The organism is Ensifer sp. LC163, assembly GCF_001695855.1.
Lineage (GTDB): Bacteria > Pseudomonadota > Alphaproteobacteria > Rhizobiales > Rhizobiaceae > Ensifer.
Window position 1 is genome coordinate 1 of sequence record NZ_MBSS01000016.1, and the last position, 98,762, is coordinate 98,762.

At 60.2% G+C, this 98,762-nt stretch carries 94 protein-coding genes and 7 pseudogenes; 28 read left to right on the forward strand and 73 right to left on the reverse strand.

Going from position 1 to position 98,762, the window contains the following annotated elements:
• The first annotated feature begins 523 nt into the window (after positions 1 to 523).
• Positions 524 to 2,134 carry a GspE/PulE family protein gene (locus tag BC360_RS15525; RefSeq protein ID WP_244512740.1) on the forward strand — a complete coding sequence of 537 codons (1,611 nt, stop codon included), beginning with the start codon at positions 524 to 526 and terminating at the stop codon, positions 2,132 to 2,134.
• Here BC360_RS15525 and BC360_RS15530 read toward each other — a convergent pair whose 3' ends face one another.
• The 9 genes from BC360_RS15530 to BC360_RS15570 are packed head-to-tail and all read right to left on the reverse strand — an operon-like array spanning position 2,135 to position 8,297.
• On the reverse strand, positions 2,135 to 2,587 hold the full coding sequence (locus BC360_RS15530; RefSeq protein ID WP_065795823.1) for a hypothetical protein: 453 nt from the start codon (positions 2,585 to 2,587) through the stop codon (positions 2,135 to 2,137).
• Positions 2,584 to 3,150 (reverse strand): type II secretion system protein GspM, encoded by a 567-nt coding sequence (gene gspM / locus BC360_RS15535; RefSeq protein WP_065795824.1) that lies wholly within the window; start codon positions 3,148 to 3,150, stop codon positions 2,584 to 2,586. Before gspM ends, BC360_RS15530 begins: the two co-directional genes overlap by 4 nt.
• Positions 3,147 to 4,202: a PilN domain-containing protein gene (locus BC360_RS15540; RefSeq protein WP_065795894.1), complete on the reverse strand. Its 1,056-nt coding sequence runs from the start codon at positions 4,200 to 4,202 to the stop codon at positions 3,147 to 3,149. Before BC360_RS15540 ends, gspM begins: the two co-directional genes overlap by 4 nt.
• A gap of 16 nt (positions 4,203 to 4,218) precedes the next feature.
• Positions 4,219 to 5,100, reverse strand: a complete 882-nt coding sequence (locus tag BC360_RS15545) for a general secretion pathway protein GspK (RefSeq protein ID WP_065795825.1) — start codon at positions 5,098 to 5,100, stop codon at positions 4,219 to 4,221.
• The gene (locus BC360_RS15550; RefSeq protein WP_065795826.1) at positions 5,087 to 5,752 is read right to left on the reverse strand and encodes a hypothetical protein; all 666 of its coding nucleotides are present in this window, start codon (positions 5,750 to 5,752) and stop codon (positions 5,087 to 5,089) included. Before BC360_RS15550 ends, BC360_RS15545 begins: the two co-directional genes overlap by 14 nt.
• Positions 5,749 to 6,162 (reverse strand): prepilin-type N-terminal cleavage/methylation domain-containing protein, encoded by a 414-nt coding sequence (locus BC360_RS15555; protein ID WP_065795827.1) that lies wholly within the window; start codon positions 6,160 to 6,162, stop codon positions 5,749 to 5,751. The genes BC360_RS15550 and BC360_RS15555 overlap by 4 nt, the downstream gene beginning before the upstream one ends.
• Positions 6,159 to 6,647, reverse strand: a complete 489-nt coding sequence (locus tag BC360_RS15560; RefSeq protein ID WP_065795828.1) for a prepilin-type N-terminal cleavage/methylation domain-containing protein — start codon at positions 6,645 to 6,647, stop codon at positions 6,159 to 6,161. Before BC360_RS15560 ends, BC360_RS15555 begins: the two co-directional genes overlap by 4 nt.
• Entirely contained in the window at positions 6,616 to 7,080 is a 465-nt protein-coding gene (gene gspG, locus BC360_RS15565) for a type II secretion system major pseudopilin GspG (protein ID WP_065795829.1), read from the reverse strand. Before gspG ends, BC360_RS15560 begins: the two co-directional genes overlap by 32 nt.
• Positions 7,081 to 7,085: 5 nt before the next feature.
• On the reverse strand, positions 7,086 to 8,297 hold the full coding sequence (locus BC360_RS15570) for a type II secretion system F family protein (RefSeq protein ID WP_065795830.1): 1,212 nt from the start codon (positions 8,295 to 8,297) through the stop codon (positions 7,086 to 7,088).
• A gap of 282 nt (positions 8,298 to 8,579) precedes the next feature.
• On the opposite strand from BC360_RS15570, the gene BC360_RS15575 reads away from it, so the two are divergent.
• The 4 genes from BC360_RS15575 (at position 8,580) to BC360_RS15590 (ending at position 14,241) form a co-directional block, all read left to right on the forward strand.
• The gene (locus BC360_RS15575; protein WP_065795831.1) at positions 8,580 to 10,904 is read left to right on the forward strand and encodes a multicopper oxidase family protein; all 2,325 of its coding nucleotides are present in this window, start codon (positions 8,580 to 8,582) and stop codon (positions 10,902 to 10,904) included.
• Positions 10,905 to 11,008: 104 nt separating this feature from the next.
• A complete protein-coding gene (locus BC360_RS15580) occupies positions 11,009 to 11,998 on the forward strand; it encodes an SCO family protein (RefSeq protein WP_065793298.1) in 990 nt (329 codons plus the stop codon).
• A 777-nt stretch (positions 11,999 to 12,775) separates the two neighbouring features.
• Positions 12,776 to 13,747: a tlde1 domain-containing protein gene (locus tag BC360_RS15585; RefSeq protein WP_244512741.1), complete on the forward strand. Its 972-nt coding sequence runs from the start codon at positions 12,776 to 12,778 to the stop codon at positions 13,745 to 13,747.
• Between the two features lie 227 nt (positions 13,748 to 13,974).
• Complete coding sequence (locus BC360_RS15590) at positions 13,975 to 14,241, forward strand: DUF2277 domain-containing protein (RefSeq protein ID WP_065795832.1); 267 nt, start codon at positions 13,975 to 13,977, stop codon at positions 14,239 to 14,241.
• 89 nt (positions 14,242 to 14,330) lie between these two features.
• On the opposite strand, the pseudogene BC360_RS32750 reads toward BC360_RS15590, so the two are convergent.
• The 9 genes and pseudogenes from BC360_RS32750 to BC360_RS15625 form a co-directional block, all read right to left on the reverse strand.
• Positions 14,331 to 14,429 (reverse strand): annotated as a pseudogene (locus BC360_RS32750) (LysR family transcriptional regulator); the annotation flags it as partial.
• Between the two features lie 62 nt (positions 14,430 to 14,491).
• A complete protein-coding gene (locus tag BC360_RS32160; RefSeq protein WP_161491380.1) occupies positions 14,492 to 14,644 on the reverse strand; it encodes a hypothetical protein in 153 nt (50 codons plus the stop codon).
• 14 nt (positions 14,645 to 14,658) lie between these two features.
• Positions 14,659 to 15,495, reverse strand: a complete 837-nt coding sequence (locus BC360_RS15595; RefSeq protein WP_065795833.1) for an alpha/beta fold hydrolase — start codon at positions 15,493 to 15,495, stop codon at positions 14,659 to 14,661.
• 164 nt (positions 15,496 to 15,659) lie between these two features.
• Positions 15,660 to 17,264 (reverse strand): MFS transporter, encoded by a 1,605-nt coding sequence (locus tag BC360_RS15600; RefSeq protein ID WP_065795834.1) that lies wholly within the window; start codon positions 17,262 to 17,264, stop codon positions 15,660 to 15,662.
• A pseudogene (locus BC360_RS15605) lies at positions 17,261 to 17,697 on the reverse strand (DoxX family protein). Before BC360_RS15605 ends, BC360_RS15600 begins: the two are co-directional and overlap by 4 nt.
• Before the next feature lie 242 nt (positions 17,698 to 17,939).
• On the reverse strand, positions 17,940 to 19,922 hold the full coding sequence (locus tag BC360_RS15610) for an amidohydrolase (protein ID WP_065795835.1): 1,983 nt from the start codon (positions 19,920 to 19,922) through the stop codon (positions 17,940 to 17,942).
• Positions 19,922 to 20,212 (reverse strand): XapX domain-containing protein, encoded by a 291-nt coding sequence (locus BC360_RS15615; protein ID WP_065795836.1) that lies wholly within the window; start codon positions 20,210 to 20,212, stop codon positions 19,922 to 19,924. The genes BC360_RS15610 and BC360_RS15615 overlap by 1 nt, the downstream gene beginning before the upstream one ends.
• 71 nt (positions 20,213 to 20,283) lie before the next feature.
• Positions 20,284 to 20,973 (reverse strand): hydrolase, encoded by a 690-nt coding sequence (locus BC360_RS15620; RefSeq protein WP_065795837.1) that lies wholly within the window; start codon positions 20,971 to 20,973, stop codon positions 20,284 to 20,286.
• 154 nt (positions 20,974 to 21,127) lie between these two features.
• A complete protein-coding gene (locus BC360_RS15625; RefSeq protein WP_065795838.1) occupies positions 21,128 to 22,060 on the reverse strand; it encodes a ring-cleaving dioxygenase in 933 nt (310 codons plus the stop codon).
• 117 nt (positions 22,061 to 22,177) lie between these two features.
• Between BC360_RS15625 and BC360_RS15630 the strand changes: the two genes are divergently transcribed.
• Positions 22,178 to 23,077: a LysR family transcriptional regulator gene (locus BC360_RS15630; RefSeq protein ID WP_065795839.1), complete on the forward strand. Its 900-nt coding sequence runs from the start codon at positions 22,178 to 22,180 to the stop codon at positions 23,075 to 23,077.
• A 286-nt stretch (positions 23,078 to 23,363) separates the two neighbouring features.
• Here BC360_RS15630 and BC360_RS15635 read toward each other — a convergent pair whose 3' ends face one another.
• The 19 genes from BC360_RS15635 to BC360_RS15725 all read right to left on the reverse strand — a co-directional run bounded on the left by BC360_RS15635 (position 23,364) and on the right by BC360_RS15725 (position 41,446).
• Positions 23,364 to 25,466, reverse strand: a complete 2,103-nt coding sequence (locus tag BC360_RS15635; protein ID WP_065795840.1) for a molybdopterin cofactor-binding domain-containing protein — start codon at positions 25,464 to 25,466, stop codon at positions 23,364 to 23,366.
• Positions 25,463 to 25,942 (reverse strand): (2Fe-2S)-binding protein, encoded by a 480-nt coding sequence (locus BC360_RS15640; RefSeq protein WP_065795841.1) that lies wholly within the window; start codon positions 25,940 to 25,942, stop codon positions 25,463 to 25,465. The genes BC360_RS15635 and BC360_RS15640 overlap by 4 nt, the downstream gene beginning before the upstream one ends.
• Complete coding sequence (locus BC360_RS15645; protein ID WP_065795842.1) at positions 25,939 to 26,976, reverse strand: AraC family transcriptional regulator; 1,038 nt, start codon at positions 26,974 to 26,976, stop codon at positions 25,939 to 25,941. The genes BC360_RS15640 and BC360_RS15645 overlap by 4 nt, the downstream gene beginning before the upstream one ends.
• Before the next feature lie 49 nt (positions 26,977 to 27,025).
• Positions 27,026 to 27,964 carry an electron transfer flavoprotein subunit alpha/FixB family protein gene (locus BC360_RS15650; protein ID WP_065795843.1) on the reverse strand — a complete coding sequence of 313 codons (939 nt, stop codon included), beginning with the start codon at positions 27,962 to 27,964 and terminating at the stop codon, positions 27,026 to 27,028.
• Positions 27,961 to 28,713 carry an electron transfer flavoprotein subunit beta/FixA family protein gene (locus BC360_RS15655; RefSeq protein WP_065795844.1) on the reverse strand — a complete coding sequence of 251 codons (753 nt, stop codon included), beginning with the start codon at positions 28,711 to 28,713 and terminating at the stop codon, positions 27,961 to 27,963. The genes BC360_RS15650 and BC360_RS15655 overlap by 4 nt, the downstream gene beginning before the upstream one ends.
• A gap of 35 nt (positions 28,714 to 28,748) precedes the next feature.
• Positions 28,749 to 29,993, reverse strand: a complete 1,245-nt coding sequence (locus tag BC360_RS15660; RefSeq protein WP_065784769.1) for an acyl-CoA dehydrogenase family protein — start codon at positions 29,991 to 29,993, stop codon at positions 28,749 to 28,751.
• Positions 29,994 to 30,145: 152 nt separating this feature from the next.
• On the reverse strand, positions 30,146 to 31,207 hold the full coding sequence (locus tag BC360_RS15665; protein ID WP_065784768.1) for an alpha/beta fold hydrolase: 1,062 nt from the start codon (positions 31,205 to 31,207) through the stop codon (positions 30,146 to 30,148).
• Between the two features lie 46 nt (positions 31,208 to 31,253).
• Positions 31,254 to 31,811 carry a gamma carbonic anhydrase family protein gene (locus BC360_RS15670; protein WP_065795845.1) on the reverse strand — a complete coding sequence of 186 codons (558 nt, stop codon included), beginning with the start codon at positions 31,809 to 31,811 and terminating at the stop codon, positions 31,254 to 31,256.
• A 52-nt stretch (positions 31,812 to 31,863) separates the two neighbouring features.
• Positions 31,864 to 32,196: a cupin domain-containing protein gene (locus tag BC360_RS15675; protein WP_083222579.1), complete on the reverse strand. Its 333-nt coding sequence runs from the start codon at positions 32,194 to 32,196 to the stop codon at positions 31,864 to 31,866.
• 9 nt (positions 32,197 to 32,205) lie between these two features.
• Complete coding sequence (locus BC360_RS15680; protein ID WP_065795846.1) at positions 32,206 to 33,210, reverse strand: quinone oxidoreductase family protein; 1,005 nt, start codon at positions 33,208 to 33,210, stop codon at positions 32,206 to 32,208.
• Between the two features lie 30 nt (positions 33,211 to 33,240).
• The gene (locus BC360_RS15685) at positions 33,241 to 34,119 is read right to left on the reverse strand and encodes a 3-keto-5-aminohexanoate cleavage protein (protein ID WP_065784764.1); all 879 of its coding nucleotides are present in this window, start codon (positions 34,117 to 34,119) and stop codon (positions 33,241 to 33,243) included.
• Positions 34,119 to 34,883, reverse strand: coding sequence for an SDR family NAD(P)-dependent oxidoreductase (locus BC360_RS15690; RefSeq protein WP_244512742.1), 765 nt, complete (start codon positions 34,881 to 34,883; stop codon positions 34,119 to 34,121). The genes BC360_RS15685 and BC360_RS15690 overlap by 1 nt, the downstream gene beginning before the upstream one ends.
• A complete protein-coding gene (locus BC360_RS15695) occupies positions 34,880 to 35,806 on the reverse strand; it encodes a dioxygenase (protein ID WP_244512743.1) in 927 nt (308 codons plus the stop codon). The genes BC360_RS15690 and BC360_RS15695 overlap by 4 nt, the downstream gene beginning before the upstream one ends.
• Before the next feature lie 30 nt (positions 35,807 to 35,836).
• Complete coding sequence (locus BC360_RS15700; RefSeq protein ID WP_065795847.1) at positions 35,837 to 36,622, reverse strand: glutathione S-transferase family protein; 786 nt, start codon at positions 36,620 to 36,622, stop codon at positions 35,837 to 35,839.
• A gap of 57 nt (positions 36,623 to 36,679) precedes the next feature.
• On the reverse strand, positions 36,680 to 37,723 hold the full coding sequence (locus tag BC360_RS15705; RefSeq protein ID WP_065795848.1) for a branched-chain amino acid ABC transporter permease: 1,044 nt from the start codon (positions 37,721 to 37,723) through the stop codon (positions 36,680 to 36,682).
• Positions 37,723 to 38,601: a branched-chain amino acid ABC transporter permease gene (locus BC360_RS15710; protein ID WP_065795849.1), complete on the reverse strand. Its 879-nt coding sequence runs from the start codon at positions 38,599 to 38,601 to the stop codon at positions 37,723 to 37,725. Before BC360_RS15710 ends, BC360_RS15705 begins: the two co-directional genes overlap by 1 nt.
• A gap of 12 nt (positions 38,602 to 38,613) precedes the next feature.
• Positions 38,614 to 39,342 carry an ABC transporter ATP-binding protein gene (locus BC360_RS15715; RefSeq protein ID WP_065795850.1) on the reverse strand — a complete coding sequence of 243 codons (729 nt, stop codon included), beginning with the start codon at positions 39,340 to 39,342 and terminating at the stop codon, positions 38,614 to 38,616.
• Positions 39,342 to 40,088, reverse strand: coding sequence for an ABC transporter ATP-binding protein (locus BC360_RS15720; protein WP_083222588.1), 747 nt, complete (start codon positions 40,086 to 40,088; stop codon positions 39,342 to 39,344). Before BC360_RS15720 ends, BC360_RS15715 begins: the two co-directional genes overlap by 1 nt.
• A gap of 80 nt (positions 40,089 to 40,168) precedes the next feature.
• Positions 40,169 to 41,446: an amino acid ABC transporter substrate-binding protein gene (locus BC360_RS15725; protein ID WP_065795852.1), complete on the reverse strand. Its 1,278-nt coding sequence runs from the start codon at positions 41,444 to 41,446 to the stop codon at positions 40,169 to 40,171.
• 243 nt (positions 41,447 to 41,689) lie between these two features.
• Between BC360_RS15725 and BC360_RS15730 the strand changes: the two genes are divergently transcribed.
• The gene (locus BC360_RS15730; RefSeq protein ID WP_244512744.1) at positions 41,690 to 42,790 is read left to right on the forward strand and encodes a LacI family DNA-binding transcriptional regulator; all 1,101 of its coding nucleotides are present in this window, start codon (positions 41,690 to 41,692) and stop codon (positions 42,788 to 42,790) included.
• A 328-nt stretch (positions 42,791 to 43,118) separates the two neighbouring features.
• On the opposite strand, the gene BC360_RS30790 is transcribed toward BC360_RS15730, so the two are convergent.
• Positions 43,119 to 43,589, reverse strand: a complete 471-nt coding sequence (locus BC360_RS30790) for a BA14K family protein (RefSeq protein ID WP_083222580.1) — start codon at positions 43,587 to 43,589, stop codon at positions 43,119 to 43,121.
• Between the two features lie 321 nt (positions 43,590 to 43,910).
• Positions 43,911 to 44,405, reverse strand: a complete 495-nt coding sequence (locus tag BC360_RS15735; protein ID WP_065795853.1) for a hypothetical protein — start codon at positions 44,403 to 44,405, stop codon at positions 43,911 to 43,913.
• 320 nt (positions 44,406 to 44,725) lie between these two features.
• Here BC360_RS15735 and BC360_RS15740 point away from each other — a divergent pair, with 320 nt between their 5' ends.
• Positions 44,726 to 45,247 (forward strand): tetratricopeptide repeat protein, encoded by a 522-nt coding sequence (locus BC360_RS15740; RefSeq protein ID WP_065795854.1) that lies wholly within the window; start codon positions 44,726 to 44,728, stop codon positions 45,245 to 45,247.
• A gap of 303 nt (positions 45,248 to 45,550) precedes the next feature.
• Here the strand turns inward: BC360_RS15740 and BC360_RS15745 are convergent, their stop codons facing one another.
• From BC360_RS15745 to BC360_RS15810, 14 genes are all read right to left on the reverse strand, one after another.
• The gene (locus BC360_RS15745; RefSeq protein ID WP_065795855.1) at positions 45,551 to 46,129 is read right to left on the reverse strand and encodes a hypothetical protein; all 579 of its coding nucleotides are present in this window, start codon (positions 46,127 to 46,129) and stop codon (positions 45,551 to 45,553) included.
• A gap of 284 nt (positions 46,130 to 46,413) precedes the next feature.
• On the reverse strand, positions 46,414 to 47,718 hold the full coding sequence (locus tag BC360_RS15750) for an AAA family ATPase (RefSeq protein ID WP_065795856.1): 1,305 nt from the start codon (positions 47,716 to 47,718) through the stop codon (positions 46,414 to 46,416).
• Between the two features lie 15 nt (positions 47,719 to 47,733).
• Positions 47,734 to 48,681, reverse strand: coding sequence for a type II secretion system F family protein (locus BC360_RS15755; protein ID WP_065784753.1), 948 nt, complete (start codon positions 48,679 to 48,681; stop codon positions 47,734 to 47,736).
• A gap of 7 nt (positions 48,682 to 48,688) precedes the next feature.
• Positions 48,689 to 49,642 (reverse strand): type II secretion system F family protein, encoded by a 954-nt coding sequence (locus BC360_RS15760; protein ID WP_065795857.1) that lies wholly within the window; start codon positions 49,640 to 49,642, stop codon positions 48,689 to 48,691.
• On the reverse strand, positions 49,639 to 51,096 hold the full coding sequence (locus tag BC360_RS15765; protein ID WP_065795858.1) for a CpaF family protein: 1,458 nt from the start codon (positions 51,094 to 51,096) through the stop codon (positions 49,639 to 49,641). Before BC360_RS15765 ends, BC360_RS15760 begins: the two co-directional genes overlap by 4 nt.
• Before the next feature lie 19 nt (positions 51,097 to 51,115).
• Complete coding sequence (locus tag BC360_RS15770; RefSeq protein ID WP_083222582.1) at positions 51,116 to 51,727, reverse strand: L,D-transpeptidase; 612 nt, start codon at positions 51,725 to 51,727, stop codon at positions 51,116 to 51,118.
• The gene (locus tag BC360_RS15775) at positions 51,724 to 52,866 is read right to left on the reverse strand and encodes a pilus assembly protein (RefSeq protein ID WP_065795860.1); all 1,143 of its coding nucleotides are present in this window, start codon (positions 52,864 to 52,866) and stop codon (positions 51,724 to 51,726) included. Before BC360_RS15775 ends, BC360_RS15770 begins: the two co-directional genes overlap by 4 nt.
• Positions 52,867 to 52,887: 21 nt before the next feature.
• Positions 52,888 to 53,532 carry a TadE/TadG family type IV pilus assembly protein gene (locus tag BC360_RS15780; protein WP_065795861.1) on the reverse strand — a complete coding sequence of 215 codons (645 nt, stop codon included), beginning with the start codon at positions 53,530 to 53,532 and terminating at the stop codon, positions 52,888 to 52,890.
• A complete protein-coding gene (locus tag BC360_RS15785) occupies positions 53,526 to 54,005 on the reverse strand; it encodes a TadE/TadG family type IV pilus assembly protein (protein WP_065784747.1) in 480 nt (159 codons plus the stop codon). The genes BC360_RS15780 and BC360_RS15785 overlap by 7 nt, the downstream gene beginning before the upstream one ends.
• Complete coding sequence (locus tag BC360_RS15790; RefSeq protein WP_065795862.1) at positions 54,002 to 55,600, reverse strand: TadE/TadG family type IV pilus assembly protein; 1,599 nt, start codon at positions 55,598 to 55,600, stop codon at positions 54,002 to 54,004. Before BC360_RS15790 ends, BC360_RS15785 begins: the two co-directional genes overlap by 4 nt.
• A 102-nt stretch (positions 55,601 to 55,702) precedes the next feature.
• The gene (locus BC360_RS15795; RefSeq protein ID WP_208858187.1) at positions 55,703 to 56,020 is read right to left on the reverse strand and encodes a hypothetical protein; all 318 of its coding nucleotides are present in this window, start codon (positions 56,018 to 56,020) and stop codon (positions 55,703 to 55,705) included.
• A complete protein-coding gene (locus tag BC360_RS15800; RefSeq protein ID WP_065795863.1) occupies positions 55,986 to 57,473 on the reverse strand; it encodes a type II and III secretion system protein family protein in 1,488 nt (495 codons plus the stop codon). The genes BC360_RS15795 and BC360_RS15800 overlap by 35 nt, the downstream gene beginning before the upstream one ends.
• A 64-nt stretch (positions 57,474 to 57,537) precedes the next feature.
• Positions 57,538 to 58,551: a Flp pilus assembly protein CpaB gene (gene cpaB / locus BC360_RS15805; RefSeq protein ID WP_065795864.1), complete on the reverse strand. Its 1,014-nt coding sequence runs from the start codon at positions 58,549 to 58,551 to the stop codon at positions 57,538 to 57,540.
• A gap of 106 nt (positions 58,552 to 58,657) precedes the next feature.
• Entirely contained in the window at positions 58,658 to 58,876 is a 219-nt protein-coding gene (locus BC360_RS15810; protein ID WP_065795865.1) for a hypothetical protein, read from the reverse strand.
• Between the two features lie 324 nt (positions 58,877 to 59,200).
• On the opposite strand from BC360_RS15810, the gene BC360_RS15815 reads away from it, so the two are divergent.
• The gene (locus BC360_RS15815) at positions 59,201 to 59,722 is read left to right on the forward strand and encodes a prepilin peptidase (RefSeq protein ID WP_065795866.1); all 522 of its coding nucleotides are present in this window, start codon (positions 59,201 to 59,203) and stop codon (positions 59,720 to 59,722) included.
• A gap of 1,052 nt (positions 59,723 to 60,774) precedes the next feature.
• Here BC360_RS15815 and BC360_RS15825 read toward each other — a convergent pair.
• From BC360_RS15825 to BC360_RS15835, 3 genes are all read right to left on the reverse strand, one after another.
• Positions 60,775 to 61,755, reverse strand: a complete 981-nt coding sequence (locus tag BC360_RS15825; protein ID WP_208858184.1) for a phosphatase PAP2 family protein — start codon at positions 61,753 to 61,755, stop codon at positions 60,775 to 60,777.
• Between the two features lie 346 nt (positions 61,756 to 62,101).
• Positions 62,102 to 62,383 carry a hypothetical protein gene (locus BC360_RS15830; protein ID WP_208858185.1) on the reverse strand — a complete coding sequence of 94 codons (282 nt, stop codon included), beginning with the start codon at positions 62,381 to 62,383 and terminating at the stop codon, positions 62,102 to 62,104.
• Between the two features lie 161 nt (positions 62,384 to 62,544).
• Positions 62,545 to 62,733 carry a hypothetical protein gene (locus tag BC360_RS15835; RefSeq protein ID WP_065795869.1) on the reverse strand — a complete coding sequence of 63 codons (189 nt, stop codon included), beginning with the start codon at positions 62,731 to 62,733 and terminating at the stop codon, positions 62,545 to 62,547.
• Positions 62,734 to 62,877: 144 nt separating this feature from the next.
• On the opposite strand from BC360_RS15835, the gene BC360_RS15840 reads away from it, so the two are divergent.
• From BC360_RS15840 to BC360_RS30805, 6 genes and pseudogenes are all read left to right on the forward strand, one after another.
• Complete coding sequence (locus BC360_RS15840) at positions 62,878 to 63,435, forward strand: hypothetical protein (protein WP_065795870.1); 558 nt, start codon at positions 62,878 to 62,880, stop codon at positions 63,433 to 63,435.
• Between the two features lie 37 nt (positions 63,436 to 63,472).
• A complete protein-coding gene (locus BC360_RS15845; RefSeq protein ID WP_208858186.1) occupies positions 63,473 to 64,159 on the forward strand; it encodes a methyltransferase family protein in 687 nt (228 codons plus the stop codon).
• 102 nt (positions 64,160 to 64,261) lie between these two features.
• Positions 64,262 to 64,513, forward strand: coding sequence for a hypothetical protein (locus BC360_RS15850; RefSeq protein WP_244512746.1), 252 nt, complete (start codon positions 64,262 to 64,264; stop codon positions 64,511 to 64,513).
• Positions 64,514 to 64,910: 397 nt separating this feature from the next.
• On the forward strand, positions 64,911 to 65,396 hold the full coding sequence (locus tag BC360_RS15855) for an adenosine-specific kinase (protein WP_053251050.1): 486 nt from the start codon (positions 64,911 to 64,913) through the stop codon (positions 65,394 to 65,396).
• Positions 65,397 to 65,657: 261 nt separating this feature from the next.
• Entirely contained in the window at positions 65,658 to 65,933 is a 276-nt protein-coding gene (locus BC360_RS32385) for a hypothetical protein (RefSeq protein WP_065795872.1), read from the forward strand.
• Positions 65,866 to 66,152, forward strand: a pseudogene (locus BC360_RS30805) (integrase core domain-containing protein); the annotation flags it as partial. The gene BC360_RS32385 and the pseudogene BC360_RS30805, both read left to right, overlap by 68 nt.
• Before the next feature lie 66 nt (positions 66,153 to 66,218).
• On the opposite strand, the pseudogene traA reads toward BC360_RS30805, so the two are convergent.
• Positions 66,219 to 69,477 (reverse strand): annotated as a pseudogene (gene traA / locus BC360_RS15865) (Ti-type conjugative transfer relaxase TraA).
• Between the two features lie 224 nt (positions 69,478 to 69,701).
• Here traA and BC360_RS15870 point away from each other — a divergent pair.
• Complete coding sequence (locus BC360_RS15870; RefSeq protein WP_065795873.1) at positions 69,702 to 69,995, forward strand: mobilization protein; 294 nt, start codon at positions 69,702 to 69,704, stop codon at positions 69,993 to 69,995.
• Between the two features lie 42 nt (positions 69,996 to 70,037).
• A complete protein-coding gene (locus BC360_RS15875; protein WP_065795874.1) occupies positions 70,038 to 71,711 on the forward strand; it encodes a type IV secretory system conjugative DNA transfer family protein in 1,674 nt (557 codons plus the stop codon).
• Positions 71,712 to 71,810: 99 nt separating this feature from the next.
• On the opposite strand, the gene BC360_RS15880 is transcribed toward BC360_RS15875, so the two are convergent.
• From BC360_RS15880 to BC360_RS15895, 5 genes and pseudogenes are all read right to left on the reverse strand, one after another.
• The gene (locus tag BC360_RS15880) at positions 71,811 to 72,722 is read right to left on the reverse strand and encodes a nucleotidyltransferase and HEPN domain-containing protein (RefSeq protein ID WP_065795875.1); all 912 of its coding nucleotides are present in this window, start codon (positions 72,720 to 72,722) and stop codon (positions 71,811 to 71,813) included.
• A 290-nt stretch (positions 72,723 to 73,012) separates the two neighbouring features.
• A pseudogene (locus tag BC360_RS32755) lies at positions 73,013 to 73,159 on the reverse strand (antirestriction protein); the annotation flags it as partial.
• A gap of 84 nt (positions 73,160 to 73,243) precedes the next feature.
• Complete coding sequence (locus BC360_RS15885) at positions 73,244 to 74,248, reverse strand: site-specific integrase (RefSeq protein WP_065795876.1); 1,005 nt, start codon at positions 74,246 to 74,248, stop codon at positions 73,244 to 73,246.
• Positions 74,245 to 75,609: a tyrosine-type recombinase/integrase gene (locus BC360_RS15890; RefSeq protein WP_065795877.1), complete on the reverse strand. Its 1,365-nt coding sequence runs from the start codon at positions 75,607 to 75,609 to the stop codon at positions 74,245 to 74,247. Before BC360_RS15890 ends, BC360_RS15885 begins: the two co-directional genes overlap by 4 nt.
• Positions 75,606 to 76,838 carry a site-specific integrase gene (locus tag BC360_RS15895; protein ID WP_065795878.1) on the reverse strand — a complete coding sequence of 411 codons (1,233 nt, stop codon included), beginning with the start codon at positions 76,836 to 76,838 and terminating at the stop codon, positions 75,606 to 75,608. Before BC360_RS15895 ends, BC360_RS15890 begins: the two co-directional genes overlap by 4 nt.
• 190 nt (positions 76,839 to 77,028) lie before the next feature.
• On the opposite strand from BC360_RS15895, the gene BC360_RS15900 reads away from it, so the two are divergent.
• Positions 77,029 to 77,511 carry an SRPBCC domain-containing protein gene (locus BC360_RS15900; protein WP_065795879.1) on the forward strand — a complete coding sequence of 161 codons (483 nt, stop codon included), beginning with the start codon at positions 77,029 to 77,031 and terminating at the stop codon, positions 77,509 to 77,511.
• A gap of 361 nt (positions 77,512 to 77,872) precedes the next feature.
• Here the strand turns inward: BC360_RS15900 and BC360_RS32760 are convergent.
• Positions 77,873 to 78,016 (reverse strand): annotated as a pseudogene (locus BC360_RS32760) (zincin-like metallopeptidase domain-containing protein); the annotation flags it as partial.
• 857 nt (positions 78,017 to 78,873) lie between these two features.
• Between BC360_RS32760 and BC360_RS15910 the strand changes: the two are divergent.
• Positions 78,874 to 79,698, forward strand: coding sequence for an alpha/beta hydrolase (locus BC360_RS15910; RefSeq protein WP_065795901.1), 825 nt, complete (start codon positions 78,874 to 78,876; stop codon positions 79,696 to 79,698).
• Positions 79,699 to 79,968: 270 nt separating this feature from the next.
• Here BC360_RS15910 and BC360_RS15915 read toward each other — a convergent pair whose 3' ends face one another.
• The gene (locus BC360_RS15915) at positions 79,969 to 81,081 is read right to left on the reverse strand and encodes an MBL fold metallo-hydrolase (RefSeq protein ID WP_083222583.1); all 1,113 of its coding nucleotides are present in this window, start codon (positions 81,079 to 81,081) and stop codon (positions 79,969 to 79,971) included.
• 61 nt (positions 81,082 to 81,142) lie between these two features.
• Here BC360_RS15915 and BC360_RS15920 point away from each other — a divergent pair, with 61 nt between their 5' ends.
• Complete coding sequence (locus BC360_RS15920; protein ID WP_065795881.1) at positions 81,143 to 81,451, forward strand: hypothetical protein; 309 nt, start codon at positions 81,143 to 81,145, stop codon at positions 81,449 to 81,451.
• A gap of 170 nt (positions 81,452 to 81,621) precedes the next feature.
• Here BC360_RS15920 and BC360_RS15925 read toward each other — a convergent pair whose 3' ends face one another.
• The 4 genes from BC360_RS15925 to BC360_RS15940 all read right to left on the reverse strand — a co-directional run bounded on the left by BC360_RS15925 (position 81,622) and on the right by BC360_RS15940 (position 84,866).
• Positions 81,622 to 82,077, reverse strand: coding sequence for a DUF6130 family protein (locus BC360_RS15925; protein WP_065795882.1), 456 nt, complete (start codon positions 82,075 to 82,077; stop codon positions 81,622 to 81,624).
• A gap of 294 nt (positions 82,078 to 82,371) precedes the next feature.
• On the reverse strand, positions 82,372 to 83,676 hold the full coding sequence (locus BC360_RS15930) for an epoxide hydrolase family protein (RefSeq protein ID WP_083222584.1): 1,305 nt from the start codon (positions 83,674 to 83,676) through the stop codon (positions 82,372 to 82,374).
• Positions 83,677 to 83,684: 8 nt separating this feature from the next.
• The gene (locus tag BC360_RS15935) at positions 83,685 to 84,311 is read right to left on the reverse strand and encodes an isochorismatase family cysteine hydrolase (protein ID WP_065795883.1); all 627 of its coding nucleotides are present in this window, start codon (positions 84,309 to 84,311) and stop codon (positions 83,685 to 83,687) included.
• 30 nt (positions 84,312 to 84,341) lie between these two features.
• Positions 84,342 to 84,866 carry a hypothetical protein gene (locus BC360_RS15940; protein WP_065795884.1) on the reverse strand — a complete coding sequence of 175 codons (525 nt, stop codon included), beginning with the start codon at positions 84,864 to 84,866 and terminating at the stop codon, positions 84,342 to 84,344.
• 159 nt (positions 84,867 to 85,025) lie between these two features.
• Here BC360_RS15940 and BC360_RS15945 point away from each other — a divergent pair, with 159 nt between their 5' ends.
• Complete coding sequence (locus BC360_RS15945) at positions 85,026 to 85,523, forward strand: winged helix-turn-helix transcriptional regulator (protein WP_065795885.1); 498 nt, start codon at positions 85,026 to 85,028, stop codon at positions 85,521 to 85,523.
• A 373-nt stretch (positions 85,524 to 85,896) separates the two neighbouring features.
• On the opposite strand, the gene BC360_RS15950 is transcribed toward BC360_RS15945, so the two are convergent.
• Positions 85,897 to 86,706, reverse strand: a complete 810-nt coding sequence (locus BC360_RS15950; protein WP_065795886.1) for an oxidoreductase — start codon at positions 86,704 to 86,706, stop codon at positions 85,897 to 85,899.
• A gap of 239 nt (positions 86,707 to 86,945) precedes the next feature.
• Between BC360_RS15950 and BC360_RS15955 the strand changes: the two are divergent.
• A pseudogene (locus BC360_RS15955) lies at positions 86,946 to 88,139 on the forward strand (acetyl-CoA C-acyltransferase).
• Positions 88,140 to 88,309: 170 nt separating this feature from the next.
• Here the strand turns inward: BC360_RS15955 and BC360_RS15960 are convergent.
• The 3 genes from BC360_RS15960 to BC360_RS15970 are packed head-to-tail and all read right to left on the reverse strand — an operon-like array spanning position 88,310 to position 93,215.
• Entirely contained in the window at positions 88,310 to 88,957 is a 648-nt protein-coding gene (locus tag BC360_RS15960; protein ID WP_244512747.1) for a TetR/AcrR family transcriptional regulator, read from the reverse strand.
• A 32-nt stretch (positions 88,958 to 88,989) separates the two neighbouring features.
• Positions 88,990 to 92,103 carry an efflux RND transporter permease subunit gene (locus BC360_RS15965; protein WP_065795887.1) on the reverse strand — a complete coding sequence of 1,038 codons (3,114 nt, stop codon included), beginning with the start codon at positions 92,101 to 92,103 and terminating at the stop codon, positions 88,990 to 88,992.
• Entirely contained in the window at positions 92,103 to 93,215 is a 1,113-nt protein-coding gene (locus BC360_RS15970; protein WP_065795905.1) for an efflux RND transporter periplasmic adaptor subunit, read from the reverse strand. The genes BC360_RS15965 and BC360_RS15970 overlap by 1 nt, the downstream gene beginning before the upstream one ends.
• A gap of 97 nt (positions 93,216 to 93,312) precedes the next feature.
• Here BC360_RS15970 and BC360_RS15975 point away from each other — a divergent pair, with 97 nt between their 5' ends.
• The 4 genes from BC360_RS15975 to BC360_RS15990 all read left to right on the forward strand — a co-directional run bounded on the left by BC360_RS15975 (position 93,313) and on the right by BC360_RS15990 (position 96,546).
• Complete coding sequence (locus tag BC360_RS15975; protein ID WP_065795888.1) at positions 93,313 to 93,897, forward strand: TetR/AcrR family transcriptional regulator; 585 nt, start codon at positions 93,313 to 93,315, stop codon at positions 93,895 to 93,897.
• A gap of 47 nt (positions 93,898 to 93,944) precedes the next feature.
• Positions 93,945 to 95,222, forward strand: a complete 1,278-nt coding sequence (gene fabF / locus BC360_RS15980; protein ID WP_065795889.1) for a beta-ketoacyl-ACP synthase II — start codon at positions 93,945 to 93,947, stop codon at positions 95,220 to 95,222.
• A 41-nt stretch (positions 95,223 to 95,263) separates the two neighbouring features.
• Positions 95,264 to 96,259, forward strand: a complete 996-nt coding sequence (gene ftsZ, locus BC360_RS15985) for a cell division protein FtsZ (RefSeq protein WP_065795890.1) — start codon at positions 95,264 to 95,266, stop codon at positions 96,257 to 96,259.
• An 89-nt stretch (positions 96,260 to 96,348) separates the two neighbouring features.
• Positions 96,349 to 96,546: a hypothetical protein gene (locus BC360_RS15990; protein WP_065795891.1), complete on the forward strand. Its 198-nt coding sequence runs from the start codon at positions 96,349 to 96,351 to the stop codon at positions 96,544 to 96,546.
• A gap of 167 nt (positions 96,547 to 96,713) precedes the next feature.
• Here BC360_RS15990 and BC360_RS15995 read toward each other — a convergent pair whose 3' ends face one another.
• Positions 96,714 to 97,091 carry a winged helix-turn-helix transcriptional regulator gene (locus tag BC360_RS15995; RefSeq protein WP_065795892.1) on the reverse strand — a complete coding sequence of 126 codons (378 nt, stop codon included), beginning with the start codon at positions 97,089 to 97,091 and terminating at the stop codon, positions 96,714 to 96,716.
• Between the two features lie 94 nt (positions 97,092 to 97,185).
• Between BC360_RS15995 and BC360_RS16000 the strand changes: the two genes are divergently transcribed.
• Positions 97,186 to 97,932, forward strand: a complete 747-nt coding sequence (locus BC360_RS16000; protein ID WP_065795893.1) for an NADPH-dependent F420 reductase — start codon at positions 97,186 to 97,188, stop codon at positions 97,930 to 97,932.
• Positions 97,933 to 98,157: 225 nt separating this feature from the next.
• On the forward strand, positions 98,158 to 98,762 hold a 605-nt coding region (locus BC360_RS16005), incomplete at its 3' end, for a L,D-transpeptidase (RefSeq protein ID WP_139110064.1).

Below are 98,762 nucleotides of genomic sequence, written 5' to 3' on the forward strand. Positions count from 1 at the left end.
GGCTGGCGGGCGTCTGCCGATCCGGCAGACGCATAGCCCATCGTCGAATTACCACCATTTCTGAGTGTGCGCGCCTGCAGGTCCGCGCTTGTCACCGAGCCAAGGATCGAGTCGACGTCATTTCCCAATCGCCCCTCGTCCTGAGAGACGCAGCCCATGGCCAGCAGACAGACACCGAAAAACAAAGCCGTCCGAAGAACTGTACCGCTAGATCTCATCTCGTCACGACTGATTCTCGCTTCACTCATGTCGAAGCCTAGCATTTCTGTAAGAGACCACTATTATTATCCGCGGCTAATCCACTTCTTCCATCACGGTTCTTGGGGATAACCGCATCCGGTCGCCAAGGCCGGCATGTAACAGTCCTCGATGTCGCCGAGCCGCCAAAGACGGCGGCTGAACGAACGAGGCGGTGCGGTGGCATACGGCGGCGGGACGGATGAATACGGCAAAGACTGTAACGCAATTCATTCGCTATCTATTGACGAGAGAGGACCTGGTCGGACCATCGGAGAGGCTGACCTTGGAGCGCTTTCTCGCGGATACGCCCTCAAATTACGCCGGCCTTTGGGAAACTGGGCTTTTGTCGGGAGAACTGCTTGCCGACGCAATTGCCGAGTTTCATGGCCTGAGCCGGGCCGCATTCGACCACATCGAGTTTCGTCCCGAACTGACTGAAGATTTATCGGCACGTTTCCTGCGCGCCGCATGGGTCGTGCCGGCGCTCGAGGGTGAGTGTCGGTTGCTGGTCGTTGCCGATCCGAGCCGAAGCGACGCGATCGAAGCAGCCTTGGCGGCCCTTGGCCAACAGGTGGAATTGCGGATCGCGACGTTCGAGGAAATGGCGATGCTGTTCGAGCGCATGCTTTCCCAGGAGCAGGTCGAAGACCAAAGGACAGAGCAATCGGCGGCACCTGTTCCTGGCGATCGAAACGAGGAGGATCTCGATCGGCTCCACGATATCGCCAGCGGGGCGCCGATCGTTCGGGCCGTGGACCAGCTCCTTGAAACCGCCCTCAGCCTATCGGCAACGGACATTCACATCGAGCCTCAACCTGACGGCGTAAGGCTGAGGATGCGCGTCGATGGAATGCTGCGGACGATGCAGCCACTTTCGAACGAGATCGCGCGCGGCGTCATCTCACGTATCAAGATCCTGGCAGGGTTGAATATTGCCGAACGCCGGCTGCCGCAAGACGGCCGCGCGCGCATATTGATCAATTCGACTCGTGCCGATTTTCGGGTGGCGACGATGCCGACGCTGCACGGAGAGGCCCTGGTCGTGCGCATCCTCGTCAAAGGTGCCGAAGCCCTCGATCTTTCCCGTCTGGGCATGTCGTCGCGCGACTTCTCCGTTCTTCATAGGCAGCTGGCCGAACCTCACGGCCTCGTTGTCGTGGCCGGCCCGACGGGCTGCGGCAAGACGACCACACTGACGGCGGCATTGTCCAATCTGAACAGCCCCGAACGCAAGATCATGACGATCGAAGATCCGATCGAATATCAGATGGCGGGCGTCAGCCAAACCCAGGTCAAGCCGTCCATAAACCTGACGTTTGCCAATGCGATGCGGTCGTTCCTTCGTCAGGACCCCGACATCATGATGGTGGGTGAGATGCGGGACAGCGAAACCGCCTCGATCAGTCTCCAGGCAGCGTTGACAGGCCACCTGGTCCTAACGACCCTGCACACCAACAGCGCGGCAGACGCCATCATAAGGTTGATGGATCTGGGCGTCGAAACCTTCCTTCTGGCGTCCGCATTGCGTTGCGTCATTGCTCAGCGCTTGGTCAGAAGGTTGTGCGAGCGTTGCAAGGCGCCGATTGAAGACGAAGCGCACGCCACCTCGACATCGGCGGCGCGTCAGCGCTTTGCCGAACGCCCCGGCGACACCTGCTTTCGCGCGGTCGGTTGCTCCTATTGCGGTGACAGCGGCTATCGCGGGCGCGTTGGAATATTTGAGGTCCTGCCTGTCGATGGCGAGATCACCGCATTGATCCGAAAGGATGCGGATCCTCAAAAGATTCAGACCGTCGCCGTCCAGGCGGGCATGACAACCATGCTGGAAGACGGGCTTGCGAAGTACCGGCGCGGCGTCACCTCGATCGAAGAGGTTCTGCGCGTAACGGTCTGATCATTGAATGGGCAGAAACATCTTGTACTCTTGGCTATGCCCACTCTGCTCGAAGGCGACGGTGCGGCTGTCGACAATCGAGAGGTTCCAGTTCCGATATTTCTCGCCGTCCTTGAGGCGATGAATCTGGCCACTTGCAGCATCCTGGAGAAGGGCTTGCCGACTGTCTGTCGTCGATATGATGCCGACGAGCTTGAGCTCCGGCGGGGCGTCCGGCACGGTCTCAACGTCGGCGGCGGCGACCGGCGCCGGCGTATCCACCGTCTCGTCAACAACGGGAGGCTGCCGCGTCGGCGTAAACAAAGGATGCAATCTCGTCGCCTCGAGCCTGTCGAGGGTCGCCCCCTGAAGCCAGGGGGCCTCGTCGGGTGTTGGTGATTGGGACGACGCGGGGCCTGCGAAAAGCAGGACGGCAATGAGCACCGACAAACGCGGATCCGACAGGGCCGTCATCGTTCAGCCCTCCGCCAATAGCCTTCGACGAGCGCCAAAACGCGCAATGTCGGCGATGCATGGGGCGCCTCTTCATCGAGCGCCAGGCTCTCGATGTTGATGGATTTGACAACCAGCGCTGTCGTGTTGGTCTCGGTCGCGAACAGTATCTTTTGCAAGGGTTCGATGGTGGTGTGGAAGAGAATCCGCATTTCGACCGTGCCCCCGGCGGGGTCGGTCTCTTCGGACGCGACAAATTCGAACTGCGAGACCACAGCACCGGTCTGGCCGATGATATCGGTGACGAGCCGCTGAAGCTCGGCGCCTGCAATAGCGGGCGTATCCCCGGGCAAATAGGAGCGTACGCTCGCGCCATCACCAACGCCGCCCACACCGCCGCCAAGCGCAGACAGCCGAGCTTTGAGTGTGTCGACCAGGGCCGTGTCGTTCCTGTTCTCCTCAGCAAGACGCGACACGACTATGGCACTCCACGCAACGACAAGGACCGGCAGCAGCACCAGACAGGAAAGTGCGGCAATCGCCGCTACCCTGACACGTCGTGTGCTGCCGCGTGGGGTTCTCATTGTCTACCCGTTTCCGTAAAGCGCGCCAGGATCTCAAATCGTTCCAGTTTAGTATCATTGTCACGAATGATGGGTGCGGAAAAACCGGCCGCCTCCAACATATCCGAGTTTTCTAAGAGGCTGATTAAATTGGCCGCGTTTGTGGAAAGACCTGTGACCCGGACATCGCGATCGTCTACGTCGAGAGTTGTGAGGTAAGTGGTGTCTGGAACTCGCTTGGAAAGTTCATCGAGCAGCAAGACCATGGGTACGGCGTCCCATTTGCGCGCCAGTTTGAGCCCGGGGTCCTTCGTCGTCTCTGCCTCCTTGCGGGCCACCTCGATGGCGCCACGCAGACTTGCGAGAGAGGCGTCGATGCGGGCTGCCTCCGCGGCGGCACGATTGACGCGCCAGCCGGCGCCTGTCACCAGGATCGCGCCCACGCCCGCCAAGACGCAAAGGCAAAACAGGGAAATGTGCCGTCGCCTCTCGCGCAACGCCGCCTTGGCGCCCGGCAAGAGGTTGATCGTGCTTGGGCTATCCGGCGGGTCCGACGCAAGACCCACAACGACCGGCGTTATGCCGACTGCTTGGTACGGTTCGATGGCGCTGCGCATCGTCGTGAGCGACGTCGCGACAAGCCGCACATGCAACTGGCCGGAAAGCCTGGCGGCCTCGTTCTCCTGGATGTCGTAGTCGTACACCATCTTCTCCGATGGCCACGGCATGATCTGCTCGATCTGATGCCGGATGATCGCCTCGATGTGACCGCGGCTGGCGGCCGGCAGACGCAGAGAGCGCACCACAACCCCGTCACCCGCCAGCCGCAGCTCGACGGGATGTGCTCCGACTATCTTGTTGAGCCAGCCATTCCGCAAATCCGCACGCGCGCCGTCCCCCTTGTGCACCGGTCGGGCGCGGCCGACGCGATAACAGGAGAGCTTCGCCCGTTCATCGACAAGAAGAAATTTACCACGCGCCGCGTGCGGGAGCCCGATCATGGCCTGCCACGACGTCATCTCGTCGAGAAGTGCAGCCATCCCGCGCTTGATGTATGCGACAAGACCACTCATCCAATCCGCCCCGCCATCAACGAGCCGCCCGACCTGCAGGAGCCCATTCGTACACAGCATATCCCTTCGCCTCGTCTTCGGCATCCGCTATGATGGCGTGCGCAGCGCTTGTCCTGCCACTTTCGCTGCGGGCGATCACATTAAGCCGGTATACTTTAGGGCGCTCTTGCGTGACGAATTTGTCATACCGCTGAAACAGCCCTCGCAATTCGCCGTCGTCACTTTCTGCGCCGCCCGTTTCACTGGCGGCCAAGGCCGAGGCATGCCTATCGCTCATCTCAGGGACAGCCATCAAGACACGGCGCGACAAAGCGGCCGGATAGAGCAAGCCCGTGCGGTTGTAGACGGTGACAAACGCTTCCAGGCGCAGATAGTCGGCTTCGCTCAAACCCCTGATGAAGCGCAGTTCGCTCACAGACTGGAACGCAACGTTTGCCGGTAGGCCGTTTGTATCGCTTGCCAGATAGTCCGCGCGCTCGGCGCCGCCCGTCGTTCTTTCATCGTCCTCATCACGCCAGTCGACGACCCGCGCGGCGAATGACTTGGGTGAAAGCGACTGCCCTCTTGCGGCCTTGAACACGCCCTCCAGCAATTCGGGTGGTGACGCGTTCAGATCCACCCGTCCAGTCTCCGCCGAGACATGCAAGGTAACGCTGCCGCTTGGCAGACGAATTGTCCTTCCATCCACCGACGCGGCATCGATATCCGCGATGAAGAGAAGGTATGCAGACGCTGCGACGCCGCTTTCCAGCAGGTTTTCCACCACGAGGTCGTCCGCCCCCAGCCTTGTCAGCACGAGTGCCGGCCGCGACAGCAGCACCAATGTCGATACAATCCCGGCCAGCAGGCCGCTGACGACAAGCACGGCAAGCGTGGCAAATCCGCTATCGCGCCGCATTGCCGCCTCCCCTGCAGACGTCTCCCTCGCCGCAGGCCGAAGGCGAGTCGACGTGCGGTGAAATCATCAGCGTCAGCGGTGCCCGCCGCTCGTCGGACCTGTCCCAAATCTGCAGTCGAACAATGTCCGGAAGCTTGGACTGCGCAACCCAGGATCCGCGCCAGATGGTCCCGCGCTCCGTAATCTCGGCAAAGGAAAAGCGCCAGCGCCACGCCCCCTCGAACAATGCGATCGGCGCGGACGAGCGAGCCCTTTCGAAATCAGCCGCTCCGGGAACCCGCACGGCTGAAGACCTTGTGAGCGCGGGCGGCTTGGACCTCACCGCAATCCACACCGTCTGATCCGCCCCAAACTGCGCCTCGACCCTGATGGCAAACCCGAGCGCCTCGTCGCTGCCATAAAACAGGAGCGGCGCATTGGCTGCCGCGCCTGTCTTGACTGCGGCGATCTGTGAAAAATCTCTTCGCAATGCGGCAAGGCCGGTCGTAAGCTCTTCGAGTGTGGCAGCCCCTCTCGAAGCCGCGGCCGACGAACGTGTCACGAGCGAAACCGCGAGCATGAGTGCGTGCAGGACAAGTGCGCTGAGCAAGAGCACGGCCAGTGCTTCAAGAAGCGCGAAACCTTCGTCCTTCGGTGCCCGCACTCTGTTCATTGGGCAACCCCGACCAAGAGACGGTCAACGGCAAGGACTCGCGAAGCAGATACCTCGACGGAAATTCTTGCTTCAAGCAGCGCGCGGCCGTTGCCTGGCGGCGCATCGGCTACTTCCGCTGGGACAACAACCACACGCCATCGGCGTCCCCGCACCTCACCAGAAAAAACACCGGGCCGTGTTCGCCCGTTTCGCAACTCCCCCGCCAAAACCTCCTCGGCGACCAGCCTGGCCTCAAGCCACGCACGGGAATGACCGATCGACGCGCGGGCAGATACCAGACTGCGAGGAACGACCGAAACCACCGCCGCAAGGATCGCGACCGCAACGAGAACCTCGAGCAGGGTGAAACCCGCGTCGCCACGGCACTTGTCCTTGGCCACCTCTCGACGAACGACGTGCGGGGTCATCGGCGCATACTCAGTACCTCCGACAGCGTGACGCCCGAGGTCAAGGGGTTGACCGCTATGCGGTAGGCGACATTGCTCCCTTCGATCCTCAATACGCCGCCGAGCGCGCGTCCATCCGCTTGAAAGACAAACCCGCGGTGGCCGGCCGCTTGCCGGCGGCCGGAGTTCTCGATCCTCATCGCCGTGCCGTCGGGCAAGACGACCTTTCGACCAGAAGCACCCGAGACCACCGTCCCGCGCTGCGGATCGACGGCAGAAAGGACCGGCCGCCCCTGCTCTATCGCCGTATTTCTGTCATGGCGCAAAAGTGCGGTGATCTCGGCTGACCGCACCCTCAGAGCCAAGGCGCGGTTGGCCTGCGACAGGTGGGGCAACGACATTGCGGCAACCAGTGCCACGATCGCGAGCGCAGCCAGGATCTCAAGCAACGCAAATCCGCTGTCGCATTCCGCATCATTGCTGGATGGTGATATCGGCTGCGCCATCGGTTCCTCCCTCGACACCATCGGCACCATAAGAGATGATCTGAGGTCTCCCCTTGCCACCGATACGGTATTGATATGGATTGCCCCAGGGATCGAGCGGCACGGAGGCCTGCTGGATATAGGGGCCCTTCCAGCGCTTGATCGCCGCACCGTCTACGAGCGCGTCCAGCCCCTCCCGTTCGGTCGGGTAGCGCGCCGTATCGAGATAGAAGAGATCGAACGCCGAAGAGAGAGCCTCGATCTGCAGCTTCGCGGCGCGGACGCGCGCCTCGGAGAGATATCCAAGCACCCGCGGAGCGGCGATGCCGGCGACGAGGCTGAGGATGATCAGGACGACCAGCAACTCAAGCAGCGTGAACCCGCCCTCTCGTTCATCGTGCCCATACCGGCAAGCACTGTGGTCGATTGGCTTTGAGCGACGGGGTGTTTTCATAGGGGTCACAACAGCAGTTCGTTCAGACTGAGCAGGGCAGTGATCACCGAGACGATGATCCAGGCAATGAAGGCGCTGATCGCCAGCAGGACAAGCGGACCCGCTATCGCGGTGGCGCGGGCAATCGATCGGTCGAGTTTCGTTTCATAGTAGCTTGCGACCCGCCATGCCGCCTTGTCGGCCTCTCCCGTTGTCTCGCCCACTCGCATTATCTGCAGGCCATAGGGCGGGAGGAAGTCGATGCGAGCGAGCGCATCGGTAAGGCGGCTCCCGTCGCGAACTTCGGCAAGAACTCCGGCGACGAGGTTGGCGGAGTTCTTGTCTCGCATGAGGTCTCGGATGAGCCGGAGTGCGGTCGGCAGATCGACACCGCTTCTGCTCAGCATCGCGAGCGTCGAACAGAAGACGACAGCGCGCTGCTGCATGAGCAAGGTGTCGAAACCAGGGATATGGCGAAGCATGGAGATTAGCGCCGCTTTCACCGCGTCGCTGCGCGCGGCGAAAACTGCCGCACCGGTCAAAACCGCCGCCGCGTATGCCAAAAGTGCGCGGTGCCCAACGGCAATGCGCGACAGCGTGAATACCAAAGGTTCGGATCCGAGCGACGAGTTGCCCGTTTCGACGAGCGCTTGGTCGAATTGCGGAACCACGACGATAAGCACAAAGAAGAACACGCCGATCGCCGCGAAAATCAGAAAACAGGGATAGGCCAGCGCAGAGGTCAACCGATGCCTCAGTTCGCTCTGGCGCCGTCGATTTTGAGCGATCACTTGCAGCGTGACATCGAGATTGCCGGCGACTTCCGCGACCTCCACCATTTTGACGTAGGTTCGCGGAAAGGCCTTTGGATAAGCCGCTATCGCCTCACCAAGACTGTGGCCCTTCGATATAACTTCCCAGATCGAATAGACGATGCCGGCGAGCGCGCGGCGTTTGGTCGATTGATAAATGATCTGAAGGGCGCGGTCCAAAGCGACGCTGCCGGTGAGCAGGGCTGCAAGATCCTCGGTGAGCGCTGTTACATCTTCGTATGATGGCGTCGGCGCCAGGATTGAAGCGCGTCGCTTCGGGGCGGATCGGTTCACTTCCTCTATGTCTATCGGCAGAAGAGACCGGCGTTCGAGTTCAGTCGTCATCACCGCGCTCGAAGCCGCGTCCAGATACCCCTCTAGTATGTGTCCGGACTGGTCGATAGCCCGATACCGGAAGCTCGGCATAACCATTCACCACCACTGGAGTGCTGCAGACGGGCGAGAACTCAACCCTGGCGATAAAGCCGGATCGAATACTAAGCTCAAGGTAATTATAAAAGAATGTCGGAAATCCTCAACAGAGGAACGTCGCAAAACCGGCGACCGACAACAATTCGTTCGATCTAAGTCGGAATAGTTATAAGACTAAAGTCTGGTCTAATCATTGTGATTGCAAGTGTTGAGGGGTACTATCTGCAGACATACAGATCGGAGGACCATGAACTACATTTGATAGGGGCGGATTAAATGTACATTTCTAACGATGCGTCGCGGGCGCGACAGAGAGAAGCGCGGCTCGCACGGGAAAACCGTGCCGAGATCGCTCGGGCAATCAATCAGGAACAGGTAACACGTCGCGAGTTGTTGCGATGGGGCATCTTCACGGCCAGCGGAATGCTCGCCATGAAAAATGGGCTCAGTCCGTTTGCAAAAAGCGCCTATGCGGCGGTGCCCACCGGGGCGCCGCGTACGCCGCTGTTCGGCATCAAGAAATTCTCGCAACCGATGAATCGTTTGCACCTGCTCAACCCTGTGCCGATGACGCGGACGTCAGAGGGTCATGCCGCATTTCCCGCACAACTGGCTGAAAGGCCGGCGAAGCGATTGTCCTATCACACCGACTTTTCGGCCGATCCGACAAACAGGCAATTCATCAATCCCAGGACCAATCGCGGGCCAATCGAGGGCCGGCCGCCCGGCGAAATCTTCGCGCATCAGCGCTGGGACGAGTTCTTTCCCAAGGTCGGTTACATCATGAGGCTGGGCCAGATTACCCAAGGCGCTACCGGCGGATACTTTCACGATGGTTTTCCGCACCAACAGCCAAACAGCGCCTGGTGCTATGGCGCCGGCAGGGCCGGCGAATGCAGCCTGCCGCCGTTCCTCATCAAGGGCCGTTACGGCGAACCCATCGTCACGCGGATCTACAATGATCTGCCCGTCGACAGGGCGGAGAACAACGGCTTCGGCCGCAACGAGACCCAGCTTCACTTTCACAATGCGCACAATGGCGCCGAAAGCGATGGCGCAGCGAATGTGCACCACTTCCCGGGCACGTTCTACGACTACCGCTGGAGCACGACGCTTGCGCGGCGCGACAAGATCAACACACAGGCCACCGATCGGCGGGCATCAGGACCGGACGATAGTACCGGTCTCATCAATGTCCCCGGAGACTTCCGCGAACTGCAAGGCAGTATGTGGGCGCACGATCACCGCTTCTTTTTCACCGCGGAAAACGTCTACAAGGGCAATTTGGGCGCCATCAACTACTATAGCGGCCCTGACCGCGGCAACGAGGAGCTCTCCGACGGCGTCAATCTGCGGCTGCCCAGCGGCAAACTGCTGGGCTGGGGCAATGTCGATTTCGACGTCAACCTGATCTTTTCCGATTGCGCATGCGACGCGTCGGGCCAGCTGTTCTTCGACATTTTCGACACGGACGGAATGCTCGGCGATGTGCCGCTGGTCAATTTCGGCTATGCGCCATTCTTCGAAGTCCTGCCGCGAAAATATCGCTTCCGCATTCTGAACGCCTGCATGTCACGCTTCCTGAAGCTTGCCCTGGCCGATGCCAAAGGAAATCCTGTCCCGATCAAATTCATCGCCAATGACGGGAACCTGGTGGTCACCCCCCTGACCTTGACCTCCCTTCCCGTGCAGGGGATCGCCGAACGCTACGATTTTATCGTCGACTTTTCCGGCTTCCGCGTCGGCGACAAGATACGGGTGGTCAATCAGATCCTCCATGACGATGGCCGCGGGCCCAAGGAAGAACTCAGCCTGGCAGCGGCCATCAAGGGCCTTTCCAAGGATCCGGTGGTCGGGCCGATGCTTGAGTTTCGGGTGGTCGGCGCAGTCGAAAGCGTCGATGTGCCCGGTGTCATCCACCGCGCCACGGACCCGGACGTCAGCCGCGTTCCGCCCAAATTAACCGAACAAATACCGATCGTTACGCCGGTGCGCACAAGGCTCGTCGAGTTCGGCAGGTCGGGAGATGGGGATTCCCGCGGGCCGGACGGGTGTGTTCCGGATTGTGGCGAAATGGTCAACTTCCCCTGGACGATTCGCATCAATGGCGAAACGTCGCATTCCATGAATGCCAACCGAATTTCCCTGCTGGTTCCGAAAGCCGGCGAGGTGGAGCATTGGACCTATAGGAACGGCGGCGGCGGGTGGGATCACCCTATTCACCTCCACTTCGAGGAGGGCGTCACCATTTCGCGCACCGGAATGAAGCTTGCAGCGACCGAGAACCTCCAGCGGAAGGACGTCTGGCGGCTTGGCGAAAGCGGCAGCGTCACCTTCCAGGTGCAGTTCGGCGAATTCGGCGGCGCCTATGTCAACCATTGCCATAACACCGTGCATGAGGACTTCGCGATGCTGGCGCGCATTCAACTGCTGACCGGTGTGGCCGGCTCACCCCAAAGCGCGGTGACCCCTACTCCAAACCCAACCCCGGACGGCGTCGTTTTCACCACCCCGGAGATCCTGCCCGAAGGCGCGCCCAAGGGCTGGCAGGACAGCCAGCCGATGCAGGCCGCACAGCTTTCAGGCACTGTTGTTCCTTGAACGGTTGGCCGAGCCGAGGCCCGGTCAACCAGGAAGGGATTTGTCCTCGTTATGTGAGCTTGGCGCGCGTGCCGCGCCGGCTTGCCTGCTGTTTGGAGATCCAGATGAAACGATGGTTCGCGGCCGTCGCGGCGGTAACCGCAATTTTTCTATCCAGCCCAGGCGAACCGGCGGCCAAGAGTTCGCGTTGGGGAAAGGACTACTTCCCGAATGTCGACGTCGTTACCCAAAATGGCGACAGGGTTCGGTTCTATGACGATCTGATCAAGGACAGGATCGTCCTCATCAGCTTCATCTTCACCAACTGCACGGACCTTTGCCCGCTGACGACAGCGCGCATCGCCCAGGTGGTGGACAGGTTGAGAGACGAAATCGGCAACGACATTTTTGTACTCTCGATCACGGTCGACCCCGAAAACGACACGCCGGACAAACTGAGAACCTTCGCCAACGCCTTTTACACCGGCCCTGGCTGGACATTCATCACGGGGAAGCCAGCCGACATTCGTGCCATCAATTCAAAGCTTGGCAACAAGAGCGATGTGGCGACCCAGCACCGCAACGAAATCGTTCTTGGCAACGACAAAACTGGCGAATGGACAAGAAACTCGCCGTTCGCGGACATCGAGAACCTCGAGCTTGCCATCCGCGACATGGATCCGGACTGGCGGGATCGTCGTCACGTTCGGCAGGATGCCTTGGCAGCGGACCATGACCCACAGGGCCTGACAATCGGCCGCGAACCGGGGCAGGTCCTGTTCAAGAAGATCTGTGCACCTTGCCACACAGTGGGCGTAACCGATCATATCGGCCCCGATCTGCTCGGCGTCACGGACCGGCGTGACCCCAAGTGGCTGGTGGAAATGATCATGAACCCGGCCGGACTGCGCGCAAATAGAGACCCAATCCTCGCCGACCTCGACGCGAAATACAAAGGCGTCCGCATGCCAAATCTCGGCCTGTCGGCGAGCGACGCATCGGACCTCATCTCGTATCTGGCCAGCAAAACGGCTCAGATAGAGGAGTTGCGGGCCGAGCCCGAGGAATCGCATCTCCACCCCACACAAGGCGGGTCTCATCACCAGCACAAATAGACGACCGCCGCTTCCCACTAAAGTACGGCGCCGCCCGACAGACTGGCTGGCCGTGAGCTTTCGGGAAGTCGCACTTAGCGGGCGGATTCGGGAGCCTGGCGTTGCAGCCTCAAGTTTTCCAGATCGCTCTGAATGAACTTTCACAACAATGCACGCCTGTTGCCTTGAGACGCCAAACGCGGCTGACAGCGATGGCATCATGCCGGCGACCATGAACGCCGGCGCGGTCAGCGAGCAGATCGTCACGATCGAGACAGGCGCTTGAACGCTGGTTCGGATCTATCTCGGTTCATGGAAAGCAAAATTTAACCATACTTGTTCATCTTTTGTCGATCGGTCGTCAAGAAGGGGACAATCCGGGAAATCGCGCAGCGGTGGTCGATCACCGGCCTGAAGGCCTTTGCAGGATTTACTGGCTTGATATGCGTTGTGAGTAAGGTCGTTCGTCCAAAGTCTTTGCACCGTCTGTTACGCCCGCTGCTGATCACGTGCTGCGGCCTCGCCTTTGCCGGCGTGGCTGCGGGGTCGGTCGCCGGCATGGTCGCAATGGGCAGCTTTTTCGCTCATGGTTCGGGCCACTTCCTGCCCAAGCCGCAACTCCATGTGGCAGAGAGAGTAAAGGAGCGCCCGTGGGTCAAGCAGGCCAGGGTCAAACAGACGCCGAGATTGGTCGCCGCCGCGGCTGAGCCAGTCGTGCTCGCAAGCCTTACCAGTGGCCGAGCGAGATCCGCCCACGGCCCCGATGTTCCCGGAGATGCCGAGATGAGCGGCAACGCAGTGCACTTCGACGCCTTGGCGAGGCGGGCCACAGTGACATCCGAGAAACCCGCGAGCAATTTCCGGGCCTCTGGTTCCGCCACGTCGCGCCCCGCGACGGCAAAGGTTGTCGGGCCTGCGCTGGACCGGTTCGGGCCACCGCGCGCCGGTTCGACCGATAAGCCCGAGGCCTCGCTCGCCTATGCCGACCCCTCGCAGAGCGGAGCGAACGGCGTTGCGTTTTCGGCGTTACTGGCGCCGCCGCTGGATGACGACCTCGCCGCCCTGCCAGACTATGAAGATACACCATCCTTCGGCCCTCTGCCGCAGGTCCGTCCCCGTGACAATCAAACCCAAAAGCCTGCTGCTGAAACGGAGAACTCCGAGATCAGGCAGGCCGAAGCCGGGGCAGCGTCGAAGGTCGACGAAACCACGAAGGCCGACGAACGCGAAACGCCGAGGCAGCAAAAGCTGGCTTATGCGCGGCCGGACGATCCGGCGGAGAACAGATCCGGCGGCGGCCTCGGCCAGGCCTTGCGCAGCATGTTCGGCGGTGGAACCAAGGCGGGAAATGGCGTCGCGGTCTACGACATCAGCGCCGCGAAGGTTTACATGCCCGACGGCAGTGTGCTCGAGGCCCATTCCGGCATCGGCAAGATGGCCGACAATCCGCGCTATGTGGATGTCAAGATGACCGGACCGACCCCACCGCACACCTACAATCTCAAGATGCGCGAAACGCGCTTCCATGGTGTCGAAGCGATCCGCATGCTGCCTATCGACGGAAAGAACAAGCACGGCCGCGACGGCTTCTTGACCCACAGCTACCTGCTGCGCGGCGGCCGAGCGGAATCGCATGGCTGCGTCGCCTTCAAGGACTACAGGCGTTTCCTCACCGCCTTCAAGGAGGGCAAGGTCCGGCAGATCGTCGTGGTGCCGAGCGGCGGACGCGCGGCTGGCATGCAAATGGCATCGAACGGAAAGAACACCTGACAGGCTCACCCGGCAGTCGGCTGGTTGAAGCAAGAGATGGCGATCAAGGCTTTCGCCAACGAGGGGTGGGCATTAAGATCTCGCCTTCTACAGCGCCGCGCGTCAAATATGACGCGCAAAGGACGCTGTAACACTTTGAGTTGCTGCATAATTTTGTCCTTAAATCGATTCCGATTTAAGGAATTATGCAGTAGAGAAGCCAGTTTAAAGCGGACCGGGAGCCAGTCATGTGCCGAAACATAAAACCCCTGTTCAATTTCGATCCACCAGCGACTGACGAGGAGATCCATGACGCCGCGGTGCAGTTCGTGCGCAAGCTGAGCGGAACGACCAAACCGTCCAAACGCAATCAGGCGGCCTTCGAGCGCGCGGTCAATTCGATCGCGGCCTGCGCCCGAGAATTGCTCGATACGCTCGATACTTCGCAGCCCCCACGCAACCGCGAAGAAGAAGCAGCCAAGGCGCGCGCTAGATTGGCGATCCGGTTCGCCTGACGAGAGCAGCCATCAGCCTGCCATAAGCCTGGGTCTCCTCCCGCTATCTCGCGATCGATTGCCCCGGCAAACCGCTCCGCTCACGCGAGGATGAAGCCGAGATTGATGTGGCCGTCCTTCAGACCGCGGATGATGTCGTTGGGCGAACCGCTTGATACATGCAGCTCGATATCGGGATACTTGCGGCTACTGCATAATTCCTTAAATCGGAATCGATTTAAGGAGAAAATTATGCAGCAAGTTTAAAGCCTTACAGCGTCCTTTGCGCGTCATATTTGACGCGCGGCGCTGTAATACGCCCCAGGAACGCCGGCAGCACGCCAATCGTCGCGGGATAGATGCGTCCCGGCAAGCCTCGACAGGTGTCGCAGGCCATGGATGCGGCCACGGGCGCCGCATCCATGGCCTCATCCGATATCAGGCCTCGATGAAGGCGATCAGGTCGCCATTGAGGACGTCGGCATTGATCGTCAGCATACCGTGCGAGAAGCCCGGATAGGTTTTCAGCGTGCCGTTCTTCAGGAGCTTGATGGCCTTGAGCGCGGCGTCGGCGATCGGGACGATCTGGTCGTCGTCGCCATGCAGGACCAGTGTCGGCACGCCGATCGCCTTCAGGTCCTCTGTCTGGTCGGTTTCCGAAAAGGCCTTGATGCCCTCGTAATGGGCCTTGGCACCGCCCATCATGCCTTGCCGCCACCAATTCTGGATCACGCCGTCCTGCACTGTCGCGCCGTCGCGATTGAAGCCGTAGAACGGACCGGCGGGGACGTCACGGAAGAACTGCGCCCGATTGGCAGCCAGCGCGGACCGGAAGCCGTCGAAGACTTCAATCGGCAGACCTTCGGGATTTGATGCCGTCTTGAGCATCAGCGGCGGTACGGCGGAGACCAGCACCGCCTTAGCAACGCGGCCTGACGGTTCGCCGTGTTTGGCGACATAGCGGGCAACTTCGCCACCGCCGGTCGAATGGCCGATATGGACGACATTCTTCAGATCGAGCGCTTCGACGACCGCAAAGGCGTCGGCGGCGTAGTGATCCATGTCGTGCCCTTCGGAGACCTGCGCCGAGCGGCCATGACCGCGGCGGTCATGGGCAACCACGCGGTAACCCTTCGACAGGAAGAACAGCATCTGCGCGTCCCAGTCGTCGGATGAGAGCGGCCAGCCATGATGGAACATGATCGGCTGCGCGGCCTTCGGACCCCAGTCCTTGTAGAAGATTTCGGTTCCGTCTGCGGTGGTAACAAAGCCCATGTCTTTCTCCTTTGGCGATCTGGATGGTGGGTTGTTTCGCGGCGTTTCGATTGTCTATGCAGAGATATTGGACCGAGAAGAGAATGCCGACAATTGCAACAATAGTATCGATTGAATTGCGAATTTAGCAATTAAGGGAGGGCGGCTGAAGCCGCCCCCGTTGGTCACGCCGATACCTTACCCGGCCGGTTGATGTTCAGAAAGTGCCTGACGACAGGCTTCTCCGCTCCCGAGTGATAGGCAAGCACCTTGCCCTGCACATCGGCATCAGCCAGCGACACGCGCTTGTGCTGCCTGAGATGTTCCGCCCAGGATTCGACCATGAACCACTCGACCATCCTTTCCGGATCGGCCGAATCCTCGGTTATGCCCCAGCCATAGGCGCCGTCACGGCGTCGTTCGTGCGACAGCTCGTCAAGCGCATGCAGGAATGCGGCACGGTTTTGTCTCTCGACCTGATACTCGATCAGGATCAAAACCGGGCCGCGGTCATGCGGGACCGGTTCTGCGACGAGCGGCTCCGGCCAATGGTTTGACGGGACCAGACCGGCATCACCCGCCGGCAACTTGATACGGTGCATGATCAGTCCAGCCACGAACAATCCGCCCGCTCCGATCAGCAAGGTGCCCGAGACACCGGCAACTTCGCCGACTGCACCCCAACCGAGGCTCCCGGCAGTCATCGCACCGTTGAAGACGGTCAGATAGACGGCGAGCCCGCGTCCCCGGACCCAGTTCGGCAGGATCGCCTGAGCGGCACCATTCAGGGTGGTCAGGGCCGTGATCCATGCAGCACCGAGGAAGAGCAAAATGACGACGGCAAGCCATTGCGGCGGCGCCAGCGACAGCGCTGCCATGACCAGCGCCGTCACGAGCGCAGATCCGAACAACAGGCCATCGGCGCCGAAATGTTGGCGCAGCCTCGGCATGACGAGGGCGCCGCCGATCGCACCGGCCCCAACCGAGCCAAGCAGGATCCCGTAGAAGCTGGCGTCACCGCCGAGCAGCTGGCGCGCCACCAGCGGAAGCAGTGCCCAGACCGCACTGGCGAAGGCGAAGAAGACGGCAGCCCTCAACAGAACGACATGCAGCGGCCGGCTGGCACGGGTGTAACGCAGCCCCGCTCGAAATGCCCCGAAAAAGCCTTCCGAAAGCGCGTCATTCGCATCCTTGGCGCGCGGCCACCAGACCAATGCGGCGACGACGAGCACGTAGGACGCCACGTCGGCGCCGTAAGTAACGGCGGCGCCGAGGGAGGCAAGCAGCAGACCGCCCGCCGCCGGACCGATGGAGCGCGCGATGTTGATGCCCAGCGAATTCAAAGCGACGGCACCCTTCACATCCTCGCGCGGTACGAGTTCGGGAACGATCGCCTGCCACGTCGGCCCCATGAGCGCCGCGCCGATACCGCCCATGAACGTCAGGGCGATCAAGGCGCTGACCGACAACATGCCCATATGAGACAGCGCCATCAGCGTTATGCTGACGCTGGCGAGCAGAAGCTGAACGGCGATGAGGAATTTTCGCCGGTCGAGAATGTCAGAGAGCACGCCGGCCGGAATTGCCAGCAGGAAGATCGGCAACGTGCCGGCCGCCTGTACCATGGCCACGGCCGCAGGCGCTGCAGAGAGATCCGTCATCAGCCAGGAGCTGGCGACATCGCGCATGAAGCTGCCGGTGTTGCCGAGAACCGTTGCTGCCCAGAGGACCGCGAAGACGGGTTGGCGAAGCGGGGCAAAGCTGCCGCCTGAAGATTTTGGGGCGCTCATTTGCCTGCTCCTTTGGTTATATCGATTGCCGCGACGAGGATGAACGCGCCGGCGAGGCCCAGATGCTCGAAGAAGGCATTGGTCGCCATCCCATGCCCGGCGCAATCTCCGAGAAGCGAAGCGCGACGAAGGTCGCGAGAACGGTGAAAGCGGCCAGAGCCAACGCGCCCAGCCAACGCAGGAAACCTGAGAGAATCATGGCCGAGGCAGCAAGCTCGAATGCGATGACGGCAACAGCGAATAGGCCTGCCGGATGAAGGCCGAAATGCTCCATCTCGGCAATCGCGCCGGTGAAGTCGAAGATTTTGGTGAGCGGCCCCTGAATATAGGCCGCACACAGCGCGAGAAGCGCGATGGCGCGCGTGACAGGTGCCGCGGCAGCCCTTTCAAGAAGCCTGCCGGGGCGATTGAAGGAAAAAGAACGATCAGTCATTTCTGCTCCTGCAATCTTCGCCGCTCGGTAAGAGCGACGGTGTGTTCGTCTGATGGAGGCTATGTTGCCCGGGAAGATTGCCGCCAACAATTGCAGCAATAGTTTTGATTTAATTGCGCTTCTTGCAACAATACGGCCGTAAGACGAGGAAGTCGGCTTCCAAGCTACGGCGACATGGGGCTCGGGAAGAACGGGCAGCAACAATCCGCTGCCCGTTCAATGCTTAATGACTTAGCTGCGTTTCACACGGCCCAGCAGGAGCAACCGAGCGCACCGAAGAAACCCTTGAGGTCGGCGATCGGCAGTTTCGACGTCCAGGCGCCGGCATGGTCGTGGCCATGCACGCCGCAGTCGTTGACACAGCCGCATGTCGAGATTGCCGTGCGGCGGAGCGAGCGCTTGCCTGCACCTTCTGGCTCACCCCAAGCGGCGTATCCGCCGAACGCGCGCACCGGCGACCAGTTCGGCATGGCCGGCGGTACGTCGTTTTCATCGAGTGCCTTGAAGGCACCGGCACCGTAGACGATCTTGCCGCCCACCATGGTGAGGTGCGATGTCAGGAAGGAAATCTCGTCTTCGGCGCAGGAAAAGAAATCCTTGTCCGGCACGACGAGATCGGCGAACTGCCCCTTCTCGATGCGGCCTTTCTTGCCCTCTTCATTGGAAAACCAAGTGACCTTTTCCGTCCACATGCGCAGCGCCGTCTCGCGATCGAGGCAATTGGCACGAGGATAGAGTTGCATGCCGCCGACAGTCTTGCCGGTCACCATCCAGGAGAGCGAGACCCAAGGGTTATAGGATGCGACACGCGTCGCATCCGTACCGGCCGAGACGTTGACACCCTTCTCAAGCATGCGCTTGATCGGCGGCGTCGCTTCGGCAACGCCATGACCATAACGCTCGACGAAATACTCCCCCTGGTAGGCCATGCGATGCTGGGTGGCGATGCCGCCGCCCAGAGCTGCGATCCGGTCTATGGAACGATCCGAAATGGTTTCGGCATGGTCGAAGAACCAGTTCAGTCCCTCGAGCGGGATGTCCTTGTCGACCTTTTCGAAGACGTCGAGCGCGCGGCTGATGGTTTCGTCATAGGTGGCGTGAAGGCGCCAGGGCCAGCGGTTCTCGGCCAGCACACGAACGACCTCCTCGAGTTCGCCTTCCATTTCCGGAGCCATCTCCGGCCGGGGTTGGCGGAAGTCTTCGAAGTCCGCAGCGGAGAAGACCAGCATCTCGCCCGCGCCGTTGTGACGGAAGTAGTCATTGCCCTGCTTGTATTTGACCGACTGCGTCCAGTTCAGGAAATCCTGCTTCTCTTCTTTCGGCTTCTGGGTGAAGAGGTTGTAGGCAAGCCGAACGGTCAGCTGATCCTCATCGGAAAGTTTCTGGATGACGGCATAGTCATCGGGATAATTCTGGAAACCGCCCCCGGCATCGATGACGCCGGTGATCCCCAATCGGTTCAGCTCGCGCATGAAATGACGGGTGGAGTTGACCTGATAGTCGAAGGGCAGCTTCGGTCCCTTGGCGAGCGTTGAATAAAGGATCCCCGCATTCGGCTTGGCAAGCAGCAAGCCGGTCGGATTGCCGTTTGCGTCGCGGGTGATCTCGCCGCCCGGCGGGTTCGGCGTGTCTTTGGTGTAGCCGACGGCGCGAAGCGCTGCCCCATTCAACAAAGCACGGTCGTAAAGATGCAAAAGGAACACGGGCGTATCAGGCGCAACCGCGTTGATCTCGTCGATGGTCGGCAGACGCTTTTCGGCAAACTGATGCTCGGTGAAGCCGCCGACGACGCGAACCCATTGCGGTGCGGGCGTGATCGCCACCTGTCGCTTCAGCATGTCCATGGCGTCGGCCAGGCTGCGAACGCCGTCCCAACGCAATTCCATGTTGTAGTTCAGGCCCCCACGCACCACGTGGGTATGGTTGTCGATCAGTCCCGGCAGCACGCGCTTGCCTTTCAGATCGACGATTTTCGTCTCCGGACCCGCCAGGGCCATGATCTCGCCGTCGGTGCCCACCTTCATGAACAGGCCGTCCTTGATGGCGATCGCGGTGGCATTCGGGTTGGCGCGGTCGAGCGTGGTGATCAATCCGCTGTGAAGGATGATATCGGCGTGCATGGGATCGGCTCCGGTCTTGCTGGGATCGGCGGCATTTGCCGGTGAAAACAGGCTGGGAAAGGCGAGGCTCGTCGCTGCGCCCAGAAAGGTTCGGCGCGTCGTCATCAGCTTTTGTCCTGTGGCAAATGTTGGCTGGTGGTGGCTACGTTCACCGCGTTGACGCCGCCCTTCGGCAAGTGGCCGAACATGTGCGGCTTCACCTGGTGTAACCAGGATAGAGCGGCCGGCTCGCGGGCCCAGAAGCTCTTTGCCAGCGGCACGAGCTGCTCTCCGACAAGGATGCCGAGCAGCCCGATGAGGGCGACGACGGGCGGGGCGGGCGAACGCACGTTAAGCAGGCTGTAGATCGCGCCCACCAGCAGGCCGGCACCGAGTGACAGAAGATAGACTTTCATTGGGGGAGCCTCGCGTGGTGAAAGAGAGGTCGCTCCGGCAGCAAGCGCCCTGCCGGAGGGATCGGCGGTGGTTACTTGGCGGGATTCGGGCCGATCCGCTTGCCGTGGCTGACGCGCTCAGTGCTACCGTGGACATGCGTTACCGCGTAATCGATGCCCATGCCGTAAGCGCCGGAATGCTCCTTCACCAGCGCAGTGACAGCGTCGTAGGTTTCCTTGCGTGCCCAATCGCGTTGCCACTCGAGAACCACCTGCTGCCAGGTGACCGGAACGACGCCGGCCTGCACCATGCGGTCCATCGCATATTTGTGTGCGTCAAGAGACGTGCCGCCCGACGCGTCCGCGACCATGTAGATCTCGTAGTCGGTATCGTGCATGCAGGAGAGCGCGAATGTCGTGTTGCAAACCTCGGTCCACAGGCCCGAGACGACAACCTTCTTGCGCCCGTTTGCAACGTTCTTCGCAAGAGCATCGCGCACATTCTGGTCGTCCCAGGAGTTCATCGAAGTGCGCTCGAGAATGTCGTTCTCGGGGAAGACGCCGAGCAGTTCGGGAAAGGTGTTGCCGGAGAAGCTGTCTGTTTCGACGGTCGTGATCGCCGTCGGGATGCTGAATATCCTTGCAGCCTTGGCGAGGCCGACGACATTGTTCTTCAGGGTCTGACGATCAATCGACTGGACGCCGAAAGCCATCTGCGGCTGCTGGTCGATGAAGATGAGCTGGCTGTTCTGCGGGGTCAGGACTTCGAGTTTGCTGGACATTGGGTCTCTCCTTCGTGAGTTATGTGCCGTTTGGGCGGCGGGCTGGGAACTGAATAGGCTCGGCCGATCGGACGCCGGTGTTTCCACAGTTCGTCCGAAGCCTCAAAGTGGAAGAGAGGCGGACCGCCTGGGGCGGCCCGCGGGAGTTCGTTCGCTACGCTGCAAGCGGAGCGAGGCCTGCCTCAATCCGGTCGCGCAAGGGTTCGTAGCGTACGGGCAGCTTCAGCGCCTCGCCGAGATGTGCGGTATCCTCGTCACGATCGAACCCAGGCTCGTTGGTTGCGATTTCGAACAGAACGCCGCCGGGGCTGCGGAAATAGATCGCCCAGAAGTAGTCGCGGTCGATGACCGGCGTGACCTGATAGCCCGTATCCATCAACGCCTTGCGAACCTCAAGCTGTGCCGCCCGGTCAGCCACGGCAAATGCGATATGGTGTACCGAGCCGGCCCCCTGGCGAGCGAACGGCGTTTGCGGCAGAGCCTCGAGATCGATCGTATCGGCGCCGTTGCCATTGGGGATCACCAAGCGCGTGACGTTGCCTTCCTTTTCTGCTCGCTCATACCCCATGAAACCGAGAAGCTCCTCCATGGCTGCGGTATCGTGCAGGCTCAATCTGGCGCCGGCAAAGCCACGGATCGCAGCACCGGCCGGCACGCCCGCGGCGGTCCAGGGAGAGCGAGCGTCCTCGACCTTTTCGACCAGCGCCAATCCGTCGCCATCCGGGCCGCTGAACCGCAGGCGGTTGGCACCGAAGATCGTGTCGACCTTGATGCCGCCGACACCCTGCGATATCAGCCGGTCCTTCCAATAGGTCAGCGACCCCTCAGGAACCGAAAACTGGGTTTCGCCAACTTCTCCGACGCCGGGGCGGCCGCGCATCATGTGATCGAAAGGGAAGTATGTCATCACCGTTCCGGCTGCGCCCATTTCATCGCCATAGTATAGATGGTAGACGCTCGGCTCGTCGAAATTGACGGTCTTCTTGACCCTTCGCAGACCGAGGGTATTCGTGAAAAACGTGTCGTTCCGCCGGGCGTCCGACGCCATCGACGTCACATGATGAAGTCCTTTGATATCCTTGATCATGACCGTGTTTCCTGCGTTTGTCTGGTGTTGGCTGCTGAAAACAAATCTACGCAGATTGCCGCGACGACGGAATTGCAATATTAATTTCGAATGAATTGCGATTTTTGAAATAATGAGATGAACGACTACAAAGCTCTTCGCACCTTCCTGATGGCCGCCGAAAAGAGGAACTTTGCGCAGGCCGCCCGCGAACTCGACATGACGCCCGCCGCGGTGACCCGAGCGATCGCCGCACTTGAGGCTGATCTTGGCGTTCAATTGTTCGTTCGGACCACCCGGCAAGTGTCGCTCACGACGGACGGTGCGATTTTCGCCGCCCAAATTCAGCCCGCCGTGGAAACGCTCGAGAACGCACGACGCGACGTGATGAACGCCAACAAGGCGGATGAAGGTCGTCTCAGGATCAGTGCTCCGACCTGGCTGGGAAAAACCGTCCTGCCTCCCATCCTGTCGGGATTCAAAGAACTCTATCCCAAGATGGGCTTTGAGATTTCCCTTTCGGACGGGCTCGTGAATATCGTCGACGATGACTATGATCTGGCGATCCGCATCTCCGCGCAGCCTTCCGACAAGTTCACCATCTGGCGAAAGATATGCGCCATACCGCGCATGCTGGTCGCAGCACCTGGCAGTCGGTTCGCAGACCTCAACCACCCCAGCGAACTGATGCCTGACGAGTGCCTCGCTTACAGTGACGAGAGCCGTCGAGAGAGCTGGGTTCTTTCAGACGGTGGTTCATCCGTAACAATATCAGCAGGTCGCGGCTTCAGCGCCAACAGTGGCGAGGTTCTCGCCGACATGGCGGCTGACGGTGCGGGCGTGGCGCTACTTCCGGGCTTTCACATCGCCGAACATCTGCGGACCGGACGGCTGGTGCATGTGTTCAAAGGATGGGCACCACAGGATCTGTGGCTGACCCTCTATTATCCGCCCTATCAGGCGCTGCCGCCACGCATCGTCTCGTTCTCGAAGTTTTTTGAGCAACAGGTTCCGGGATTCATGATTGCAGTTCACTGACCTCCACGGGTCGAATTTTGCGCGGACGAGATCTTGTCCGGTTTTTATGGGGCAACTCCAGTCAATGCGCTGACGCCAATGAAGGCCGCAGCATAATCGAGGCGGAAATCCACTTACAGCGCCGCGCGTCAAATCCGACGCGCAAAGGACGCTGTAACACTTTAAACTTGCTGCATAATTTTATCCTTAAATCGGATCCGATTTAAGGAATTATGCAGTAGCAAAACGCCCCGAACTGTTCAGACAAACCGAGCCAGCTCTGTGGGGACAAGTCGTGCCGGTGTGTTCAGCTATCTGTGAGGATCTGGATCAGTCGCTCGCGCGTCAGCGGCAGATCCCGCAGGCGCACCCCCAGCGCTCGCGACGCCGCGTTTGCGATCGCGGCGGCCACCGGACCTTGCGACGCCTCACCCGCACCAAGTGGCGGACTGCCGCGATCGACGATGAAGCGCGTCTCGATTTGCGGTACGTCGGAGAACCGCAGGATCGGATAGCTTTGCCAGTCGAGCGCTGGCACGCGGTCATTCTCAAGGCTGATCGCCTCCTTCAGCGTCCAGCTGATGGCTTGTATGGCGCCACCTTCAACCTGGTTTCGCGCACCTTCCGGATTGATCAGTAAGCCGGCATCAACGCACAACCAAAGACGCTTCACCCGGACCGCCTCGTCCACCGTCACCTCCGCAACGGCCGCAAGCCATGCGCCCTTGTTCTTGTAGCGCGCAACGCCGATGCCCAGAGCCTGCCCCTCCGCAGCCAGCCGACTACCGGGCCAACCACTGATCTTGGCGGCACCTTCAAGAACCGCGCGGCAGCGTTGATCGCGAAGGTGACGCAGCCGGAACTCAAGTGGGTCGGCTGCGGCGATCTCGGCAAGTTCGTCCATCGCGGATTCGATTGCGAACACGTTGAGGTGCGCTCCCAATGATCGCAGTGACGAGGTCCTAACCGAACTGCTCGTATCGAGGGCGACACACACCTCATGGCTCGGAAAATCATAAATCGCCGCAGCATTGCGCGATGCGCCGCCGCCGGCCACATCCGGCAAATCCTCGACCCGGCCGGGAAGCTTGCGCGCGTCGAGCGCCTCGGCCGAGGTCAGGTTGACATGACCACCGAAACCCGGACGCTGCGCATGGGGCGCGCTGACCACCGACATCCTCCAGGCCGATATGCTTCCCGCGGCATCGAGCGCGGCGCCGATCTCTGCCGACATCGCCGCCCCCAACGGTGCACGGCTGAGTTCGTCCTGGCGCGACCATTGCACGCGAACCGGGATCCCGGCGTGATCGATAGCGATAATCGCTGCATCCAACGCCGCATCATCCGCGCCGTTATGACCATAGCAACCTGCACCATGGGCATGGACGACGCGAACGTTGGCGACGTCGAAGCCGAGACAAGCCGCAATCTGGTCCCGAAGAGCGAAAATTCCCTGGGAATGCGTCCAGACCGACAGTTGCCCATGTTCATAAAACGCGAGACCGCAACTGGGTGCGATCGACCCATGGGCGACATAACCGCGCGAGTAGCGGGCTCTAAGGGCCAGATTTGTCATCGATAGCGGGACTTCGCCATCGCGGATCACCGCACGCATTTCGCCCGCCGTCTGTGCCGGCTGCCAACGCCCGGATTCCTCCGACCAGGTCAGGAACGCGTCGGCATCTGCCTGCGCGGACTGAACATCGAATTCATCGGGCCCGACAAGAGCGACAAAGTCTTGCCTGCATAGCAACTCGACGCCCGGATAGTGTTTCGAAAGCCAGGCCGTGTCGGCGTTGGTCAGCCTGGCAAGGCGAAAGGGCTGCCGGACGACGCGCGCATGCAGCATATTTTCGAGCGCGATGTCGTGAATGTACCCACCGCGTGAAATTTTGACAGCCAGGTCGAGACGCAGCGGGCTGGTACCGACGATCGCGTAATCGGCTGCCGCCCTTACCGCAATCGGCCCTTCGACAGCCTTGGTCCAATCGACATCTGCAGCCACCGTCCAGAAATCGAGCCCGACCGGCTCCACGCCCCTGAAAAACACACCGTCTCTGCAAGACAGGATTTCGGGAGCAGCCTGCAAACGTCTTGAAGCTGTTTGAAACAGCTCAGCGCGCGCATGCGCGGCCACGAGCCGCAACGAGGCGCCCGACATTTCGATCGATTGGCTGCCGGCAGTGATCCCTTCGTCCGGTGAGACGGCAGTGTCTGCCGAGCAAATCTCGATCTGTCCAAGGGACAGGTCCAGTTCCTCGGCAACGATCTGAGCAAGCGCCGTCAGAATGCCTTGTCCAAGCTCGACCTTTCCCGGTCTGATCAGGACCTTTCCGGGTACCTCGAACGAAATCCAGCGGGCAAGGATGGGATTGTCCTTAAGGCTCTTCGGCGTTGAAGCAGCGGTCATCGGCTCGCCTCCGCCAGGCCCTTCGCAGCGCGTTCGACGGCGCGCAGGATGCCGCCGTGGGCGCCGCAGCGACAAAGGTGGCGATCAAGCGCTTCGATCACTGCCTCACGTGTCGGAGAACCGTTCGCTTTCAACAAGGCGAACGCAGACATGACGATACCGGAGAGGCAATATCCACATTGGCCGGCATGCTCGGCGTCAAAGGCTTCGAGCAGAGCACGACCGACCGGATCGTCGGCTAGCCCCTCCGGGGTGACGATCGACGCACCATCCAGAAACGATACGGGCAAGGCGCATGAATAGCGGGCCTGCCCATCGATGCTGAGGACGCAGGCGCCGCATTGTTCCAGGCCGCACCCGAAGTGGCTCGCCTTCAAGCCAAGCCGGTTTCGCAGCGCCAACAGGAGCGGCTCATCGAGGCGCCCCTCGAAGGAGACCTCGGCACCATTGACCTGGCATTGGACCCGATTGGTCATTGCTGCCCGCCCACCATGTCTGCCTTGGCAGCGGCTCGCTGCGACGCACCTGCTTGCGGAAAGGCAGAGGTGGCGGCGGTCGCCCTCACATTGGCCTTTGCCTGCTTGAGTCGATAGGCGGTTGGCGTCATTCCGACGGACTTGCGAAAGGCGCGCAGGAAGTACTTTTCGTCGTTGTAACCGACCGTATAGGCGATCTGGCTGATCGTTTCGTCGGTAAGAACAAGCCGCTCCCTTGCATCCTCGATACGCATCTGCCGAATGAGCGCGTTGAAGCTCGTGCCGGAATATTGTCGGAGCAGTGAGCAGAGCCGGCTTCGCGAAAGCCGCACCGCTTTGGCCGCTTCTTCGAGCGTCGGCCCCCTTAGATAATTGTCGGAAATGAAATCGGCGATCCGACGCATGTTCCCGCTATCGCGACCGATGGCGGGCAAAACAGGCGATAACTCGTTGAATGACGTTTCATAGCTCTGGCTGATGCTTGCCAACATCAGCGCGAGCTCACCCCTGATCATCTCGGTGGCACAAAGGCGTTCGCCGCCGTATTGATCGATCATGGAACGGCAAGCCTGCTCGACGCGCGCCATCTGCGTGCTGTCGAGGTTGAAGTCGATGTGGCCCTGCCAGACGAATGGCGTCAACTCCGGCGCCAATCGAACAAGCTCGGCGGTCGGATAGGTCCGCGTGATGGCCGGCCTCAGGAAGTCGAGATCGAAATAAAGTACGATGCATCGTGTCATCAGGTCGAAGCGGATCTGATGCGGAACCATCGGAGCGATGAAATAGATCGACCCCGCCCGTGGCTTACAAGACGTCAGGCCGATCCGCGCCGTCGGCGCCTCCGTCATGAAGTAAATGATCTGGAAGTAATCGTGCTTGTGTGCGGGATAGAGGCGCTGGGTTTTCTCGACCAATCGAACGTGAAAACGCGGTTCGCCGGATCGCTCCAGAGCATAGGAGCGGAAAGGCGCCGACATGTCGTCGATTCGATCCGAAGCCTCGCCGGTATTATGCTTCTTGACCGCCCGCTTCATGATACCTCCCATCTGCCCGATCACTCACAGTGTTGCGTCCAGTATCTCACTATCCTGCCGGCATGGCCGCCCGAATCTCCGGGACAGCCTCGAAGAGGTCGGCAACCAAGCCATAGTCCGCGACCTGAAATATCGGCGCTTCCGGATCCTTGTTGATGGCGACGATCACCTTCGAATCCTTCATGCCCGCGAGATGCTGAATGGCGCCCGAGATGCCGCAGGCGATGTAGAGGTCGGGAGCGACGATCTTGCCGGTCTGCCCGACCTGGAGATCGTTGGAAACGAAGCCGGCATCCACCGCAGCCCGGCTTGCGCCAAGTGCAGCGCCGAGCGCATCGGCAAGGGGAGCCAGGACCGCCTCAAAATTCTCGGCCGAGCCAAGTCCCCTTCCGCCGGACACAACGATGCGCGCCGAGGTCAGTTCCGGACGATCCGAACGCGCCATGACCTTGGCAACGAATGAGGACAAATGGGGGCCACGCTGAAAGTTTACGGGTTCTATCGGCTTTGCGTGCTCGCTGGGCGCGGGAGAAAATGCCGAGGTTCTGATCGTCAGGACCTTCTTGCTGTCTCTTGACCGCACGGTCTGGATGATGTTGCCTGCATAGATCGGACGGCGGAAGCGATCCGGTGCCTCGACGGCGATCACGTCGGAAATCTGCATCACGTCGAGCAGGGCCGCCACCCGCGGCATCACGCTTTTGCCCGACGTCGTTGCCGGCGCGACGAACGCGTCATAGCGTTCGCCGAGGCCTGCGATCAATCCAGCGAGCGGCTCACAAAGCTGGTCTGCGAGATCGCCATCGTCGGCAATCAGGACTTTCGCGACTCCCGCAAGCATCGCCGCCCTCGCTGCCACGGCGCCGCAGTCCCGTCCGGCGACGAGGACATGGACGTCCGGATCGACAAGAATGGCAGCCGTTACCGCTCGGGCGGTGGCGTCGTCAAGGACTAAGCCGTTGTGTTCGGCAAGAACAAGCACACTCATGACAGGACTCCCGCTTCGCTACGCAACCGTTCGACAAGCTCCGTCGCCGAGCCAACTTTTATGCCGGCTAGACGCCCGGCCGGCTCCTCCAACCGAACGATTTCCAACCGTTGCTCAACGACGATGCCGTAATCTGCCGGCTGCCGTTCCGCGATCGGCTTCTTCTTCGCCTTCATGATATTGGGCAGCGATGCATAGCGCGGTTCATTCAACCGAAGATCGACCGTGATCACCGCGGGCAGGACCAATCGCACGGTCTGCGAACCGCCATCGACCTCACGCGTGACCGTGACCGCATCGCCTTCGACGGCCAGGTTCGAGGCAAAGGTGCCCTGCGCCCAGCCGAGTTGGGCGGCCAGCATCTGACCGGTCTGATTGCAGTCGTCATCGATTGCCTGTTTGCCAAGCAAGATCAGATCCGGCTTTTCTTCAATCGCGGCCGCCCTCAAGAGCTTGGCAACCGACAGCGGCTCGATCGGAGCATCCGTCTTGATGAGAAGGCCGCGGTCGGCTCCCATCGCAAGCGCGGTGCGCAGTGTCTCCGTTGCCTTATCCGGGCCGATGGAGACGACGAGGACCTCGCTCGCAATAGCCAACTCCCTCAACCGGACCGCCTCCTCGACGGCGATCTCGTCGAAGGGGTTCATCGTCATCTTGAGTCCCGTGAGGTCGATGCCGCTTCCATCGGCAAGCAGCCTCACCTTGACGTTGGGGTCGACGACCCGCTTGACCGCAACCATGATCCTCATCTGTCTCCCTCCCATTTGGACAGCGGCTGGAAATGCTAGTTTTCAGGACCAGCGTATTTTCCGGCCGTCGCCGGGAACATCGTCTTGATGATCTTCATCCGGCTGACATCGACGGTCGCATCCATGTGCAGGAAGATCGCCGCGTCGCGGAACAGCTTCTCGATGCCGAACTCCAGCATGGCGCCGTTGCCGCCATGCAGTTCAAGCGCATGGGTGGCGACCTTCATGATTTCCTCGGATGCATAGACCTTGGCCATGTTGCACAACGCATCCATGTCGGGGTGGCCCTCGTCGACGGCGCGCGAGGCGCGCTCAATGAGCGAGCGCACGGCTTCGATGCGCGTCGCCATATCGGCAAGCCGCAGGGCAACCGCCTGATGCTTGATGAGGATGCGGCCGCCCTGGACGTAGTTCTGGACATAGTCCGCGGTGCGCTCGAAGCAAGCAACGCCAACGCCAAGGTTCTTGGCCGCCTGGATGATCTTGCCGGCGCGGAAGTATTTGCCGGCGCTGCCAAGCGCCGTGTTCTGGACGAGCAGGTGGTCGGCGGGAACGCGGCAATCCTCGAAAACCAGTTCGCCGTTGTTCATGAAGCGGCAGCCCATGGTCTCGTTGCATTTGGTAACGGTCAGACCCGGCGTGTCGCGCGGGACGAGAAAGCTCGAGGTGCCTTGCAGCATGCCGACCGAAGTATCGGTGTTGGCGTAGACGACGTAGAGGCTTGCATCAAATCCGTTCGAGATGAACTGCTTGCGCCCGTTGATGACCCAGTGCCCATCCTTCAGCACGGCCTTGGTGTGCATGGCTGCCTCCGGAACATTGTAGGGCAGCCAGCGATCGGACGCGCCACGCGGCTCGGTCAGGCAATGGGCCAGGAGAAATTGCGGATCGGCCAGGAGCCGCGGAAACCACTTGTCCTGCAGATGCTTCGGCGCGAATTCGCGCAGGAGGATCGACACCTTCCAGTTCTGCACGAGCTTGTCGGCTAAGCCGGAATCGCCACGGGCGATTTCCTCGGAGATGAGCGCGAAGGTTCTGACTTCGGTGTCGTGCTCAAGGTCGACGCCGCCATGGGCCTCCGGCACGCCGAGCGTGCGCACGCCGATGGTCTCAGCGCCCTCCAGGATAGACCGTGGCAACCGTTCGCCAGGGCTCATGTCCCACTCGCGCTGCCAGTTCGACCGGATGAAGGGGGTCACCGCATCATCGACGAAGGCGCGGCAACTGTCGCGCATCAATCTCTGTTCCTGGGACAATGAGCCGTCATCGGCGTAGATCATGTTCTCGCTCCCTAAAGTGCAACTTCGGCAGGCATTGAGTGCCTTCCTCCCACCGTTTTATTGCTAGCATCGGCCTTAGAAGTGGATCAGGTCGTGACGTCCTCTTCTGGTGGACTATCGTCCAATTCGACGTGGACTATCAGAGAACACACCTATCGCTTTTGGCCGGAAAACCGGTCGTTCAACCAATCGGCAACGAGCGGGCGGTAGAGCCAGGAGATGTTGTTGCAGACATGATTGCCTTCGGGAAACACGTGGATTTCGGCGCCCCTCGCACAGGCTTCAGCACATTTCCTCGCTTCGGCAGGCGGAAAGATCCGGTCGCGGCCACCATGAAGGATGAGCGCAGGCGCGTCCGGTGCGGCACGGCCACGAAGCGTGAACCGTTCGGCGCTCTCGCGGATGTCCTCACCGCCGAGCGCAAAGCGCATGTTGTCCCGATAGACCTGCGGCAAATCGGGCCAAAAACTGCCGAGATCGAAGAAGCCGTTGATCGAGACGACGCCGACGATATCTGGAAGCGATGCCGCGGCTCGAAGCGCGAGAAAGCCGCCGAACGCCATGCCGACGAGACCGACCTCTCCCGACAATCCTTCTCGCCCTTCGACCACCCTCATCGCCGCGGCAAGGGCGTCAGCGAGATCCGGCCGCAAGGGACCGAACACACGCCCTTCCCCCTGCCCCGGACCGTCTAGCGACAAGGTTGCGATACCGCGTGCATGGAAGTGCCGTTCGAGAGCCGGAAACTCCTCCTTGGTCGAATCCGACCCGGGTACGATCAGCGCGAGCGGATAGCTGCCGCCACCCGGGGGAAGACGCAGGCAGGCCCGCAGCGCGCCGCCCTCGAACGGAATGTCGAGTATTTCGCCTGGCGGATCGAGCAAAGGGGCAGCCAGTCGATAGAGTTCGACCTTTCTTGCAGATGCCTTTTCCTTGGCCGCCAGGTCGTCGAACGCCATGAACTGGCCGAAGTGATAAAACAGGCTGGCGCGAGCGTAAGCTTCGCCCGCCGTTACTCGGCGCCCGACGGCCAGGGCATCAGCGGCCATCTCGGCATGCCGCTCCCCTTCCTCGCTCCACGCAGCAAGCCAGTTCTCCCAGACGCCGGCACGTTCGATGACCGCCCTCGCGGTGGGCGAGGGAATGCCCGCCACCTCAATACGCGGCAGCCAATGCTCGACCACGCTTAGAAGACGGTTCTCTTGCTGGTCCATGTCTCACCTCCTGCACCACTTAAAGTGCAAACGAACCGGGGAATTGTCAGGGTCCGTCGCGGTCGGGGCCAATCGCGCGAAGCTCCTTGGGATATGTCTCGGACTTTGCCCGATACCGCGCCGCGGCCAGCATAAGCTTGCCGGCCGTGTCAGCGTTCAGGGCGCGCACGATCTGGGCTGGGACACCGACGACGAGCGAGCCGTCCGGGACCACCATGCCTTCCCGCACGAGCGAGTTTGCACCGATCAGACACCGGGCACCGATCTGGGCACCGTTCAGCACCGTCGCTCCCATTCCGATCAGGCTGCCCTTGCCGATCCGGCATCCATGGATCGTCGCGTTGTGCCCGACGGTCACGTCCTCGCCGATCTCGACGGGATAGCCGGGGTCCGTGTGGATGACGCATCCATCCTGGATGTTGCTGCCGTCACCAAGGACGATCGGCTCATTGTCGCCTCGCAGCACCGCGTTGAACCAGATGCTGACGTCCCGTCCGATGCGCACGTCACCGATAACGATCGCACCGGGCGCCAGGTAAAAGCGGCCGTCGCCGGGGACGACCGGGGCGAGAGATCCCAGGCGATAAAGGCCCGAACCGTTCATCGCATTTTCCATTGCTCATCCCGCAGAAGTCGCGGGCCTGTGACAGCGGCACTCATGTCGGCATGGCCAAAAGGATGGAGGCCGGCGCGTTGGTGCGATTGACAAGCGCCCGCGCCTCCCCTGGCGCGAGCCGACAGCTGTCGAGGAAGCCGAGCGTCACCGTGTCCGTCGAGGTCTCAACGGTAACCTCTCCGGCAACGACGATGTAGATCTTTTCCACCGCCGCGTCCTTGAGCGACGTGTATCCGCCGGGAAGCAAATGCGACAAACCAACCCAGATCGTGTCGGTCTGCGTCGCCTCCTTGCCCTGAAGACGCAGACAGCGCATGTCGTAATGCTCCGGTGCATCGTAGCGTCGCGCGTCACTGTAGCGTGTAACCTGCACGACCGGCCCTCAAGGCTTGAGAAGAACCCGTTCCGGGGTACCTCGGAGCACCGACGCATAGGCCGTGGCGGCATCTGCAAGACCGTAACAGGTGGCGGGATTTATCGGGAACGGCTTCAGCTTGCCTTCCTCGAATTTCGGCCGCAGCTTGTCGAAAATGCGGGCGCCTTCGACAGAGGAAAGCGCAAGCGTGTCGATGCCGATATACTTGTGCCGCCCCCTGAAGAAATTGAAGATATCGAAAGGCACCGAGCGGTCGAAGGTCGAAATGAACACCTGGCGGGCCTGCTTGGCCATGGCATTGTTGGCAATCTCGAAATAGGGACTGCCGACCGTGTTGAAGACGATGTCGGCACCGTGTCCGCCGGTCTTTTCGCGCACGATCGCGGCTATATCGTCCGTTGCGCTGTTGAGCATCTCAACCGGTGCGTTGGTGTGGGCCAACAGAGGCTGCTCGTTGTATTCGACGGCGAAGACCTTGGCCCCGGCCATGGTGGCAAGCTGGATGACGGCCTGCCCGACCTTGCCGTTGCCGCCACAGACCAGAACGACATCGGTCGGCTGGACGCCGCCGGCCTCGCGCAGTCCCTCGAAGGCGGTGATGAAGGGGACGCCGATCGAGCCTGCCTCTTCCATCGTGAAGTTCGCAGGCTTCGCCCGAACGGCCTTCTGGTCAAGAACCATCCACTTGCCGTGGCTGCCGTCCTGGGTGATGCCGAGTTCGCCGCCACCGCCCCATACTTCCATGCCGATCATGGCGGACGGGCCTTCCCGCACGATCCCGCCGAAATCACGCCCCGGGGTGCGCGGCCAGATAGCATGCGGCATGTGCCCAAGCGATGCCTTGACGTCGCTCGGGTTAACACCGGCCGCGACGATCTCGATCAGGACTTGTCCCGGGCCGTGACGCGGGACGGTCACATCGACGAGATCGATCCGAAGATTGTCCAGATCGGGCGATTTCTCCGTGACTTTCAGGGCCTTGGCTGCCTTGGTGTCCACCTGGATGTTCATTTTTTGCCTCCTTGAATTTTAACGATCTTTTCAGGCAGAAAGCCCGAGCATGGCGCGCGCTTGCGACGGACTGGCAATCTGGCCGCCGAGCTTGACGATCAGGTCCTTGGCGCGCTCGACCAGCTCGCCATTGCCTTTCGCCAGCACGCCCTTGGTGAGGTAGGAATTGTCCTCAAGGCCGACGCGAACGTGGCCGCCCAGCAGATAGGCCTGCATGGCCATCGGAAACGACATTCGCCCAACGCCGAAGCCCGTCCACACCGCATCTCGGGGTAGCATGCGTGCGGCAAGCGCCATCACGTCGGGGGTCGACGGGAAACCGTATTTGACGCCGGTCACGATCGTGAACATCGCCGGCGACTTCAGCACGCCTGCAGACAAGAGATCCTGTGCAAGCAGGATATGACCGGTATCGAAGACCTCGAGTTCCGGCTTCGAGCCGGCGTCGTTGATAATCTCGGCCATGATCTTCACATTGCCGGGCGTATTGATCACCACCTCCGATCCGAAGGTCATGGTGTTCAGATCGAGCGTTGCGATATCAGGCTTCAGGGCAACGATGTGCTCGACGCGCTTTTCCGGCCGCATCAATGTGGTTCGCGGGCCCGCGACGGCAGGGTTCTCCTCGGACGGATGATAACGCCCCCCGGGTCCGGTGGTGACGTTGAGGATCAATGCGTTGTTCTTGGCCCTGATGCGCTCGATTACCTCTCGGTAGTATCGCAGCTCCATGGACGGTTTGCCGGTCTCCGGGTCGCGAACGTGGATATGGGCGATGGCCGCGCCCGCGTCGGCGGCTTCCAGGCATGCGTTTGCGATTTCCTCGGGCGTTACCGGCAAACCCGGATGGTGCTCCCGCGTGGTCAGGTTGCCGGTTACGGCACAGGTGATGATGACGTTTGGCTGCATTACAGATGCCTTCCCCCATCGACGACGATCCTGTCGCCGGTCGAAAACCTTAAGTGTGTGGCGCAGGCAAGGATCGCGTCTGCGACATCGGCCGGAGACGTGATCCGCTTGAGCGGTGTCGTTGAAGCGACCTTGTCATTGAACTCCTTGCCGCGCCCGGGTACGAACTGCGTGTCGACGGCACCCGGCGAAACCGTCAGAACACGAATTTCCGGCGCGAGCGCCCGTCCAAGCGAGTTTGCCATGATGTCGAGGCCCGCCTTGGCGCCGCAGTAGGCAACGTTCGAGCCGATACCGGTGAAGGCGGCGATCGATGACACATTGACGACGAGACCGTCACCGGTAGCACGCAAGGCCGGTGCAAAGGCGCGGATGGTGGCAAACACGCCGCGCCAGTTGTTGATGAATATCTGGTCGATGAGCTCGTCGGTCAGGGCGTCGAGATCGGCATGGGGAACCGGCTTCGTGACGCCGGCAGCATTGACGAGGATGTCCACGCGTCCCGTCGCTTCAAGCGCGCGGTCGCGGAAAGCCTCGATGCTCGCCGTCTGCTCTATCGAGACCGGCAATGCCAGATGCCCGGTCCCTGCCAGGTTGGCGGCCAACTCTTCCGCCCGTTCCTTTCCAGCGCGATAACCGACGACCACGCGGGCGCCGGCCGAAGCTGCCTGCCTGCAGGTCTCCTGGCCAATGCCGCCCGACCCTCCGACGATAATTGCGACCTTGCCTTCAAGGGGCTGGCCCGAACGTGACATCGTGGTCATGCCTTTTTCCCCGAGATCGGAGGGATGGGATAGCTCGGCGTTCCCGCCACGAGCTTGAAGTCATAGCGGCATGTGTAGAACGGTGCCTTCATGCCGGGGAATTCGACATCCGGCCTGTCGTGGCGCACGAAATCGCCGACGATCTGCTGCTTGGCACCGAAGACCACATCGGCAAGCAGGGCGTCTTGGCTGTCGGCGAAAATCTGCGTCACCAGGGTCTTGTGTCCTGGGGCATAAACGATGAAGTGGATGTGGGCAGGCCGCATCGGAGCACGCTGCTGGGCTCGCAGCAGATCGCCGACGGGACCGTCGGTGGGAACCGGATAGCCGGCGGGCTTGACTGATACGAAGTGAAAGCATCCGTCCGCATCGGTCGTGAATTTTCCGCGCAGGTTGAAGTCGCCCTGGCTCTCGTCCTGGTTCTCGTAGAGCCCGACCGGCGATGCCTGCCAGACATCCAGTACAGCGCCTTCGACCGGATAGCCTTGGGCACCGATCACCCGGCCCGTGAACACCAGGCCGGCACCCGGGGTCTCTGATCGCGCGATGCATTCGCCAGAGACGCAATGCGGCGCGTGGCCCCGATAAAACGGTCCGAGCAACGCCGACATGGTCTCGCCTTGCATGCCGTTGTTGTTGATAAGATCGATGAGGGTTGAGACGCCGATGACGTCAGCCGCGAGCACGACCTCGTTGTTGCTCTCGTTGGTGTGATGTCCGAGAGCCGCGATCCAACGCAGACCGAACTCGAACTCCTCCTCCGTCAGGCGCGCCTCCAGGACGAACTGATGCAGGTGCGAAACCAGCGACGTCATGACCTGCTTGAGGCGAGGGTCGCTCGTATTGGCCATCGCCTCAAGCACGACGGGAGTAACGTCCCCTTCCCGTGATATCAGCTTCCGAGCAATGTGCATGTGGTTCATGGTCAGTCTCCAATCGTCATTGCAACGGCGTCAGGCCACGGCCGGCTCGGTGCCCTTTTGTGCGATATTCAGGTGCGGGTATTTTTCGGTGAGCAGCGAGCCGTGGTAGAAGGCCTCGGCATAGGCTGCGGTCGCTTGAAACGCGGCAAGCCAGGCGGCGATTGCCGGATAGGCCCGCCACATGGCGGACAGATTGATGTCGGCCATACGGACAATGACGGGCATGATGGCGATATCGGCAAGCGTCATCTCGCGCCCCATCACCCATGGACCGCCACTGTCTTCAAGCCATCGCGCCATGCGGTCGATGCCGCGTTGCAGCCGTCCCAGAGCCTCATCCATCTCGGCTTCAGGAAACCCGGTCTTGCCCATTTTCATCAGGAATTCGCGCCTGAGCGGCTTGCTGTCGCAAAGCGCCTGAAACTCCGCATCGCTCATCGACTGGAAATGCGGAAGGAAGGCGAGGTTATAGGAAGGAACGCGGATCGCAGGCGTCGGCACCTCGTCTATGAAGCGCATCTTGGCTCGCATCTCCGCGGCGCGAAGTGGTGTCGCCGGGCGAAGGGGGGCGACATCCGGCAGGATGTCTTCGAGATACTCGATGATGACTGCTGAATCCGTGACAGCCATGCCGTCGTGCACCAGCGCTGGCACCACGCCGTTGGGGTTGATGGCGAGATAGTCCGGGCTCAGCTGGTCGCCGCGAAAGAGATCCAACCTTCTTTCTTCGAACGCCTGGCCTTTGGCGTGCAGCACGTACCGGACGCGCTGGCTGCAGGTTGACTGCGGCGCGTTGTAGAGAACGAATTCCGTCATTGTCGTCACTCCCGGAGTTCTAACGGTGATGGTCTCGGTGACCCGCTCTGGTCGTCCTCAGTCCCAGTTGAGGAACCGCGGCAACTTGTCTTTTCGCGCCAGTGTCCCGATGACTCCGAGCGGGAAGAACATCAGGCCGATCGCCATCACCAGACCAGTGCCGAGGATGTTGATCTCGGAAGCCCCCATGGTAGCCACGAAGAGTTCGTTGATAGCGACGATCAGGATCGCACCGATGACCGGACCGGCGATCGTGCCCTTGCCACCCAGGATGCACATGAGCACGAGGTTGGCCGACACCAGAATGATCAGGAAGATGTTGGGACGCAGGTAGGTGAGGTATTCGCCCCACACTGCGCCGGACATTCCCACGAAGAAGGCGGACGAAGCAAAGGCGAGGACCTTGTAGAAGCGCGTATTGATACCAGCGCTTTCGGCCTTGATCTCATCCTTGGAAATCGCGCGCAGACCGAGCCCGAACTTGGAATGCTTGATCCTGTAAGTCGCCCAGACCGTGAAGGCGGCCATCGCGATGAAGGCGTAGTAATAGGGAACTTTCGCCCACAGCACGGACAGGTCGTTGATCGGCAAGGACAGGCCGTTGGCGCCGCCAATGAAGGTCCAGTGATCGAAGAGAATGCGCACGATCATCAACAATGCGATCGAAGAGATGATGAAGCTTGGACCGCGCACTTTCAACGTGATGAGACCAACGAGGTACCCGACGATGGCCGCGACGAGACCGGCGAGCGGCGCGGTCAGGATGGTGGAGATGCCGAGCCGCGCGAGCAGCATGCCGGAGAAATATCCTCCAATCGCAAAGAACACCGCGTGTCCGAGCGAGACGTAGCCCGCAAAACCGCCCAGGATGTTCCACCCCGACGCCATCACGACATAGGAAGCGGTGAACAGGACAAGATGAAGGACATAGTTGTAGTTGCCGGTGAGCTGCACGAGCGGCAGGGCCGCAAGGACCAGGAGCAGGGCGACGGGGAACCAGGTCGCTCGTTTCTGGTCGGCTCTGCGGGCAAGCCGTTCATTGTGGGCGCGGCGCGCGGCGAGCAGGTCGTCGGCATTGGTGTTCTGGAAACTGAGGGCCATTATGCCAACTCCGGTTTTTCGCCGAACAGGCCCTGCGGCCGTACCAGCAGAATGACGAACAGGGCGAGGAAGAAGGTCATCGTCGACCAGGTCGCACCCACCCAGGTCCCGACGAAGGCGGCGATGATCGAAAGCGAGAAGGCCGCGATCACCGTACCGAGGATGCTTCCCATGCCACCGAGCACGACGACGGACATCAGCATCGCAATCCATTCCCATTGCTTGGCGGGGAAGAAGCTGAAGACGAAGCTGACGAGCGATCCGGCGGCCCCGGCAAGTCCGATGCCGATGGCGAATGCGAGGACGCTGATGAAGTTGACGTTGACCCCGAGAAGCTCTGCCGCATCGCGGTTCTGCGTCGTCGCCCGGATGGCATAGCCGAGCCTTGAATACTTCAGGAACAGGCTGAGGCTGGCGATGATGACGATGGAAACGATACCGGCATAGAGCTGCCCCTTCGGAACGAAGACGTCACCGATGAAGAACGCAGCCGTGGCATAGTCTGGCGAGGTGACGCGCTGCGTATTGGTGAACAGCCCACCCAGAAGTCCCTCGACCATCATTGCCAGGGCGAAGGTCAAAAGCACCGTCATTTCCGAGTAGCGCGCGCTTTTTGCCTCCCGTGCAAACATCAGGCGGTAGATGAGGACACCGATTGCCGCCATGATCAGCGAGGCGACCGGCAGCATGACGATCGGATCGACGCCCCAGAGCTTGAAGCCCCAATAGGTGACATAGGCGCCCGCGATGATCAGTGATGGATGTGCGAGATTGACGATGCGCATTACGCCGAACACGAGCGACAGGCCCGAACCCATCAGCGCGATGACGCCGCCGAGCGCCAACCCCAAAATTGTGACTTGTATGATTTCTGACATGTCTTCCCTCCGTCAGGCGGCCTTCTTGCCGCCGAGGTAGAGTTCCTGGATCCTGGGATCGGAAAGAACGTTGGTGGCTGGGCCTTCGAAAAGGGTTTTGCCGAGATCAAGAACGACGCCCCAATCGGAGTTTTTTAGCCCCATCGTCGCGTTCTGCTCGACGAGCAGGACCGTGACGCCTTCCGCAGACATCATCTTCATGATGTCGAACATCTCCTGGACGATCTTTGGCGCGAGGCCGAGTGACGGCTCATCGAGCATGACGATCGCCGGCTTGATGATCAGCGTGCGGGCCATGGCAAGTGTCTGCTGCTGGCCGCCGGACATTGTCCCAGCGTGCTGGTCGGCACGTTCGCGCAGAATGGGAAAGCGCTCGAGAATCGCTTCTATCCGCCGTTCCAGTTCACGCGCGTCATCAAGAATGAAGCCTCCCATCCGCAGGTTTTCGCGAACGGTCATCTTCGGAAAGAGAGCGCGTTCCTGCGGAACGAAGCAGATACCCTTGCGCAGGATCTGGTCGGGACGCAGGCCATTCAGGCGCTCACCCTTGAAGACCACGTCGCCCTTGCGGATCGTCAGCATGCCGCAGATTGCCTTGAGCAGCGTCGATTTGCCGGCGCCATTGGGGCCAATGATGCAGTGGACCTTGCCGGGCTCGACCGTCAGGTGAGCGCCGTCGAGGATGGCCGGGCCGTCGCCATAGCCGGCGGTAATGTTGGTAACCCGGAGAAGTTCGCTCATCACGCCGCCTCCGCCTCGAGCACGCCGCCGAGATAGGCGTCGAGAACGTCCCGATCCTTTCTGACGATCTCGGGCGTTCCCTGGCAGATCACCCTGCCCTGCGCCATGACCACGACCTTGTGCGAGAGGCGCATGATCAGGTCCATGTTGTGCTCGACGATGAGGACGGTCAGCCCCTTTGCGTTCAGCGCGAGGATATGACCGACGATCTCCTCCAACAGCGATGGGTTGACGCCTCCGGCGGGCTCGTCGAGCAGGATGATCTTCGGATCCGACATCAGGAGTGCCGCCAGATCCATCAGCTTTTTCTGACCGTAGGAAAGATTGTGCCCGTCTTCATAGGCAATGCGGGTAATCCCGAGGAAGTCGAGGATTGCCATGGCCTTGTCCTTTTCGCGCGGCGAGACGGCCGGGCTGAACAATCCGCGGATGCCCTCGGCGCGCGATTGCACGATGACATTCTCGAGAACCGTCATATCGGCCAGATTGCGCGAGATCTGAAACGTACGGCTGAGCCCCTTGGAAGTGATTTTATGCGGTCGCAGATGATCGATGCGCTGACCGTCAAGCCAGACTTCGCCGCTGGTCGGGACGACCGTGCGGCTGATGCAATTGAAAGCGGTGGTTTTGCCGGCCCCGTTCGGTCCGATCAGGGCGGTGATCGAGCCCTGCTCGACCTTGAACGTTGCCGCGTCGACGGCTTTGATGCCGCCATAATGCTTACAGAGATTCCTGACTTCGAGCACGGGCTCGGCCTCCTTGCGTGAAAAATGCATAGGAACGGATGGGAACGCCGAGCCGACGGCGTTCCCATTGGCAGGCGGCCTTAAAAGCCCGCCTTCGGATATGCCATCGGGGAAATCCCCTCGAACTCCCCGGTCGGGTAGACAAATCGCATCTGCCCGTCCTGCCACTGGGTCATGATATGAGATTTGCTCTCGGGCAGGCCGATGTCGTCCCAGGAGAACCGCCCAAGCACCGTGCGCACCGGATCATCCTTGGTCCGCGCGTTCAGCCATTCGCCCATCTTGGCGTTGTCGGTGGTGCCAGCCCCGATGATGGCCTGCTCGATCCCCTGGCAGACTGCAAAGGGAATAGCGCTGTCCTCATCCGGTTCGGCCGAATACTCGGCTTCGAATGCCTTGACGAAATCGGCATTATTGAAGGGTTTTCCGGCAATCGTGCTTTCGAACGGCACGTCCTTATGCCAGGTCGTATGGATAACGACACCTTCAGCGGCTTCCTTACCCACACCCTCGATGTATTCGGTCTGAGCGCCCTGGCTGAGATAGACGAGTTTCGGGGTTGCGCCGACGGTCTTGAGGCTGCGCGTCAGCTGCACCGCCTCTTCTGCCGAGGCGGTCAGTCCGATGATCATCTCGGCGTCCGATCGCTTGATCGAGTTGGCAAGATTGAGCCAGTCGTTGAAGCCTTCTTCAGGCCATTTCTCTTCCATCACGACCTTGATGCCGGCATCCGCGAGATAACCGGGCGCGAGATCGGCGATTTGCTTGTCGTTTGCCGGATCGATCACCTTCTGGCCGAGAAGCCCTGCGGCAATGGCATTTGCAAAGAAGTCGTCGGCGTGAACGATGGCCACGGACTTCGGTGCCTGGTCGGCCGGGATCAGCGCCTTGATCATGCCGACGACGTCCTTGCCGGTGTATTCGGCGGCATTGACCTGGAAATAGAACATGTTCTTGAAGCCCTGGGCGTAAATGCGCAGCGCCCCGCCCGAAGGGATCGGATGGACCATGTTGTACTTGGAGAGCACGCTTCCGACCGGAAACGTCAGCCGACTTGAGAACGTCCCGTATACCGCATCGACCTTGTCGACATTGATGAACCGTTCGTACTGGTTGATGGCGGTCGCCGGATCGGACCGGTTGTCGCTGACGATGAGCTCGACCTGCCGGCCGAGAATGCCGCCGGCCTCATTGATCAGCTTTGTGCAGAGCTCATAGCCCCGCTTATGTTTCTCACCGCTGACGGAAAGCCCGCCGGTAATCGGCAATGATGCGCCGATTCGCAAGGTCTCCGCGTAGGCGGCATTGGACATCAGCATCGCGGCCGTCGCGGCCAAGACAAATTTCAACTTTCCCATTGGTGCTCCTCCCAAAGCAATCGATTGCATACCCTCTTCCGAAAAAACCCCCGAGATTGACCTCAAGGGCACCATTGCCGGTCTGCCAGGCTCCTCAACCCGAAAAACCGCCTGCGTATTCTGGATTGCACTAGCGTTGCGTGCCATTCACGCAATCGATTGCATTCGACATTTGCAAATTTCCGAACCGGCGTCAAGTCAATCTCGCAATCGATTGCATGAAATTTCGTTTGGATGTATGAGATGGTTCGAAAGGTGCGGGCCGTCATGTTGAAGAAGCGAATAACCCTCAAGGACATAGCTCGGGAAACCGGCGTTCACGTCTCGACCGTTTCGCGCGCCCTCGATCCGGTGGAACGCAGAAGCATAACCCCGGAAGTGATCGAGAAGGTGCACGGAGCTGCCGAACGGCTCGGCTATCGGCCGAACCGGATTGCCGCCGGTCTGCGCACCAACCGCACCATGACAGTCGGGGTAATGATCCCTGATATCACCAACGTGATCTTTCCGCCCATTCTCCGTGGGATAGAAAGCGTGCTGGAGCCACTCGGCTACGCCTCGATCATCGTCAACACCGATAGCGAGAAGGAGCGGGAAAGCCGGCTTGTGGATGTGCTGCGCGACCGTGGCGTCGACGGGATCATCCACGCGGCTGCCTTGCGCAGCGATCCTTCGATCGCTCGGGCCGCCGAGGACGGCATGCCTGTCGTTACGCTCAACCGCCGTGTCGAACGCGCCTGCATTCCCTACATCATCAACGACGAGGAAGGCGGCATCCGGCAGATGCTGTCACACCTCAGCGACCTCGGTCATCGTTCGATTGCCCACATCGCCGGACCACAGAATCTTTCGACCGGCCAGTTGCGGCTTGCTGCCTTTCGGGATTGCGTAACCTCCATGAAGCTTTCGCACAACGAGCGGCTGGTGGTCACTGCAACGCGTTTCGACGAGGACGAAGGCATGCGTTGCGTCGACGCCCTCTTGTCGTCGCAAGAGCCGTTTACCGCGATCCTCTGCGCCAACGACCGTCTTGCGCTTGGCGCCATCGAACGCTTGCGCGGGCGCGGCTTGCATTGCCCGACCGACGTATCGGTAAGCGGCTTCAACGACATGCCCTTCCTCAACCTGATCCGCCCGAAGCTGACGACGATCCGCATTGAGCAACACAGCGCTGGGCGGACGGCGGCAACGCTGCTCATGCGGCTGATCAATTCGAACGACCTTGAGTCCGTGCCGATCGAGACAATCCTGCCGGTCGAATTGATCGTCCGGGACAGCACTGGCCCTGCAAAGGACGCCGCGCCGAGGCCGACTGGGCGCTACAGCGCCGCGCGTCATACATGACGCGCTGAGGACGCTGTAACGCTTTAAACTTGCTGCATAATTTATCCTTAAACCGATTCCGATTTAAGGAATTATGCAGTAAGCGGCGCCACTGGTGCGCGGCCTGCCAAATCGATCGATGTTTGCAAACGCAGCCGCCTCGGCTTCTTTCGCCGCGAGGGATGCCTCCCACTTGGATCCCGCCTCCCAGCCGCGACCACAGGTGCTTGAAAAGGCGATCTAATCTTTAACGGCCTACCAAGCGCCGACCACAGCATGCGTCAGGTGCGCATTTTTGCCGACGGCTACCGGTTGCCAAGCGTCGATCGGCAATGCCCCGGCGCTCTGATCAATAGTATGGCGAAATGCACTCCTGGCGTGGCCCATAATAGGGCTGAAACGTGTTGTCGTAGGCCCTGTATGAACGGTAGGTGTTGTAACACCATTCGACGTGGGCTGAACTGGCGTTCGAATAGACCCGACGGGGTGGCGACGCGATCGCACCACCGATGGCTAAGCCTGCTCCGAATGCGGCCAGAGGATACCACCATCCATCATTATGCCGACGGTAGCCGTCCCGTCGGTAACGGTAACCCTGGTAGCCGTTGTAATAGCCGTATCGTGGGCCCGAATTGTAACGATGATTGCTGTATCCGCGTGAGTGCGGCGGACCACCATAATGACCGGGCTTGTGGTGGATCAGCTCTGCAGCCTGGAAATTCGGAGGATTCACCGACATTGGAGACATAGGCAATGCCTGTGCCGACACTGCCGTAAGGGCCGTGGCAACTGCAACTAACACTGCACCTATTTTTTTCATGACATCACCCGACAGTTTTTCGTCAGGTCATTTTCCAGTGAACGCCATGAACACAGCATGAACAGCATTCGGCTCGCCAGAAACTTGCGCCAACAACCGCCAACCTTCACTTTAAGCTGCCATTGAACGGGGACTCCGTTCTGCGCTGCGCCACGAATGTGATGCGCTCGCTTCACGTGCCCATGCCATGCCTTGCGCGGACAAGTGAGCGAGGTGCGGCAAAGGGCCAATGAGACGATCCGGCTCGGGGTCCCATGACGTTTTCGACTTCTGGCACCACCACAAAGGTAGCGCTCACCTCCCTGCCGAACTCGATGGGAGTTAAACACGAATGCGCTTGATGATCGCCGCATGGGCGTTGAGGCACGCCAGAAATACGAGCACAAGCAGGACGAGCCCCGTCGGCGATCTCAGCACAACCGACCAGCTACTGGCGGGAAGCTGAGAGAATGAAGCGCTGGCAAGCCCTGCGCCGTTTCCTGAGATCTGGATCACCGCAAGCCCTGAGGCGATGAGCGCGACATGCGCGTGAACGAAGCGCAGTCGCAGATATCGTTCCGGGCGCACGGCGAGATAGGCACCAACCGCGGCGCCGACGGTGAGCATCGCGACCGCGCCCCAGAATACCGACTCTGGAGCGGAGACGAGGGTAAGCACGAGTCCGCGCGTCGAGGGCACCAAGGCCATATACACGCCCCAGGCGAGTGCGCTGGACGGCGCGTTTGCGACCAGCGCGACGCTGATAAGGGAGAGGGCGGCGGCCCCGTAGACCGCGCAAGGCCCAAGCCGAATGACCGTCATTACTGAGGCTCGCATGTTTCGATTCCTATCCCCCGCACGCGCCGAGCAAGAAAATATAAGATGACGCTTAATTGAGGCTTACCGAGGTGCCGCTACCTCGGATAAGAATCGGTCCATCTGCTTTTATTACTCCCGCCGCCTCGTATTTGTCGTCATCAAGCAGACGGCTATCGTGCTCACAAGACCGGAGCGAAAAACGGACCTTCGAGCTCGTCGTCAGTGTCTCTTTAATGCGACTCGCAATTTCAATTCTTTCTTTATTAGTTATTTTTCAGCAAGATTTTCGATGAGCCCATCTGCAGGCGAGGCTAGGATACCCGAAATTAGGGGGACGAATGGTAATGTCTCGGAGCAAATCAGGACGCGTTGTGCTTTTGATCGTTGGGGGGCTGATACTGGCCGGATGCCAAACGGACGCGCTGGACGATGTGGCCGCCTTCGGCGATAGCGCGAAAACTCTCAACGATGATTCGGCGGCCGCCTTCTACAAGGACGATGAACTGGTGACCACGGGCAAGCTCCAGTTTCAAGAGAAGAACTACGGAAAGTCCTACGCGATCTACAAGCGGGCAGTTGACGTCTTTCCGCGAGACCCTGCCGCATGGTTGGGCTTTGCGGCCTCTTCCGACATGATCGGTCGCTTCGACACGTCCGACCGCGCCTACGCGCAACTCTCCAAAATGATTGGCGGTACGGCCGTCTACTACAACAATATTGGCTATTCCCACTTGCTGCGCGGCGACCTGCCCGGGGCCCGCAAGTACTTCCTGAAAGCATACGAGCTCGATCCGGCGAACGAGACGACGGCCAGGAACCTGGAGCTGATGAAGAACAGCGTCAAATACGCGCAGCGATAAGCCGCGACACCACCCACACGGGTCCGCCGGCGCCAAAACGCCGGCGGTGAGCTTCCTTATGCAGCTTCCGTTCCGAACTGAACAACGGCAGTGCCGCCGGAGCGCTGCTGCATGTTTCCTTAAATCCTAGCCGATTTAAGGAAACATGCAGCAATTCAAAGTCCTACAGCGACCTTTTGCGCGTCTGATAAGACGCGCGGCGCTGTAGAAGACGCACAACGCCAGGCAACAGCCAACCGCTGCCATAGCAACGCTGCGTCGAGCAATTTGCGGGAGAGAATCTATTTCAAGGCAGGTTCGGCCCTACCGCACCTTTCTCAGCACAAGCTTGCCATCCGCCGAGACAGACCGTTCGTAGCGTGGCAAGTTCGCGATGGAACCGCCCTGAGGATCGGCTGCGGCCAGGACATCGTCGACTGCGTTTTCCGGAGCGGAGACCGAATAGGATGATGGCGCCAAGCGCTGGGTCACTTCCTTTCCAGGCGCGCTGATGATCATGCTGCCGCTGGAGGCAAACATGCTCGGGTTCATGCGGTCATCGAGATCGGCGACATCCTTTTGCAGCTCCTCGACAGTCTTTCGAACGGCCGCCATGTCGTCGGCCCTGGCGCCGTTGGCGATGTTCGCGGCCTGTTTGCTAATCTGCTGCTTCAAACCATCGATCGAGCGCTTGAGAGCGGAAAGGCTTTCTCGGCTCTCGCGGACGTCTGCGGCATTCTTGGCCGTGTAGAGCAAAATACCCGTGTTGAGCGGCAGCAGCATAAGGGCCAGTGCGATGATCGGCGTGCTCCGCGAACGGCTTGGCTCCTTGGCGGCGTGCTCGTTACGCCGCAATGCAGCGTCGGGCTTGATGTCGACCTCGACATTCGAAATATGCGTCATCGAATTCCTCCGTCACGAAGCCGGGCCTTAGCCCAACCTCTCTGTGTTTCCCGAAACCCCAGATCCCCTTGGGGCCACGTTCACTTCAGGCGTTCCGCGTTGCCGAGCTCATGATCGTTTGCCTCAGTATTTCAGACATCTCTTAATGACATCCCATTGTCGGCCCACTTTACAGCGCCACGCGTCAAACATGACGCGCAAAGGACGCTGTAACGCTTAAACCTGCTGCATAATTTTCTCCTTAAATCGCTTCCGATTTAAGGAATTATGCAGTAGCCCCCGCTTCAGTCCAATGTGAACACCCCTCCCCAAGCCCGGTCCAGCATCTCCAGCGACGCGACCTTCGGCATGTCGTTGAACTCGCAATAGGAGGAAATGAAATCCAGGAGATATTTGGGATGGTAGCAGGACGCTGGCATATCCCCCTCGTATTTTCGTTCGTAGAACAGGTGCAAATCACTGCTCACCAAGTCTATCGCGGCCTTGCGGGCGTAGGACTCAAAGATACGTAGATATTCATCCCGCGAAGGGTTGTTCACATATATCTTATATTTGAGGCGCCGCAGGCCGGCTTCGTCGGAGAGCTCTCGTGGTGCAATGTTGGTCGAAAAGACGACAAGCTCATCGAACGGCACCTTGAACTTCTTGCCGGTATGCAATGTCAGGAAATCGTAGCCCCGCTCGAGCGGCACGATCCAGCGGTTGATGAGCGCCTGGGGTCGGTCCTGCTGGCGCCCAAAATCGTCGATGATGAAGACTCCGCCTGATGCCTTCAGATGCACCGGGGCTTCGTAGACACGGGAGCCTGGGCTATAAGTCAGGTCGAGCAGATCCAGGGTGAGCTCGCCACCGGTCTTGATGACCGGCCGCCGGCATTCCACCCATCGCTGGTCGGCCTTCGGGTGCGGCCTGACCGCCGGTTCACTCACTGGCTGATGCGTCGCCTCGTCATAGAAGCTGATGACATAACCGCCGACCTCGATGGCATAAGGCACCCAGATCGTCTGCACGAAAAGCTCCGAGGTCCGCTCGGCGATGCTTGTCTTACCATTGCCGGGGGGGCCATAGAGCAGGATGGAAAGGCCCGAATTTACGGCCGGCCCAAGCTTCTCGACCAACGCCGGCGACAGCACCAACCCTTCCAGACTCCGGACTAACCGCTCATAGGTGACGCGTTCGTGGTGAATTGACTGCAAGCCGATCTGGCGACAGAAGGCATCGAGAGACACGGGAGCCGGGCCAATGTATTCTGACTGTCGTGCCGCCGCCTGCGCATAGTCCATGCCCTTCATCGAAAGCGCATAGCGGATGTCGGACTTGACGTCCTCCCCCGCAAGCCCCCTCGCCTCGATATATGCGAGCTTCACCAGCTCCTTGATCAGAAGATTGATCACCACCTTCGGCAGCTTCATCCGGGCCGCCAGGTGCGATGGCGTCACGGTATCCCGTTCCGTCGCGCATTTTGCCGCCAGCCGCAACATGAACGACACATCAAGGCCGGTTTCCTCGAGGCTCATCGGCGCCATCGGCATCCGCGGATCGAGTGCGACGGCGAAGTCTTCGCGATCTTGTTCGGGTGAATACTGCATATAGCCCCCTACGTCCTATCCACCAGGCTTCAGGCCGGTGAGAATGCCGACGACACGCATGACGATGGGCACGAGCACGATAATGAGGCTCACGGGAAACAGGAACGCCCCGAGCGGCAGCAGCATCTTGATCGGCAGGGAATTGGCCTTTTCCTCGGCCCGCACGACACGAAGATCGCGCATTTCCTTACTGTAAACGCGCAGCGTCTGCGTGACGCTCGTTCCCAGCTCCTCCGACTGGCGAAACAGCACCGCGAGCGCTCGCGCTTCGTCAATCCTGAGCCGCGTTGCCAGGTTGGCCAGGGCATCACGCAAGCGACGTCCGCCGCGCACCTCCAGCATCATGATCGAAAGATGCAGGCCGAAATCCTGCCGCTTGTGGACGAATTCTCTCGCGACACGGTTTGCCGCCGCCTCGATGCTCATTCCGGCATCCAGGCAGACGATCAGCATGTCCATGAAATCGGGAAAGAGCCGCCTGTACTCGCGCTCCTTGGCCTGACCGCGCCGATCGATTTGGATGTTGACCAGAACAAAAGTGATGCCGGCGGCAAACATGGCGACGACCACGCCTGCGAGGCGCGACATTTCAGGAATGAAGCGGTCAAGGGCCCAGACGGCTGCAACCAGGACACCAATGCAGATGAGCGCACGGATCAATTGGAACACCGTTACCGCGCCCGCACTGAAATACCCGGCGCGGATCAGCCGGTTCTGTGTCGAGTTGGCATTCCGATCGCGTCGGGTGATCTCGAAATAGCGGCGGATCAATCGGTTTTCGACTTCACCGAAGTCAACAATCGCACCGTCGCCAAGCTGGAGTTCCTCCCCGCCTGCCGTCACCGTCGTTTCCGATATTCGGAGACCGACCTCGCGGCGCCGGAAGACAAATTCGGATGCGGCGCCGGTAAATATCAGCACCGAGAAGAAAACGATGAGATAAATTCCATACTCACCTAGCATGGTGGCCTCAGTACTCGAAGTTAACCATCTTGTAGAGAATGACGTTTCCGACTGCCATGATCGCAAACAGAACCACAACCACGGTTGTGCCGTGGCCGCTATTCCAAACAGGGTCGAAATACGTCGGTGAGAGCGTCTTGATCATTGCATAAAGAAGAAACGGATAGAGTGACATAAAGATCGCGGTGATCCGTCCCTCCGACGAGATCGCCTTGACTTTGGCCTTCAGCATTGAGCGATCACGCAACGTCTTTGAGAGATTCTGAAGGATCTCGACAAGATTGCCGCCGGTCCCTGCCTGAACGCTCAGCGAGATCGCCAACAGATTGAGGTCTTCCGCACCCACGCGATCGCCAAGGTTGGCGAGTGCATCGTCCAACGTGACCCCATAGGTCAGTTCGTCCGATAGAAGACCGAACTCCGTTCCGACCGGATCAGGCATTTCGCGCGCCACCAGGGCAATCGCGGCCGGCAGTGGATGGCCGGCTGCAAGGCTCCGATTGGCAACATCGAGTGCTTCTGGAAGTTTTTGCGTGAATTTTCGAATACGGCTCGCCCTGGCGCGCCAGACGACAAGCACTGGAAGGAGCAGGCAAATCATCAGGAAAACCGGAACCCGGACGATGTTGCTCGGCACCAGAAACTGGACGATCAACCAGATGAAAAGCCCGCCAGCAATTGCATAGAGCACAAATCGCCTTGGGTCGAACTTGATGCCGGACTGCGTGTAGAACTGTCTGATGAACTGCATCAATGGCAGCGAACGCCAATCCTCGTCGGCACCGCGCTCCTTCAGCATATCGCGATAGGTTTTGCGATGGTCATCACTTTCATCAAGCAGGCTCAGGCGATGGTTGACCGCCCGCTGACGCTCCGATTTCGTGAAGTAACTGCGCAGCAAAGCTTCGGCGGAAACCAGCACTGCGATGAACACGGCGGCATAGAGCAGGAGCAGACTCATGGTTCAACGACCCCCGTTTGCAGCGGCTTTCCAGGATCGAAAATCAGCGGGGAGACGGCGATCCCGAGGTCCGCGAACTCCTCGATGAAACGAGGGCGAAGCCCGGTTGCCCGGAATTCCCCGCGAATGCGGCCATCATCCTCTGTGCCGGTCCTCTTGAACCGCATGATCTCCTGCATCTGGACGACCTCGCCCTCCATGCCTGTGATTTCGGAAATCGAGACGACCTTGCGACTACCGTCGCTCAAACGCTGAACTTGCACGATAACCCGTATCGCGGAGGAGATCTGCGAGCGGATACTGAGCTGCGACATGGGCATGCCCGCCATGCCGACCATCTGTTCGAGCCGGCCGACGGCGTCACGCGGCGTGTTGGCGTGAATGGTTGTCATCGATCCCTCGTGACCAGTATTCATCGCCTGCAGCATGTCGAAGGCCTCCTCGCCGCGCACCTCGCCGACGATGATTCGATCGGGACGCATGCGCAGCGCATTCTTCAGCAGCTCGCGCTGCCGAACCTCATTGCGGCCGTCGAGCGTTGGCGGTCTGGTCTCCAATCGCCCGACATGCGGCTGCTGCAGCTGGAGCTCGGCCGCATCCTCGATTGTGATCAGACGTTCCTTCGGCGAGATCTGCGACGACATGGCGTTGAGCAAGGTCGTCTTGCCCGAGCCGGTGCCACCCGAGATGATCATCGACACCTTGCCTTTGACCGCAGCGCTCAGAAGAATGCGCATCGCATCCGCCATGGCGCCGTATTCGACCAGGCGCTCCAGCGTCAGAGGCGAGCGGGTGAATTTGCGGATCGAAACAAGCGGCCCGTCAACCGAGATCGGCCGGATGGCAACGTTGACGCGCGACCCGTCCTTGAGGCGGGCATCGACCAGCGGTGTCGATTCATCGACGCGACGTCCGACAGCTGAGACGATCTTGTTGATCACCCGCAACAGGTGATCCTCGTCCTTGAAGCGAACCGCCGTGCTTTCGAGCCTGCCCCTTCGTTCGACATAGACACTTTTGTAGCCGTTGATGAGAATATCCGCGATCGTATCATCGGCCAGCAGCGGCTCTATGGGCCCGAGCCCGAGCATCTCGTCGGTGATCTCACGGATCAGATCATTGATTTCCTTGGCGTTGAGCGGGAAGTTGTTGCGGCGGATATAATCCTTGACCAGCGGCCTGATCTCGGCGGCGATCTCTTCGTTGTCGAGTGTGTCGAGAATGCCGAGATTGATGCGGTCCAGCAGGTAACGATGCAGGTTGACCCGCTCGGCGACCATATCGAGGCCGAGCGAGGCTTCCAGCCCGACGGTTGCGGCAGCTTCGCCAACATGGGGACTAGGCGCCACCGTGTTCGCAGGCACCTCAGCGGAAAGAAGATCAGCGGGCTCCGCAAGTTCCCCATCACCCGTCTGCGTCTGCTTGTAGAAACGTCCGATGAACCCGGTTGCCATTGACCTTCACCCTGTTCGACTATCTCACAATCACTGTCGCTCCGACTTTCACTCGGTCATAGAGATCGATGATGTCGGCATTGCTCATCCGGAAGCATCCCGAAGACGCGAAGTTCCCGACCGTCGACTGGTCGTTCGTTCCGTGGATGCGGTAAAGCGTGTCGGCGGTTCCGCGGTAGAGATAGATGCCGCGCGCACCGAGCGGGTTGAACGGGCCAGCAGGCACCAATTCCGGAAGCTCAGGCGCACGCGCCTTCATCTCGGCCGGTGGCCGCCATTCGGGCCACTCTGCCTTTCGACCAACCCTGACGACGCCACTCCAACGAAAGCCGTCGCGGCCGACTGCGATCTTGTAACGGATGGCGCGATTGCCGGAGATGATAAGATCGAGCGTCCGATTTTCACTGACGATGACGATCGTGCCGGCCGGATAGTTTTTCTCGACCGTCACCGTGGCGCTCGTCCTCGGTCCAAGGTTTCGCGGCACGAGCCCGCTCGCCAATCCATCGGTGGCGGCGCTTGCAAGTCCAACCGAGACCGCAAACAGCAGGACCCGCACCACTCGGTCGCAAGCTGAAGCATTGCCGTGTCGCCATCTCGGTCCGTCGCTGCGATGCGCGTACACTCTCATCTGACAAGCGCTCCAAGCTTGTTGACGGCGCCGCAGAAGCGCGAGCGCGAGTTTACCTCGATCGGCAGCACGCCACGGTTCACCGCCTCGCTCATCGTGTCCCAGTCATAGGGAATGATATGCGCATGCGTATCCTTGAAGATTTTGTCCACCTGCTCCCGGCGCACGCCAAGGCTGAAAAACTTCGTCCGATACTTGTTGATGACGATCTGGATCGAGTCCGCGTTGCCGCGCAACCGCACCAGATTGAGGAAGAGATCCTTGGCCTGATGGAGGGCGGGGATCGTCATCTCCGTGACGATGCAGATGCTGTTGACCGATCCGAGCACAGCATCCTTCCACGGTGTGTTGTAGTAGGGAATATCGATGACCGTGTGGTCGCTCTCGAAGGCTGCGACATCCAGCATGCGCAACACCAGCTCGGCGCCCTTCGGTGCCAGAAGGACCGACGGTTGTTTGAAGGACAGCAGGGAAAAGCCGCTCGAATGGCGTTTGCGCACGAGATCGATGAATTCGAGGTCGACGCGCGACGGATTGGCCATGACGGGCTTCAGATCGTAGTCGTTGACAAGGTTGAGATAGTAGCCGAGCGAGCCACAAGAAAAATCCAGGTCGAACAGGTCGACGCGCGGCGCCGAGTTCTTCGTCGACTGGGCCAGTACATGGGCGAGTGACGAGGAGATCACACTGGCGCCGGCGCCGCCAACGGCCGAGACGACGGCATGAACCCGGCTATCGCTGGCGCCCGCACCCGGCGCATGCGTGGAGATCATGTCGATCAGCGAGCGCCGCTCGAGCGGCTTCTTCAGCCAATCGTCGCCATTCAGCCGGAAGAGCGGCCGTAGCATCTCGTCCGGCAGATCTTCCGAAACGATCACGAGCGGAATGTTGCGGTGGCTGGTGCGGAATGCAAAGAGGCCGGGGCGGTTCAGCATCTCGCCATTGTCGACATCCAGCACGATCAGGTTGAACTGCGTCGGATCGAACCGCCCCGCATCCGCAAGTGCTGTCAGCGCCATGTGGCGCACTTCGTAGCGCGACAGCGAACCGAACGTATCGAGCATGAAGCTCGCAGCCGCAGCGTCGTCGGAAAGGACAAGGATCTTCGTGGATGCTGCGAAGTTCATATGAGCTGTCATCTCACTATCCCACGCTGTATTTTAAGGAGCCGGGCAGGTTGAACATGTCCGGAGGTCTTCCGAAGTAATCGTCACCGGATGGGCGGGAATGGTGATGTCATTGAGCCCAAGCAGCGCGCCGAGGATGGGCAGGTCGAAGGTGATGTTCTGGCTTGCAAGGCGGATCGTGACCACTGCACCGTCTGGGCGGCCCCAGTAGCCGAGCCCCGAACGCTCATAAGTGACGACCACGTTATTCTTTCGAAACCGCGGATTGATGTGGCACATCCCGGGACGTGCCCCGAGCGCAAGCTCCGGGCAACTCTCCGCCGCGGCGGAACCGTAAACGATACGGTTCAATTGACTGTTGCAGTTGACGCCCTCGCAGGTCCATATGCGCGGAAGGCCGGCTGGAGCGGGTCGGACGCCTGTTCCGACGACCAGGGGATCGGTGGACTCAACAGCCGTAACCGGGTTGAAATTGGAGTTGACGGGATCAGAGACTGCCGCCAGGCGCGCTCCGTATTGCAGTGCCTTGACCGTCTGGTTCCACTGATGCATGGCATAGCCGAACTCGACGAAGGCAGCAAACATCAGAATGACGAGCGGAAAGGTAATCAGCCCTTCGGTGAGGCTGACGCCGCGGGTATCCTGCCAGAAGGCGCCGACTGTGCGGAGGGTCACCATCCAATATACCTCTCTTCATGGGAGGAGTTGATGGTGATGGTGTCGATGCCGAGCCAGCCGAACAGAGGCGAAGTCTGGTAGAGATGCGACGTTTCGACGGTGATCGTGCCGTTGGTGCTGATCGGCGAAATATCGAGTGCCGCCGTACCCGGGCCCCAGCCTGGAACACGCAAGGGTGTTCCCGTGGGCGGAATGGGGCTGCCATAAAACGCGATCTTCCTTGCAATATCTTCAGTGCAGTAAGAGGTGTATGTTGGAGATTGTCGGCAGCGCGACCAATAGCGCCCGGCGTCTCTGAGCCCCGCGTCGATCTGCATCCGTTCCCAAAAGATGTTGCCGAATTCGAGTATGCCCGCCGCAAACAGCGTGACGAAGGGCACCACCACCAGCGCCTCGGCAAGCACAGCGCCCTCCTCCCTCCGCCAGAAGCCGAGACAGAGCCGATGCCGGATCAGGTGTCGGAGCGCCATCATCGGACCAACTCAGCTTCTTCGCGCAGGAACTCATCGAGCGTGCCGCGTCCGCCCTGCCCGGTTATGTCGATGGTTTCGAGCGTCATATAGCGGTCGCTGCCAGAGGATTGGGCAGGTTTGACCAGAAACATCCGTGCGAAGGCCAGCGCCTTGACGCGGTCGTGCCCCGTCGGGTCCTCATGAATGCAGTTCACGATCGCAGCGAAGATCTCCCTCCGGTTGCCGTACACACTGTCCGGATAGGTGGAGAGATCGTAGCCCTTGTGGCATTGCGGAATACCGGTCTCGCCACTCGGCGCCTTGTCCGCCAACAGATTCGCTTTGCCGAGCTCGTAGTTATAGACGTCGTAGGCAGACGGATTGACGCCGGCCGGTGTCGGCCCGCCCGGATAGCTGGAGGAATAGGCCTTGATCTCCGACGCCGGCGCAGCGGGCGGGGTGTAGCTAGGATTGGACTTCAACGGGCTCGGCTTCTTACCCGAATGCGTAATGTCCCAATACATGTTGACGTTCCAATTGTTGCTGGTCGCAATCCTGCCGCCGCCACCACCGATGCCCTGCATCGTCGCGCCATAGCCGAGCGGAACGGCATCATAGGCCTGCTCTTCGGGAGAGTAGGACTTGCAACTATTACCGGACTGCTGCTGCGCCATGCGGACATTGCCTGCAGGCCGGTAGAGCGTGTTGTTAGTCTCGTTGTTGAACGAGCCGCCGTAAAGTCCGAAGCGCGTGTTGAGCCCATCCTCAACCGGCCCGGCCATCACGCCCGTCTTGGTTTCGAGATCTTCCTGCTTGTAGCAGACACCCGGCTTGCCGGAGCCGAGAGCCTCGGCCAACGCGCTAGCTCCATTGCCGAGGGCCGTTCGGAGGAAGCCAAAGTTACCGGGTCCGACGCTGTAACTGCCGCTGTTGTGCAACTCGATCTGCACGCCATAGAGATCACCGGCCGCAAACTTTTGGTGGTAGTCCCGGGCTGAACCCTCCGGGTCGCCCCCAGCCGGATCCTCGAAAGGATTGCAGATATAGATCGGCGTCACGTCGCAGGCGCTCGCCCGGTAGACTGCCACCGCCTCGGCGGAGACGCTGATCGTATCCCTGCTGAAACCCACCGGCAGAGGGAAGATCGTTTGCATCTGTACGCGCTCGTTCGGGACGAAGACCCAGGCGTAGGACGCCTCGTTTGAATTCGTCGTCTCCATCGATCCGGTGATGGGATCGTCATCGTTGGCGGGAATTTCCTTGAGAAATCGGACGTTGACCGTGCCCTTTGCTGGATCCCCGGCGTCGAAGGACACGGGGTCGTATGAGCCGAGCGACATGCCGGTTCCGCCGCCGGCAAAGGCCGCGCTGTTGGTGACCCTCTTGATCGCCGCTTCGGCCCGCTCGATCGCGTCGTCGCGGCCGTCAAGCTCGCGGGCGCCTGCAAGCGCCATCGCGTCGACGGCGTTCTGAAGGTCGGTATGGAGATTGCTGCTGCGCCCGACATCGATGACCAGCAGGGAGAAGCCGAGCAGCAGCGGCATGGCAATCAGCGTCAAAGCAATGACGTAGCCGCGATGATCGTTCCAGAACCGTCCTATAGCCCTGTTCAACATTGGCATGCCCCTCCATCGCGGCGGCGTTGCCGTCGTGACGCGCTGTTTCTACTGCAGTCCTTTCCGGCGCTGCCGCCGTTTCTTAAACGCTGCCTTCTAACATCACTGCCCGGACATCGCTCCGTTGGACGACTGCGCAGGCGCGGGCAGGACCATCGCCGATGGCCCTCCACCGTTCTGATAGCTGCGGACAGCCCTATGGACCACCTTGCCGTCGGCGGCGATGTGGGTGTTCTGTGCCACCCGCGGGAAGGGATCCTGTGTGTGGATGCCTTTGTTCGCTTCCACCGCGTTTCCAAGCCCGAAGGTGATCGTGTCCCTGTGGTTCATGTAGTCGGCGCAGCCGGTGACAAGGCTCGCAACAGCAACGACCAGCAGTGCGCGCCTACTTCTTCGCAACAGCAAGTTCGCCTCCCACATTGAGATCGAGACGGTGGCCATAGGGACCTGTCACGCCTTCGCCATCGCGGAAGCGGCGCAGCATGTCCTTGTCGACCTCCAGGATGCCGAGCGCAAACAGCTCGACATCATTCGACGAGCGCGTCTGGTCGAGCGGAGTGTAAAGGTCCTCGCCGGGTGCTGCCGGTCGCACGATACGCGGCGTGACGACGATGACGAGATCGGATTCCTTTTTCAGAAAGCTGGTCGAGCGGAACAGCGCGCCAATCACGGGAAGTTTCCCCAATCCCGGCAATTGCTGGATGTCCTTGGCGTTGGTCGACTGCAAGAGACCGGCCATTGCGAAGCTCTGGCCGTCGCGCAGCGCCACCGTGGTCTTGGCCGCGCGTGAAATGAAGCCGGGATTGCCGTTGACGTTGATCGATGTGTCGAGCTCGGAAACTTCCGGCTCGACCTTCAAGCTGATCAGTCCGCCGTCGAGCACCACCGGCGTGAAGGACAGCCGCACGCCGAACGGCCGGTAGTCGGTCTGGGTCGCAACCGTCGCACCGTTGGCCACAGTTGTCAGGATCGGCACTTCACCGCCCGCGTGGAAATTTGCGGTCTCACCGCTCATCGCGATCAGGTTCGGCTGCGCCAGGCGGCGCACCAGCCCCTTTTGTTCAAGAGCGTTGATGACGACATCGATTTGGCCGCCGGAAATTTCGAGCACCTTGGCGATCAATTGGCCGAAAGGCTGCATGCCGGTTGCCGCGCCGGCCGCATCCCCCAGCGTACGGACGAGTGCGCCGTCGTCTACCGCGATACCCTGGCTCGTCGTTGCCTTGCCGATGCCGTTCCTGCCCTGCCCCGACCAGCCGATGCCGAGGTCCCGGCCGGTTTGGCGCGAGGCTTCGATCACCCGGACCTCAAGCATCACCTGCTGGGAATCGTTGACGCGCAACTGGTTGAGGACCGGCTGATCGGAATAGGATTGGGCAATTTCCAGCACCCGCTGCAACTCAGTGGCGTCGCGGACGATGCCGGTCAGGCGGATGCGGTCATTCGAGTTGATCACCCGAACCTGCGACCCCGGCGAGGCGGAGCGGATGGCCGAGGCGACTTCGCTGAAATCGCTGGCGATGCGGATATCGATGACACCGACAAGCTTCTTGTCGTCGTCATAGACCGAGATGTTCGTGGCCCCGGTCTTCTTGCCGCGAATGAACAGCGACCTGTCGGAAAGCGGCACCACATCGATCAGCTCGGCGCTGCCTATGACGAGATCCCCGAACGGCTTGGCGGTTCTGATCGTCATCGTCTCATTCGGCGGGAGGTTCACCTGCTGAACGGCCCCCCCGAGGTTGACGAATTTTTCCTGTGCATCGGCGCGTCCGGCCAGGCCGGGGCCTAAGACGCCATAGGCCGAAACTACGGCGACCGTCGCCGCGAGGGCTTTGGCACGTGCCGCCCCCTTCAAGCTTCCCCTCAACATTCCAGCCTTAGCCTCCTCTCGTCGAAGCCCGGCCTGCCCCCCTCAGAGCAGGCCGTATTTCATCTCACTGGATCAGACCCACCCGGTGTTCTTCACGTTTGGTCGTGTTCCAGACACCGACGGTCGCCCACTTGGGTTCCATCGGCAAGATGGGTTCGACCTGACGCTCCACGATTTGCACCTGTTTTTCACGCAGCGGCGTATTCATCCTGCTTTCGACCGAATTCAGTCTGCCTCCGAGGTCGTCGCCAACCTTCCGCACCAGGCGCTCGATCACATCGAAGCGCCCATCGTCAGACTTTTGCGCAATGTCGTTACCAAGTTCGACTGCCATCGGACCTCCACCAAGATCCGCCACGGTGACCGGCCGTGTCTGCTCGACGTCGGCGGACGCGATATTACGCAAGGCCAGCGACAATGTGCCGATATTGGCGCCGAGCGTCAGGCGCTGCGCTTCGTCGGTCGTCACCTCGAAGGTCACGGTCTTGACGACCGAGGGTTCGTCCTTGCGCTCATCGGCCGTCTGGTCCACCGCCAGAACTTTCACGCCCTGGAGCAGAACATCGACGGAGGTCTGTTCGCTGCCATTTTTCTGGTTCTGCACAACCCGGGTCAGAAGGACGTCGACGCGGTCCGAGGGACGCACGAAGCCTGCGACGCCGAGAACGTCGTTGACGCGGATGGAAACGGCCTTCATTCCCTGGTCGAGCGCCGCCGACAAGGTGGCCCGCTCACCGGCACCGGTAATCTTCGAGGAAAGCACCGGCTCACCGGGATCGATCGCCTCCATGGCATAGCGCGGCTCGTCATTGTTTCCAATCACCGCCTCGATCGCCTGGAACGAACCCTCGGGCCGCTCCTCGGACGGCCAGGGAATGGCCTTGAGGTTTTCGGGGCGTACCCGATCGCCGAAGCGCATGGCCTTGGCGGCAACGACAAGCGTTTTTTCCTGGGATGTCTTGGCGCTGGCGGCCGCAAGCCGCGCCTGTTGGTCGGCAAGATAGGTGCGCGTGGCAAAAACCGCAGCGAGGCCAAGCATGAGCGCAATAACAAGACTGATGATCGTCGAAGAACGCATCGTCGGTACTCGCACAATGGATAAAAATACTTCGAAAAGTCGTAACTAAATTAGCGGAGAGGAGTTAACAAACCCCTCTCCTTCTTTTTCGCTCGCCTCGCGCGTATCAACCGCCTGCCGGAGGAGTGGTGGGAGTCGGCGTGTATTGAGTCTGAGTCCAGAAGGTGCCCCAAGTACTCCAAGCTCCTTCCAAGTTGTTGCCGGCTGCTATCACGGTGCCAACAACCCCGCCGACAAGCAGGCCGAGCAGGATCAGATATTCGGTCAGCGCTACGCCGTCTTCTTCCCGCGCGAAAGCGCGTACTTTGGACAAAAGTGCTTTCATCGAGAATTACCTCCAGATTATTTTCTGCGTGCCGCTTGTTCCCCGGCTCGCCCCCGTCATTGAGACCACCTCTCCGACTGCCATGATTAATAATCTCTTAATTATTATATCGTCAACTTCTAATGTGGAGTCATGTCGCACATCTATATTTTATGGTTAAAATCGGAACTTGGAGGAAACTGAATTGACGGGGATATACGCTACCGAAATACGACAGGCCGTAATATTTATTGACAGAGGCCTAACCCAAAAGGATTAGAGATAACTTGGAATTAGTCGAAAGTTGCTGAAATTACGACCACATGACACGAAAGGGGGCAAAACATGACATCGATAATCGACATTATTACTATGATCTCGGTACTGCTTTTTCTCTATGCCGCCTGGAGTGATTTTCGCAGTTGGAAGATACCGAATACCGCCATCCTGGCCCTTCTCGCCCTTTATTCCCTGCGCGCTTTGGCGGAATTGCTGACGAGCGGGGACGTCGGCGCGGCGCTCTTTTCCTCCACCGGGATCGGCGGCGATCTCGCGGCCGGTCTGCTGCTTTTCGTCCTCGGCGTCTGCCTCTGGGCCCTCGGCATGTTCGGCGCCGGCGATGCCAAGCTCTTCCTGCCGATCGGCCTTTTCATCGGCTGGCACGGCATGCTCCCCTTCGTTGCCTTCCTGCTGATCGGCGGTGTTGTGACATTGCTGGCGCTCAAATGGCCGATGCCGCTGCAACTGGCGCATTTTTCGGTTGTTGTGCGCATCGAGGAAATCCGCGCCACGCGCAAGATCCCCTACGGTGTCATCATGGCCTTGGCGGCACTGGCCACGATGGCCGTGTCCTACACCAAGTCCTGACAGTCCGCTGGCGGACCGGATAACCGTGCCTTCTTCCACGGTGCATCCTAAGCTTGACTTTGTACATTATGCGGCAAAGCAAAGCGCCTGTGCCATGCAGATGCGGGAGGTATTTTATGCATTTCCGGGTTCGACGGGCAGTGTCGATAAAGATCGTCGCTCCACAAAACGAGGCGCACAGCAGCGATCGCATCTGTGAATGTGAATTCTGTTTTCTTGTACCATGCGGCGGCGTAAGGGCGCGTGGTTTGGCTAGAAAATCCCCCGCCCACAGCGTCACGAGACTATAGAGCGCCAGGAGCGAAGGCGTCGTGCGGATGATGGCGTTGCCATTCCACTGGCGCTGGGTCTCCACCCCAAGATGGGCGCGTGTTTCGGCGAACGTCACTTCGATCTGCCACCGTCGAACGAAGTAGGCGATGATCTGGGTCGGCTCGAGCTCGGTATTTGTGCTCATGAACGCCTGCGGTTCGCGGCGGCCCGTCGGGTCTCGAACCAGGGTTGCGCGAAACCCGTCTCCAATTCGCGCAGCCACGATGCGTCTTTCAAGTCGTTTGAACAGTTGCTCTTCGCGCATCGGTCGCCGAAACTTCGGGTATTGAAGAGCGCGCAAGTTGCGAAAACACCTTGGTGGTGGGAAAGGTCAATCCAAATTTTTCGATCAGGCTGTCGAGCCGATCACCTTCCGGTTCCTCCGGCTCTATTCCCAATTCTTCAAGGATATAGCGAGCAACGAAATCGAACTCGGAATCAGTGTCGGTCCCCGGCGGATGTTGCCGTCTTCGGACTTGGTAACCCTGACATGGAAGTTTGAACCGCGTTCCATTTGACAACTCTGACGGCTTCTACGCGGCCGGCGCGAAGCGTTTCAGTTCAGCGAGTTGCATGGGAAAAATCCTCGGTGGAGGTCGTATTCGGTCGGTGTTTCGCTGTTCGCGAGATGCACCGCGACGGTCTCCCGCAACGTGTCATCGCTACAAGGCTCAATGGGCATCGGTCACCTCGTGAGGCCGGAGGATAGGTCAATGCACATGCAGAATCGGCGGCCGAAGTCATCGGTCGCCTTCAAGTCGATCAGCGAAGAGGGAAGGATAAGGCGCGGTCGGCGCCTGTCCTGGCACGTATTGCTCCTGCCGCCGAGCAAGTACGACCCGGATGGCAAGGATCGAAGTCACGGCGACAACAGCACCGGCAATAACATCGGTCAAATGGTGGCCACCTTCAGGCAAGGTTCCGACAATCATTATCGAATTCAGAATGGCAGCCGGAGCGGCGGCAGGCCGGATATGTCGCAATGAATAGACGACCATTATTCCGACAGCCGTATGATACGAAGGGAAGGTCACCAACCCTTCGGCTTCTGCAACGAATAGATTGAAGGCCTCCCCAGATCGGAGCCTCAGCAATTCCGAATAATGCCACATCCCGGCCTTTGTCGTGAAAGCGTCAAACGCCTCCGGAGCCGGCTGGAAATGTGCATATGCCCCGGCGGTCGGGAACGACGCCATTAGCGCCGCCGTGAACACCGACGACACGGCCAGCAGCGCCACGAACTCCAACAGCTTATCCGCACGTTGCGCCGCGCTATAGCCCACGAACAGGACGATTATCTGAGCCGTCAGGCTATGATAGGCCACCACGAGCGCGAGTGCGAACACAGGAGAGCCGTTAGCCGTCGCCAGAAATGACGGCCAATGGAACCCGAGCGCGGCATCCACCGCGGCTAGGCTTCCATCGATCAATGGCATGTCGGTCGCGGATGCCAAATACATGAACACCCCAGTGACGAAGCCAAGAGGCAGGAATAGAGCGGATATTGAAACCAGGGCAATCAGGCTGTTTGCGATCCACCGAAGACCGCCGGCCGCTCGGGATGCATCACCACGCACCCGATAGATGACAAATCGGCCGATCAGATAGGCCGCGAGAAACCCGCCCGCGATCTTCGCCAATTGGCTGATGTTTCGCGGATCAAGGCTGACCATCGAAAATGGCAGCCATGCAGCATCGACAGCCGCAAACAACACTGTCACGGCAACTATGACAAAGACTAGTCGGCGATTGTCCCTCATTGGAGCATACAACTATTATATGTCGGCGCCATCAATGCCATTCTTTACTCAAGGTAAACGTCCTGCCTTACGAGCACGGGAAGGCAGATTCCCGCACATCGCAGGGCCACAGCGGCCATATTCCGGCGCAGAGTTGAGGCAACATTCGTCCCGAATGCTACGGTTTGCGCGGCATCGGAAAGCAGATGGCCGAGACTTGAGAAGTTTGTCGACGTTATACAGCCCGGCGGATGCCTCTACTGTTTCCTGCAGCACGTCGTCAGGAGTGGGCATTGGTCACTTCATGGGGAAGGAGAAGGAGGCGCGCTTAGTCCTCGGTGACAGTCGAGGCCGTTGTCAGGCGGGGCGTCACGCCGCTGGAAACGGAGATGTTCGGAGTGACTGTGCCGGAATACAGGAGTTTGCCGGCCAACGTCGCGACAGTGCCGACACCGAAGTGCGTGATGGTGTTCGTGCCGCCGGTAGCAGCCGGGAAATCGATGTTCGCGACCGGGGAGACGGAGTTGTTGGTGACGGTCCAGCCGCCTGTCGTGCGCGCAACGGCGACGCGGGCATAGGAGGTGTAGGTGGCCTCGCGCCGCGAACACACCGGGCGGGATTGGCAGGTAGCCCTCGAGCAACGGCAACGCGACTTCAAGGCCCGAGAGCAGGCCAGCAAGGATCATCAGGCGGATGCTCCAGCCGTACCGGAGCACCGCCCGCCAGTTGGCGATCAGTTTCATGGTGATTGTTCCTGATGGATGGTTTGGATCAGTCGTAGCGAAGCGTGGATGCAAACTGCTGAAGCATTGTGATCACCTCCGCCTTGGAGACATCCCGGACCTTGTAGTCGCCGTCCATCATCTCCCGGCGGATGCTGCCGTCTTCGTTCTTGGTGACGCGGATGTACACCGCGACCGTCTCGCGCAACACATCATCAATGCAAGGCTCAATGGGCATTGGTCACCTCATGGCAGAAAGAAGAGCCAGGCTCGACGGCGGAGCTACACAAGCTTACATTGCACTGATCTAGCGGTAAGCCTTGCTCAAGCATCTGCGAATATTCTGCACGCACCGTTGCAACCCGCCGAAGGAGGAAAGCATATGCGTGCCTTGGTTTTGGTGTTTGTTCGGCTCGGACCGACTTTCGTCTATGCGGCTGGCGCGATATTCGCGGCCAGCATCATCCTTCTGGCTATGTTTCCGTCCAGCCCGTTCACTTGGTGGCTGTACCTGATGATACGGCCGGTGTTGCGACTACCCATGTTTACGTTACTTGGCATTCCGGGCATGGACCCATGGCTTCTTTTGTCCGCCTTGGTATCCCTGGCCGTCGCTGGCGTATTTCTCGCCCGAAATCCGAAGCGCTATCTTAGGGCGCGCTTCGTTCACGCCCATATTGCGCTGCTCGCCTTGATAAGCGCCAATACCTGGGCCAGCAGGGCGGAAGCAAGCAGCCTTGGACCATCCGTCCCTGGTGGCATCGACTGGACGCTTGCCATGCCAGCAACCATGCTCGGAACTGTGCTGATGGCCATCGCTGCGTTGTCCTGCCTCTCCTGCCATTCCGAAATCGTCCGCCGCATTCGCCGCAACGGCAAAGTCGCACGGTTGAAATTTACTAATTTAACAAGTTGCGATTGCCGTTTGCTGCAACCGTGACAAACTGGCCCCCAACTATAACCAGTTGGGGGCACCTATGAGCATCCGATATTTGGCCCTTGCCGACATTCTCGGTAGGATTTTCATCTGTCTCTATTTCATCCCGGCGATGATACCGAAGGTCTTTTACCTTCGGGATACATTCGCGCGCGACGATCTGGCGTCCATCGATTTTGTGATGGTGGCGTCGATTTTCACGTCTCTGCTGTTCCTCGGCATGATCTGCGCGGTCACGATTACTCGCCTCCCGCCGGTCCGCTCAACGGATCACGTAGAGGGCTATGTAACGGCTCTGGCCGGGACTTTTCTCATCGGCGCCCTGGTTGGCTATCTGCCGCAGGAGGATGTATCGACGACGACGAGGATGATCGGCCTAGTCTTAACGATCATTGGTCTGCTGGCATCTATCTATGTTCTGGCCTGCCTTGGCAGGGCTTTCAGCATCATGCCTGACGCGCGAACACTGGTCACGAGCGGCCCTTATTCAGTGGTTCGACACCCGCTGTATCTCACCGAAGAGATCGCGGTCGTTGGCATCATCATTCTCAACCTCTCGGTTTGGTCTGTTGCGCTCGGTGTGGTCCATTGGATGCTACAGCTGAGGCGGATGGCCAACGAGGAGCGCATACTGAGGACCGCTTTCCCACACTACGATGCATACGCCGCAACAGTCCCCCGCATCCTGCCGTTTACGAGCGCGGGTAAGCAGATGCTGGCACGCTGAAGCTGGTGTCCGTGGCGTAGCGGGCGACGCCCTTGGTGACGCGGATATACAGCCCGGCGGATGCCTCTACTGTTTCCTGCAGCACGTCGTCAGGAGTGGGCATTGGTCACCTCATGGGGAAGTGTGGTGTCCGCCGAGTTGTCGTACGGGGATGTTGTTCCTCAGGTCTTTTTGGCCGGAAACGATACTGAGTCCAAAAATCAGGTAGCGGCATTGGTCCGCGAAATCGAATGCGCTCGATATCTAGAGCCCCTGGCTGAGTTGATTATTCAACTGGCCTATGTTCAGGGCCAGGGAACTGTGATCACACCAGTAATTCTGACGGCAAGCGGCGCCACGTCCGGCAGTCATTGAGTTGCGGACGCATCATTCACCAGGACATCACTCGATCTCTATGACCGCGTGCCCGATGATGCGCCGATGTTGTCACGAGCAGATTGTCGTCGGTCGCCGAGCCCCGACAATCGTGTCTATCTTGGCTGGATACGTTGGCGCGGTGAGAGCAACCGGCGGAAACGTGTAGCCTTCATCTACAGCGCCGCGCGTCTTATCAGACGCGCCAAGGTCGCTGTAGCACTTTGAATTGCTGCATGTTTTTATCCTTAAAGCGGATACGATTTAAGGAAACATGCAGCAGCAAACCGCGCGTGACATGAGCGAGGAAGCGGTGAATGGGTCGCATGTGACGGCTTGAAATCGCCTTCCGTAGGCCTACCTACCATTGCATTGCCTACCTTGAAGGAGCGCAGCCATGGAACTCACCGTGGTGCCAATCGTCAAGCCGGACGCCACCAACTTCATTTTTGGCCAGTCGCATTTCATCAAGACTGTGGAGGACCTCCACGAAGCGCTGGTGGGCGCGGTTCCTGGCATCCGCTTCGGGCTGGCCTTCTGCGAGGCCTCCGGTAAGCGGCTGGTGCGCTGGTCGGGTAATGACGAAGCGGTGCTCGCCCTCGCACGGGACAACGCATTGGCCATTGGCGCCGGCCACACTTTCCTGATCTTCCTGGGCGACGGATTCTTTCCCGTCAACGTGCTGGCTGCGGTGCGCGCGGTGCCGGAGGTCTGCCGCATCTACTGCGCGACGGCCAACCCGACACAGGTGATCGTCGCGCAAACTGAGCTGGGCCGCGGCGTACTCGGCGTGGTGGATGGCGCCTCACCGCTGGGTGTCGAAACCGACGCAGACATTGCGTGGCGGAAAGACCTGCTGCGAAAGATCGGCTACAAACTGTAGTGGCTGGATGAAGCCGAAGTCGACGGCCCTCCAGAGAGATTTTCGAGCGAACCACTCTGCCACGGTGCAGGCCGCTATCCACTCCCCATCGGATCTTGCTGGAGCGAAACGGGCGACAGAAGCCCTGCCATACTGCCAGAAACCCGGGAGCTGGGAGGCGCCGACGGCAGCGTCGTTGAGTGCCGGGTCAGCTCCCTGCCCGAAGGCATCAAGGTCTGGCTGTTCTGCGATGTCACCGAACGGCGGCGCGTCGAGGAGCGCTTGAACGAAATCAGAAGGATTGAGAGTCTCGGAAAGATCGCCGGCGAAGTGGCCCATGACTTCGGTAACATCATTTCGACCTTGTCCGGCAATCTGCATTTGCTGGAGACTGCCGGGCCGACCGCCGCGGCAACCTTGCGTCAGAAGATGGGCGCGACGGCAGAGCTTGGCGCAACGCTCGTACAGCGGCTCTTGGCTTTCGCGCGAAATCAGTTGCAAGTATTCGGAGCGATTGGCCGAAGTGGGTATCGAGCCCTCTGGCGGAAGCGTCGGTGAAAGCGACGACAATTCTCTCGCCGAAAGGATCAACGGCCTCTGCAAGGCCGAAGTCATTCATCGGCATGGACCGTGGCGCAGCTTCGAAGCAGTGAATTCGCCGCCATGGAATGGGTTGACTGGTGCAACCATCGACGGCGTCTCGAACCGATCGGCAACATCCCGCCAGCCGAAGCACAGGAGCAATATTACGCCATGCTAGACGCACCAGCGATGGCCGTACAACTCAAAACAAAAGGCATCCGGCAAACCCGGTGCGGTTCGGCGGCGTCAAGAGCAGAGTCGTCACATTCCCAATCCCAGTCCTTTCTTCAGTCCCCGCGTGAGCTCATACTTCCGGCTCAATTCTGCCCCGTGAACCCGATCGACAATGCGTGCGACTTGCTTGATGCGCTCGATCTTCGCTGCGTCGACCAGTCCCAGCCGGTCGAGTTCTTTCTTGAACGCCCGCGGGTCCGAGCTGCCGAAGCGCTGTTCAAGCGCATTGGCAATCTTTTTCGCTTCCTCTAGTGCTTGCCGCCCTTCCGGGGTGCCTGACAGTTGCTCAAGAAATCGCGGTTCCGATCTGGGGCAGAGCGTCGAACTGCTTCAGGACGTTCTCAGTGCGCTTCGTGAGACCAGGGACTTCAACCACGTCTCGTTTTTCCCGCTGCCAAATCTCAGCTTCGCGTGCCGCCTCAAACCGGCGCGTCCAGGTCTCCCCGGCCGACAAAACATGATTGCTGAGCGCCTTTGTCGAGTGTCGGGCAGCTTTGCGCTCCCTGCTCTCACCGAACAGTCCCGTCCTACCCCTCAGCTCCCCGAACTGCTCCGGACGCTTGGCGACGGACCTCGCAAGCTCCTCGGCGCCTGCGCCCTTCTCCAGTATGGCCGAAGCGATCCTGGCCGCCGCACCCTCGGGCTCGACATAGACATGACGGCCGAGCGATCGCACGGTCTCCATCGCGCGATCGAAGTCGGGCTTGGCTTTTTCACGGGCAATGTCATCGGTGCTGCGCGTGTACGAGGTGAGCGCAGGGAGAAGGGGCTCGATCCTCTCGCCTTGCTCGCCAGGCATGGGGGTCGGCGATGCGGCGACGGCTGCGCTCGGGAGTTCTCGATCGCCAGTCGTGTACGACCCAGAGCCTCGCGGGGTCAGATCGTGGGTGGGACCAAGGGCAATGTCACTTCGGATCCCAAGTTGTTCCACCAACCCGCGCCGCGCGGCAAAGGCGCTCGTGTAGTCGAGAGTCGTTTCCTTCGCTCCCGATCGTCCCATGCTGTGGCTCAGCGCCTTCATGTCTTTGAACTCATCGCGGCCAGCATGGAGCCGAACTTCATCACGATGGCGCGTCATCGCGACATAGGCAAGATGCCGGTCCATGGTGGTCGATGCCATGACAAAGGCGCGATCGACCGTTGTCCCTTGGGACTTATGGATGGTGGTCGCATAGCCATGATCAAAGGATTGGTAACTGTTGACTGGTATGGAGATTGAGCGGACGCCCTTATGAGCGCCAGCACCGCCGTCGAGACGTATCTGTAGTGCGTCCGGCTCGACGGCCTCAACGGCACCCAGCATGCCGTTCTTCACGCCGAGATCCCGGTTGTTTTCGAGCAGCACGATCCGGTCACCGCGGGCAAAGGAACGCTGGCCCTCATTCGTTCGATAGACAACTTCACGTCCAAGAGAGCCAAGTTCCTCGGTGCCCTTTGCCAGCCGGCCAGACTGCTGAAGGCCGGCGCGGATCGCGGCATTGATCGCCCTGACATCGACCCGTCGATGGGCGAGCGCGATGCGTGAACCCGCCGGACGCGCCTCGTTGTCTGCGAGGTAATCCCGCACCAACGCGGCTTGGGCTTCATCGCGATTGTCCTGGAACTCAACCGCGCGATGTTCGGCATAAAGCGCAATGCCCTCGCCTGTCCGATGCGTGGCAAATGCGATGGAGGCTTCTCGCTGCCAGGCCTGTTTCTGCCTGCGGATTTCGGAGAGCTCGACCGCACCAACCTGCTCGACGATCGCCCGGAACGGCGAACCGGCGCCGATCGCCTGGAGCTGTTCATGATCACCAACAAGAACAAGCTTGGCACCTGAGGCCTCCGCCTGCCTGACGAAGCTGGCAAGCTGACGGCTTGCGATCATGCCCGCCTCATCGATCACCAGCACATCGTTGCTGCCGAGCACACCCTTGCCGTTCTGCCAACCGTATTCCCATGACGCCAAAGTGCGCGCCGCAATGCCGGATGACTCCTCCAGACCTTCGGCCGCCTTGCCCGCAAGCGCTGCGCCATGAACGCGGTACCCCGCAGCCACCCAGGCTTCCCGTGCCGCTGCAAGCATGGTGGATTTGCCAGCGCCAGCAAAACCAATCACCGCTGCGATTTGTCCGGCTCCCGTGACGTGGTGCACGGCGGCATGCTGCTCTTCGCTGGGACCACCCCGCTCGATCTTCGCCCTGTCGTGATCCGCCGCCGTCATCCTTGCGCGAATGGCGGCATCCTGGATGCTCAGAGCTCGCTCGACATGTCGACGGTGGACTAGGTGCCTTTGCGAATGGCTCATGCGCTCCGCGCTCGCCGCCATGGCGTGCTCGATCTCCACCATCTCGCGCGTCGAGTATCGCGCAAGCTCGGTCTCGGTTTCGGGCTTTAGTTTGACGAGCACCGTCGATGCCATGACCGCAGCAAACGCGTTTCGAAACCGCTCCGGATCGTCGATGTAGCGATGCAATGCCCGCGCCACGTCATGGCGATCGAACACGCTCTTTTCGCCGGTGATGATCGCGAGCACCTGCTCCGGTTTTCTGCGGATCAATTCGGCGTTTTTGCGCGCCGCCTTCCGGTCAATCCGCTCGCGCGACACGTCCAACCCGCGTCGATCCATCTGCGAGGCGTGCACACCCATATGCTCGGTCGGCTCGATCTCAAGACCGCGCTCCAGGTGGGAGCGGTGGTCGACCCGAACATCCAATCCCAGTCGGGCCAGATGCCGGTTGGTATGGTGTTCCCACAGCTGCCGGATATCGCGAAGCTGCATATGCGAGGTCGGCTGATCTTTGTTCAGGAGCCACTTGTTTTCGCGCTCGATCAGCGTCTTCTCGCCCAGCCCCTGCTCGCTCACCACCCGCGTTGTCATCACCACGTGCGCGTGAAAATTCCGGATATCACTTTCAGCCTGTGGCTGGTGAATGGAGAAGTCAACCGCGGCGCCATAACGGTTGGCAAGTTCTCGCGCAAAATCACGCGTCAGCGCCAGTCGACCGCTCGCACTCATCTCATGCGGAAGCGCCACCTCGAACTCGCGCGCAACCCGCGCATCCTTGCGCGTCTCTGCCTGCTCAACCGCATTCCAGAGCGTCGCGCGATCCAACGCCCAGGCGGCTTCGATCCCATCAGGGAGAACGATCTCTGAATGCTCGACGCCTTGCTTGCGGGTGAAGTCGTGCACGATGCCGTCGCGCTCGTTCAGCATTTTCGTCGCCGTGCGATAGGCGATGGCGGCAACGGCACTGCGGCCACCACTTCGAGCGATCGGTTTCATGCTGCAATGGTAGATGGCCAAGCGACACTCTCCAAAGTAGCGCAACCATACCAGGCGCTGAGTTGCACAGCAACTCGTAAGTGCGCCCTTTTAGACTTCGTTCGCTCCGCTCCCTGCGTCCGGGATTGTGCAAGACGCACCGTTCCCATGCCAATTCAGGGTTGCACATCTGGGGGCGCCGTTTAACCTACGAACGCAACGCGCGGTGGCAGAATCTTTGTCGTTCAAGAGCACACGAGGACACCATGGCACGCAAAACGATCGTACAACGCATCGCTGAACTGGAAGCGCGCAAGAAGACACTCAAGGCGCGGTTGGGAAAACAGGAACGCGCCCAGGACACCAGGCGCAAGGTGCTGCTCGGCGCACTCGTCTTGCACCGGCTGGAGCATTCGCGCTTTTCAGACTTCACGCGCCGCCTGGGCGACTGGCTGCGCAAGGAACTGCCCGGCTTCCTCGTTCGCGACGGCGACAAGGCGCTGTTCGACGACGTGCTTGATCAGGCTGAAGCGACCGAAGGCGGCGGGAGGGCGGAATGAACATCGCCGCCGCGGGTTTGCATGAAAGAACGAGCTAGCGTGATGGGCCGAATGCATCTCACCTGGATTGCACTGAAAAACATGATGCGGACTGCGGCGCGAGATCCGGTTTGGGCCATTGTAGCGCTGATCCGACTGCCTTTCCGCGCCCTCATGCCAGCCCTCGGTGCCTTCGTCATCCTGTCCGCGGTGGTCGTCGTTGTCGGACAGGGCGGCGTCTTCACCTTGAAACAGCTGGGCTTTGGGCAAGACAGCATTCCCGTCATGGCGCTGAACCTCTTCTTGCCGCTGCTGCTGCTGTTCATCCTGTTCTGGCTGATCAGCAATCAACTGATCGACCGCATCGGCAGCTTTCCGGACGACAACACCCACGGTTCGGCTCGCTTCGCCACCGCCAGCGAGATCACGCAGCTCGCACGGACCAGCACCGGCGTGCTGGTCGGCCGCGATCTGAAGACGGGAAAGCTTCTGCGCCATGACGGTCCGGCACATCTGCTGACGATGGCGCCGACCAGGTCGGGCAAAGGCGTCGGTACAATCATCCCGAACCTGATCAGTTGCGATCGTTCGGTCATCTGTATTGATCCGAAGGGCGAGAACGCGAGGATCGCCAGCCGAGCGCGAGCGAGATTCGGTCCGGTTCATGTCCTCGATCCCTTTGCCGTCACCGGCAACCCGTCGGCCGCCTTCAACCCGCTCGACATGCTCGATGCCGGCGGCCTCGACGTGGCGGAAGATGCGAGCAGCTTGGCCGACGCGCTCGTCGTCGACGAACCGGGCATGGCCGGAGAGGTGCATTGGAACGAAGAAGCCAAGGCGCTGATCGCCGGAATGATCCTTCATGTCGTCGCCGAGGAGGCTCCCGAGCGGCGAACGCTGACCACGCTTAGAGAGAGGCTTACGCTGGCGCCGGATGCCTTCCTGGCGCTACTCAAGAAGATGCAAATGTCCAGCGCCGCGGCTGGGCTCATCGCCCGGGCCGCCAATCGCCATCTCGCCAAGTCGGATCGTGAAGCCGCCGGCGTGCTCTCGGCCGCGCAGCGCCACACCCATTTCCTCGACAGCCCGCGCATGACGGCCATCCTCAATCGATCCGACTTCCGCTTCGCCGACCTGAAGCGCCATAACGCAACCGTGTTCCTGGTCCTGCCGCCCGATCGGCTGTCGGCCTACTCGCGCTGGTTACGCCTGCTGGTGACACAGAGCCTGATTGACATGGCGCGTGATGCAATCAAACCCGATGTTCCAATCCTGTATCTGCTCGACGAGTTTGCCGCTCTCGGCTATCTGCCGGCGGTCGAACGCGCCATGGGCTTGATAGCCGGCTACGGCGTCCAGCTCTGGCCGATCCTGCAAGACGTCCACCAGTTGCGCGCGACCTATGGCAAGCGCGCGGGCACGTTTCTTTCCAACGCCGGTCTGCTTCAGGTGTTCGGCGTCAACGATCACGACAGCGCTCGTCTGGTTTCCGATCTGCTCGGGCAGGAGACCGTCGTGTTCCAGACGATGAGCCGTGCCCTCGATGCGGAAAAGTCCGGGCTCACCTTCAGCGAGCAACGCGCAGCCCGCGCCCTGCTCACGCCAGACGAGGTCCGCAATCTGCCGGCCGATAAGCAGCTGTTGTTCCTTTCCGGCCAACGCCCCATCGTGGCGGGCAAGCTTGCCTATTACAGCGATAAAGAATTCACCGGCCTGTTCGATCCGGGGCTACCTTGAGGACACCAGGCGAAGGCAACGCCGTGAAGTGTGACGCTGCCCCCCTTCCCGCCACCTCAAAGCATGACCTGACGGACAAAGCCGCGAACAGAAAAGGGCTCAGCTGGCGCCGGCCGCCTTGGCCAACTCCGTCAGCCGCTCCTGGCAGATCGTCTCGACGAGGTCGTGCAGATGCTCCGTCCGCTCGAGAAGCCAGCCGAGCGCCTCCTCGCTGATCTCGAAGTGCTTCGAATACCGCGCCTTGACATAGGCCTCGTTGAGGATGTTGTACCAGGCGGTATAGCGATGCTGATCGCGCGGCCAGGCTTCGACAAGCCGCCGATCCTGATCTTCTGCCAGCCCACGAAGGAATTTCAGATTGTGCGACGGCGGACTGTGGTTGGTGACGGTTAGAAGGAACGTCGAGTATGCAGCCTCGATGGCCTGATGCAATTGGAAGGCCGCCAGCCTGAGATTTCCTTTGTCGATAAGAAATTTCGTCGTCTGCACGAAGTCCATTGCATCGGGAAACCGTCTTTCAAAATGTTCCTTCGACACCCTCTGCGCGTCGGCAGGAGAAAGCCGTTTCGGCTGCGCCAGTGGCTGGTCGTCGAGCTCGTAGAGCACGATGCCCTCGCGCAGGATGTCGACGAAGAAATACTGCCCCTCGGTGAGGAACGTGTTGACCTCCCGCCGTCCGTGGACAATCAGCCCGACCGGTGTCGACACGCCCTTGTCCCACATCAGCCGATCGGTCGCCTTGTCCCAATATTCCGGCTGGGCAAGCTTGCGCGTGTTGACGATGACGAGGATATCGTAGTCGGAACGGTAACCCTTCATCGTATGCGGTTCGTCCACCCAGGTTCCGCGGGCATAGGAGCCGAACAGGATGATTTTCAGAATCCGTCCGCGCTTCTTGAAGGGGGCCGTTCCACCCTCGAGCGCATCGGCAAATTCCTCGTGGATGATCTCGACGACGCGGGCAAGCTCGCGCTGCTTCTTCTCCGGCAGATGTTCCAGGCTCGTTCTCATATGCAACCGATAGGATAAAGACGACTCGCCGTCTACCACAGGAATGATGAGGAAAGCGCGCCGGCGATCCGTGTCGCAGATCCGTTTCCTCGGCCAGAAGCAGCCATCATCGTCTTGAATCGATCAGAGCCGATCGATTCTCGCTGGACGAGAAGGTCGGATCCGGTGATTCTGCAACCATGATCACGCAACCCTATCGAAGAAAGCTCCGGCGCGGATATCGGCCGCGGCGTTCGATCCGGTCGACCACGTGAATGGCAGACGCGCGACCTAGGAAGGACCCGCGGCGTTCAACCCGCGGCGAGTTCTGGTACAGTATCGGCGGCGTTGTCGGATTTGCCGGCATTTGGCTGGAGGCCATGCAGATAGGCGACGGCGCGTTCTGCATGGGCTGCCATCTGGAACACGGCGCGCTTGTCGTTCTTCAGGACCTTGAGTTATCCGCAGCAGCCCATAATGTGAAGGAACGCGACCAGATTGGCGGATATCCGGGGTTTCTGGCCACATTCCTCCGCATTATTTCAGAGCGTGTCGAGCCAGGCGAGAACACTCGTATCGCGTTTCCAGGAGGGCTGGCGGCTGGGTGTTTCGGGAGCGCTGACCTTTTCCAATGCCTTGCGCTTTGTTTCGAGGTTGGCTCTGGCGTAGTGGTTCGTCGTATCGAGGCTCACATGACCGAGCCAGCTACGGATGATCGTGATGTCGACGCCCGCCGATATGAGATGCACAGCGGTTGCATGTCGGAAGGCGTGAGGACTCACATGCTTGTCGCGTAGCGTTGGCGTGGTCTCGGCCGCCGCCCTGACATAGGCGGTAAGCTTGAACCGGACCCCCGACGCGCTGAGCGGTTGACCATATCGGTTGACGAACAGCCGCTGGTCTGGCGCCCGCGGCTGCCGTTCGAGCAATTTCCTCAACAACACCACGGTTTCCGGCCAGAGCGGGCAGATACGTTCTTTTCGACCCTTGCCGGTCAGGCGCACGCAGCTTGGACTGTCGAACCTGATTGTATCGGGGCACAGATCGAGCGCTTCCTGTATTCGCGCGCCGCTGTTGTAGAGAAACGAGAGCAAGGCGTGATCGCGCATGCCTTCGAGTGTCGAACGATCAGGCTGAGCCAGGATCGCCGTCACTTCCATTGGGTCCAGATAACAGGGTTCCGATACCGGTCCTCGCTTTATCGGGATATTGAGGATTTCGACGCATTGGGCGATCGAACCGGGATCCCTGGTCGCAACGAAGTTGAAGAAGCTGCGTATCGCTGCAAGCCGGCAGTTGCGCGTGCCGATCGTGCCGCCGCGCTCGTGTTCGGCGTGACCGAGGAACGCGATGACCTCTCTGGCGGTCAGATCGGCCAGTGTGATCATCGCCACCTTCTTCCCTGCGCGTGTTGCAACGAACCGGAGGAAGAGCCGCCAGGCATCGCGATACGACCGCACCGTATGGATGGAGGCATTGCGCTGCTCGACCAGCCATTCGTAGAAGAACGCGCGCATCAGGTGTGGGAAGTGATTGTTCCTGGTCATGCCCGCCCCTCCGGCCCGATGTTGAGGCATGGCACTCCCAGCACGCGGAACCGTTCATTGGCGTGATGCAGCAGGTCCTGCGTAACCGTGATGTAGACCAGGGTCGAGTTGATGTCGCGGTGACCGAGATATGTTGCAAGGAACGGCAGACGATCCTGCGGATTGATGCCCGCCTCGTACCATTCGAGGATCCGGTTCACGACCATGGAGTGCCGCAGGTCGTGCAGGCGAGGTCCTGTTCGCCCTCGAGGCGGCTTCAGCCCGGCACGGCGGATGACGTCAACAAGAAGCCAGGCGACAGCCTCCTTCGTATAGCGGTCACCACGCTGTTCGTGCCAGAACAGGCCGGAGCGCGGATCAAGGGATCCGCCGGCGCGGCGGCGCGCTTCGGTGTATGATCGAAGCTCGTCCAACACGCTGTCGGGAAGCGGCAGTATCCTGGTCTTGTAGAACTTGGTCAGGCGGATCGTGATCGTGCCGCCCTGGAAGTTCACGTCACCAAGATCAAGGCGGGCCAGTTCGCTTCGCCGCAGACCCGCGCAATAGGCGAGCAACAGCATGGTATAGATGCTCGACGGGCGAAGCGGCGCTCGAGGTGAAGGGTAAGAGCGCGCGATGTCGAGCATGCGCCGCACATCGGCGGATGTGTAAATATGCGGTTTTCGCCAATGCCTGGCCACTTCTTTTCCCGGGCGCGGGTCAGGACGGCGGGGCGGGATTGATGGATCTTTATGGCGCAGGATTTTCGCGAGGACCCGCTTCAGCTTTTCGCACTCGTTCGGATGATTGCGCGTCGTCTTGGCTGCGGACCAGTGCTCGAGCATCACCTCAAGCGGCTGATCCTGAAGCTGCGGGTTCAACTGAAGGAAGCGGTCGAGCCGCCATAGCCGCACCGTTTGTGCAGTGTATTTGTAACCCCGGTTGCGCATCAGCGTGACGTGCTCGGCCATCATTTTGCCCAGCACGCTGCCGAACGGCCTGGGCTGGTGTAGTTCGGCAAGAGCGCTGTCCGGATCGCGGGAAGCCAGTGCCCGCCACACCGGCATGCACTGTTTGAGATTGCAAGCGTCTCGCAGATTGGCGACGGGATTGCGTTCGATCGCTCCGATCTCCTCAAGGTGATCGAGGAACCGGTCGATAATCCGGGTGCGGTGCAGCCGTGTCGTCGTGGCCCACCGGCCTGGCGATACATGCAGCCATGCCACCAGCGTGTCCTTGTCGAGCTTGCCATCGCGTTCGGCGACATCCTGGAAGATGTTGAGCGCCTGCCTGTAGTAGATGGGGCTGTTCGTGGTACGCAGGTTGAGGCCTGCGATGTACCGCGCGATCAGTTTGCGTTCAGGGTCGGGCCAGCTCGTCATGACCGCACCTCCCGTCCCGGCACGTCGAGCGCGATGACCCGGAGATCCTCGGTGGCAAGCTTAAGATAGGGGGCCGTGGATTCTGTCGAGCGATGCCCGAGCAGGTCGCCGATCACCTTCTGGGGTACGGCGGCGCGCAGCATTTCGACTGCACGTGCATGGCGGAAGATATGGGAGCCGTTCTTGCCGGCCGGCGTGACGCCGGCGGCTGTAAGTCGCCGCCGCACCATGCTGGCCAGGAGGCCGAGCTTGCGATAGGGCGCGCGTGTGCGGACGAAGATCTCGCGGGCATCTGTCGCAGGCCGCCCCGTCTGCAGATAGGCGAGCACCGCTTCACCCACCGGCGCCATCAATGGCAAGAATGAACATGCCTGGGTCTTGGTATGCCTGATGCGGATCGATTCCGCCCGCCAGTCGATATCCTCGATCCGAAGATTGCAAATTTCGCCCGATCTCAGGCCATAGGTCGCAAGCAATTGCAGGATGGCATGATCCCGCAGGCCCGTCGGCGTCTTGTCCTCCCCCGAGGCCTGCAAAACCGCAGCGACCTGATCGGGTGTAAGGATCGACGGCACACCTTCATAGGCATAGAGCAAAGGGGCGATGACATGCGGCGATAAATCGATGGCGACGCGCCCTGTCCGATGGAGATAGCGGAGCATCGAGCGAAGACGCTCCGCCACATCCTTCACGGACCTGCGCGTCTGATGAGGGCTGCGCGTGTTCATATAGCAGTCGATGTCGCCCACCGTCATCGTCATCAGACTGTCGAGGCCGTGCCGATCAAGCTGCCATGCCAGAAAGTTCCGGCCCTCCCACATCAAGGCGTCGATGCTGGCCACGGCAAGGCCTCGTTCCTCGCGCAGCCAGGTCTCGTACTCGTCACAGATGGCAAAACGCAGTGCGTCGGCAGCGCAGGTCGCTTTCGGCAAGGATGGCCACTGACCCTGTGCGAGCCGCAGCAAGGCATGGATTCCGGAGCGCGGGATAGAGTGCCAGTATGGCCCCGGAGATCGACCATGGCGTTTCCGGAACATCGCTACCGCATGATGCAGGTACCGGACCACCTGCGTCTCGGTCACCTCCCCAATCTGAATGTTCCGCTGCGCAAGGTATTCGACAAACCCGCGCGCATAGGCGCAGTAGTTCCCGATCACCATAGGGCTGTATCGTTGCTTGGTCAGTACAGTTCTAAGGCCGGCAATGAGCTCGTAATCAGCATTCAACATCGTTGGTTCCTCTGCTTGTCAAAACGACAGCAGAAGCTTGCCATCTGAGCGCAGAGGCTTCTCATTGGATTTTTCTGCTAAAAGGAGACCCTCGTCTCCCGACCAATTCCGGCCATTAGGAATGTTGCCGGGGGCGGGGGAGGTGTAAAAATTCATATGGAGCCGGCAAATCAAGAGAGGAGTCGAGTCGATGGACCTCAAGTTCAAGGTGATGATCCATGTTGGACGCCCGGTCGGTGAGGTGTTCGAGGCGGTCGCGGACCCGAAGGAGCTTTCGTCCTATTTCACGACCGGTGGCGCTTCGGCGCGGCTGGAAACCGGCAAGACGGTGATGTGGGATTTCGCTGACTTCCCCGGTGCCTTCCCGGTCGAGGTCGACAAGGTCGTGCCGAACGAAAAGATCGTTCTTCGCTGGGAAGCAGCCGAAGGCGAGCTGGTCTCCGACAAGGGCATCGACATCAAGCCGGCCGGATACCAAACCACGGTCACGATGTGGTTCAAGCCGACCGACGACGGTCGAACCTTGGTCGAAATCGAGGAAAAGGGCTGGCGAGATACGGAATCCGGACTCAAGGGCAGCTATGGGAATTGCATGGGTTGGTCGCAGATGCTCGCCGCGCTGAAGATGTGGGTCGAGCGTGGCATCAACCTGCGCGAAGGCGCTTACAAGTAGGTCAGGCAACTTGGCGCTCGATGCTCAAGGACCCGGCGCGGCGCTAATGACCGCTTTCCACCCCAGTTTTGACATTCCCTGATCGAAGTGAACGCCAAAAAACCGGTCGTTCCATCCTTCAAGTATGGGTGAGCGGTACCGCTGCACATTAATGCTGGTATGGGCGGAAAGCTTCACAACTCATCGTGGTCGTCATCCGGTGAAACTCGCGCGGGCTAAAGCGCCGACCGCCACGCTTGGCTCGACGCGCTCTGAAATAATGCGGAGGAATGTGGTCAAAAATGCCGGACTTAGCTGGTTTCAGCGGGTTCCTTCACATTATGAGCTGCTGCGGATAACTGAAGTTATGACGAGGTGAGCATAACTTGAGCCATGAGGCGATGTAGGCGGCGTGATCCTCGCGCGGCTCGATGGCTAGGCCGAGATCAGCTGACAGGAAGACGCTGCCAAGCTCGGCAACCAGCTCTTCCTTGGCGTAGCCCTCGTCACCCCACTTATCGCGACCATCCAATAGGCCGACTTGTTGCCGCGCTCGGCGGCGGTCAAGGCCCTCGACAAGTTCCGAATGGAGGTACCGCGTCGACCGGAGCTGATCGAGGAATATCAGACCGCCTGCGCCAGCCTTGAAGAGGACGCCAAGCGGTTGCTGGCAAGGCTTACAAACCACCGGTGATGATAAGCTCCGGTCGTGGTCGAGTAGCTATGCCATTCGGCTTAACCCTCACAGATTGCCGCTTCTGTCGACTAAATGCCCGATCAAGGGCAGCATGATCGACATAGCAACGAGGTGAACCGAGTTTGGGCAGCCTGTCTGGCCGCTGCGTTCACCGGTTCGAGGTTTGACATCAGGATTACCCAGCTCTGCGTCCGGACCCTGGCCTCCCCGTACGGGGTCCCCTCGGGCTGGCCCCTTCCCTCCGCACGTCTCGTTTCCTTCGACGGTTTCATGGGTACTATGAACCAGTCCGACTCCCGACCTCGGCTCGGTCGACAACTCTGGCAGTGCCTTGTTGCTGACCTCCGCCAGAGACCAATCTGGCGGACCCGGTCGGGCCTCTCATGTTCCGATAACTACCTTCCATGCGTGATCCGGCATCGACTCCGACGGAGCGGCTTGCCTTTCCAGCGGGCGTTTGCGGGACGGGGCGAAACACTGCCTTAAGCGAAGAGTTGCCCGAGTCCCTATTTGTTGTAGGGTGACGAGAGCAGATCACGATCCCCTGATTGTCGCCAGGCAGGGGCGGAGCGACAGCAGGTCCGCTTTTGGCCATCGTGACCGTTTCGAAGATCCGGGTGGAGACACGATTTGGCGTCGAGGGCAGGCTCTGAATATTGGGCGAGCGCACGGGCGGACATGATGCTGTGAGTGCCACGAAACTCCTGCTGATCGTTCCGCTGGCGGCGGCTTTCGCTTACATTTCGCTTGTCGGCCTGATGTACCTGTCGCAGCGCCCCCTCCTCTACCCCGGCGCAAGCACGGCACGACCTCCAGAACACGCGAGCTGGGGGGAGAACGTCTACATCCGAACGCGAGACGGAGAGACGCTTCATGGACTCTACAGCCAGGGCGAACCCGGCCAGCCGAAGGTGTTGTTCTTTCTTGGAAACGCCGACCGGGTCAGCAACTATGGCTTTCTCGCTCGGGCGCTGGCCGCGCGCGGCATCGGCCTGCTCGCAATTTCCTATCGCGGCTATCCTGGATCAACCGGGACGCCGAGCGAGGACGGGCTACTGACCGACGGCATTGCTGCGTTCGATTGGCTTTCGACTCGCTCCGACGGCGAGATCGTGGTGCTGGGCCAGTCGCTGGGAAGTGGTGTCGCTGTGCATACGGCTGGGGAAAGGCCGGCTTTCGCCGTCATCCTTGTGTCTGCTTTCCAGTCGGTTGTTTCGCTCGCACAGACGCACTACCCGTTCTTTCCGGCCGCCCTTCTCATCAAGGATCCCTTCCGCTCGGATCTAAGAATAACGAAGCTGAGGCAGCCGAAGCTGTTTATCCATGGTCGGCGGGACGCCATCATCCCGCTGTCTTCGGGCGAGGCTCTATATCAAGTCGCTCCCGAGCCCAAGCAGATGCTGGTCTACGACGGCTCTGGACACAACGATCTTTGGGACGGCCGCATGGTTGACGACATCATCCGCTTTTTGGAGTCGCCAGAAAGAGGCGTCCCCCATCTATCGCCCTGATGGGATCGACCGCGGCTTCTGTAATCCAAGAAGCCCAGCAGACATTTTGGCTTGCACGGTGAACACTACAGCTCCCCGCGGCGCGAAAGCCGGCCGGACCTTCAAAAACGCGGTACCTCTTGTGACTGGTACAATCCAGCCACAGCGTCGCGAAGTCTGCAGCCCTGTTTTTCCGCGCTTAGCCCGCGCGAAGCCTGGAGCTCCGTTCCTCACTTCGAGTTCTTAGTCATGGTCGGTTCCGCCCGCGCGCATTTTCGACAAGACCACTTGCTAGCCAGAGAACCGGGTGGCGAGTCCAGCGGTAAGTCCCTTCTGAAACTCATCCAACAACAATTGCTCTCGGCCGAGATAGCGGGGCGAGAAATGCATGGGAACGGATCTGACAGCGCGTGCCGCTGCGGCGATATTTCCCGCCTGAGATGCCGTCAGGTGCCTCTTGGAAGCTGCGATGTCCTCGTCCTCATCAAGGAAGCCGCCCTCGATGAAGAGGTAATCCGACTCTTCTGCTAAGGCAAGCAAACGTGACAGGTTCGGCTCGGTGAATGCTAGGTCTGTTGCGTAGCAGATACGCTCTCCGGGACCGGTGACGAGTACCTTAGCACGAAGAAGATCACCCAGTTTCATGTCGCGGCGACCCGGGATTGTGATGATTGTGCCCGGGTCCGCGTGAGACCGCACGAGCTGCTTGACCCCGGTCAGCCAAGGCCCGACCGGGAGATCAAGCCCATCCAGCCTCGCCTTGTGCACATTCACCCGCAAGCTTTCCTGAAACGCGAATGCTAGGCATGGTATTCCGTGATCGAGCTCAATCGCTTCGACGTGGAAGTCAGGTTCCATGAGGAGACGTCGGGAAGCAAGCGCCTCTACCCCGAGCGTCCCGCGGGCGAATTTATTGCGTGCCTTGAACCGCGACCGCGTCAGCTTGTCTTTGAGATTCCACTCTGCGGCAATGATCGAGAAATCCTCCGAAGTCTCATCGAGAAGATTCCACGTGTAGGATCGCAGCTTTGCCTCGACGGCGTCTGTCAGACCGGGAGGACCGAATATTTGCAGCTCTGCCGTCCGGTTAAGGAGCAAACGGAGTATCCGGTCAAAGCCCGCGAAGTGATCCATATGCATGTGCGACACGAATACCTGCCGGATCTTGGAAATTGTACCAGCCGGAAGGGGGCCTAGGTCGCCGAGATCGAAAAGGATAGCACGCGACGTGAAATTGAAATCAACCAGGAGGCCTGCATCCCCGAAAGGCTCATTGACCAACCTCGGTTGAACAAGAAACACGACATACCACTCCGCAGAATGTGAAGAGCTCCGCCCAAACCTGCCGAATCTCTTCCCCGATGAATCCTCGTGGTCGTGGATTGCCGCGGAACCGCAGTTCATCTCACGCCCACCTGCATGCCTCTGTCAACCGCTCGACGACCGAGCACGGGTGATCTCGCCAATGGCCGCGAATCTGACGCTAGCACCAATCGGCCAGCGCATTGGCCAACTGCAAAGTTTTATTTCTAACTTTGAACTCGGCGAGCGCCGCCTGGAGACAGCCGAGTTCCCCAAGGTGAGTAAAGCATCGGCGCCGATCCCTTTAAAACCATGCGGGAAGCCGAAGCAGATTAAGACCTTACGTCAACCGGCCGGGATCGAGTTCCTTCTGATACATTATGCGATCGCCATGCGAGCGACATGGAATCTTCAAATCTGCCTATTGAGACCGGTGACACATGAAGCTGTTGGCGAGACCGATGGCCGGTGATGGGCGGATACGCGCAACAAGCCCTTACAGGGCTCGTGAGAAAAGTTCCCTTGGCGCCCCTCTGCCTTTTCGCCGCGAAGCCTGAACGGGAATCCCGATCGCTGTCGACTTTCGCCAGCGGCATATCGGACAGCCCCGCGTGTCTGACAAGACGCGCGGCGCTGTAGTCCTCAGTGCGGATGAGACGCAGTGTCAGGCACCGTGAACGCCACTGTTTTTCCGGCGAAGACCTTGTGCTCGGGGCTCGCGAGCTCGATCCGCACTTTGTGCTCCCCGGCGGGTAGCCCGACCACGACGACCGTGCTGGTGTCTCCCGTTTCCGCCCACCGCCACGGTAGGTCGTCGACGGTCACGTGCAGATGCCCGACTCGTGGAGACACTGTGCTCGCGCCCGCTCCAAACACCGATACGATACGGAAATTCTCGGTTCGGTACGGGATAAGCACGGCGCCCCGGGCCAACGCTTCGGGAAGCGGAGGCTCCACGATCAGCTTGGGTGGGGGTTCGTTCTTGATGGGGAAGAACACCGGGGCGGCGCGGACCTCCCCCGTGCCCTGGGCGAAGGCGCCCGTGGCGAGCAAGGTGGCGGCAGCAACTGCGGCGAACGTCTTGATGAGCATGGTCATAGACCTCTCGTGACTGGATGACTGACGGTCACATGAGACGACCTCAATGTATCGCCATTGTTTTGGCGCTCGGCGATTTTGAAAGCTTATGTAGCAATCCAACCGCTTGGAGGTTTAGAGATACAGAACGCTCTGAAGGCTACCGAGCGTGACTCGATGAGGCGGCAAGCGGCAGCGGCAAAAACGAAGTGGATGCCGTCGCCTTCGACGGTCGGCGATTTGAATGAAGCCCTGAGCACCTTGGCAGTTAGAGCGGACGCGGACGGCGGGAGGAAACCGTCCGCGTCCTCCAACTCAGCGCAGCGATCTGAACGCCGCCCTGAGCTCCTGAGCGAAAATCATCGGCTGCTCCCAGGCAGCGAAGTGGCCGCCCTTCTCGGCATGATGATAGTAGATGAGATCGGGATAGGCCTTTTCGGTCCAGCTCCGCGGCGCCTCATGTTGCTCGCCGGGGAAGACGCTCACCGCTACCGGGATTTTGACGCCCTTCGCGTTGAAGAAGCCTCCCTTGTATTCCCAATAGAGGCGCGACGCAGACACGCCCGTATTGGTCAGCCAGTAGAGCGTGATGTTGTCGAGGATCTCGTCCCGCGTTAGCTCGCCGGTCGTGCTCTGACGGCGGCTAAGGGCCTCGGTAACTGCCGATGCGGGCTGGCTGCCGTTGTCGCCATGGTCGAGCATATAAGCAGCGAGGGCGACAGGCGAATCCGCAAGACCGTACAAGGTCTGGGGCCGCTCTGCCATTACCTTGTAAATTGCCACATGCTTGTAGGTGTAGAGGAGCTGCTCGTAGGCGCGCTTTTCCTCGGCCGAGAGGCCGGATGGCGGCGGATCTCCGGCCAGGGTCGCCTTGTCGATGTTGGCTGGAACAACCCCGGGCATGTTGGTATGGATGGCGAGCAACCCCGCAGGCTTTTGCAAGCCCATCTGGTCCACTACAAACGCGCCCCAGTCGCCGCCCTGGGCGACATAGCGCTGATAGCCGAGGCGCTTCATCAGCACGTCCCAGGCCTTAGCCATGCGCTCGGGACCCCAGCCGGTCGCAGTCGGTTTGCCGGAGAAGCCATAGCCCGGCATCGACGGGATCACCACGTCGAACGAATCTTCCGCTTTGCCGCCGTAGGCGACCGGATCCGTTAGTGGCCCGGCCAGCTTGATCTGCTCGATAATCGAGCCCGGCCAGCCATGGTTGATGATCACCGGTAAAGCATTGGGATTCTTCGAACGGACGTGGATGAAGTGAATTTCTTGCCCGTCGATCGTGGTGACGAACTGGGGCAGAGCATTCAGCTTGGCCTCTACCTTGCGCCAGTCATAGTCTTTCGCCCAATATCGGGCGAGCGCCTGCATCGTCGCCAGCGGCACACCTTGCGACGAGTCCGATACGGTCTCCTTCTCAGGCCACTGGGTCGCCAAGATCCGCTTACGAAGGTCGTTGAGCGCCTTCTCCGAATAGTGAATTTTGGGGAACGGACGGATCGAGGCATCTTGGCTGATGGTGGTGGTCGCAGTGGTGGCATAAGCCACCGGAGCGATAGCGGTTGTCGACAGCATGGTCGTTACAGCGGCAACGGCAAGGGTCTTCATAAACTTGGTCATTTCGTTTCTCACTTTCCGGACAAATCGTTGATCACTTCGTCAGTCGTTCGAATGGCGTGAGCGAAGGTGGGTCCATTGAGTTCGTGCGCGGCATGCATGTGCGCGTGGCCGAAGGCGGCGGTCGCGTCCTTCACCAGCGTAACGTGGTAGCCGAGCTCCATCGCGTATTTGGCTGTGGTCTCGATGCAGGTATTGGCGATCAGGCCGACAATGATGACGTGCGTGATGCCATGCTGCTTGAGCTTCATGTCGAGGTCGGTATTGGCGAACCCGCTCTGCCCCCAATGTTCGGAAGCGATGATGTCGCCCGGCTTCGGCGCGAAATCAGGATGGAATTCTCCGCCCCACTCGCCGCGGGCAAAGTGGTGACGGTCCATGATCTTGCGCTGGGTCGGGCTGGGATGGTCCCAACTCTCATAATCCCCGGGTTCCCAGCGCCGGTGCGGAACAATCGCTACCTGGACGCCGGCCGCACGCACGGCCCTGTCCAGCCGGCGGAGGTTGTCGAGCAGCCCGACCTCCTCGGCCACGGGCTTGAGCAGCGGGAAGACCTTCCCGTCCTCATGAAGGAAATCGTTGAACGGATCGACCAGCAGGTAGGCGGTCCGATCGATGGGATAGTTTGTCTGTGCCATGTTTAAGACCTCGGTTGAACTTGCGGATTGTCAGCTGTTGAGCGCGGCGCGCTCGATGCTTGACGCAAACAGCGGCGTTTCGCCCTGGTTATGGGCAATCGACATCGGCTGTCGTTGCCCGCGAAAGACCTCGAAGGGGATGCCCTGACTGTCGAGGAAGGCCTTGAATTCTTCGGTTGCTCTGGAGCGCACGTGGTTCGTGAATTCGCAAGTCCGGTCGTCGATGCGTTTGGCGCTGAGTTCCCAAAGCACATGGATCGTTGTTCGGCCCGTAGGAGTGAATATCTCCGAAACGGATTCGAGGATCAGGTGATGCTTCTCAGCCAATGTCTCGACGTAGTGCTGGACCATCAGACTGCCGCCGATCGTCTCGACGTTGATCGACATGCGCCTGCCGTCCGGAGCCGTCGTGAAACCGGCGGCAATATGAGCCGGAGAGCAGCGCCGGTATTCATCCTCAGGGAGGGTGAAGCACCATTGCGGAATGTCGATCTTCTCGAACGGTGCGTTGATGATTGCGGAAAAACTAGAATCGACGATTTCATGATCGCTCATGGGCGCGCTCCTTCGTTTACTGGACAAGCGTGATATCGCCATCGAAATTGCGTCGCGATCGTCGCGACGCCGCTTGGCCTGTTGCGCTTGTTTCAACGAGCTCTTATATTAGCTATGAAAATCATATCTACAAGTCCCTATGATAAAGAAAGCGACAAGATGGAGAAAATATCTGCTGAAATGACGCTCTGCCCGATCGCCCGCTCCGAGGGTGAAGTCGGCGACCGCTGGACCGTGCTGGTCCTGCGCGAGCTCTTCATGCGCGTTCATCGCTTTGAGGAAATCCAGGCGCAGACCGGCGGGACGCCGCAGATGATCGCAGCGCGGCTGAAGAAGCTGCAGGAGGATGGTCTGGTGGAGCGCCGCCGCTACACCGAGCGGCCGCCACGTTACGAGTATCACCTGACCGAGAAAGGCGAGGCTTTTTACCCTGTCGTCCTGGCGCTGCGGGCATGGGGGGAGAGATGGTGCAAGTCACCGGATGAGGGCCGGGCGGTCAATTACCTGCACTCCACCTGCGGGAAGCCCGCAGGACTTGGGCCAGTTTGCGAAAGCTGCGGCCAACCGCTGCAGCGCAAAGATCTGATTACCGAGCTAAATCCCGCCTATCAAAGCGAACGCGAAGAGCGGGCTGAGGCGTTCAAGGCCAGCCGCTAAATCCTTCATTGTTGGACAGCGCCCTCAGCTTTTAGGAGCACGAACGGCAATCGAATAGACTTGAGGGAGCCAGGCGGGGATGTGGGAGCGTCGTCTTGGGGGATACCAACGGCCCTCTTTTCGCGCGATGTCCGCTGTAGGTCACATTCCCGTCTCAGCGACAGAGGCAGTCGAGCTTCCATCTTCCATCTGAGACAAGCGGAAGCTGGCAACATGGCGCCCAGTCCGGATATCTCCTATCCGTGTTCTTGAACGGGATCGAACCAACCACCTCCATTTTGTTAAGGCAACGCGCTGAACATCCATGATGATGTATTCTATCATGGACGTTCAAAGATGCGGTTGAGTGTTTCCCCTTCGAGCGCGTAGGGCTTCACTTCTTCTTGGCGAAGCCAAATGTTTTGCGCAGGCTGCCATCGACTTTGGCCGGCATGAATCGGCGCAACCGCGCGAGAAGGGTCGCTTCACGCCCCACGGGCCGGCGTAACCTGTAGGGTCCTTCGATGACGTTGGCGATTTTCTCTGCGACGAACTGCGGCGATGGCGCGGACTTTATTTGGGTTTGCACCGTATTGACGGTCGCTTGGAACTGGGTCGCATAGACCCCGAGCGGCGCGGCTGTATGGACGGCATTCACATCCAGTTTCGTATTGGTAAAGGTTGGCTCAAGCAAAACCACTCGTACACCAAATTCCCGGATCTCGTGATCGAGGCTCTCCGACATGCCCTCAAGCGCATGCTTGCTGGCAGCATAAATGCCCATGAATGGGGCCGGCAGAAATCCGAGCACCGAACTGACGTTGATAATGAGGCCGCTCTGTTTAGCTCGCATTGCCGGCAATACCCGACGGGTTAATCGCAACGGGCCAAGGACGTTGGTGTCGAACACCGCGGCCGCCTCTTCGGGCGAGGTGTTCTCGATCGGACCGATCAAAGACACGCCGGCATTGTTGATCAGAACATCAATGCGCCCGGCCTCTGACAAGACCCCGTCGATGAAGCTTGCCACAGAGGCATCATTGGTGACGTCGACCACGCCATATTTCAGTCCGGGTACCGAAGACATTCCCTGCTTACGGGCGCCGCCATAGACGATATGCCCGGCCTTCGCCAAATGGCGGGCGGTCGCTTCGCCGATTCCGGAGGATGCACCTGTAACCACAATCACTTTTTGTCCGGCCACAGCGGCCTCCTCTTCTTCATTGTCTATTCGCGATCAGCGTCGGGCGGTACGGTTGAACGATCCCGTCGGCTTTATAGATGTCACTCGACTTCTATCTTGTATTTAGATGTCAAACTAAATATAAAAAATCAAGCCCTGTCCGACGAATGTTTTTGGATGGGCTGCCACCCTGGAGCCAACCAGGAAATGTCATCGGTCCAGCTTCTCGCCGGCCTTGCAAATCATCAAAAGGAAACTTCATGACGCAGCTTGACGACCCGATTGTCATCGTATCCGCCGTCAGGACACCGCTTGGCCGGTTCCTTGGAGACTTGGCCTCGTTAGAGGCGACCGCACTCGGCGCCGTGGTGATCCGAGCCGCACTACAGCGCGCCCACCTGCCGTTTGAACGTCCTGATGAAGTTATAATGGGCTGCGTGCTTTCGGCGGGCCTGGGACAGGCCCCCACCCGCCGGGCGGCACGTCGCGCAGGCCTACCGGACGGGATCGGCGCCACGACCGTCAACAAGGTCTGCGGATCCGGCATGAAAGCCGCCATGATTGGCCATGACTTGATATGCGCTGGGGCAGCTGAGGTCGTCGTTGCAGGCGGCATGGAATCCATGTCCAACGCGCCTTACTTGCTTGCCAAGGCCCGCGAGGGATATCGAGCCGGCCACGGCAAGATCTTCGACCATATGATGCTGGACGGCCTGGAGGACGCTTATGAGCCCGGACGAGCAATGGGGGATTTTGGTGAGCTCGCCGTGGAAAAGTATCAGTTCACGCGCGACGATCAGGACACCTATGCAATCGAGACGCTCACCCGCGCCCGCGTCGCCATCGAAAACAGGCTCTTCGCCGCCGAAATCGCGCCTGTGTCGGTCACGCTGAAAGCCGGCGAGAGGATTGTCGATACGGACGAACATCCCCTCAAGGTCCATCCGGAGAAGATCCCCGGTCTCCAGGCGGCGTTCCGACCGGACGGCACGATCACGACCGCCAGCGCTTCCGCCAACGCTGACGGAGCCGCCGCACTTGTTTTGACCCGGCTCTCGCTTGCGAGAAAAGAGAACCTTCCCATTCTTGCCCTGATCAGGGCACACGTCACCCACAGCCAATAGCCGGCCTGGTACACGACCGCGCCGATCCCTGCCATCCGAAAACTGCTCGGTAAGGCTGGATGGAGCGTAGACGACGTCGATCTCTTCGAGATCAACGAGGCGTTCGCAGTCGTCGCGATGGCTGCCGCGAAGGAGCTCGGCATCCCGGGCGAGCGCCTGAACGTCAACGGTTGAGCATGCGCGCTCAGCAACCCGATTGGCGCAACCGGCGCCCGACTGATTGTCACCCTTCTACATGCCCTGGCAAACCGCGGCCTGAAGAGAGGCATCGCGTCGCTTTGCATCGGTGGCGGTGAGGCAACCGCAATCGCAATAGAACGCCCGGGTTAGGTATAATCTCGGCCGCCTAAGATAGCGATAACTGTGGACAGGTTCAAACTTCTGCGGCTTACGCGCGGCAGGCGCGACGTCTCGGCAGTTCAAAGCAGAGCGGGCGAAATAGAGCCGCACCCATGGTCTCAAGGTTCTGTGCCGGGATGATGCAGTTACCGTCTCGCCTGTCATCCCTTCGAAATTTCAAGCGCCCGCAGGACAAACCGTACGTGAAGATCCAGATCCGCGTCGATATCGCCGCCATCCGAAACCCGTTGCTCGACGAGGACCGGGTGGAGAAAAGAAATCATGGCCGTGATGATGCTTTGCGCGGTTTTGGATGGATCTGCCGCAGGAAGCTCGGATGCCTTTTGGCCATCGTGAATGACGGCTTCGAGATCAGCCGTGAGTTGCTCAAAATAAGAGCGCGTGACCCGCCAATTCTCACCGGCAGCTGCAACAAATAGGGCGTGGATATTTCTCTCTTCCGCCAGATGCCGTCGGATACGATAATGAAGTGTCTCGATGATTGCGACAAGCTTGACCCGAGCCGGTGCAGTGCTTCGCGCGATGTCACGTATGGCCTCGAGCGCCTGTTCAGCAAACCGGGCATAGAGACCATGGTCGATGGCCGCCCTCGTGGGGAAAAAGCGATAGACATTTGCCCGGCTCATGCCGAGCTCGTCAGCGATGTCGGCGACGTTCGTCTTCTGGTGACCGATGTGGCGGATATGTTTCTCCGCCACATCCAGGATTCGTTCACGGACTTCAGCTCTTGCACCGTCGTCTCCTATCACAGTCAGTGTATGGTGTGATGGGGCGATCAGGGGAAACACCGAACGATACCTCCCCGGCTTGCGTAACGGCATCACTCAGCTGCCAAGCGCAAGGGCAGTTTCGGCTCGTCAACCTTGGACTCCTCGTGCTCCTTATCTTCCGTCGGCTTGATCCGGAACCAGGCCGCATAGAGAGCCGGAAGGAAGAGCAGGATCATCACCGTGCCGACCGCCGTGCCACCGATCAATGTGTAGGCCATCGACCCCCAGAACACCGAGTGGGTCAGTGGAATGAAGGCGAGAACAGCTGCCAGTGCCGTCAAGATAACCGGACGTGTTCGTTGCACTGTCGCTTCGATGACGGCGTGATAGTCATCAAGACCTGCCGCTTGGTTCTCCTTGATCTGCTCCGTCAAAATGAGGGTATTGCGCATCAGGATACCGGCAAGGCCAATCAGACCCAGAATGGCGTTGAAGCCGAAGGGCTGATTGAAGAGGAGCAGTGCCGGTACCACGCCGGCAAGGCCGAGCGGTGCTGTCAGCATCACCATGGTCATGGTCGACAGGCTGCGAACCTGCAGCACGATAACGATCAGCGTCGCGGCAATCATCATCGGAAAGATTTTGACGAGGGCGACGTTTGCCTTGAGCGACTCTTCGATATTGCCGCCCATTTCGATCCGATAGCCGACGGGCAGCGAGGCAATCAACGGCTGCAGGGCCTGCATTACCGCTTGCGAAACCTCAGGCGGCTGCGTCGCCTCGTTGATATCCGACCGAATGGTAATGACCGGGGTGCGGTCGCGGCGCTTCATGATCGGCTCCTCGAAGCTGACTTCCGAGTGACCGACCTGATCAAGCGGGATTGCCCTTCCATCTCTGCTGATCAGCGAGAAGTCTGAGAGCCTCGAGGGATCGAGACGGTTTTCTCCACCGCTGCGCGCAACCACCGGGACATTGCGGATATTCTCACGGACCTGGGTGATGGGAACGCCGGTCAGCAGGAGCTGCAGCTGTTGAGCTGCTTCTGCGGGTGAAAGGCCGATGAGGTTGAGCCTTTCCTGGTCCGGGATGAAGCGGACAACGGGCGTGCGATTGCCCCAGTCGCGGTTGGCCTGGCGAACATCCGGGACGGATTTCATGATCGAGAGGGCTTCCTCCGAGATTTGATAGAGCTTCTCGGGATCCGGCCCCATGATGCGAAACTCGACCGGAAACGGGGTGTAGGGGCCGAACACGAGTTGCGTGACACGCACGGATGCTTCCGGCGCAAGGCCGTCGGCGATTGCAGCGCGCATGCGATGCTTCAGCGCTTCACGGCCCTCGGCATCAGGAGTGAGGGCGACGATCTTGGCGAAAGCCGGGTCCGGAAGTTCAGGCGCCATGGCAAAGAAGAAGCGCGGCGCGCCCTGGCCGATATAGCTGGTGACGATCTTGGACTCGGGCTGCTCCTGCAGCCAGCGTTCGAGTTTTGCGACCGTGGCCGTGGTCGTTTTGATGCTCGTGCCTTCGGGCAGTCGAACCTCGACCAGGACTTCGGGGCGGTCCGAGGTCGGGAAGAATTGCTGCTTCACATTGCCCATTCCCACGACGGAAACCCCCATCGCGATGACAACGACGGCGCAGGTCAGAAACTTATGACGGACGGCGAACTTGATAATTGCACGAAGGCGCTGGTAATTCGGTGTGCCGTAGATAGCGCCGTGACCGCCGCTCACGGGCTTGATGTCCGGAAGCATCTTGACGCCGAGATAAGGCGTGAACACCACCGCGATGATCCAGGACACGATCAAAGCGAAGCCCACGACCCAGAAGATGTTACCGGCATATTCGCCGGCTGTTGATTTCGCAAAGCCGACCGGCATCAGACCGATGATGGTGACGAGCGTGCCTGACAGCATAGGGGCCGCCGTATGGCTCCAGGCATAGGCGGCCGCCTTGATGCGATCCATGCCCTCTTCCATCTTCACCACCATAACCTCGATGGCGATGATGGCGTCGTCGACCAGAAGTCCGAGCGCCAGGATCAGAGCGCCGAGTGTGATGCGGTCGAAAAAGCGGCCGGTTTCCAGCATGATCAGGAAGACAACGGCAAGCGTCAGCGGCACAGCAAGCGCAACGACAATGCCGACGCGCCAGCCCAAAGCGATCAGACTCACGAACAGCACGACGCCAAGCGCCATGGCAAACTTCATCATGAATTCGCCGACGGCTTCCTGGATGTTGACCGCCTGGTCGCTGACCTTCGCCAGGCTCATGCCGAGAGGCAACGACTGGCTGATCGTGGCGGATCTTTCTTCAAGCGCCTTGCCGAGATCAAGGCCGTTCCAACCCGACTGCATCACGGCGCCGAGCATGATTGCAGGCTCGCCCTCATGACGGATAATGTAGGTCGCAGGATCTTGGTAGCCGCGGCGGATCTCCGCAAAATCGGAAAGCTTCAGCGTGCGGCCACCCGCCACGATCGGCGTGTCAGCGATTGCCTGGATGTTGTTATAGGCGCCATCGAAGCGGATAAAGACTTGCGGGCCGCGTGTATCTATTGAGCCGGCGGGCGTGACGTTGTTCTGGTTCTGAAGGGCAGACGCAATGTCCTTTGCCGAGACGCCGAGCGTGGCGAGCTTGGCAAAGGAGAACTCGACGAAAATCTGTTCGGGCCGCTCGCCAAGAATATTGATCTTCTTGACGCCCGGGACATGCAGAAGATCCTGTCGGATCGTTTCAGCCTGACGAACAAGATCGCGCATGGGCATGCCCTTGGCTTTCAAGGCATAGAGGGCGAAGCTGACGTCCGAATACTCATCGTTCACGAAAGGCCCGAAGACTCCCGGCGGTAGACTTCTCGCCTCGTCGCCAAGTTTCTTGCGTGCCTGGTAAAACTCCTCCTCGACCGCGCTGGCCGGTGTGCTGTCCTTAAGGGTGACCGTCAAGTATGCGTAGCCAGGACGGGTGGTTGTCTCCACCCGGTCATACCAGGTCAGTTCCTGAATGCGTTTTTCCAGCGGCTCCGCGACGAGATCCTGCATTTCACGGGCTGTTGCGCCCGGCCATACGGCCGTGACGGTCATCGTCTTGATGGTGAAGGACGGATCTTCCGCGCGTCCGAGGCTAAGGAAGGCGTAGACGCCTGCGGCGGCCAAAAGGATGATGAAAAAGAGGGTGACTGCCCGCTCACGAACGGCGAGCGCGGAAAGATTGAAGGTCATCAGTTGGCCGCCTCTGCTTTTTCGACACTGGTCCGGATGCTCGCGCCATCGGTCAGAAGATGCGCGCCAAGTGCAACTACCTCCTCTCCTGGCTTCAGCCCCGAGACGATCGCGTCTTCTTCTCCAAGCCGCTCGACTTTCAATTCCCGGAAGTGAACGCTCGACGATTTATCGTCGACGACCCAAATGCCTGTGCGAGTGCCGTCGTCCAAAAGGGCCCCGACCGGCACCTCGGCATGGGACTGCGCATCCTTATTGGGGATCTTGATCGTAACCGTTGCCCCCAAGGGCGCGGTTGCGGCATCTCCCTGCAGGACCCAACGGGTTTCATAGGTGCGGGTCCGAGGATCCGCGGCGGCTGACATTTGCCTCAGAACCGCCTTTTCCGCCGTGCTGCGGCCGTAGACGGTGGCGTGCGCGACAGCGTCAATCTCAGGTCTGAGAATTTCGGGAAGCCAGACGAGTGCTTCGCGAGGTCCTGCTTTAGCGAGCCTTATGACCGGCTGACCGGCTGCGACGACCTGCCCCGGCTCGCCGAGTGTCTCCACAATGGTGCCATCTGCGTCGGCAACAAGTAGCGTATAGGCGGCCTCGTTTTCGGCGACCTTCGCCTCCGCTTCCGCCGCAGCAAGCTGTGCTGTCGCAGTATCGAGCGCTGCTTTGGACTGTTCATACCTCTGCGGCGTTGCCGCCAAACCATTCTTGACGAGCACGCCATATCGCCTCTCGTCGGCTTGTGCTTGTATGAATGTTGCATTGGCAGCCGCAGCTGCATTGCGTTTGGCGGTCAAGGCCAAACGAAGATCTGTTTCGTCGATCCGCATCAGTGGCTGCCCGGCCTGCACCTCATCACCGAGATCCACGAGCCGTTCAACGATCTTTCCCGCAACACGGAAGCCGAGATCGCTCTGCACGCGTGCGGCAATGGTTCCGGTAAAACTACGAGCCACAGTATCCGGCGTTCGTGCCTTTGTGACGCTCACGAAGGGAACGGCGGTTCGAGGATCAGCAGCTACCGCGACTTTTTCCGTGGGCCAAAAGACAAAAGCTGCAGCCGCAACGCCGGCACTGGCCAGCAGAGCCGCGGAAGAGAGGAGAAAGTTCTTTTTCATGTGCTGACCCTTCTTGACGGTCGAGGTATTCGGAATAGATTGCATTCTAACTCTAAAAGGTATATAGATGTCAACTGAAATCTAAAAGGAGACCCGGATGAGAGTCAGTCGAGCCCAGGCCGAGGCAAACCGAGAAGCCGTGATCAATGCGGCAAGCCGGCTCTTTCGTGAGCACGGTTTTGACGGGATTGGTCTCAAAGATCTGATGAAGGGGGCTGGCCTGACCCAGGGCGGCTTCTACAAGCAATTCGAATCGAAGGACGATCTTGCCGCGCTTGCATCCAGACGCGCGATGGAGAGTGCGACGCGCAGATGGTCGTCCGTTGCAGCCTCAAGCTCGGAGCCGCTGCGCGCGGTCGTCGATCTCTATCTTTCGGCCGGTCACCGCGGAGAAACCGGGGATGGATGCCCTCTGGTCGCGCTCGGCTCGGACGCTGCTCGCCAAAGCCCTGAGGTTCGAACACCCTTCCAGGATGGCATCAAGGCTCACCTGCAGGTGCTGGAGGAATTGATGCCGGAGCAGGGTGAGCCCGACGCCGACGAAAAGGCCATGGTGGTGCTGTCCCTTATGGTCGGTGCGGTCACGCTCTCCCGGATCGTGACCGATGCGGATATGTCGGACCGCCTGCTCGAAGTGGCGGCCAATGAGGTGAAGCGTCTCGCCCCCCTCGACGGAGATTAGGACACGGCCGCCCTGATCCCGCAAAACAGCAATATGTTGGAGTCGTCATGCGTCGTATCGTCGTCACAGGCATGGGAGCGCTTAGCCCGCTCGGTGCCAATGTTTCCAGCTCCTGGACACGGCTTATAGCCGGGAAGTCAGGCATTCGCCGCTTGCCGGATGAGGTTGTCAGTGATCTCCCCGCCAAGGTGGGTGGCGTTGTGCCATCCGTCATCGAGGATGCCGAAGCCGGATTTAATCCCGATCTCGTGCTGCCGCCGAAAGATCAGCGCAAGGTCGATCGCTTCATTCTTTTTGCACTCGCAGCGGCTGAAGAGGCTCTCGCGCAGGCGCGCTGGAGGCCTACCTCGGAAGAGGACCGCCTGCGAACGGCGACGATTATCGCTTCCGGGATCGGCGGCTTTCCTGCCATAACAGACGCGGTCCGGACCGTTGACCAGAAGGGACCGCGACGCTTGTCGCCCTTCACCATTCCATCGTTTCTCGTCAATCTGGCAGCGGGTCAGGTATCAATCAGACATGGGTTCAAAGGCCCTCTCGGCGCGCCTGTGACAGCATGTGCGGCGGGCGTTCAGGCCATCGGAGATGCTGCTCGGCTTATTCGTGCCAACGAGGCTGACATCGCGGTTTGCGGCGGGTCGGAAGCCTGCATGAATATCGTGAGCCTTGGCGGCTTCGCCGCCGCGCGGTCTCTGTCCGCCGGATTCAACGACACCCCTGAACTGGCATCGCGGCCATTCGACATGCTCCGCGACGGCTTCGTCATGGGCGAAGGTGCCGGAGTGCTAGTTATCGAATCCCTCAGCCATGCGCTGGCGCGCGGCGCCGAGCCGCTGGCCGAACTGGTCGGCTATGGCACGACGGCCGATGCCCACCACATCACCTCCGGTCCCGAGGACGGGTCCGGCGCGGCAAGGGCCATGCAGATTGCGATCAAGCAGGCAGGCATCTCCCCGCACGAGATCCAGCACCTGAATGCGCATGCCACCTCAACTCCGGTCGGGGACCGCGGGGAACTAGCGGCAATCAAGACGGTGTTCGGGACGGCGTCAGAGGTAGCAGTGAGCGGCACGAAATCCGCGACCGGTCATCTGCTCGGTGCCGCCGGTGGACTGGAGGCGATCTTTGCGATCATGGCTCTCCGAAACCAGATTGCGCCGCCAACGCTGAACCTGAACGCACCCGACCCCGCCAGCGACGGCATTGACATCGTTGCAAAGGTGGCCCGGCCGATGCCCATGAACTACGCGATCACCAATGGGTTCGGGTTTGGCGGCGTGAATGCCAGTGCTCTGTTCAAGCGCTGGCCCGGGAAAGCGGCATAGGCATACACGAGCAATTACGCACGAGGCTAGGACGGATAATAATGATGCATCCCCTACAGAAAACGGCAGGCTGGAAGCCCAAGATCACCGTAATCGGTGTTGGAGGTGGCGGCGGAAACGCAGTCGACAACATGATCGCGCAGGACTTATCAGGTGTGGATTTTCTGGTTGCCAACACCGACGCTCAGGCGCTCGTTAAGTCGAAGGCGCCGCGGATCGTGCAACTCGGCCTGGAGATTACCGAGGGTCTGGGTGCCGGCTCGCTCCCCGCCATTGGCCGTGCCGCTGCGGAAGAATCGATCGACGAGATCATGGAGCATCTCGCAGGTTACCATATGTGCTTTCTGGCCGCCGGCATGGGCGGCGGCACTGGCACAGGGGCAGCGCCCGTTATCGCCCGTGCCGCACGTCAGGCCGGCATCCTCACGGTCGCCGTCGTCACGGAACCGTTTGTCTTCGAAGGCTCGCACCGTTTGCGCCAAGCCAAGGAAGGTATAGAGCAACTTCTCGAATGCGCCGACACCGTTATCGCCGTTCCAAACCAGAGCCTTTTCCGCCTCTCCAGCCCACATACGACCCTTGCCGCCGCGTTCGCCACGGCTGACGCCGTGCTCTACGCAGGTGTAAGCTCGATCGTCGATCTGATCTTGAAGGAAGGGTTGGTCAATCTCGATTTCGCCGATGTGAAAGCGGTCATGCGGGACATGGGCATGGCCGTGATGGGCACCGGAGAAGCTGCTGGCCCGGGCAGAGCGACTGCCGCCGCGAAAGCAGCCCTGGAAAATCCGCTCTTCGGCGACGCGATGCTCAAAGATGCCAGAGGGGTTCTCGTCTCGATCTCGGCCGGTCGAGATCTGACACTGTTCGAAGTCGACGAAGCGGCCGGCCGGATTCGCGAGGAGGTCGATGAGAATGCCGAGATCATCTTTGGGGCGACGTTCGACGAGACCCTCGGTGACAGGATGCGGGTGTCGGTCGTCGCCACCGGCCTTGGGTTGACGGCCCGAATGCCTTTGCTTGTCGAACAGGTCGCCTGACGTCCGTCATCGCCTCGTCGTGATAGCGCGACCATCGGCCTCCAGAGACAGCGAGCTGCGAAACCTTAAACCAGTGCAGGAGTGACACGATGTTGAAACGCATTCTCGCGAAATGGAGGATCTGGGAGGAAGCCCTCAATGGGATCGATGACCTGCATGGGGATCATCTTATGAACCTGGAGAAACGTGTACTTAGCCTTGAGCGGGAAATGGCGGGAGTGCGGGGAAACCTGCACCCCGAATCCTCGATCGAGCGGGAGTTGTCCCTAGATAACCCCCATACCTGAACCTGGCCAGCGGACCGCTACCGTGCGAAGCGCCCTTGCCAGTGCTAAGACAAGAGATCGAGCGCCGTGGTGACGTCGTTTGTAAGCGACGTCCCACACCCACGTTGCTTGGATGAACTCTTCGCGGTGCTAGAGGCATTGAGCGTTTAGCGCCCGGCTCAATGTGGTCACGTCGATTTTTTTATCTCCAGCCGGTCTCTGCGCATGTAGGCCCAATCAATGAGTTCGGCCATTGCGGGTCCCAGGGCCTTGCCCATCTCGGTCAGCGCGTAATCCACCTTCGGCGGCACCTGAGGATAGACGGTTCGGGTCACTACACCGTCCTTCTCCAGTTCCTTCAGTTGCTGGATAAGCATCTTCTGGTTCACGCCTTCGCAACGTCTTTCGAGTTCGGAAAAACGAAGTGGCTCCTTAGCTCCAAACAACTGGCAGATGATGACGATCTTCCACTTGCCCTCCAGCACGCGCAGGGCGTCCGTGGTTGCTTCCGCCCATTTGAGATGCTGTTGAGGGTCGCCGCACTTCCAGTCCCGATCCTGCGCCATACTTACCTTTTGGTGGGTAGCCCACTTATCCGTCAGTTCTTGTCGATACCGCAGTATCTATTATCTTGGTGGGCGGAACAACAGGAGCATCAGCATGAAAATCGGCATCATCGGCATTGGCAATATCGGCGGCACCCTTGCGCGCAAGCTTGCATCTGCGGGGCATGAGGTCAGGGTAGCCAATTCCAAGGGGGCTGAAGATGTGCGGCCGTTTGCGGAGGAGATTGGAGCCGCGGCGACGGACACGCACGGGGCTGTATCCGGCGCGGATTTGGTCATTATGTCCATTCCGCTTCCCGCTATCGAAAAGCTGCCGAAAGACCTCTTCAAAGACGTGCCCGCAAGCATACCGGTCGTGGATACCAGCAACTACTATCCTGGGCTGCGAGACCCTCAAATCGCCGACCTTGATGCAGGCGAGGTCGAAAGTATCTGGGTATCTAGACAGCTCGGCCGCCCCGTCATCAAGGCGTTCAACAACATCCTTGCGCATTCCCTGTCGGAACTCGATCAGCCGGAAGGCTCGGCCGGTCGGCTGGCAGTCGCGGTCGCTGGGGACGACACGGACGCCAAGCAACTCGTCATGGGCATTGTCGACGACGTTGGCTTCGATCCGGTCGATGGTGGGCCATTGGAGGAATCGTGGCGGCAGCAACCCTCGACGCCAGGGTATTGCTGCGATTACGACGCGGTCACCATGCGCAAGGCACTCAATGCTGCGGTAAAGGGTGAAGCGCCCAGGAAGCGTGACCAGCTCATGAGCAAGATGGGGGCGCTCGGACCGAACCCTACCCACGACGACGTGGTGGCAATGAACCGCTCGCTGAACCCGCTGACCTGACGTGCGCACCATGACAAAAGTCGTGTCCATTGCGGCGCTCTTGCTCGTCGTCGCAGGCGGTAACTACCTTCTGTGGTCTCCGGACGACCTGTGCACGAGGGGCATGTCGAACTCGCCGACGGGTGGGGCATGCCGGTAAGGCTTTCACGCCTTCTTAACCATGAATTGTGAAAATGCGCTCATCCGGTGGGCATGATGCCGACCGTTCGCTTGGGGTAAGGGTGCATGCGTAAGCCGCAAGATCAGAAGCTGTCCTCTGGCGCCATACCGGAGTCCGGCTACGTCCTCTCCCGCCGCGCTGTGCTTTCAGGCCTCGGTGTCATGACCCTGTTTGGCGCCTCCGGCTGCTCGCAGATGCTCGAACTTCCGTCGCTGGGAACAATTGAGCCGTCCAGTAGTATGCCGCCTGTGGGCGTTGATCGCATGCCGACCGGTTCAATTCCACCGGTCAGCATCGACAGCAACATCACCGCCAACAGCACGATGTATGCCTCGCTGATCGACAATGGCTTCGTAATTCCTGCAATCCCATTCCAGAAGGTCAAGCCGGAATTCCGTCGCCAGATCGTTGTCGATCCGACCGGCGAGGCGCCGGGCACGATCGTGGTGAGGCTCAACGAGCGGCATCTCTATTGGGTGCAGGAAGGCGGCGAAGCGATCCGTTACGGCGTCGGCATCGGCAAGGCCGGCTTCGAATGGAATGGCCGTGCAGAGATCCAGTACACAAAAGAGTGGCCGACCTGGACGCCGCCGAAAGAGATGATCGCGCGCAAGCCGGAACTGGTGAAATGGACGGGTGGTCAGCCGGGCGGGCTCGACAACCCGCTCGG

What these genes read in the sequence shown, in the direction of transcription:
- BC360_RS15660 (WP_065784769.1), bottom strand. Translation starts at nt 29,993, where the DNA reads ATGATCTACGCCGATGACGGCTCATTGTCCCAGGAACAGAGATTGATG.
- BC360_RS15710 (WP_065795849.1), bottom strand. Translation starts at nt 38,601, where the DNA reads ATGTCAGAAATCATACAAGTCACAATTTTGGGGTTGGCGCTCGGCGGC.
- BC360_RS15740 (WP_065795854.1), top strand. Translation starts at nt 44,726, where the DNA reads ATGGTAATGTCTCGGAGCAAATCAGGACGCGTTGTGCTTTTGATCGTT.
- BC360_RS15895 (WP_065795878.1), bottom strand. Translation starts at nt 76,838, where the DNA reads ATGTTGAATGCTGATTACGAGCTCATTGCCGGCCTTAGAACTGTACTG.
- BC360_RS15685 (WP_065784764.1), bottom strand. Translation starts at nt 34,119, where the DNA reads ATGCAGCCAAACGTCATCATCACCTGTGCCGTAACCGGCAACCTGACC.
- BC360_RS15705 (WP_065795848.1), bottom strand. Translation starts at nt 37,723, where the DNA reads ATGGCCCTCAGTTTCCAGAACACCAATGCCGACGACCTGCTCGCCGCG.
- BC360_RS15615 (WP_065795836.1), bottom strand. Translation starts at nt 20,212, where the DNA reads ATGAAAGTCTATCTTCTGTCACTCGGTGCCGGCCTGCTGGTGGGCGCG.
- BC360_RS32160 (WP_161491380.1), bottom strand. Translation starts at nt 14,644, where the DNA reads ATGGATGCGGCGCCCGTGGCCGCATCCATGGCCTGCGACACCTGTCGA.
- BC360_RS15745 (WP_065795855.1), bottom strand. Translation starts at nt 46,129, where the DNA reads ATGACGCATATTTCGAATGTCGAGGTCGACATCAAGCCCGACGCTGCA.
- BC360_RS15885 (WP_065795876.1), bottom strand. Translation starts at nt 74,248, where the DNA reads ATGACCAGGAACAATCACTTCCCACACCTGATGCGCGCGTTCTTCTAC.
- BC360_RS15945 (WP_065795885.1), top strand. Translation starts at nt 85,026, where the DNA reads ATGGAGAAAATATCTGCTGAAATGACGCTCTGCCCGATCGCCCGCTCC.
- BC360_RS15725 (WP_065795852.1), bottom strand. Translation starts at nt 41,446, where the DNA reads ATGGGAAAGTTGAAATTTGTCTTGGCCGCGACGGCCGCGATGCTGATG.
- BC360_RS15975 (WP_065795888.1), top strand. Translation starts at nt 93,313, where the DNA reads ATGAGAGTCAGTCGAGCCCAGGCCGAGGCAAACCGAGAAGCCGTGATC.
- BC360_RS15530 (WP_065795823.1), bottom strand. Translation starts at nt 2,587, where the DNA reads ATGACGGCCCTGTCGGATCCGCGTTTGTCGGTGCTCATTGCCGTCCTG.
- BC360_RS15580 (WP_065793298.1), top strand. Translation starts at nt 11,009, where the DNA reads ATGAAACGATGGTTCGCGGCCGTCGCGGCGGTAACCGCAATTTTTCTA.
- BC360_RS15655 (WP_065795844.1), bottom strand. Translation starts at nt 28,713, where the DNA reads ATGAGGATCATGGTTGCGGTCAAGCGGGTCGTCGACCCCAACGTCAAG.
- BC360_RS15880 (WP_065795875.1), bottom strand. Translation starts at nt 72,722, where the DNA reads ATGAGAACGAGCCTGGAACATCTGCCGGAGAAGAAGCAGCGCGAGCTT.
- BC360_RS15545 (WP_065795825.1), bottom strand. Translation starts at nt 5,100, where the DNA reads ATGCGGCGCGATAGCGGATTTGCCACGCTTGCCGTGCTTGTCGTCAGC.
- BC360_RS15575 (WP_065795831.1), top strand. Translation starts at nt 8,580, where the DNA reads ATGTACATTTCTAACGATGCGTCGCGGGCGCGACAGAGAGAAGCGCGG.
- BC360_RS15635 (WP_065795840.1), bottom strand. Translation starts at nt 25,466, where the DNA reads ATGACCGCTGCTTCAACGCCGAAGAGCCTTAAGGACAATCCCATCCTT.
- cpaB (WP_065795864.1), bottom strand. Translation starts at nt 58,551, where the DNA reads ATGCGTTCTTCGACGATCATCAGTCTTGTTATTGCGCTCATGCTTGGC.
- BC360_RS15690 (WP_244512742.1), bottom strand. Translation starts at nt 34,883, where the DNA reads ATGACCACGATGTCACGTTCGGGCCAGCCCCTTGAAGGCAAGGTCGCA.
- BC360_RS15550 (WP_065795826.1), bottom strand. Translation starts at nt 5,752, where the DNA reads ATGAACAGAGTGCGGGCACCGAAGGACGAAGGTTTCGCGCTTCTTGAA.
- gspG (WP_065795829.1), bottom strand. Translation starts at nt 7,080, where the DNA reads ATGAAAACACCCCGTCGCTCAAAGCCAATCGACCACAGTGCTTGCCGG.
- BC360_RS15965 (WP_065795887.1), bottom strand. Translation starts at nt 92,103, where the DNA reads ATGACCTTCAATCTTTCCGCGCTCGCCGTTCGTGAGCGGGCAGTCACC.
- BC360_RS15765 (WP_065795858.1), bottom strand. Translation starts at nt 51,096, where the DNA reads ATGGCAACCGGGTTCATCGGACGTTTCTACAAGCAGACGCAGACGGGT.
- gspM (WP_065795824.1), bottom strand. Translation starts at nt 3,150, where the DNA reads ATGAGAACCCCACGCGGCAGCACACGACGTGTCAGGGTAGCGGCGATT.
- BC360_RS15640 (WP_065795841.1), bottom strand. Translation starts at nt 25,942, where the DNA reads ATGACCAATCGGGTCCAATGCCAGGTCAATGGTGCCGAGGTCTCCTTC.
- BC360_RS16000 (WP_065795893.1), top strand. Translation starts at nt 97,186, where the DNA reads ATGAAAATCGGCATCATCGGCATTGGCAATATCGGCGGCACCCTTGCG.
- BC360_RS15695 (WP_244512743.1), bottom strand. Translation starts at nt 35,806, where the DNA reads ATGAACCACATGCACATTGCTCGGAAGCTGATATCACGGGAAGGGGAC.
- BC360_RS15840 (WP_065795870.1), top strand. Translation starts at nt 62,878, where the DNA reads ATGCGTGCCTTGGTTTTGGTGTTTGTTCGGCTCGGACCGACTTTCGTC.
- BC360_RS15715 (WP_065795850.1), bottom strand. Translation starts at nt 39,342, where the DNA reads ATGAGCGAACTTCTCCGGGTTACCAACATTACCGCCGGCTATGGCGAC.
- BC360_RS15925 (WP_065795882.1), bottom strand. Translation starts at nt 82,077, where the DNA reads ATGACCATGCTCATCAAGACGTTCGCCGCAGTTGCTGCCGCCACCTTG.
- BC360_RS15700 (WP_065795847.1), bottom strand. Translation starts at nt 36,622, where the DNA reads ATGACGGAATTCGTTCTCTACAACGCGCCGCAGTCAACCTGCAGCCAG.
- BC360_RS15665 (WP_065784768.1), bottom strand. Translation starts at nt 31,207, where the DNA reads ATGGACCAGCAAGAGAACCGTCTTCTAAGCGTGGTCGAGCATTGGCTG.
- BC360_RS15930 (WP_083222584.1), bottom strand. Translation starts at nt 83,676, where the DNA reads ATGACCAAGTTTATGAAGACCCTTGCCGTTGCCGCTGTAACGACCATG.
- BC360_RS15845 (WP_208858186.1), top strand. Translation starts at nt 63,473, where the DNA reads ATGAGCATCCGATATTTGGCCCTTGCCGACATTCTCGGTAGGATTTTC.
- BC360_RS15630 (WP_065795839.1), top strand. Translation starts at nt 22,178, where the DNA reads ATGAACGACTACAAAGCTCTTCGCACCTTCCTGATGGCCGCCGAAAAG.
- BC360_RS15570 (WP_065795830.1), bottom strand. Translation starts at nt 8,297, where the DNA reads ATGCCGAGCTTCCGGTATCGGGCTATCGACCAGTCCGGACACATACTA.
- BC360_RS15810 (WP_065795865.1), bottom strand. Translation starts at nt 58,876, where the DNA reads ATGAAAGCACTTTTGTCCAAAGTACGCGCTTTCGCGCGGGAAGAAGAC.
- BC360_RS15600 (WP_065795834.1), bottom strand. Translation starts at nt 17,264, where the DNA reads ATGAGCGCCCCAAAATCTTCAGGCGGCAGCTTTGCCCCGCTTCGCCAA.
- BC360_RS15555 (WP_065795827.1), bottom strand. Translation starts at nt 6,162, where the DNA reads ATGACCCCGCACGTCGTTCGTCGAGAGGTGGCCAAGGACAAGTGCCGT.
- BC360_RS15920 (WP_065795881.1), top strand. Translation starts at nt 81,143, where the DNA reads ATGGCCGCGAATCTGACGCTAGCACCAATCGGCCAGCGCATTGGCCAA.
- ftsZ (WP_065795890.1), top strand. Translation starts at nt 95,264, where the DNA reads ATGATGCATCCCCTACAGAAAACGGCAGGCTGGAAGCCCAAGATCACC.
- BC360_RS15650 (WP_065795843.1), bottom strand. Translation starts at nt 27,964, where the DNA reads ATGAGTGTGCTTGTTCTTGCCGAACACAACGGCTTAGTCCTTGACGAC.
- BC360_RS15755 (WP_065784753.1), bottom strand. Translation starts at nt 48,681, where the DNA reads ATGCTAGGTGAGTATGGAATTTATCTCATCGTTTTCTTCTCGGTGCTG.
- BC360_RS15625 (WP_065795838.1), bottom strand. Translation starts at nt 22,060, where the DNA reads ATGATCAAGGATATCAAAGGACTTCATCATGTGACGTCGATGGCGTCG.
- BC360_RS15540 (WP_065795894.1), bottom strand. Translation starts at nt 4,202, where the DNA reads ATGAGTGGTCTTGTCGCATACATCAAGCGCGGGATGGCTGCACTTCTC.
- BC360_RS15590 (WP_065795832.1), top strand. Translation starts at nt 13,975, where the DNA reads ATGTGCCGAAACATAAAACCCCTGTTCAATTTCGATCCACCAGCGACT.
- BC360_RS15890 (WP_065795877.1), bottom strand. Translation starts at nt 75,609, where the DNA reads ATGACGAGCTGGCCCGACCCTGAACGCAAACTGATCGCGCGGTACATC.
- BC360_RS15875 (WP_065795874.1), top strand. Translation starts at nt 70,038, where the DNA reads ATGGGCCGAATGCATCTCACCTGGATTGCACTGAAAAACATGATGCGG.
- BC360_RS15645 (WP_065795842.1), bottom strand. Translation starts at nt 26,976, where the DNA reads ATGAAGCGGGCGGTCAAGAAGCATAATACCGGCGAGGCTTCGGATCGA.
- BC360_RS15995 (WP_065795892.1), bottom strand. Translation starts at nt 97,091, where the DNA reads ATGGCGCAGGATCGGGACTGGAAGTGCGGCGACCCTCAACAGCATCTC.
- BC360_RS15990 (WP_065795891.1), top strand. Translation starts at nt 96,349, where the DNA reads ATGTTGAAACGCATTCTCGCGAAATGGAGGATCTGGGAGGAAGCCCTC.
- BC360_RS15815 (WP_065795866.1), top strand. Translation starts at nt 59,201, where the DNA reads ATGACATCGATAATCGACATTATTACTATGATCTCGGTACTGCTTTTT.
- BC360_RS15750 (WP_065795856.1), bottom strand. Translation starts at nt 47,718, where the DNA reads ATGCAGTATTCACCCGAACAAGATCGCGAAGACTTCGCCGTCGCACTC.
- BC360_RS15730 (WP_244512744.1), top strand. Translation starts at nt 41,690, where the DNA reads ATGGTTCGAAAGGTGCGGGCCGTCATGTTGAAGAAGCGAATAACCCTC.
- BC360_RS15785 (WP_065784747.1), bottom strand. Translation starts at nt 54,005, where the DNA reads ATGATGGCGCTCCGACACCTGATCCGGCATCGGCTCTGTCTCGGCTTC.
- BC360_RS15800 (WP_065795863.1), bottom strand. Translation starts at nt 57,473, where the DNA reads ATGTTGAGGGGAAGCTTGAAGGGGGCGGCACGTGCCAAAGCCCTCGCG.
- BC360_RS15735 (WP_065795853.1), bottom strand. Translation starts at nt 44,405, where the DNA reads ATGCGAGCCTCAGTAATGACGGTCATTCGGCTTGGGCCTTGCGCGGTC.
- BC360_RS15940 (WP_065795884.1), bottom strand. Translation starts at nt 84,866, where the DNA reads ATGAGCGATCATGAAATCGTCGATTCTAGTTTTTCCGCAATCATCAAC.
- BC360_RS15670 (WP_065795845.1), bottom strand. Translation starts at nt 31,811, where the DNA reads ATGAACGGTTCGGGCCTTTATCGCCTGGGATCTCTCGCCCCGGTCGTC.
- fabF (WP_065795889.1), top strand. Translation starts at nt 93,945, where the DNA reads ATGCGTCGTATCGTCGTCACAGGCATGGGAGCGCTTAGCCCGCTCGGT.
- BC360_RS15915 (WP_083222583.1), bottom strand. Translation starts at nt 81,081, where the DNA reads ATGAACTGCGGTTCCGCGGCAATCCACGACCACGAGGATTCATCGGGG.
- BC360_RS15780 (WP_065795861.1), bottom strand. Translation starts at nt 53,532, where the DNA reads ATGGTGACCCTCCGCACAGTCGGCGCCTTCTGGCAGGATACCCGCGGC.
- BC360_RS15900 (WP_065795879.1), top strand. Translation starts at nt 77,029, where the DNA reads ATGGACCTCAAGTTCAAGGTGATGATCCATGTTGGACGCCCGGTCGGT.
- BC360_RS15795 (WP_208858187.1), bottom strand. Translation starts at nt 56,020, where the DNA reads ATGTGGGAGGCGAACTTGCTGTTGCGAAGAAGTAGGCGCGCACTGCTG.
- BC360_RS30790 (WP_083222580.1), bottom strand. Translation starts at nt 43,589, where the DNA reads ATGAAAAAAATAGGTGCAGTGTTAGTTGCAGTTGCCACGGCCCTTACG.
- BC360_RS15855 (WP_053251050.1), top strand. Translation starts at nt 64,911, where the DNA reads ATGGAACTCACCGTGGTGCCAATCGTCAAGCCGGACGCCACCAACTTC.
- BC360_RS15680 (WP_065795846.1), bottom strand. Translation starts at nt 33,210, where the DNA reads ATGAACATCCAGGTGGACACCAAGGCAGCCAAGGCCCTGAAAGTCACG.
- BC360_RS15970 (WP_065795905.1), bottom strand. Translation starts at nt 93,215, where the DNA reads ATGAAAAAGAACTTTCTCCTCTCTTCCGCGGCTCTGCTGGCCAGTGCC.
- BC360_RS15760 (WP_065795857.1), bottom strand. Translation starts at nt 49,642, where the DNA reads ATGAGTCTGCTCCTGCTCTATGCCGCCGTGTTCATCGCAGTGCTGGTT.
- BC360_RS15610 (WP_065795835.1), bottom strand. Translation starts at nt 19,922, where the DNA reads ATGACGACGCGCCGAACCTTTCTGGGCGCAGCGACGAGCCTCGCCTTT.
- BC360_RS15560 (WP_065795828.1), bottom strand. Translation starts at nt 6,647, where the DNA reads ATGGCGCAGCCGATATCACCATCCAGCAATGATGCGGAATGCGACAGC.
- BC360_RS15770 (WP_083222582.1), bottom strand. Translation starts at nt 51,727, where the DNA reads ATGAGAGTGTACGCGCATCGCAGCGACGGACCGAGATGGCGACACGGC.
- BC360_RS15935 (WP_065795883.1), bottom strand. Translation starts at nt 84,311, where the DNA reads ATGGCACAGACAAACTATCCCATCGATCGGACCGCCTACCTGCTGGTC.
- BC360_RS15835 (WP_065795869.1), bottom strand. Translation starts at nt 62,733, where the DNA reads ATGCCCATTGAGCCTTGCATTGATGATGTGTTGCGCGAGACGGTCGCG.
- BC360_RS15775 (WP_065795860.1), bottom strand. Translation starts at nt 52,866, where the DNA reads ATGACAGCTCATATGAACTTCGCAGCATCCACGAAGATCCTTGTCCTT.
- BC360_RS15870 (WP_065795873.1), top strand. Translation starts at nt 69,702, where the DNA reads ATGGCACGCAAAACGATCGTACAACGCATCGCTGAACTGGAAGCGCGC.
- BC360_RS15620 (WP_065795837.1), bottom strand. Translation starts at nt 20,973, where the DNA reads ATGTCCAGCAAACTCGAAGTCCTGACCCCGCAGAACAGCCAGCTCATC.
- BC360_RS15595 (WP_065795833.1), bottom strand. Translation starts at nt 15,495, where the DNA reads ATGGGCTTTGTTACCACCGCAGACGGAACCGAAATCTTCTACAAGGAC.
- BC360_RS15790 (WP_065795862.1), bottom strand. Translation starts at nt 55,600, where the DNA reads ATGTTGAACAGGGCTATAGGACGGTTCTGGAACGATCATCGCGGCTAC.